Here is a 113,247-nt window from a genome sequence, read left to right on the forward strand (position 1 = left end):
CCCCCGCTCCGCGAGGTCCGCCGCGCTCTCGATGAGGTCGTCGACGTTTTTCATGCCGGCCGTTCGCTCCCCGTCGGTATCGGCTTTTCCCCTGAATACTTTTTCGAACCAGAGTAAATTTTATTTCGGCACGGGTGGTAGGGGGTGTCATGACAGTGACGACAGCGACGACAGACGAATACGGACTCTACGTCGACGGGCAGTGGGTGTCGGGGGGCGACACCCTCGCCGTCGACGACCTGGCGGACGGTGGCGTGTTCGCGCGGGTCGCGACGGCGGACGAGCGACGGGTGGAGGCGGCCCTACACGCGGCGGCGCGTGCGGAGTCGGCGATGGCCGACGCTACGATCGTCGAGCGGACGCGCTGGCTCGACGGAATCGCGGCCGCTATCGACGACCACGCGGACGAACTGGCCGAGGTCGTCGTCCGCGAGGCCGGCAAACCGATCGCGAGCGCCGAGAGCGAGGTGGCGGCGGCGGCCGAGCGCTTCCGCCGCGCCGCCGGCGAGGCCCGGGACGTGCAAGGCGAGTACGTCGAGGGGACGACCCCCGGTCACGAGGGGTGGAACGCCATCGTCGAGCCCCGACCGGTGGGAACGGTACTCTGTATCGCTCCCTACAACTACCCGCTGGCGACGACGGCGCTCCAGGTGGCGCCCGCACTCGCGGCGGGCAACAGCGTCCTCCTGAAGCCCTCGTCGAAGACGCCGGTCTGTGCGATGGTCCTCGCTCGACTGATCGACGACGCGGTCGATCTGCCGGACGGCGGGTTCAATGTCCTCCCCGGCCCGTCTTCGACCATCGGAGACGCCCTCGCGGGCGACGACCGGATCGACGCCATCGCCATGACCGGCTCCTCAGCGGCCGGGGAACGCGTCGCCCGCGAGAGCGGCATGGTCACGCTCCACATGGAACTCGGGGGGAACGCCCCGGCCATCGTCTTCCCCGACGCCGACCTCGTGGCCGCCGCAGCCGACTGTGCGAAGGGTTCGTTCAAGTTCGCCGGGCAGCGCTGCTCGGCGATCAGTCGAATCCTCGCCCACGAGTCGGTCCACGACGACCTGGTGGATCGGCTAGCGGCCGATGTCGACGACTGGCAGCCCGGACCGTTGTTCGATCACGACACCGCGGTCGGGCCGCTCATCACCGAGGACCACGCCGCGTGGGTCGCCGAACTCGTGACCGACGCGGTCGACCGCGGGGCGACCCTCGTCGCCGGCGGGGAGCGAGACGGCCGGCGGTTCGAGCCGACCCTCCTCGCCGACGTTCCCCGGGACGCCCGAATCCTGTACGAGGAGCAGTTCGGCCCCGTCGCGGCCGTCACGCCCATCAGCTCCGAGGCTGACGCCCTCGATCTGGCGAACGCCGACGACCTCGGCCTCGACGTGTCGGTGTTCACCGCCGACCGCGACCGGGCGATGCGCGTCGCGGAGGCGGTCGACGCCGGCGCCGTCCGGATCAACGGCGCGCCGAGTCACGGGTTGGGCGATATCCCCTTCGGCGGCGTCGGCGCGTCCGGCATCGGCCGCGAGGGCCTCGGCTACACCATCGAGGAGTTCCTCACGACGAAAAGCATCGTGTTGTGAGGGAGTGCTTGCCGGGGCTATCCCTGCCGTTCCCCGTCACACAACGTCGGGGCGGTGAGCAGCCATGAACCGACACGTGCTCGCCCCCATCGGGACGGCGCTCGACCGCGTCGCCGACGAGCGAGCGGAGGTCGAGGCCGAACGCGACGCGTTCGCGGCCTTCGTCGCTCGCGTCGAGACGTGTCCGGCCCGATCCGAGCCGAGCGTGACGGCACCCGACCCCACGGCGAGGCTCCGGACGACGGGGCTCGGCGCCGACGTCAACCGCACGGCAAGACTGCGACGGGCCTACCGCGAGACGGTGATGGCCGTCGATCACTACGACGCCGTCTACGGCGAATCGTTGCCCGTCAACGTCGCCTCCGAGTTCGGTGTGGACGTGGCGACGGCGCTGTGTCAAACCGTCCCGTTCACGTCCGCGCTCAAGGGGACGCTCTCCGACGCCGCGACGACTGCCCAGGCGGAACGCGAGCGGTTCGACGAGATACTCCGACGGGAGCGACGGTCGCTCGCCGACGCCGAATCCGCCCTCGACGACGTCGTCACCGCCATCCGTCGCCGTTCTACCGACCATCCGGACGATGCGACGACCCCATCCCTGGCCGAACTGGAACGGCGCTGTGACCGCATCGGCACCGAGCGCCAACGGGCCGTCCAGCGCCAGCGACGGTTCTCCCGCGAAGGGGACGCCCTCTACGAGTACCTCTACGGCGACCAGTCGTGGACGTACCCCGTCCTGTCGGCCGTCGCGACGCTGGGCGAGGACCTCTCGGCGATGCGTGACGGGGCGTCCGACGGCGCTCGGTAGCGCATCATATCAGTTTCAAAAACTGTATCGAAAATATATGTCATTGACGACGACCGCTTCGATCGAATCGAACGTAAACGCGTTTTATCGCTACTTTGGGGACTATCGTTCGAAAACACGTTGGCTTGGTCGAACCGACCGCTTCTGACCTCTCCAATCTTGGAATTTCTCTATAGAGTGGCCGAGTACGTCAAAAACAAATGTCTCGGCATCGACGTTCGTGTCGGCCGACTAAATTTCGAGTTCATGGTAAAAAAGCAGATATAAACGTGGACAAACACGTAGGCGGATCGGCCTAGTCGGCGGCGACGCTCGGCGCCGCGCCGTCGACGACCGTCTCGGGGAGCGTCTCGAGGTAGTCGTCGAGATCGAGGGCGAACGCGGCGTCGGTCCCGAGGTCGAGCCAAGAAAACGAGAACTCCGTGCCGCGTTCGGGGCCGGCGCCGGTGACGGTGTGCGTCCACGCGTCGCGGGGTTCGTGAACGGGTGCGTGGTAGAAGTGGCGCACGTACCGCTTCGGCGGCGATTCGCGGCGGGTCCACACGTCGGTAACGAGGTGGTCGACCCCCCCGAACGTCGCCAGGCCGCTCTCCTCGACGGCCTCGCGGTACATCGCCTCGCGTGGCGTCTCTCCCGGTTCGACGGTCCCTTTCGGTATCTGTAGGCCATCGTGGGTCGGCCCCTCGAACACCAACACCTCCGACCCGTTTCGGGTGATGTAGGCACATACTTTCTGGACGTACGTCACATCCTGTGCTATCATACTCTACGTCTGTCGGAGTCACACGTATAGTCGTGTTCATATATGATCCTATAGGTGTTCTAGTTCGACATTCGAGACGACTCGGAGCGAATCGTTGTTCTCCGATATATCGGTTTCAGTTACTGTTTTAATTTTTTATATGAAGGTGGCCGATTTCGACGGCACGCCCGACGACGAGCGAGGCCGACGGTTCGCGGGTCCCGGAACGTCGACGCCGTCGAAACCGGCCTCTTCGAACGAACTCGTTCCGGTTTACACGGGTAAATCGCCGCCGGAAAGATATCGACGTAGGGGGGTCCGGAACCAGGGACTGCGATTTCGGTATCGTCCGTGGGTCGTTTCCCTCACACGTCGGTAAATCTGGCTTTCCGACGTGTATTCGAATGGGAAGAATGTCCAAACTAACGGATTTTATATATGTTTGCGTGGGGGTCGGAACGCCCTCCTCCTCCTCGATAATATAACGAGCTTATTTCTGTTATTCGACTGTGTGTTCGGTCGACGGACCGGTTGCCGATCGTGTCGACGTTCGGTCGTGTCGCACGCGGCGTGTCCACGTTCGCGGTGGTCGGTGCGGCGGCGTCGAGCGTCCGTATTCGAAATAGTCGGAATACTCCGTGTCGACCGTCCCCTGTTCCGCGGTCGGAGGGCTTGAGACACACCAACACCCGATGACACTTCGACTATTTCGAATCGGCGCCGGGACTGGGCTGCGATGGCGTCCGAACGCGTCCGGTTCCGACCCTCCGAAATATCCGGAACTATAATGACGGTTCGACGCATGGCAATCGTATGGCTTCGACGCAACCGCTCAAATCACTCTGTCGGGCCAATCGTATCGTCCAGCGACTCATCGAGTTGGGGACAGCGTCGGTGAGCGAGTTGGCCGACGAATTCGATATGCCGCTCAGTACGACCTACGAGTACGTGAACACGCTCGAGAAGATCGACTACATCAGAAAGCAGTCCGACGGGCGGTACTGTGTCGGGTCGGCGTTCCTCGAGATGGGGAACCAGGCTCGCCGTAACCACGCAGTGTACAACGTCGCGGAGCCGGAGATCCGTCGACTGGCCGAAGAGACCGGTGAATTTGCCGGACTGATGATCGAGGAGGACGACCTCGGCGTCCTGTTCTCGATGAAGAAGGGTGACAAGGTGAAACGGCTCAAGGTCAACCGGACGTATCCGGGCGTCAAGACCCGACTACACACGACTGCGTTCGGCAAGGCGATTCTCGCACAACTCTCCGACGCCGAAATACGGGACGTGGTCGAGCAGTACGGGCTTCACCCGCGGACGGAGAACACGATCACGCAACTCGACTCGCTTCTCGAGGAGATGGAACGGACCCGTGAGCGCGGCGTCGCCTTCGACGATCAGGAGTGTTTCGAGGGGATGCGAGGCATCGGGGTCCCGATTACGGACCGATCGGACACGGTCCTCGCCGGTATCGCGCTGTACGGCCCGCCGACCCGTCTCGACGACGAGGCGTTTTTCGACGAGTATCCGTCCCTGGTGCAGGAGTACGGGAACGTGATCAGGGGCAACCTCGAGTACTAGCGCGCCGGTCCGTCGACGCGTATTCCACCGTCGCTGGCCGGTTCGAGCCCCACGATTCGACGATTCCCGAGTGGTATTACACGAAAAATCGATACTATTATGAGCTATTCACTGCAATTCGGGTCCGAGGCATGGCAGACTATACCATAGATACGGCTGACGGACGACTCGAAGCGTTGCGCCGGATGTTGACGATTCGGGAGTTCGACACGACGGCGGGCGAGTACTTCGCGGACGGGGAAATTCCGGGATTCGTCCACCTCTACATCGGCGAGGAAGCCGTCGGTGTCGGTGCGTGTGCCGCGCTGGAGCCCGACGATTACATCGCCAGCACCCACCGTGGTCACGGCCACTGCATCGCCAAGGGGCTCGATCCCAAGCTCATGATGGCCGAACTGTTCGGCAAGGCCGACGGTTACTGTAACGGTAAAGGCGGCTCGATGCACATCGCCGACGTCGACGCCGGGATGCTCGGTGCGAACGGTATCGTCGGTGCGGGACCGCCGATGGCGACCGGCGCGGCGCTCACCATCGACTATCAGGACCGCGACCAAGTCGCGCTCGGATTCCTCGGTGACGGGGCGGTCGCGCAGGGACAGGTCCACGAAGCCATCAACCTGGCGTCGACGTGGGATCTCCCGGCCATCTTCCTCGTCGAGAACAACCAGTACGGGGAGGCGACTCCGGTCGACAAACAGCACAACGCCGACAACCTCAGCGACACCGCCCAGGCGTACGACATCCCCGGCATCACCGTCGACGGGATGGACGTCACTGCCGTCGCCGAAGCGGTCGAGGAGGCGCGCAAACGCGCTCGGGCCGGCGACGGTCCGACGCTCATCGAAGCCGAGACGTACCGCTACCGAGGCCACTACGAAGGCGACGAACAGCCCTACCGTGACGAGGCGGAGATCGAGCGCTGGAAGCAGCGAGACGCCATCGAGTCGTTCAAAAAGCGCCTCGTCGACCGCGGCGAACTCACCGAGGACGAGTTCGAGGAGCTACGGGCCGACGTCGAAGCGACCATCGCCGACGCCGTCGACTACGCACAGGAGGCCGACCTCCCCGCGCCCGAGGAGGCGTACGACGACATGTTCGGCGAATCGGTACCCGAAATCGAGCAGTTCGCGGCCCGTCCACGGACCGACGGCGGGAACCGCGGAGGTGACTCCCGATGACGGCGCAGGCCAGTCTCGATCAGGAACAGACCGAGACGATGACGGTGCGAGAGGCGATTCGGCTGGCGCTCCGGGAGGAACTCCGCCGCGACGAGGACGTCTACGTCATGGGCGAGGACGTGGGCCTGTTCGGGGGCGTCCTCGAAGTGACCGGCGACCTCTTCGAGGAGTTCGGCGAGGAGCGGGTTCGGGATACACCCATCGCGGAGGCGGGATTCATGGGCGCCGCGACGGGTGCGGCCGCGACGGGCACCCGACCGGTCGTCGAACTCATGTTCAGCGACTTCATGGGCGTCTCGATGGAACAGATCATGAATCAGATGGCGAAGATGCGGTACATGTTCGGCGGGAAGACGGAGATGCCCGTCACCGTCCGCACCACCGAGGGCGGGGGGATGGGCGCCGCCAGCCAACACTCCGGCACCGTCCACGCCTGGATCGCCCACTTCCCCGGGCTCAAGGCCGTTGCACCCGGGACTCCCGCGAGTGCGAAAGGTCTCACCAAGGCCGCCATCCGCTCGAACGATCCCGTGTTCGTCTTCGAGAACAAGATGATCTACGAACGGAGCGGTGAGGTGCCGACCGACCCCGACTTCACCGTCCCGATCGGTGAGGCGGCCATCGAGCGCGAGGGCGAGGACGTGACCGTCGTCGCCACCCAGCGCCTGGTTGGCGAATCGCTGGAGACGGCCGAGAGCCTCGCGGGCGATGTCGATGTCGAGGTGATCGATCCGCGCTCGCTGTACCCGCTCGACACCGACACCATCGTCGAGAGCGTCCAGAAGACCGGACGGCTCGTGGTCGCCGACGAGAGCCCACTCTCTTACGGCATCCACGCCGAAGTCGCGACCCGGACGATGGAGAACGCGTTCTTCAGCCTCGACGCGCCGATCCAGCGGGTCGGAACGCCGGATACGCATATGCCGTTCAGCCCGCCGCTCGAACAGGAAGTCCTGCCCAACGGCGAGGACGTCCGCGAGGCGGTCGAGCGGATCGCCTGATGGCCCGGGTCGGACTGATCGTCAACCCCGCGGCCGGCCGGGATATCCGGCGCCTCACCGGCGGTGCGAGCGTCGTCGACAACTACGCGAAACGCCGCGTCGCCGAGTGCGTTCTCGCCGGACTGACGCTCGTCTCGGAGCCGCCCAGCGTGGCGGTGATGCCCGAGAAAGTCGGAATCGCGGACCACGTCGTCGCGGAGGCGCCCCCCGACCTGACCGCCGGGACGCTGGATATGACGGTCGAGGAGTCGGCCGCCGATACGCGCCGTGCGGCAGCGCACTTTCGGGCGGAGGCCGACGTGGTGGTCGCGCTCGGCGGCGACGGGACGACCCGAGATGTCGCACAGGAACTGGGCGACGTGCCGCTCGTTTCGGTCTCGACGGGAACGAACAACGTCGTTCCGTCGCCGGTCGACGGGACTGTCGCAGGCGCGGCCGCCGCCGTCATCGCGACCGGAATCGTCGATACGGACACCGTAACCTACCGTCACGGACGCATCGAAGCCGTGGCCGACGACGTGACCGGCGAGAAGCGCCTCACCGGGCTGGCGTCGATCGGGATCGTCGACCGGCCGTTCGTCGGAACGCGTGCGGTCGTCGATCCCACGGAACTGCTCGGCGGCGTCGTCTCCCGCGCACATCCCTCGGACCTCGGCCTCGGGAGCGTCGCCGGCTGCTTCGGGGTCATCGAGCCGGACGCACCGGGAGGGGCGGCCCTCCGCTTGGGCGACCCCGATGTGACGCCACGGAGCGCCACCGCCCTCGTCGCGCCAGGGATGGTGACAACCGTCGGAGTCGAGCGTCACGACACGCTCGATTGGGGTGAGCCGGCGACGTTCGAGGTAACGGACTGCGTCATCGGCGCCGACGGGGAGCGCGAGGTCGAACTCGTGGACGCGACGGTCGAACTGACGCCGACCGCAGACGGTCCACGGCTCGTGGACGTCGACGCGACGCTCGACGCCGCAGTCACGTCGGGAACGTTGGTTCGGGACGGGACGGCTCGGGCCAACCGGTAACTCCTACTCCGTCCCCGCGTACGAGCGCAGGACGAGTTCGGACGCCCGTTCGGCTCGTTCGCAGACGGCGCTCAGAAACGCTCGGCCGTCGTCCACGCCGAGTGCGCGCGTATCGTAGGTCAGATCGAGCGTCACCAGCGGCTGCAGGCCGACACCGTCGCCGTCCGGAATCGCTCGCTGGCCCGTCGGGTCCACGGCGAGTGCTGCGACGGCCGGCGGATTGATCAACCGACCCTCGGTTTCGGCCTCGGCCGCGTTGGCCAGCGTGAACGTCGCTCCCTCGGCCCCCGTGTCCGCGTCGCCGTCGATCGACTGGCGCCGCTCGACGATCTCCGTCAGCGACAGCCCAGCGAGGCCCGGGACGACGCCCGCGACGGCGTCGTCGTCGATGGAGCCGACGAGCGCCACGTCCTGTGTCTCATGGATCTGGTGTGTCGATTCCACGTACGTGCCGTTTATCGCCGGCTGTGCGTCGAGGGCCTCCGACACGACGACGAGCAACACGTCGGTCATCGTCACTCGCTCCTCGAAGGCCGCCCGAACGGCGTCCATCGTCTCGAACAGCGCCTCGCCGGCGGCCGGGTCGGCGACGGCCGTGACACGCCCGTACCGGTCCACCGCGCGATCCTCGGCGGCGACCCACCGCACGTCCGTTTCGTCCCGTGTTCCGGCTTCGGCGGCGGCCTCGACGTCGTCCGCGGTGACCGCGCCCTCGAAGCCGGTGCCCTCGACGGCCATCAGGTCGACGCCCAGTTGCTCCGCGCGTTCCCGCGCTCGTGGCGACGCCTTCACCGCCTCCGCTGCGCCGCAGTCGTCCGATTCGGCGGCAGCCTCGACGTCGTCTGCGGTGATCGCACCCTCGAAGCCGGTGCCCTCGACGGCCGTCAGATCGACGCCCAGTTGGCCCGCGCGTTCCCGCGCCCGTGGCGACGCCTTCACCGCCTCCGCCTCCGCCGCGGCCCCCGGCGCCTCCGCCTCCGTCGTCGCGTCGCCGGTCTCCCTCGCCTCGTCGGCGGCACCGGCTTCGTCTCCCCCGACTTCTGACGCTGCCTCCGCACTCTCCGTCTCTCCCCCGCTCGATTCGATCTCGGGATCGTCGCCGAGTTCGGCCTCCACTTCCGCTTCGAGCGCCGAGATGTCGGCCTCGGCGGCCGCCAGGATACCGATAGGGGTCCCCGGCGGAACGGACTCCTGCTCCCCAACGTAGAGCTGCCGCAGCGTTCCGTCCTCACGTGCGTCCACCTCGCCGATGCTCTTCTCCGACTCGACTTCGACGAGTGTATCGCCTTCCGACACGTCGTCGCCCGGCTCCACGTACCATTCGAGAACCGTTCCCTGTTCCATCTCGAGCCCCAGCTTCGGCATCTTGATAATGTATGCCACAGTGGCAGTGTCATGCACGCTATGGTACTAAAACGTACCTCATTTTATCACGGAGTTCGTACGGGCAGTCACCAGCGCTCCGCGCCGGTACGTCGAACGTCGCGCTCGAAGAAGGAGGTCAGGCCGGCTGTGAACGGGTGTGTGATCGGAGTTCGCGCACCTCGTCGCCGATACGCTCGATGGCGTCGCGCGCCCGGTCGATCTCCGGATCGGAGAGCATCGCCAAGAAGCCGTGGATCATATCGTCGTACTCGACGTGAGTGGTCGGGACGCCGGCATCGGACAGACGGCCCGCCAACTCTCGTCCGTCGTCCCGGAGCGGGTCGAATCCACACGTCAGGACGAACGCCGGCGGGAGTGCCTCCAGCGTCCGCGCCCGGAGCGGCGAGGCGTACGGGTGGCTACCGTCCAGTTCACACCGGAGATAGCCGTCCCAGAATCGTTTCATGTCCTCTCGCGTGAGGAAGTACCCCTGTGCGTTCTCCTCGTAGGAAGCCGTCTCGAAGCCGTAGTTCGTGACGGGGTAGGCGAGCACCTGATAGTCGATGTCCGGGCCGTTCCGGTCACGGGCGAGTAACCCGACGCCCGCGGCGAGGGTTGCCCCGGCGCTATCACCCGCGACGATCAGCGTGTCGGGATCGGCGCCAATCGCTTCGGCGGTGCTGGCGACCCAGCGGGTCGCGGCGTAGCAGTCCTCGAGTCCGGCCGGGAACGGGTGTTCGGGCGCGAGTCGGTACTCGACGGCGACGACGACACACCCGGTCGCGTTCGTGAGCGCTCGACACAGGGCATCGTGGGTTTCGAGTCCACCGAGCATCCACCCGCCGCCGTGAAAGAAGACGAGCGCCGGATGCGGGCCGTCTCCGGGAGGGGTGTATATCCGGGTCGGAACGTCGCCCTCCGGCCCCGGAACGGACCGCTCGGTCACGGATCCGACCGCTTCCGAGGTCGTTTCGGAGACGCTGAGGTTTCGATACGTCTCCCGGGCGTCCTCCAACGACAGCCGATGGAGCGGCGGTAATCCCCGCTCCGATAGTCCGTGGAGGTACTCTTCGACCTGCGAATCGAGCGCTGACATGGATACGTACTCGTTGTTCGCACGAACGACTATAATTGTACCTGTCGTCTGGGGGGCCACACGTCCGCGACGGGTACGGGCCGTCGCGACGGACGCCACCCTCGTTACTCACAGCGCGCGCGCAACCGGCGCTCGGGGAGGCAGCCGTGAACGTCACGGAACGAACGAGCGGACGCCCGATCGGTGACCGCCCGAATCGCAGTCGACGGGGTCCGTTTCGACGCGGATAACATATTTGATCCCTTAGAAATAAACAGATATAACCGGAAAATTACACGTAAGTTCTCGACCGAGTACGAGCTCCCACAGAATCGATAAAATCAGGGACTGGACGGTTCAGTACGCCAGTTTGACGGTAAAGAGTGATCGCGATCGGCTCGGGTGTCGACCGTCGCTCCCCTCTCATCGATAATGATCGGACCGAGTCGACGAATTCGGCCTTCGAGTGCGCGTTCGTGCTGTTTTCGTATCTTTCGCACCCACGTAACTCTCCCCAGTCGTCCCGTGATCCCCCGATAGGCGGAAACAAACATATCGGACAGATAGATAGTAGTTAGAACGAATACGTTCATCCGACGTGACCGAACACCTCGCTCGTTATCGTTCCTGACACTATGGACGCCATCGTTATGTGGCGTTCCGTCCGCTGTCGACACGGAGTCACGCCATGGCGACAGAATCGGACACCCGGCCACGCTACGTACCGGCCGCCGCCCTCGGCGACCGGCTTCGAGCGGCGGATATCGCGCTCGTTTGTTCGGTGCCGCTGGTTCTCGGCCTCGTTGCCCTCCTCCCGTTGACGACACGCCGGTCGCTCGTCTTCGACTACACGGCGCCGACGGTGCCCACCGCCGTCGCCTCACCGTTCGTCCATCTGGCGCCCGGCCATCTGCTCGTCAACGTGGGGCTGTACGCCCTGGTCGTGCCGGTGGTGCTCACCCTCGCCATCGCTGGCGAGCGTCGCCGGCGTTTCTACACCGCCTTCGTCGTCTTCGTCTGTGTCTTTCCGCCCGTCCTCTCGTATCTCAACCTCGCGATTCCGCGGGCGGCCGCAGGCGTCGGCTTCTCCGGGGTCGTGATGGCCTTCGCCGGCTACCTCCCCTTCGCGCTCGCGGAGTACCTCGACGACCGCTTCGGCGTCGGTCCCGCGACCCAGCTCGCTCCCCTACTCTTCCTGACCAGTCTGAGCCTCGTGTCCGTGTTGAGCCTCCGCTCCGTCTTCGGGCTGGTCGGCTACCGCGCGGCCGGCCTCGCCCTCGCGGCGTTGCTCGGCGCGCTGTGGTACGGCCTCGCCCTCGTGGAGCAATCACCGACCCTCCGTGCGAACGCTCGGCGCCTCCTCGCGACGCCGGGGGCGGCGGAACTGGCCGCCGTCGCGGGCGTCCTCGTGTTCGCGGTACCTTTCGTCGCCTTCCCGGCAACGCCGGTTCGCGACACCGGCGTTCTGAACCTCTACGTTCACCTGCTCGGCTACGTCCTCGGTTTTCTCGTGCCGTTCGTCACGGCGGCGACGACGCGATTTGTGGCTCGGCGCGTCGAATCGTAAACACGCTGGCTCAGAGCCATCCTTGCCGTCGCAGGACGACCACCGCAACGACGAGGGCCAGAAGACCCAATCCGAGGATGGCCAGCGTCCGCGCCTCGAACCCGCCGGGCTCCGTTTCCTGCGTCGTCGTCTCCGTCGTCGGGTCAACTTCCTCGACCGTCGGCGTCGCCCCTGGCGTGGGTCCCGCTCTCGGTGTCGGTTCCGCCGTGGGCGCCGGCGTCGGTTCCGCGGTGGACGCCGGCGTCGACACGGTGGTCCGCGTCGCGTCCTCGGGGGTCGGTTCCGCCTCGGTGCCGTCCCCGCCGCTCCCGCCCCCGCCACCGCTATCCGACTCGACCACGTTCGCTCCGTCCCCGCCGTCGTCCGGGGTCGGTTCGGGAGTCGGTCCGGGGGTCGGTTCGGGGGTCGGTTCGGGAGTCGGTTCCGGTTCGACCGCCAGCGTCCGGTCCTGTTCGTCGGTCACCGTGTACGGGTCCCCGTCTTCGTCACCGAGCGCCGTGACCGAAATCGAGAGCCGCGCCGTTCCGAAGTCGTTCGCCTCCATCGTCACCGTCGCGACGGTCACCGGGCCGGTGTCGAGCGTGTCCATCCCCGTTGCGGCGAGACGCACCTCCCTCGACCCGTTCGCGGCGTGCGTGTACGCCGCCGAGTCGTCGTAGGTTACGTCTCGGATTTCGAGGACCGAACTGTCGTTGGTCCGCACCGTGACGTTGAACGACCCGACCCCGCCGCTCGCGTCCTCGACGACCACGTCGTACTCCACCGTCTCGCCCGGCTGTACCGGACCGTCCTTCGGCGACAGCATGACCTCGGTTGTCGGCGCGCCGGCGACGACACCGGCGACGACGCCGAGACAGCACACCCCGATCAGCAAGATTCGTGCGAACTCCCCACGCCCGTCCATAGTATTCGGTCAGATATTCGATACTGTTAAATGTACTGTGGATTATCAACTCAGATATTCGACAGTATTAACTGATTGGTCAATAAGCGTGTTTCAACCAAGGTGTCCGTGGAGTGGCGGGGAGACACGACCCACGACGGGGAGGACAGGCGTTTTCGGCACGAACACGCCGGTGGCTAGCGGCGGTCCTGGCGGTCGTTCTGATGTTGACGCCGGCCGTGGTCTACGTCCCGGCCGGTTCGCTCGCACAGGCGGGTAACGACGGAATCGTCGGCAACGACGCCCCGGTCGGTAACGACGGAATCGTCGGCAACGACGCACCGATCCGGCCGGAGACACCGCTTCCGCCGGTCGTCGGGGCGCGGCGGCCGACCGATCCGAACGGCGACGGCCGTTTCGAGGACGTCAACGGCGACGGGACGTTCGACGTCGTCGACAGTCAGGCGTTGCTCGCGCATCTCCCGAACGAGAGCGTCCGGAACCACACGGTTCGCTACGACTTCACGGCCGACGGGGTTGCCGACGTGAGCGACGTGCAGTGGCTGTACGTCCGGGCGATCCAACCGTCGTCGGCCGACCCCGACGGCGACGGCCTGAACAACAGTCGGGAGATCGAGTTGGGGACGAACGCCTTCGCCGTCGACACGGACGACGACGGCCTGGCGGACCCGGTCGAGGCGAACGACGGGAGCGCGGTCGACACCGACGGGGACGGAACGATCGACGCCCGTGACCGTGACAGCGACGGCGACGGCGCCACCGACGCCCGCGAGGGCGACGCCGACACCGACGGGGACGGCATGCTCGACTACCGCGACGCCGACGACGACGGCGACGGGGTGGCGACGCTCGTCGAGGTGACCGACGGCGCGAACTACACCCACGACGTGGACTTCGACGACACGTCGAACTGGCTCGACCCCGACGCGGATGGCGACGGGGTGCCTGACGGCACCGAGGGACTCGCCGACCGCGACGACGACGGGATGCCCGCCTACCTCGACAACGACGGGGACAACGACGGCCTGCCCGGCCACTACGAGCGAAACGTCACCGGGACCGCGCCGGCGAACAACGACAGTACCACCGGGGTCGTCGAGTACGAGACGGCGGACAACGACGTCATCGACGGGATGGAGGATTTCGACGCCGACACGCTCGGCAACTACCGCGAGTACACGCTCGGCACCGACCCTCTCGACAACGACACGGACGGCGACGGGTTGACCGACGGCTTCGAGAACCGTCACCGGGCGTTCGACCCGCTCGCCGCCGATTCCGACGACGACGGGGTGGCAGACGGCGAGACCGACCGTGACGACGACGGCCTGACCAGCACCGAAGAGGACGAGTACGGAACGCTCGTCGACCGCGCCGACACCGACCGCGACACCCTACTCGACGGCCGCGAGGTCGACCTCGGCACCGACCCGACGACGCCGGACACGGACGACGATGGCCTCGACGACCCCGCGGAACCCCCCCTCGGCACCGATCCCCTCGTCGCGGACACGGACGGCGACGGCGTCCTCGACGGCAACGAGACGTTCGAGACGACGGCGACGGACCCGGAAACCGGGGCGACCGTCGATATCCGCGGGAGCGGGAACCTCTCCGCGAGCGTGCGCGTCACGCCGAAAGCGTTCTTCGAGGGCGTCGGCGCCCGCGCCGGGCCGACGGTTCGGATCACCAACCGTTCCGCGTTCGAGAACGCGACGGTGAGTCTCCCCGTCGACGACGCGGTGCCCGAGTCCGAGTACGACTCGCTCGCGGTGTATACGTGGAACGGCTCCGCGAACGACACGTGGACGCCGCTGGAGACGACCGTCGAGAACGGCACCGCGCGGGCGACCGTCGAGGACTTCTCCTATTTCACCGTCCTCGACACCGACGAGTGGGTCAACGCCACCAGCCTCGACGTGGGCGAGCCGATCCGGTTCAACGAGACGAACGTCACCGCCTGCACCGACGCCTGTGAAATCCGCAACGAAACGACGGCCATCCTCGGCGGCGAGCCCAGCGCTCGTCAGATCCGGATCGAACAGGGCGACCGCACGCTCGAGGTGGTCCCCCTGAGCAACGGACAGTCGATCGAGCGGTTCTACGACTACGGTGCCGCGGAGATCAACTCGCCGCTTCCGGTCGCGAAAAGCGACACGAGCCGGCTGTTCCTCTGGTCCGGCCCGAACGGCCTGAGCCTCGTCGTCGTCCACGACAAGCCACGCGACGGCTCCGGCGCCGCGGTGTCGTTCGAGTTTTCGGGCCTCCCCGGTCGGGGGTCGTGGGTCGTCCGCGACGACGGCGGCGACTTCAGACGCAGCGGCGGCGCCGCCTCGCCCGACTGGACGTGGACGCGCGACAACACCGACGGCGGCGCGTTCCGCGGCGGCCTCACGAACACGTCGATCACCATCGAGCCCAAGTTCAACGAGCAGGCGTACTCCGAGCCGCTGACCTCCGGTCGCCTCGACGCCTGGCAGGTCCTGACCGGGCGTGCGACCGATCCGCGCAACGAGTCGCTCGCGCTCGACGAACCGATCACGATCCACGTCCCGGAGGCTCCGGGTGACGGGACCGACGGAACGGCCGGCGATTCGGGGCGGCTCGACTTCTCGACGCGGCTGGCCAACGGCACCGAGGACGTACGGGTCGTCTATCAGACCGAGCAGACCGACGTGAATCCGAGCGCGAGCGTCACCGTCACCGGTCCAGAAGGCGCACGGGTCACCAGGTCGCTCTCCATCGGGACCGTCGGGACGGTCAGCGAGGTGCTCGATGTCTCCTCGCTCGCGGCCGGGAACGCGAGCGTCAGCCTCAGCGCCGACGGCGTCAACCTGCGCGCACAGCTGATCGCGCGGAGTTCTTTCGACACGGACGACGACGGCATCCCCGACGATATCGAGGAGCGGACGTGGACGCTCCCGACCGGCCCGGCCGACACCTTCTCGACCGATCCACGGGACAACGACACCGACGGCGACGGCATCCCCGACGGCGAGGAGGTCGAGTTCACCCGCGAGGTCGTCGACGGCGAACTCCGGACGACGCCCGCGGTGGTGCGTTCGAACCCCGACGCCGTCGACTCCGACGACGACGGCCTGACCGACCCCGAGGAGCGCCGCGGCTGGAACACGTACTTGGCGACCAGCGCCGATCAGGGCGATCGGTTCGCCGAGGCCCGGGAGGGTGACGGGAACGCCACCGCGGTCCTGTTCGAGCAGAACGTCAGCGCCGATCCCCTGCGGGCCGACGCCGACGGCGACCGGCTGGACGACACGCGCGAGCGGATCGCCGGCACCAATCCGGGCGTGGCCGACTCCGACGGCGACGGCAACACCGACGGCGAGGAAGTCCTCGACGACGAGCGGGGCGATCCGACCATCCACGACCACACGGCGCCGGCGGTCGAGCCCATCTCGTTCATCGCGAACAACGTCCAGCGGACGAGCTACACCATCTCGCTCGCCGTCACCGATCAGAGCGGGTTCACGACGGTCAACTTCTACAAGAAGGGCGAACGGCAGCGCCAGCTCACCGAGATCAGCGAGACGGCGGAGACGTACCGCAATCTGGTCATCAACGTCGAGCGAGGCGCCGTCGACAGCATCATCACCGGCATCAGCGGCTTCTTCGTCCCCCCGACGATGGACGTGGAGACGATCGACGTCCACGACACCAGCAAGCGCCGGACGATCAAGGGCCCCGACTCGTTCGGTGCCGCCGCCGACAAGTACAGTCAGTTACCGATCAATCCCGGCAAGAACGCTTTCGTCGGGGTCATGGCGTTCTCCTCGGGTGTCACGACCGTTATCGCGGAGACGATAATCGGCATTGTCAATCTGCTCACTGATCCGCTCGGGTTCGTCGATCAAATCCGACAGTTCGCCGAGACGGTGCTCGATAACCCGGCGATCCTGCTGAAACTCCCGCAGTTGATAATCCAGTCCATTCAAGAAAAGCAGGACACGCGCAACCCGTTCGAGCCGGCCGAACCCGAGAACAACCCCTTCCAGTTTGGCTGGTTCACGGGCTACCTGTCCGGGCAGATCCTCTCCTCGATCATCTCGTCGGTCGGCAAGTCGGCCGCCTTCCAGAAGCTCCTCCAGAACTCGCGGTCGTTCCAACGGTTGATCGACGCCGTCGACTCCGCGGTGCCCGACCGCGTGCCGAACCGGATCCGACCCGGCGTGTTGCGTCGTGCCGGCAAGATCGACGACAACCTTCCCGATACGGACGTGCGGACGGGGACGCTGAGCGCCCGGTTGAGTCGGGTCCCCGAGGCCGACCGTGGTCGGATCGTCGAGCAGTTCGACGAACTCGATCCGGACGCGCTGGACGGCGTCGATGTCGACGCACCGACGACCAAGGCCGCGGGTCTGTTCGACGCCGCGAACGACCCCTCGAACGCCCGGCGCGCGCTCGAAGCCCTCGCCGAGACCGACGACGAGGCCGCGAGCGTGTTGTTGCGGATCGACGACCCCGAGACGCAGTGGCGCTTCGCCCGGGCGTACGACCGGAGCGTCGACGGCGACGAACTCGCGACGGCGCTGCGCAGGTACGACGAACTCGACATCGGCGACAAGCGCGCCGCCCGCGGACTGCTCAAGGCGACCGGCGACAACGGCGTGCGCTTCCTCTCGCGGGCCGATCCGGCGACGGTCCGGAACGTGGTCGGGAGCGCCGCGGACGGGAACGCCGACTACGCCCGGACGGTCGTCCGCCGGTTCAACCGGTACTACCGGACCGGCGATGCCGACGCTCGCGTCGAGCTCAGCGACGCAGTGCGGCGGATCGACCAGCTCGAGGCGACTGGCAACTCCGAGGCTGCGGCCGTCGCGAGACGCCTCGTCGCCAGTGATACCGAGGGCGGGAGCCGGCTCGTGAACACGTTCGACGCGTCGCAGTTGCGTCGGCTCGGCGACGAGATAGAGGCCGGCACCGTCAGCGAGGCGGCCCTCGGACGGTTCGCCCGTGACCTCAACGAGCGGAACGTCATCGAGCTTCGCGAAACCGTCCTCGAAAACGGCGATAGCGACGCGACGACGGCCGACCTGGCTCGGTTCGTCGGCACGTCCGACGGCGAGGCGAGTACGCTCGTCCGCAAACTCGAAGGACAGCAACTGATCCGGGTGGTCGAGATGGATTCGGCCGACCGCGACGTGGTCATCGAGGCCGGAATCCGTCATGCGCTGAACGGCCGTGACGACTTGGCGAGTAACAGTCTGACCCCGGCCGACATGATGGAACTGGACGACAGTATCGACCTCCAGAACGCTCGGATGGTCGCCAAGACGGCCGATGGCAAGCCAGTCGCGCTGGTTCCCGGGACCCCCGACTCCGGCTTCGACCATCTCCAGGCGCGTCACTTCGACGGGACGGAGATCAACTCGGGTGCCGACCAGCCGACGACGTTCTTCCCGTCGGGCGCGGAAGTCCCCGCCCGTGGCGGTGCGCCGGCCGCCGAGTTGCCGTCGAATCTGAATCGCGACGAACTCGCGCCGCTCGTCCGGGAGGCCATCGAGCGCTCGTCGGCGTCGGCCGCCGGCGGCTTCAGGGTCGAGTTCGACAGTCCCCGGAACGGAATCACCGAGATGCAGGTCAACCTCGACGGCTCGACGGTCGGAACCGCGTATCCACGTGCCGGCCCCGCGGTGAAACGCTTCAACTGGGAGGCGGGCCGATGGGAAGAGTGGACCGAATCCGGGTGGCAGCGCTGGGAGGCCCCGTACGAAACGACCGAACGGCTCCGGTCGCCCCGCCCGATCCAGCCGGACACGCCTCGGACGACGGCGTTACGTACTCCGGCTTCTGTCGTCGATACATGACCGCGTTCGCGACGCTCGAACTCGACTATCCCACACCGACGACGGTCGAGTGCCGGGTCGAGACGGGTGAGGATACGTACGCGTTCGAGGGCGCCTTCTCTGCCCCTTCGGCCGACCTCCTCGACGCCGTGTACACTCTCCCGTCGGTGCTGGGTGGTGACTCGGCGTCGTTACTCCGGTTCGCCGATTGGCGTCTCCGGCTACAGGTTCGTCCCCACGATGCCGAGTCGGTGCAGTTGACTGTGACCGACGGCAGCGATCCGGAGGTGAGCGTCCCCGTGGCGACGGATCACCTCTGTGAGGTGTTCGTCACCGCGGGCCGGACGTACCTGAAGCGCCTCCGCGACGCCGATATCACCACCGACTGCTACCGTCTGGCGCTGACTGTCGGACTCCACGACCTCGAACGGCGCGTCGAGTACTACGATGCCGGCCGGATGGACGACTACGAACCATCCGTCGAGCGAGCGAACGTAGAGACGTTCGTGTTCGACTGCCGGAGGAACGACCACCTCGTCGCGTTCGTCGCCGGAACCGATGCCCTCACCGAATTCGTCGCCGACCTCCGGCGTCGCGACGACGAGTACGCCACCGACGCCTACCGACAGCTCCTCCAGCACCGCGATGCCGTCTGCACACACGTTCTGCGACATCTCCGTGACGCTCCCGACGACCGTGCTCGCCAGTACCTCCGGAACGTCTGTTGGTCGAACGATCCGGAACTGCGGTCCCGCGCTCTCGACGCTCTCGAAACGGTGGATCGAGAGGAGGCGCTCGACGCCGCCCTGACGCTCGCAAAAGACCGCGACCCCGACGCTATCGTCGCGGCCGCGCGGTTGTTCGCCGATGTCGGTGCCGAGGCCGTCGACGACGCACAGCGTGACCGGATCGAGTCGGCACTCGACCGGGCTGCCGACCGCATCGACGACACGGCCGCTGCCGACGAGGTTCGGACGATAGCCAAACAGTTCCGCGTCCGATCCGGATAACCGGCAAACATCCACCGCTTCACGCCCCTCTTTACGCCCCGCCTCCTGTCACCGACGTGTTCCGTCGCACCCTCCGAGACGCCCTCGCCCCCCTTCGCGGCGGCGGCCGCGGCTGGGTCCTCCTCACCGTCGCCGTCGGCTGGTTGTTCACGCTCGGCCTCCGATTTCTCGTCCCGACGCTCCTCCCGCAAGTGAAGGCGACGTTCGCACTCGACAACACGACGGCCGGGTTCGCGGTATCGGTCATCTGGGGCTGTTATGCCCTGATGCAGTTCCCGGCCGGCCTGCTCGCCGACCGGATCGGCGAGCGGACCGTCCTCGCGGCGAGTCTCGCTGTCAGCGCGGCGAGTCTCGCCCTCCTCGCGGCGGCGCCGATTTTCGTCGTCTTCCTGCTCGGGGCCGCGGCGTTCGGGGTCGGCTCCGGCCTCTACGGCCCCGCCCGCGGCATCTCGCTCTCGAAAGCGTTTCCCGGCAACGACGGCGCCGCGTTCGGAATCACGCTCGCGGCGGGGAGTGTCGGCTCCGCGGTCATCCCCCTCGTCGCGGGCGCGGCCGTCGGCGCGTTGGGGTGGCGGCTCCTCGTCGGCGGCACGGTGCCGGCGTTCGTCGCCGTCGCCGCGCTCGCGTGGTCGAGGCTCCCGGAGCCCATCGACGCGTCGGTGCGCGCCGACGGCGGGACGGTCGCGCCGCCGCTCCGGACGGTGATTCGCTCCCTGCCGAGTGCCCTCCGGAACCGGAACGTCCTCCTCGCCGGTCTGGGGGTGATGTTCTACCTCTTCGCGTTCCAGGGGTTGACCGCCTTTCTACCCACCTACCTCGTCACCACCGAGGGGATCGGACAGGGCGTGGCCGGCCCCATCTTCGCGCTCCTGTTCGTCGGGGGTGCGGCGGGTCAACTCGGGATCGGTTCCGCGGCGGATCGCTACGGCGCCCGGACCGTCCTCGTCGCCGTCGCGGGCCTCGGCGTCGTCACCCTGCTGGCGGTCCCCGTCGTCGACGGCCGCCTCGCGTGGGCCGCCCTCGTCTTCCTGCTCGGCACCCGCATGGCCATCGCTCCCGTGGCGAACGCCTACATCGTGGCACGGCTCCCAGCCGACGTACAGGGCGCCGTCTGGGGCTTTCTCCGCACCTGCCTCTTTCTCGTCGGCTCGACGGGATCGCTGTTCGTCGGCGCGATGGCCGACGCCGGCCGTTTCGACGCCGCCTTCCTCGCGCTCGGCGGCGTCACCGCGGTGGCAGTCGTCTGCTATGCCGGCCTGCCGACCGGGGAGTAACGCCACGAACGTTATACCCCGCGCCGCCGACGTACGCCTATGAGCGACGATCCCTTCGACGTGCGACTCGACGACCTGCCCGCGTCGGTCGACCGGGCGGCCGTGCGGCGGATGCGCTTCGTGGCGCGCGTTCTCGACGACAGTGTGCGAATACCGGGAACGACGGTCCGTATCGGGCTCGACCCGTTGCTCGGCCTCCTCCCGGTCGCGGGCGACGCCGCGAGCGGCGTCCTCTCGCTGTACATCGTCGCCGAATCGGCCCGCCTCGGCGTCTCGCCCACGACCCTGCTCGGGATGCTCGCGAACGTCTGCGTCGACGTGATCGGGGGATCGATCCCCGTCGTCGGCGACCTGTTCGACGCCGTGTGGCGGGCCAACACGCGAAATTTTCGTCTCGCACTCGCGGAGTTGGCCGACGCCGACGGGGCGTCGTCTCGAACCGCCGTCGAGGTCGATATCGAGTAGTCACACGGTCGCTCGATCCGCCGCGTCCTCGAAGGTCGCGCGATCGAGCGGCGGTTCGTACACCCCCGTCTCCGTGACGAGGTAGTCGACGAGGGTCATCGGCGTCGCGTCGAAGGCGGGGTTGTACACCGGCGTCTCCGGCGGTGCGTTCCGCGTCCCGTAGATCTCCCGGAGTTCGTCGCCGTTGCGCTCCTCGATCTCTACCTCGTCGGCGCGTCGCTCGGTGTCGATCGTCGCGTGGGGCGCGGCGACGATGAAGTGCACGTCGTGGCGATCGGCGAGGACGGCGTGTTTGTACGTCCCGATCTTGTTGAAGACGACTCCTTGGTCGCCGAACTCCTCGCCGCCGTCGAGGACGACCCGGTCGGCGCCGACGATCACCGCGTCGACCATCCCCCGTTGCATGCACAGCCCGCTGGCGTTGTCGGGGACGAGCGTCGTCTCGACGCCCCGCTCCTGGAGTTCGACGGTCGTGATGCGCGACCCCTGGTTCAGCGGCCGGGTCTCGTTGGCGATCACGTCGACCCGCTTGCCCGCCTCCTTCGCGGAGTAGACCACCCCGAGCGCCGTCCCCCAGTCGACCGTGGCGAGGGCGCCGGCGTTGCAGTGGGTCATCACCGTGTCGCCGTCGTCGAGAAGGCCGGCGCCGTGTTCGCCCAACCGCTTGTTTCGCGCCACGTCCACGTCGGCGAGCTCCTCGGCGGCCGCGAGCGTCCGCTCTCGTGCCTCGGTGATCGACGTACAGCCCCGAAGGACGCCGAGCAGCGAGTCCACTTCACGCGAGAGGTTCACTGCTGTCGGGCGTGCGGTGGCGATGGCCTCGGCGTCGGCCGACACGGAGTCGACGAACGCCTCGAACGACTCGGCGTCGGTGCGGCGCGCGGCGAGGGCGACGCCGTAGGCGCCGGCCGCGCCGAGTCCCGAGGCGCCGCGGATTCGCAGCCGCTCGATGCTCTCGATCAGCTGTGGCACCGTCTCGGCGTGGTACGTCGTATACTCGCCCGGAAGTTTCGTCTGGTCGACCATCGCGATGCAGTCGCGCTCGTCGTCCCACTCGATCGTTCTCATGTGTCGTGATAGCGGGGCACGCGTCTTAACCCGCTCGCCGTCCCGATCCGTTGGACCGGCGACCTCACCGCCGCCGATCCGGTCGACGCGACCACCCGACGTTTTGCCGCCCGGTCACGTGGGTGGCGTATGGTCGGTCGACTCAAACTGCCACTCGTTCCCGGGTCAGTCCGCTGGCTCCTCGTGGTCGCGACGCTCGTGACCCTTCTCGTCTTCTCGGTCGTCCGCCCGTCCGCCACGGGACCGATCCGTGGCCCCTTCGGACTCGTCCCGCAGTCGACGTGGCTTCACGCCATCGGTTATGCCGGGCTGGCCGTCGTTCTGACGTACGCCCTCCAGACCTCCCCCCGGCCGGACTGGCAGGTGCTCTGTGCCGCGTTCGTGTTCGCGACGGCGTACGGTGCCGGGATCGAACTGCTCCAGTCGACCATCGCCTACCGGACGTTCGATACGGCGGACATCCTGGTCAACGCCGCTGGCGCCGCGGTGGCGGTAGCCGGGTGGAAACTGCTCGTCAGGCGCGTCCGGTTCTATCGGTGTCGACGGCTCGCGTCGCTGCGGCCGCCGCTCGAGTAGCGTTCCACCAACCTATATGCCGTTGCCCCTCACGAATCACGTACGGATGGCTCCCTACGAGGCCTTCGACGCGGACGTGGAAGTCCACGGCCGGACGATCCTCGCCGTCGCCGACGACGCCCTCTCCAGATTCTCCGACGCCTACCGCGAAACGGCGTTCGACGCCCTTGCGACCAACGGTATCGACGACCCGTCGCCCGACGAGTGGTACCCCCAGCAGGCGTGGCTGGGGGCGTTCGAGGTCATCGCCGCGGAGCTCGAACCGCACATCCTGGATCGACTCGGGGAACAGATTCCGGACGTAGCCGAATGGCCGACGGGTGTCCAGTCGGTCGAAGCGGGCCTGCGGGCTATCGACGATGCCTACCAGCGCAACCATCGCGGCGGCGACATCGGCTCCTACGACTTCGAGGCGGTCGGCGAGCGAACCGGCGAGCTAACCTGCGAGAACCCGTACCCCTGTGAGTTCGACCGGGGATTGATTCGGGCCGTCGCTCGTCGTTACGCGCCGGTCGAGTCGTTCGTCGTCGTCGAGGAACGCGGCGACCGGTGTCGACGCGACGGCGACGACGCCTGCGTCTACACCGTCTCCTGGTAGCTACTCGTCGTAGGCTTCGATGGCCGCGATCAGTTCGGCGACCGAGTGATCCATCGCGAGTTCGAGCAGCGTCTCGAACTCGTCGTACGTCGCCGCCAGCGCGGCCACGCGGTCGTACGTGGTGCCCTCGTGGTCGAGGCGGTCCTGTGCCCGGTCGAGCGTCCGGCGGGTCGTCCCCATCTCCCGTGCCACGTACTGCCCGAACACGTCCTGGACGACGAGCCAGAGGTCGGTTTCGGGCTCGAACTGGACCCGCCGGCCGCCACCACCGCTCGACCGACGGCGGATCAGACCGATTCGCGTGAGTTTCCGCGTCACGTTGCTGATCGTCGACTTCGCGTAGCCCGTCTCCTCGACCAGTTCCGGAATCGAGAGCGGGGCCGACGCGAAGTAGAGAACGCCGTAGACGCGGCCGGCGCTTCGACTCAACCCGTACACCTCGGCCGACCGCTCCATCGACTCGATCACGTCGCGTCGGACCGCGTCGGCGTCGTCCCCGGTCATCGTCGCCACCCGCGTTCGGTACGCCGTAGGTTCACGTCTCCATCCGACGGACCGTAAGTATTAAATCGTTTGGTCTGTTCGTTCGGGATGAGCCGAACAAACAAAACAAGCGGCTCATCCGGCGGCATCTCCCCCGCTTCGGCCCTCACACGCTCCTCCCCGCGCCGCCGGTCGATCCCCCACCCATGACACCGTCAACTCGTGCCCGATGTGAACGGCTCGCCGACCGAACCGAGAGCGACCCGTTTCTGACCGCCCTGTTGGTCGTTCCGCTTCTCGTGCTCGTCCATCCAGTCGTCCCCGTGGCGGCACTGCTCGTACTGTGCGGCCGACGGCTCGGCCGCTCGGCCCGCTCCCCGATGGGTCACGGCCGGGTTCGTCGGCCCGCGTAGCCCCCGACCACCGCCGCTTCTATAACCCCTGACAGTTTTCCCCCGGTATGGACCCGCATCTCGTCGCCGTCGTCGTGGGGCTCCTCCAAGGGGTGTTCGAGTGGCTCCCCATCTCCAGCGAGGGGAACATCGCTATCGCGCTCACGGCGCTCGGTACGGCCCCCGGTGTCGCCGTCTCCTACGCCCTGTTCGTCCACCTCGGGACGGCGGTTTCGGCCAGCGCGTACTACCGCGAGGAGGTCCGCACTGCGCTGGCGTCGTGGCCCGCGTTCCGCCCGGCCTCGGCGTTCGACGGCGAGACGGCGACGCTCTCTTTCGTCGTCCTCGCCACCGCCGCCTCGTCGGCCGTGGGACTCGTGGCGCTTCTGGCGCTCGAAGCGCTCGTGACCGAACTGACCGGCGGGGCGTTCGTCGCGCTCATCGGCGCCCTCCTCGTCGCCACCGGGGTCCTCCAGCGGTTCGCGGACGCGCACTCGCTGTCGACACGGGAGACGCCGAACGCCCTCGACGCCGTCCTCGTCGGCGGCCTGCAGGGCCTCGCCATCCTCCCCGGCGTCTCCCGCTCCGGGACGACCACCAGCGCCCTCCTCCTGCGGGGCCACGACGGCCCGGCGTCGTTTCGACTCTCCTTCCTGCTCAGCATCCCCGCCGCACTCATCGGCGGCGGTGTCGGCGTCGTCCGGGCTGGCGGTATCGGCGTCTCGCCGACCGCTGGCCTCGTCGCACTCGTCGTCGCCGCCGTCGTCGGCTACGCGACCATCGACCTGCTGATGCGGGTCGTCCGCCGGGTTGCGGTCTGGAGCCTCTGTGTCGGGCTGGGTGGCCTCGCTATCGCCGGCGGGCTACTGATTTAACGCGGGATTAACTGTCGGTCGTACGGTATTACGCGCACCCTACCTTTCCGACTCGGTCCGTAAGCTCGGATTACCTCGTGGCGCGAATCGGCCACCAGCGTCAAGAGACACGGTTAACAACTAACTAACCAAATAGCTGTATGCATACTCCTCTGGTAATGCTCTCGGGGTGGCGTTACCGGCTTATCAGTGGGATGGGGGCTACGGCACTCGCAGTGGGAAGTGTCGGCGTCGCGAACCATCCGGCCGCACAGCGGCTGACGGATCTGGTCCCGGTGTTCGCTCGTCTGCCGGCGACGACGCTCTCCAACGGCGACCTCTCGCTCGCCATCGCGACCACGCTGCTGGTCGTTCTCGGCGCCCTCGTCCCGCTATTCAAGCCGCGGCCGCGCCGTGTTCTGGATACGATCATGCTCGTCGAGCGACGGGTGTTTCTCGCCGCCGTCGCCATCGCTGCCGTCGGCTACTTCGACTACACGTACCGCCTCCCCCGGACGACGCTCGTCCTCGCCACGCTCACGATGGGCCTCCTCCTGCCCGCGTGGTTCGTCGTCATCCGCCGGAGTCCGCGTGTCGACCCCGATCGGACGGTGGTCGTCGGCGACGATCCGTCGACGATTCGGGATGTCATTCGGGAGACGAACGTCCCCGTCGAGGGGTACATCTCCTCGTTCGCGGCTCGGTTCCGCCGGGCGTCCGACATCGGCGCCCCCGCCATCGTGACCCCCGACGGCGGGACCGTCGACACGACGGCCGTCCCGGACGCGGCCTGTCTCGGTGGACTCGCCCGGCTGGAAGATGTCCTCGTCGAACGCGACATCGACACCGTCGTCTTCGCCTTCGAGTATCCGGACCAGGAGGAGTTCTTCGGCTCCCTCGATACGTGCCACCGAATGGGCGTGAGCGCCAAAGTCCACCACCGGCACGCCGATACGGTGCTGACGACCGGCGTCGAGACGGGGGATCTGGTCGACATCGATGTCGAACCCTGGGACTGGCAGAGCCACGTCCTCAAGCGTGCGTTCGACATCGCCTTCGCGGTGACCGGGTTGCTCGTTCTCACGCCGGTGATGCTCCTCATCGCTACCGCGATCAAGCTCGACGACGGCGGACCGATCCTCTACGCACAGCAGCGAACCGCCGAGTTCGGCGACACCTTCACCGCCTACAAGTTCCGGACGATGGTTCCGGAGGGAGAGTCCGCGACGCCGATGGACGACGAGCAGAACGACCGGATCACCCGCGTCGGCCGCTTCCTCCGAAAGACGCATCTCGACGAGATTCCCCAGCTACTGACGATCCTCAGTGGACGGATGAGCGTCGTCGGTCCCCGGGCGGCGTGGGTCGACGAGGAGGCCGAAATCGAGTCCGAGATCAGTTCGTGGCGCCAGCGCTGGTTCGTCAAGCCCGGCCTCACCGGACTCGCACAGATCAACGGCGTGACGAGCACCGATCCCACCGAGAAACTCCGTTACGACGTGGCGTATATCCGGAACCAGTCGTTCTGGTTCGACATCCGAATCGTCCTTCGACAGCTCTGGATGGCGTTCACCGATGCCCTGACGACTCTCAGATAACACTCCATGCGTGCACTCGGTCGCGATCCCTCTACCAGTCGACTATATGTAGCTGTGACCACACCACTCGAACGAATGCTGGGGGACGAACCGACACCGTGTGGAGGCGTCCGGGATGAGTGAGCCGCCGACAGGTGGCGCGTCCGACGACCGCCGCCGGATCCGCGTCCGGACGGCTCTCCTCCTTGCCCTCGCTCTGGTCGTCCTCGTCCGCCTCCCGACGGTCATGGAGGTGTTTCGCGACGACTGGATCGTTCTCCCCTCGAACGATCCCTATTTTTACCGCTATATGGTCGACCAGTCGCTGCTGAACGGGGTACTTCCGTCCTTACCGGACCGCGCGCTACGCGGCGAACCGCTGCTCGTGGCGACGCTCGCGGTCGCGGCGTGGCCATTCGGTCCGGGAACCTGGGGATCGGGGTTCGTCGTCGCCTGGTACCCCGTGGTCGCGGCCGTGATCACCGCCGCGCTGGTGTACGGTGCCGCCACACGACTCACCGACGACGCGCGGGTCGGCCTCGCCGCAGCCGGGTTACTGGCCGTCACGCCGGCCCACGCCTACCGAACCGCGCTCGGCGTCGCCGACCACCACGCGTTCGACTACGTGTGGCTCGCGCTGACGGCGCTGGCGGTGATCGAACTGCTCGCGCGGAGCGAGCGCGACCGGCGGACGTGGCTCGCGACCGGTGGTCTCGCCCTCGGCGTCGCCGCGCAGGCGCTCTCCTGGGAGGCGTCGCCGCTTCTCCTGCTTCCGCTGGCGCCGGGACTCGCACTCGCGGCGCTGGTCGAGATTCGGCGACCCGGTCCCGAGCGACTCGCGCCGGTCACTGCCGGCCTCGTCCTCGGGGCGGCGCTCGCCCACCTCGTCCATCTGCTCCTCGGGTGGCAGTTCGAGGCCGTCATTTACGCGCTCGACCTGTTGGCGCTTGGGAGCGTGGGACTGCTGGCGCTCGTCGTCGCGATCCGTCGACTCGACGGGTCGTGGACGCGGCTCGCGGTGGCCGAGGCCGGACTCGGTGCCGCCGCCGTCGTCGCCGTTTGGCGGATTCCGGCCATCGCGAGCGAACTGGATTCCGGCCTCGAGTTCTTCGGCTCGACGCAGGCAGCCGAACTCGCCGGCGTCGGCGCCAACTACGGCGCAGTCGGCGTGCTCGTCATCCTCGGGTTCGCGTCCGTGCTCGCCGCGCCGATGCTCTTCTTTGCGGCCAAGTGGGGCTGGCAACGACTCGAACCCGGCTGGTTCGTCGTCGCCATCTACACCATCCACTTCGGCGTGCTGGCGGGACTCCAGCGCCGTTTCGGTGGCGAACTCGCGCCCTTCGCGGCCATCCTCGGCGGCGTCGGCTTCGTGTTGCTCGCGTCGTGGTTCGACCTCGTGCGGCCACCCGTTCCGCGTCGGGCCGACAGCGGGGAGGCCGCCGCCACGGCCGTCGCTGCCGACGGCAGTGGTGAGGACGAACTCGTCGTTCCCGACCGAACGCGCGTGGCACTTCTCGCCGGCCTCGCGGGCGTGGCCGTCGGTTCCGGCTCGCTCTACGCCGCGCTCATCGACCGACGACTCGTCATCACCGACGCCACATACGAGGCGGCCCGCTGGATCACCGGGTACGTCGACGACCACGACATCCCGTATCCCGAGAGCTACGTCCTCAGCAAGTGGGGGCGAAACCGCGTCTACAACTACTTCGTGAACGGGGAAGCGGAGTCGTACGGCTACGCCGAACGGACGTACGAGGACTTCCTCTTCTCGAACTCGAACAGCGCGCCCGACTGGTACGAGGAGTTCACCGACCGCGTGGGCTTCGTCGTCACTCGTGATCTGCCGCATCTCGGCCTCATCCCCTCTTCGACGATTCAGTCGACGCTCCACAGCCGATTCGGGAGCGCAACGATCAGTAATATCGCCGGAGTCGGCCATTTCCGGGCCATGTTCGCGACGGACGACGGCGCACGCAAGGTGTTTCGCGTCGTTCCGGGCGCGACGATTCGGGGCCGGGCGCCGGGGGAGACGGACCGCGTCCGACTCGAAGCCGACGTGTCCATCCCGGGCGCCGAGTTCGAGTACGTCCGCCGGGCGACGGTCACCGACGGTCGTTTCGAAGTGAGAGTCGCCCACCCGGGAACGTATCGAATCGGGCGGGACGGGACGACCGTCGACGTGTCCGAACGCGACGTGCGAACGGGCGGAACCGTGACCCTCGGCGACTGACTGCGCCGAGAAACGACCGCCATACGGTGCTTAACGAGCAATTATCTATCAGCAGCGAGACGGTGTATACGATCAACATATGTCCTTCAGTGAACGCGTGCATCGCCTCCGCCAGCCGGAGTACACCGGTGAGAACCGATGTGTACCGTGCACCGCCGTCAACCTCGTCATCGCCGTCGTGGTCGGCGGTCTCGTGGCAGCCGTCTCCCCGCCGGCGGCCGTCGTCGTGTTCGCGACGTGTCTCGCCGCCATCTATCTCCGGGGATACCTGGTCCCGGGGACGCCGACGCTGACGAAACGCTACTTCCCCGATTCGGTGTTGAAGCTGTTCGATAAGTACGAGCCACCCGAGCCACCGGCCGTGGAGGACGACGCCGACATCGAGGCGTTCCTGCTGGACGTCGAGGCTGTGGAGGAGTGCCGTGACGGGACGGATCTCTGCCTGACCGACGAGTTCGAGGACGCGTGGTACGACCGCATCGCATCCCTTCGTGAGCGGGGCGACGAGGACGACAGCGTCGCCGTGCTGTTCGAGGGCCTCGACATCGAGCCGGATCGGGTTCGCATCGAATCCTACGGTAACGCCTACGAGGCGTACATCGACGACACGCGGGTCGGCCAGTGGGAGTCGCGGGCGGCGTATCTGGCCGACATCGCTGCGGAATCGGAGTTCCGGGAGCGACATCCGGCGTGGCACCGCCTCGGATTCGACGAACGCACGGAAATTCTCGGCGCGCTCCGGCTGTGGTTGGAGCGCTGTCCGGAGTGTGACGGGCCGGTGACTCTCGGTGAGGACACCGTCGAATCGTGCTGTCGGTCGATCGATGTCATCGCCGCTACCTGTGAGGACTGCGGTGCGCGGGTGTTCGAGGCGCAGTTCTCGCCACAGGCGATGGCGGCGGAGTGAGGTCGGCCGCCGTCGTGTACGCTAGATCGCTACTCGTGCGCGTCTAGAATGTGCTGAAAGTACGGGATCATTGCGTTCCGTGCGGCTTCCCACCGGCGGATGTCGTGATACTCGATACCGAGGGCATACTGAACCGGTTCGGGACCGAATCCACCCTGTCCGCTTCGGGGCTTGTCCGGGTACGCTTGATCTTGGAGCGCGGCACGGAGCTCGAGCATTTGCGCGTGCATCGTCGGCGTCCAGTAGTCGCCGCCGCTTTTGTGTTGGACCCACGCTTCGGTCGTCAGGTCGGCGTACTTCGGATCGATACCAGCCGCTTCCGCCCGGCGTCTGAAGGCTTCTCGAACTGAGGACCAGTCGGCCTCGACGATGGCGTTCGGATCGATTTCACCGTCGATACGACAGCTGTCTTCGACTTCGTCTTTGGCCCACAGGGCGTCGACGTAGCCGACGGCTGCACAGTGCACTTCGTCTTCGTCGAGATGCCGAAACTGTAGCGAATCGACCGCTGCGAACGCTTCTACGGCCTCTTCACGCTTCCGTTGATCGTGATTAATGAAACCCTGACAGAGTTGGTCTGCCATGAACGACGCGGACGGCTCGACGTTCCGGATGGATGGTTGCTCCTGTTTCGTTTCAGGGTGACTCTGACTCATGTCGATACCCGTTGATCGGCGGAAGAGCGAAATAACTGTGTCTCTCAAATTATCAGAAAAAATAATCAGTGCAATAATAGCAGATCTAAATCTCTTAGGAGATCTATAGCGGCAGCAAAATCGGTCTCTACGATCGGGCCAAGATATTGACTCTGAGAACTAGTCGACAGACAGCGTCGGGATATCACAGCAATTGCTGGAGGTAGAGCCACCGCCGCGACCAGAACTGGTAGAGCGTCGACACGGCGATGATCATCAGAAATAGGCTCGCCCACAGTAGCGGATCGATCGCCGAGACGAACGGCGTGTTGGTGGAGGCCAGGACGATGCTGAGAAGCGAGATGGTGCCGAGTGCGCGGTAGTACGTCGCCCACGTGACGCCGTAACGTGTGACGACCTCCATATACAGGTCGACTTGGCGGGCGGACTTCCTGAGGATGATCGTCTTTCGGTCGCTATCGTAGTCGACGATTCCCGCGTCGTCGAGTTTCGGGAGGTGGGTCTGGTGGAGCGAGACGTAGACGCTGTCCCGGATGTTGCTCGGCGGCGGTGACTCGCTTGTCTCGATTTCGGCGATGTGCTCCGCGAGATCGCGAAGCGATACTTCGCTCCCCCGATCCTGGAGGCACTTGATCACGTTCCGCCGTCGGTCGTTCCGGAGGATGTCGTGGATGTCCGTCTCCGGAAGTACCTCGTCCGTCTGGAGTAGTCCGATGTTCATGTGTAGCGACCAGGTAGGATGACCAACACGACAATAGGGCATAGTTATCAGGAGCTTTCCCCGCGGACGGCCGGGCCTGAATCGGATTCTAATTCCCGGTTATACGAACATACCTCCTCCGTATTTCTCGGGTTTCGAGGCTTCTATACGGTTAACAACTGGTTAATGCGCGGGTGCGACCCGCGCGTGTCTAGCTGTTAGCCTCTTGTCACGTGGTGCGAGGAGTAATCGGACCTTTACTCGGATTATTCTCTCGTTATGTGAGCGAATTGGCGATTAGCTATATGGGTAGGTGTTATGTGTAGCAGTGTCCGGTCACCCACGTCGGTCGTCACGGCGGTTCGACTCCGCCGGTGGGCGTCCCCTCACGGGGGGAGAGACACAATGGACGAACGATTCGACATTTCACGGCGGAAGGCACTGGCCGCGCTCGGCACCATCGGGGTAGCGTCGGCGGGCGCCGGACTCGGCACGAGCGCGTACTTCAGCGACCAGGAGACGTTCGAGAACAACTCGCTCGTGGCCGGGACGCTCGATATGGGCGTTTCCTACTCGGCGCACTACTCGGACTGGAGCGACGACGAGGACGGCAGCGACACGACGACGACTCAAGACGATGTCGATGTCAACATGTGGGACGGCGGTCCGAACACGACCGGCACTGCCTCGGACCTTACGAGCGGGTACACCGGCCTCCCGACGAACGACGCGTGGCTGATCGAGGTCGACAACCCAGAACAGTTCCTCGAAAACACAGAGACGGAATCGTACAACGACGAAACAGCGCTTACGTGTACGAATGGTACGGCAACCTCGCAGGCAGACGACGCTCCCAAGCCAGTCATCGACTTGGGTGACGTGAAGCCGGGTGACTTCGGCGAGGTCACCTTCGATTTCATCCTCTGTGACAATCCCGGCTACGTCTGGATCAACGGCGAACTGCAGAACGCAAGCGAGAATGGCGTCACCGAGCCTGAAGCCGACGATCCAGACGAGGATCAGGTCGAGGGGACGCAGGCAGAACCCCCGCTGAAAGCCGGCGAATCCGGCGAAGCGGTGGTAGAGCTTCTCGATGTCGTGCAGGCGGCGGTCTGGGTCGATGACGGAGACAATTATCAGGACAAGGACCCAGCCGAGCCGTTCGAAGCCGTGAAAACGGGATCCCTCCGACAAGTGCTGGGCATGATCGAAGGTTCCAACGGGACAGCACTCACCGGTAACATGAATGCCGAAACGGGTGGCGGCACGGGGAGTCAGGGTTGCTTCTCTGCCAATACGGAACACTCGGTTGTCTTCGCGTGGTGGGTCCCGGTCGATCACGGCAACCAGATCCAGTCCGACAGCGCGGAGTTCACGCTCGGCTTCTACACCGAGCAGTGCCGCCACAACGACGGGAGCGGCATGAACAACGAGAATCTCGGTCCGCAGACCGACGACGACGCGGAGACGCCCTCGTAATCGCGTCCGACATCGACCCATTTGGAGCACGGCGTCTCCGGCTTCACCGGAGGCACGTGGCACGGCGACGCCGTGCCACGGCGGTTCGACTCCGCCGGTGGGCATCCCCAGGATGGGGAGCGAGGCCACTTCGCGGTGGTCACGAGGAGGACACAACCAATGTCAAACGATTTCGAACTGTCGCGGCGGAAGGCACTCGCCGCACTCGGTAGCATCGGCGTGGCGTCTGCTGGAGCGGGGCTCGGTACGTCCGCGTACTTCAGCGATCAAGAGACGTTCCAGAACAACTCGCTGACGGCCGGTGAACTGGACCTCAAGGTCGACTGGGAGGAGCACTACTCCGACTGGTCGGCGGATGAAAATACTGATCGGACCGAGGAGGATGGTGGTGAACTCGGTGAAACTAATTCCAGTGAATTCGATGTTCTGATGGAGGAACCGACGAATCCCGACGGATATCGCGCATTCCCACCCGGTGCATCGGAGCCGCTAATCTGGGTCCCTGACCAGTACGTGGACGATTTCATGGACAACACGTCCATCGAAGGGTTCCCCGATTCCGATAATAACGGGATTACCGACTTCCCGATCGAAGAGACAAACGGCCGAGGTCCGTGTGAGTACTTGGCCGACGTGGGTGGCGACGACCAAGGACTCGATCCGGACAGCGATCCCCTGGGCCGAACCGACAACGACGACACGCGTCTCGACGACGACTCTCCGGCGCCACTGATCAATCTTCAGGACGTGAAGCCCGGTGACTTCGGCGAGATCACGTTCAGCACGCATCTCTGTGACAACGACGGCTACCTGTGGATGAACATGCCGGACGGCTTAGATGCGAGCGAAAGCGGTGTTACCGAACCGGAGGGTGACGACCCTGACGAAGACGCACCGGAAGGGGACACCGTCGAACTCGTTGACGATATCCAGACGGTGATCTGGTACGACAACAACTGTGACAACCTGATCACCTGTGACGATCCGATCGATATCATGGCGGTGGCGGACACCTCCGGAAGTATAGGTGGTTCGCTGAGCAATAGCAACACCGAGGAGGAGATCGACCTCATCCGTGATGGTGCAAATACGTTCGTGGACGAGTTGGCTTCGAGTCCGAACGCGGATCAGATCAGAGCCGGTCTCTTGACATTCAACGGTCCGGGTGACGCCGGTGGCAATAGTGGTGCACCGAGAACGTTCAACCGGCCAGCGCTGCGAGCCGGCCTCGGACCCCTCAGTCAGTTCGATACGGATGGCGACGGTAATGCGAACGCCGGAGAGTTCCTCCCTGACACCGGGAACGGCAACACACCAACCCCCCACGCGCTGGATCTTGCGAAACAAGTCCTTGACGATCAGGGCCGAAACAATGCACGCCAAGTCATCGTGCTCATCGCCGATGGGCTGCCGAACTACACCAGTCCAGAGTCCAGTACCACTCCGTACACTGTCACGGATGCAGAGGGCAGTCCGCTCTCCGGAAGTGGTGCGACATACACCTCAAATACGCTTGCCAACTATCCGTACGACGGTCTCGGCGGTGATGGGATCTCTTCGAGTGACGAGCAAGAAGAGACTGCACTCGCTGCGGAAAACGTCCAGCAGGCAGGTATCCCGATCATCGTAGCGGGGATCAGCCTCGATCAGGCCTCCTCGAACGCCGACGACTTCCTGCGCGACGTGGTTGCGGGTGACGACGGCGACCGGACCAACTCTCAGATGAATCAGGGATTCTTCTTCAACGCTGCGTTTAATCCCGGTCCTGGCGAGGACAGCGTTACCGATGTCGCCGACGCAATCGCTCAAGCCCTCGTCGGTGGGGATGAAGGCGTGTGCGACGAAACGATCTTCAGTGGAACGCTCAAAGAGGCCGAAGAGGCTCTTACCGCGAACGATGGTCGTGGTATCCCGCTTGATGCCGATCGAGATACGCCGTTCGACGAACTCAACGATCCCGAGGACTCCGAGATGCGAGAGTGTTTCTCGTCGGCATACACTGCCTGCTTTGGCTTCTCGTGGTGGCTACCAGCCGACCACGGCAACGAGGTCCAGTCCGATTCCGTCTCGTTTGATATCGGCTTCTACACCGAGCAGTGCCGCCACAACGACGGCAGCGGCATGAACAACGCCGAAGTTCGTCCGGAAGAGACGGACGCCTAACGCCACCACCTCGCTCCCCATCTCACCCGCACTGGTCGTCTCGGGGATCCACCCCGAACGGCGGTTCGATTCCGCCGGCGGGCCTTGATGCCGCTCGATTCGCTCACTCGACGGCGGATTCTCGCCGCGGTCGGGAGCGCCGGCGCTCTCTACCTCGGTATGGACAGAGCGGCGGCGACACTCGGATACGGAACGGTCGACATGAACCAGCGAACGGTGAACGGGACGTACGCACAGACCCAGGGGTTCGCCGACGAGAATCCGCCACCGCGGATCGGGCTCACGTGGCGCGAAATCGTAAACGGGACCGTGCAGGAAGACACGGGACTCACGAGCACGACGGACGGCGAGGCCGGCAGCGTCGGCCTGATCGTCGACGAGGCGGTCGTGCCCGGCGACTCGGGGTCCGTGACCATGCGGGCGCGGTTGCTCAGCGGGGCGGACGTCGACGCCGCGAACACGGCGAACGCGGAACTGTACCTGCTCGCCCACATCTCCGACACGGCGGAAAACGGGATCAACGAACCGGAACGGGACGCAGGGGACACCGCGGATACCGACGGCCTGCCCGGGGATCTGGCCGAACACGTCCGAATGGCCGTCTGGGTGGACGAAAGTATCCTCACCGGCGACGGCAACGGCGAACTCGAGGACCTCCCGATCATCGGCGATACGCCTATTGCGGAGGGTTCGCTCGCACAGGTCGCCACGGCGTCCGATCTGGCCGGCGACGCACGCGGTAACACGGGTGGCTACCGAATTTCGGTCGGCGGCGACACGTGTCTCTCCCCGGGCGACGAGGTGTACGTCTCGTTCGAATGGGAGATTCCGGAGAGTGTCGGCAACGTCATTCAAGGGGATTCGGCCACGTTCCAGGTCGGCTTCGATCCTCGGCCGTGTCCGGAGTGATTCCCGTGTCGAACCCTTCTGTTAACGTCCCATTACCGGGGCATTTGCACCCGAACCAAACCGGCGGTGTCGTGCGATTTGTCCCTGTTGATCTCGACAAAACCCCTATCCGGACGGGCTCCCCGTCAACCCCCCTTCAGGCTCCGCTTACCTCTTCCGGAGTCGTATCAAAGCGGCGGATAACTAAGACCAATACAGGAGTCGATAGTGATGATGGACACAACGGGGGCGATCGACGGGTGGTCGAGTCACATCGGGGGGCAGCCGTGACGCTCGTGTGTCGGCGTCGGTACGGCGCCTGCGCAACTGGAGGGAGTCACACATGGACCTGATGAACGACCGGAACGTTCCGCGGCTGGCAGTGAACGTGCTGGTAGTGCTCGTGCTGGCGGCCGTCGTCGTTCCCTTCGTCGTGTACGCAGTGCCGGGTGTCGTCGGCGCGGACCACGGGCTCGTCGTCCTCTCCGGCAGCATGGAACCGAAGATGAGTCCGGGCGACGCGGTCATCGTCCGGGAAGTGCCGGCGTCGGAGATTCAGGAACGGGATATCATCACGTTCCAGCGAGCCGGCAGCGAGACGCCGACGACGCACCGCGTGATCGAGAAACGGCAGACAGAAAACGGCGTCGAGTACGTCACGAAAGGCGACGCGAACGAGGAGCGGGACCGCGGAACGGTTCCCCAGAGCCGCGTAATCGGCGAGGTAATCTTCGTGATTCCGTTCATCGGCCACGTGGTTCAGTTCGCCAACACGCAGCTCGGCTTCTTGACGCTCGTACTCACGCCGATGGCGCTGTTCGTGCTCTCGGAGCTCTGGGAACTGGCGAAGTCGGTCCGAGAGCCCGACGCGTCGAAGGACGAAGCGACCGATGACCCCGCCGTTCCGGCCGACGCGGCCGCGGAATCCGGGTCGGTGGATACCGGTGTCGACGCCGACGCTGGAACCGACACTGACACCGACGGCGACGATAGTGGGTTCACCCTCACCCGTTCGAGCCTGCAGTTGATCGTCCTCCTCCTCGGACTGTACGTCCCGTACAGCGGATACGTAGCGTGGACGACGCGTGAAGCGTGGTCGATCGGCGCCGCGACGGCCACCGGGATCGCGTTCCTGTTCGGTGTCGTCCTCTATCTCGCCAGTCGTGGCGCCGGCGGTGGATCGACATCGACGACGAGTCGATCGGTCGACGGCGTCGTCAGACGCGGCGAGCTACCGGCACAGATCGGCGAGCGGACGACGATCCCGCTCGAGTCGGTCGAATCACTGGTTCAGATGGCGCTCGACCGCGACGACTGGGTCATCTACGACGACGACGAGGACACGTACTACATGACTCGGGACGACGCCCTGTACCTACACCGTGCGTCGCCGGAGACCGACGGCGGGACCGCGTTCGACGGCGGGACATCGGAGGTCGATAGCGTGAGCGCCGACGGGGCGTCGAGCGAATCGGCGCCCGGAGACCGATCCGAGAGCGACGATACGAAGACGGGCGGTGGCGACGTGTGAGCGACCGCCGCCCCCTGTCGCGCCGAAAGCTCCTCTTGGCGGTGGCTACCACCGGGGCTGCGGCGTCGACGGGGAGCGGTGCGGCGGCGATGTTCCACGATTCGGAGACGACCACGTCGGCGGTGACAGCGGGGACACTGGATCTCGAACTCGGGCCGTGGACGAGCGATGGCGCAGGTCCGAGTCCGTTCGAAGACGGTACGGTCTCGAACGGTGACAGCGGTCGGGAACGGCGTGAACTTTCGATTTCCGATAACCCCGGATATCTCTGGTTCCGGACGGCGTGCGCTTGCGATCCGGTTACTCCGGTCGAAGAAGCGCTGTTCCTCCGATTCGGAGTCGACGAAGATGGCGACGGCACCGTCGATCGGTGGCTCACTGACGACCACCTGTCGCTCCGTGAGAGTCGCGAGCGGTTCGGAGACGGTGTCAGCATCGGTGAACTTCCCACGACGACGACGTGGCAGTTCGTCGTGGACTGGAAAGTCGATGTCGAGGAGAACATTACCGACGAAACCACCGTCGAGTTCGACTTCGTGTTCTACGCCACGCAGTCGCGCCACGTGATGAACGCGGACTCCGTCGCGCCCGACTGGGAGTGTGACTGCGACGGGACCGGCGGTGGCGAAGGGGGTAGCGAGTCGCTTCCGGGCATCAGTTGGGTTGCCTTCTGTGCGTCCGAACCGTTCTCGAAAAACGACCTCGAATTCTCCCGGAGTGAGGACGAACGGACGCTCACGCTCACGAGCGTTCCGGATGCAGTCGACACTATCGCGCTCAAATACGGGCCGTATCTGGACGTGTTCACCGACCTCCCACAGTCGACTCTCACGGTCGGGACTGGCGGGATGTACGAAAAACAGGGTACCCAGTACCCGGGAACCAACCCCACGCGCTCCAACGGCGTTCCGTGTCCGGAGTCGTACGGCTGCAAATACGAATTCGAGGAGGAGATGTGGGAGTGCAAGAACAACCTGACGGACGACGGAACCAGCGGGAACAACGACGTGGTCGACTCCATGGGCAGCCACCCCTCGCTCCGCTCCGTGGCCCACTCGGCGGGGGGTGAGGACTGAATGTCGTCCGACGACTTCGACTTCGACTTCGACTGGACTTCCGTTGCGACGCTGGTCGCCGCGTTCGTCGTCATCGCCGCGGCTTCCGGCGGTGCGACGTACACGTCCCTCTCCGATACGGAACAGTCACCGGGGAACATAACGGTCGAACCGTCGTTCACCCTCGGGACGTATCAGGTGACCCCGATATCCTGCAGTGAGGCCAAGTCGGCGAAAGCGACGGGCGTGACTCCTAATCCCGCCAAGCAGGAGCCGGTCAAGACCTTCGATGTCGAGGGTGAAGGGAAGTGTGCACAGATTTCGTTCTGGCTCGCACCGTTCTGGTTCGGAGATGCGGATCCCCAGAATTCCACCGTTGGCCACTACGTTCGCGGCGAGTGGGTGTGGCTGGAGACGAGCGTCGGTATGGAGACCGACGGTACGGTCAGAATCGACACCGTGACCACGAACGGATACAGCCCGTTCGCGGTGTTCGTGTCCAACGGGACACAGCCGAAACCGACACAGGTCGCCGGGAACGTCACGCCAGCGAACGCCACGTCTGCAAACGAGACGACGCAGAACGGAACGGCTCCGGCATCCGGCGCACAATCGTCGGCAGGGCAGACGGAGAACGGAAGCACCACCGTCAACGGCGCGAACTTGAACAGCACTCAGTCGGGAAGTGGCTCCCAGACCGGCACTGGTTCGGCGACCGAGTCTGACCCGTCCGAAACTTCGGGTGGTGGCAGTCGTGACGACGGGAGTAGCGACGGCGGCGAGACGAAGAATGGTGGGACGAAGGAGAGCGGCGAGACGAAAGATGGCCAGACGAAGAACGGTGAGGGCGGCGAGACGAAGAAGAGCGGCGAGACGAAGAAGAGCGGCGAGACGAAGGAGAGCGGCGAGACGAAGAAGAGCGGTGGCCAGACGAAGGATGGCCAGACGAAGAACGGTGGGACGGACGACGGCGAGAGCAGCGAGACGAAGAGCGGTGAGGGTGGCGAGACGAAGGACGGTGAGACGAAGGAGAGCGGTGGGACGAAGGACGGTGAGACGAAGGAGAGCGGTGGGACGAAGGACGGTGAGACGAAGGAGAGCGGTGGGACGAAGGATGGCGAGACGAAGGAGAGCGGTGGGACGAAGGACGGTGAGACGAAGGAGAGCGGTGGGACGAAGGATGGCGAGACGAAGGAGAGCGGTGGGACGGACGACGGCGAGAGCAGCGAGACGAAGAGCGGTGAGGGTGGCAAGACGAAGGACGGTGAGACGAAGGAGAGCGGTGGGACGGACGACGGCGAGAGCAGCGAGACGAAGAGCGGTGAGGGCGGCGAGACGAAGGATGGCCAGACGAAAGAGAGCGGTGGTGAGACGAAGAACGGTGGGACGGACGGCGGTGAGGACGGCGAGACGGAGACCGGCGGCGAGACCGAGACCGGTAATGGCGGCGAGACCGAGACCGGTAATGGCGGCGAGACGGACGGCGGCGATGGTGGAGAAACCGATGGTGGTGACGCCGACGGCGGAGAGACCGATGACGGCGGCGACGGTGGAGAAACCGATGGTGGTGACGCCGACGGCGGAGAGACCGATGACGGCGGCGACGGTGGCGAGACGGACGGCGGCGATGGTGGCGAGACGGACGGCGGCGATGGTGGCGACGCAGACGATGGCGGAGAGACCAACAACGCCGACGATGGCGACGAGACCTCGGACAGTAACACGGAACAATGACTCCTAGCGGCGTCGAACTATCACGGGTCGTCCGCCGATTCCGCCGGGCAGTCAGCGACCCATCCGAACATCGGTGGCTCCGTCCCGTCGTCGCGACCGGATCGTGGCTCCTCAGGCTCCCCGGAATGCGTCCACACGCGCCGAAACGGAACGTAATCTTGGGGCTCCTCTATCTCTACGGGCTGCTCGTTCTGGCGTCGGTCGGTGCCGTCTGACTGTCGTAACGCCTAATAGTCGAACACTCTTTTTTTCGACAATGAGAGCAACACGTACGCAACGGAGGTGGGACCGTGGGGGTTGAAATAAAGGAGTCCGCCGTCTCCGACGCTGCCTTCGAGGACATGAAGGGGTTCGTCGCCGACTACCTCGCGGCGAGCGTCGAGAACGAGGAGGACGGCGGCCGGATGCGGTGGTACCCGTGGCACAGCGCCGAGTATCGGTTCAATCACACGCTGAACGTCGTCGACCTGGCGGTCGATATCGCCCGTCGTGAGGGGGCCGACGTCGACGTGGTTCGCGTGGCGGCGCTGTTTCACGACATCGCGAAACTCGAAGCCGAGCAGGAGCGCCACGCCGACGAGGGCGCCCGTGTCGCCCGCGAGTACCTCACGACGCGTGGCGACTACCCGGCGTCATTCGTCGATCAGGTGACCCAGTCCGTCCGCGAGCACTCCTACCAGGGGACGCTCGGGGACGTGTCGCTGGAGACACAGTGTCTCATCGAGGCCGATATCCTGGACAAGATCGGTGCCAACGGCGCCGTGTTGATGCTCCTGCGGATGGGCTACGAGTCACGAACCCACATGGACGCCGGCGAGATGATCGACCGCGTCCTCGAACGCGGGCGCGATGCCGCCCGGCGCGTACAGAGCGACGCGGCCGAGAGCGTCGCACACCAGCGGCTGAAACGGGTGAAGTGGTTCCGCGAGTGGCTCGAAGACGAAGTTCCGGGAATCGACGGGACGGACGCGGACGACGATGTCTGAATTCTTCGGTAGAAACGTTGCGCGGCGTGAACGGTGCGACGGGCCCGCCGTCCGGCCCGCTCAGTCGTCGCCGGTCTGGACCGTACCCACGTCGACCTCGGCACCGCCGGCTTTCGAGGCCGGTTCGGGGAGGCTGGTACGGACGTCCTCGCGGCTCTCCTCGGCGATGACCTCGGCGTAGGCGTCGGGCATCACCTTCGTGAAGTTCAGCACTTCGGTGCCCCAGTCGTCGAGCAGCGTCGCCGCGCGGTCGCTGTCGGTGTACGCCGCGTGGTTCTCGACGAGGCGGCGGAGCATGGCCTCGTCCGACTCTTCGAGGTCGTGGTGGATGGTCACCATGCCGGTGTTGGCGCGGTCCTCGAAGTCGCCGTCTGGGTCGTAGACGTAGGCAATGCCGCCGGACATCCCGGCCGCGAAGTTCCGCCCCGTCTCGCCGAGGACGGCCACGACGCCACCGGTCATGTACTCACAGCCGTGGTCGCCGACGCCCTCGACGACGGCTTTCACGCCGCTGTTGCGGACGGCGAAGCGTTCGCCCGCGAGGCCGTTGACGTAGAGTTCGCCCTGTGTCGCGCCGTAGAGACAGACGTTGCCGACGAGGATGTTCTCCGAGGGCGTGTAGGCCGCCGTTTCGGGCGTCCGGACGATCAGCTTGCCACCGGAGAGTCCCTTGCCGACGTAGTCGTTGGCGGCACCGACGAGTTCCATCGTCACGCCGTTGGCGAGGAAGGCGCCGAAGCTCTGGCCGGCGATGCCGTCGAAGGTACAGGAGATGGTGTCCTCGGGCAGGCCGCTCTCGCCGTAGCGTCGCGAGATACGGTTCGAGAGCATGGCGCCGACCGCGCGGTCACCGTTCGAGATGTCGCCGCGGATGTGGATTGGTTCCCCCTCCTCGATGGCGTCGGTCGCCTCGCCGATCAGGTCGTGATCGAGGTGGGTTTCCACGTCCGCGTGTTTCTGTTCGCGGACCTTGTGGCGCGCGCCACCCTCGGGTTCGGCGATGATGGCCGACAGATCGAGATGCTTGGCTTTCGGGTGGTCGGTCTCGGTCTGTTTCAGCAGGCTCGGCCGGCCGATCATCTCGTCGACCGTCCGGAAGCCGAGGTCGGCCATGATCTCGCGCAGTTCCTGCGCGAGGAAGATCATGTAGTTGATGACGTGATCCGGCTGGCCGGAGAAGCGCTCGCGCAGGTCCTCGTCCTGCGTGGCGACGCCGGTCGGACAGTTGTTGGTCTGGCAGATGCGGGCCATCACACAGCCCGAGGTGATGAGGCTGGACGTGCCGAAGACGTACTCCTCGGCACCGAGCAGTGCGGCGACGGCCACGTCGCGGCCAGTCATCATCCCGCCGTCGGCGGAGATGCGGATGCGGTCGCGCAGCCCCGTCGCGCGGAGCATCTGGTTGGCTTCGGCGACGCCGAGTTCCCACGGCAGGCCGGCGTTTTTGATCGACGTCTTCGGCGACGCGCCCGTCCCGCCGGAGTGGCCCGAGATGTGGACCACGTCGGCGTTGGCCTTGGCGACGCCGGCGGCGATAGTGCCGATACCCGCCTCGGCGACGAGTTTCACGTTGATGTCGGCCTCGGGGTTGGCCGTCTTCAGGTCGTGAATCAGTTGCTTGAGGTCCTCAATGGAGTAGATGTCGTGGAGCGGCGGCGGCGAGATGAGTCCAACGCCGGGCGTGGAGTAGCGGACGTGGGCGATCATCTCGTTGACCTTCTTACCGGGGAGGTGGCCACCCTCACCGGGCTTGGAGCCCTGTGCCATCTTGATCTGCAGTTCGTCGGCCGAGGAGAGGTAGTTCGACGTGACGCCGAAGCGGCCGGAGGCGACCTGCTTGATGTTACACTCCTTCTCGGTGCCGAACCGCTCCGGTGGCTCGCCGCCCTCGCCGCTGCCCGACTTGCCGCCGATGCGGTTCATGGCGATGGAGTTGGTCTCGTGGGCCTCCGGCGAGAGCGATCCGAGCGACATCGACGCCGTCGCGAACCGCTCGACGATTTCGTGGACCGGCTCCACCTCGTCGAGTGGGACGGACTCGCGGTCGCTGTCGAACTCCAGGAGGCCACGGAGCGTCTGGAGGTTCTCCTGTTGATCGTTGATGAGGTCGGCGAACTCCTCGTACTTCTCGTAACTTCCCGACCGGACCGCCTGCTGGAGCGTCCCGACCGTCTTCGGGTTCCACTGGTGGTGGATGCCGTTCGAGCGGTGTTCGTACTCGCCCTGCCGTTCGAGGTCCGGATCGGCCCCGTAGGCGACGGCGTGTCGCGTCATGAGGTCGTCTTCGATCTCCGGGATGGCGATGCCTTCCGTCCGAATCTCCGTCCCCTCGAAGTACTCGCGGACGAACTCCGAAGAGAGGCCGACGGCCTCGAAAATCTGGGCGCCCTGGTAGCTCTCGACGGTCGAGATACCCATCTTCGCCATCGTCTTCAGGAGGCCGTCCTCGAGGGCTTTCTTGTAGTTCGCGATAGCGTCGGCCTCGTCGGCGCCGTCGGGGCCGGCGACGATGTCGCAGATACTCTGGTAAGCGAGGTAGGGGTTGACCGCGTCTGCGCCGTAGCCGACGAGCGTGGCGAGGTGGTGGACCTCGCGGGGGTCGCCGGATTCGATCACGAGGCCGGCGTGGTTGCGGAGGCCGTTCCGAACGAGTGCGTGGTGGACGCCGCCGGTCGCGAGCAGGCTCGGAATCGGTACGCGGTCCGGCCCCGTATTCCGGTCGGAGAGGACGACGATGTCCGCCCCGTCCTCGATGGCCGCCCGGGCGTCCTGGCGCAGGTCCTCGACGGCTGCTCGGAGGTCGCCGTCTTTCTCGTAGGTCATATCGACGACCACCGAGTCGAACTCGCCGTCGAGTGACTTGATCTCGGCCGTCTGAGCGTCGGTTAGCACTGGCGAGTCGACGACTAGCTGTCTGGCGTGTTCCGGCGTCTCGTCCAGCAAGTTGCGCTGGGGACCGAGCCGGGACTCCAGACTCGTCACCAACTCCTCGCGGATGTAGTCGATCGGTGGGTTCGACACCTGCGCGAACAGCTGTTTGAAGTAAGTAAAGAGCGGCCGGTTGAAATCGGAGAGCACCGACAGCGGCGTGTCGTCACCCATCGAGCCGACGGGGTCCTTACCCTCCTTTGCCATCGGTTCGACGAGGTGGTCGAGCTGGTCGTACGTGTAGCCGAAGGCGGCCTGTTGAGCGCGCAGCGACGCCACATCGTCGTGGGGGGCGTAGTCGGTCGACGCACCGTCGCTGAGGTGGCGTTGCTCCTGTTCGACCCACTCGCCGTATTTCTCGTCGGTGAGCTCGTCGAACACCTCGTCGTCGGGCACGACGCGGCCACGCTCGGGGTCGGCGACGAGCAACTGACCGGGCTGGAGGCGGTGGCGCTCCTCGATGTTCGACGGGTCGATGTCGAGTGCACCGGCCTCGCTGGCCATGATCAGTCGGTTGTCCCGTGTCACATCGTACCGGCAGGGCCGGAGGCCGTTGCGGTCGAGGGCCGCGGCGACCTGTTCGCCGTCGGTACCGACGACGAGGGCCGGCCCGTCCCACGGTTCGACGAGGCTCGCGTGGTAGTCGTAGAAGTCCCGTCGCTTCTCGCTCATCTCGTCGTTCTTGCGGAACGCCTCGGGGATGAGCATCCGGAGGGCGTGAGGCAGGTCACGGCCGCCCTGGACGAGCAGTTCGAGGGCGTTGTCGACGGAGGCGGTGTCGCTCTGGTTCGGGTCGTTGATGATCGGCTTCAGCGTGTCGATGTCGTCGCCGAAGTCGGAGTGAGCGAGGTCCGTCTCGCGGGCCCGCATCCAGTTGATGTTGCCGCGAATGGTGTTGAACTCGCCGTTGTGGATGATGCTGCGGTAGGGATGCGCGAGATGCCACGCGCCGAGCGTGTTCGTCGAGAAGCGGGCGTGGACGAGCACGAGTGTCGATTTGACCCGCTCGTCGACGAGGTCGGGGTAGTACGTCGGTAGCTGGGTTGCCTTGAGGAGCCCCTTGTAGACGAGGGTTTTGCGGTCGAGCGAGCAGATGTAGAACCGGTCGGCGCCGGCGGACTCGAGTTCCTCGATGGCGTTCTCGATGGCGCGGCGCCCGACGTAGAGCGCACGATCGAACTCGTCGTCGTCCATTCCCTCGGTCGGTCGCACGAACGGCTGGTAGACATCGGGTTCGGAGTCGAGGGCGGTCCCACCGAGCTCCGAGTTGTCCGTCGGCACGTCCCGCCAGTGGAACACGTCGACGCCGTGTTCGGCGAGCGTCCGCTCGAAGATGGTCATGAGCCCCTGTCGGGCCGCGCCGTCCTGGGGCATGAACACCGAGCCGACCGCGTACGTCTCGGGGAGGTCGGCGTCGACGACGTCGTCGAAGAACTCGTCGGGCCGCTGGATCATGATGCCGGCGCCGTCGCCGGTCGCCTCCTCGGCACCCGTGGTGCCCCGGTGTTCGAGGTTGATCAACAGGTCGATACCGTCGGCGACCGTCTGGTGGGAGTCACCGCCGTCGAGGTCGAGAACGACACCTACACCACAGTTCGATCGGTCGTCGGTGGGGGTAGCCAATCCCTCCCCCGTGGCGTGGGCGTCTCTCCGCGGCTTGGTCATATCCCCCCTTCTATGTTCCCACTTATCAGCCTGTCCCTGTTACCGTAAGGCTTCATTAGTCACATACAAGGTAATATATATCATACTAAGTCTCTGAAAGTCCTTAGCGAATTTGTATAATCATCGATCATCCATGGGTGATCCCGGCGTTCCCGACGCGGTTCAGTACGACTTGGCGAAGTACGCCGTCTCGACCGCCTCCTCGCCACAGAGGGCACACGTCTCGCCCTCGTGGATCGACTCGATGTCGCCGTCCGCACGCGACTCCTCGCCTTCCTCGAACGGCACGAGCACGATTTCGGCTGCGATCTGGTCTTTGACCTCCGCTTCACACGCCTCGTCGCCACACCACGGCGCCTTCACGTAGCCGCCGTGCTGGCCGATGGTGCCGAGGATCTCCGCGCGGTCGGACGCTTCGCGGACGTTTCCGTCCAGATTCTCCGCCGCGGCCGCGTAGAGTTTGGCGTACACCGTCTCGAAGCCCTCTTGCACGGTGTCGACGATGCCCCCGCGGTCCTCGCTCACCGACTCCCCGTCCGGTCGGTGGACGAGCGTCACCGACTCCTCGTCGACCTCGTTCGGCCCCACCTCGATCCGCAGGGGCACTCCCTTCAGCTCCCACTCGTTGAACTTGAAGCCGGGGTTGCGCTCGTCGCGGTCGTCGAGTTCGACGCGGACGCCCGCCTCCTGCAGGTCGTCGGCGATGCCCTCGGCGTAGTCGAGCACTGCGTCTCTGGTCTCGTCCTGCCAGATGGGGACGATCACGACCTGTTCGGGTGCGACCGTCGGCGGGAGCACGAGTCCCTGATCGTCGCTGTGGGTCATCACGAGCGCGCCGAGTGCGCGCCACGAGATGCCCCACGATGTCGTGTGCGCGACGCGTTCGGTCTCGTCCTCGTCGGTGAAGGTCATGTCGAACGCCTCCGCGAAGCTCCGGCCGAGGTAGTGGCTGGTCGCCCCCTGGACGGATTTGCCGTCGGGCATCAGCGCCTCGACGGTCGTCGTCGTCTCCGCACCGGGGAACTTGTCGTGTTCCGGTTTCTTCCCGCGGAGGACGGGGATGGCCAACACGTCCTCGTACACCGCCTCGTACTGGTCGAGGCGGGTCGTCGTCTCCGACCACGCGTCGTCCTCGCTCGCGTGCGCGGTGTGACCCTCTTGCCAGAGGAACTCCTTCGTGCGGAAGAACGGCTTGGTCTCGGTTGCCTCCCAGCGGACGACGCTACACCACTGGTTGACGCGCATCGGGAGATCACGGTGGCTCCGGATCCACCGGCTCAGATACGGCGCGATGATGCTCTCGCTGGTCGGCCGGACCGCGAGTCGCTCTTCTAACTCCTCGTAGCCGCCGTGGGTGACCCACGCCACCTCGGGGTCGAACCCCTCGACCACGTCCTTCTCGCGTTCCAGATACGATTCGGGGATGAACAGCGGGAAGTACGCGTTCTGGACGCCGGTCGCCTTGAATCGGGCGTCGAGTTCGTTCTGGATGGCTTCCCAGAGCGCGTACCCGCGCGGGCGCGTCACGATGAATCCGCTCATTCCCTCCGGGCCGTAGTTCGCAAGGCCGGCCTTCCGGACGACTTCGGCGTACCACTCCCCGGTGCTGTGTTCTTTCGACTCGGTGATCCCGAGTTCCTGATCGTCGGTCATTACCGAACGGTGACGGAGATGCGGCTTAAAACGTGCGAAGCCCCCCTACACCTGCCCTTTGCACTCGTCGGCGTAGCGGTCCGCCAACCGCGTCGGCTCCGGGAGCTTGTAGCCCCCACACAGCCGCTGCACCAACTCGACCGTCGTCTCGGCGCTCACGCGGTGCCCGGGGCTGACATACAGCGGGTTGATGATCGGGTTCGACTCGTACTGCCTGGACTGGTAGGCGTAGCCGAGCACCGTCCCCTCGGGGGCGTCCACCCGGTCGTCCGCGACGACGGGCGCTCGCCACCCCCCGGGCCGGCCGTCGGTGTCGCTCTCGACCCGTCCACAGAGGAGGCTCTTGGCGACGCCGAGACTCGGGGCATCGAGGACGACACCCAGGTGGGTCGCGAGGCCGGCCTGCCGGAAGTGGATGCGACCACTTCCGTCGAAAACCACGAGGTCGGGAGTCGACTCCAGCGTGTCGAAGGCGGCGAGGATCGCCCCTCCCTCGCGAAAGGAGAGGAGGCCGGGGACGTAGGGTACGGAGAGATCGGTCACGGCGTGGGCGCGTTCGATCACCTCGCCGCCACGGAGGCAGACGACGGCGCTGACCGCCCGGTCGTCGTCGAGGAAGGCCTGATCGACGCCGGCGACGAGGGGTCGGTCCCCGGTGAGCGACGCGTCGCCGCCGACGGCGACGGCCGTCGGGTCGAACCCGAAGTCGTCGGCGAACCGAGCGGCGTCGGCGACCCGCCGCTGGAGCGCCTCCATCTCCGCGCGGGACTGGGCGGGATCGGGAACGAACTCGGGTCGGTCCGGCGTCACGGCAGGATCACCGTCGCCCCGGACCGCCGGGGCCACCCGGACCGCCCGGACCGCGACCGCCGCCGAAGGTCAGGCGGTCCGGGACCCGTTGCGGTTGCTTGATCCGCTTGCCGTACGCCAGTCCGATCACCAGGCCGATGAGGTGAGCGAGGTGGGCAACGTTGCCCTGTCCCACCGACGCGGCCGACTGTGGCTGGAGGAAAAAGAGCACGGAGATGACGGCGAAGGCACCGGTGAACAGCCACAGGGGGATGGGGATGATGAAGTAGAGGTAGATCCGAAGCCCCGGATTGAGCACGGTCAACACCCCGAGGACGGCGAAGATGGCGCCGCTGGCGCCGACGACCGAGACGCTGCCCGCGCCGAGGACGATGCTGGTGACGGCGAATCCGAGACCGGCGAGGGCGCCGCTCGCGAGAAACAGGGCGGTAAAGCGCCGCGATCCGACGTATCGCTCGACGAGCGGCCCGAAAAAGTACAGCACGATGCTGTTGCCGGCGATGTGGTAGAGCCCGCCGTGGGCGAAAATGGAGGTGAGCCACGTCCAGACGTACAGTAGGCGGTCCGACTGGAGAACGAACAGCGTCTCCATCGCCCCGCGTCCGAACAGCCCACCGACCAGAAACTGGAGGGCGAAGGTGATCCACATGAGTGCGAGAAACAGGTACGCGACGTTGCCACGGAAGTAGCCGAGGACGCCCCCCGTGCCGGTCAGGGTGCCGATACGGTCACCGAGGCTCCGGCTCCCCCCCTCGTCGCGGACGCTGTCGTCGAAACCGCTGTCGAAGACGCCGGAGGGATCGTTCCACTCGTTCAGGCCGGGACACTCGTGGTTCTCGGGCAACCGATGTTCGGCACAGAAGGTCCCCCCACAGCGCCGACACTGGTACGGCAGGTTCTCGTGACTGCCGCACTCGTCGCACTGAGCCATTACCTGCCACTAACGGTGGCGCCGACAAAAAGGGGTGCGTTCGTCGACGGGGAGCTATCGACCGACTTCGTCGGTTCCCGGGTCGTCGCCGTCCGCGTCGTCCTCCTCGTAGTTCGACGGGACGACAGTCACGTGGTGGAGCCCGAGGCGCGCGCGTGAGTTCCCGCGAGTCGTACTCATACGACGACGTACGGCACCACCACGCAAAAAATTACTCATGCGCATAACACATCCCGAACGCTCGCGGCATAACCGAGGGGTATCGCGCCCCTACGCGAACGTCTCCTGATAGAGGTCGAGCGCGTGTTCGATGGCGTCTTTCGCGGCGGCTTTGTCCTCCCAGCCGAGCGTCTCGACTTCCTTGCCCTCCTCGAGGTTCTTGTACGTCGAGAAGAACTCGTCTATTTCGTCGATGGTCTGCTGGGGGATGTCCTCGAGGTCCTGCAGGTGGTCGAAGCGAGGGTCCTCGGTCGGGACGGCGATGACCTTGTCGTCCTGTTCGCCGTCGTCGTCCATCTTCATGAGCGCGATGGGGCGGGCTTCGACGATACAACCCGGGAACGTCTGGTCTTCGACGAGCACCAACACGTCGAAGGGATCCTCGTCGTCGTAGTACGACTGGGGGATGAACCCGTAGTCGCTCGGGTAGTGGACGTTACTGTGGAGGACGCGGTCGAGGACGACGCCGGGCACGTCCTTGTCGTACTCGTACTTGTTGCGCTCGCCTTTGAGACACTCGACGACCGCGGTGATGGTCTCGGGCGGGTTCGGGCCGGGTTCGAGATCCGTCCACAGGTTCACCATACCGATACGACGGCCGAAGCGCCAAATAGTCCTTTCGGGACACGCCGACAACACGAATGAAAAAGTACATGAACGGCTGGTCCCGAGAACGTGCCACTGTAATGAACGGTCGGCCGGACGTGCCGGTCGCCCGTCCCGCACCGGGCACGCGACGAGCCAGCTGTCGACGACCGGGCAGTCGTCGGCACGATACGTCGATTCGAACTGGTTCGACGAGCGATGTGTCCGTGATTAATAACGTCGTATTCGACCGACCCACGCTCCCTCGTGAGCGTTGACGGCCAAGTTGAGAAAGGTTAAATATCCCCGTGACATTTCGATAAGCATGTCAGAGGCACAAACAGTCAGCAGTGACCCCGGCATCGTTCGCGACCTCACCGCGTTCCAGCACAACATCCTCGTTATTCTCGCCGAGGAACCCATGTACGGTCTGGCGATCAAACGCCAGCTCGAGGAGTACTACGGCACCGAAGTCAACCACGGCCGCCTGTACCCCAACCTCGACAGCCTCGTCGACATGGGCCTCGTCGAGAAGAGCGAACTCGACAAGCGGACGAACCAGTACGAACTCACCGAGGACGGCCACGAAGCGGTCCTCAACCGGATGAACTGGGTGCTCTCGAAGTTCGTCACCGACGACGATCGGGCCGAGTCGGTCCGCGATCTCGTCGACGCGCAGGGCTGAACTCGGGCATCGGCGTTTCCGTTACGGTGAAGACGTGTTCGAGCGACTGCTCTACCGCGTCCCGCTGGTCGTCGCTCGGCCACGCGTTCCGGGGGAAGTACTCCGTCAGAAACTCCGCCAGCTCCGCCGCCGTCGCCGTCTCCACCCGCCGGGTGTAGTGATTCCCCATGAAGTCGGCGAACGCCCGGGCGTTGGCGGCGTGGACCTCGCCGGCCCGCTCGGCCACCCGCTCGACCACCGCGGCGTTGTGGGCCTCCACTTCGTCCCACGCCTCGGGGTCGCCACTCCCCGAGAGCGGTACCTCGACTGCCCGGTCCGTATCCTCGATCCGATCCATCCGGGCCCTGTTGCCGTCGAGCCACTCCGCCGGATGTAGGACGAGCGTGTCGTCGCTCTCGCGGATGCGCGCCGTGAAGCCGTGTTCGGCGAGCCGTTCCTCCCGGTCCCGTTCGTAGGCCGCCGCTTCGGCGTCGTCGACCGCCCGGCGGGCGAGTCGGGTCAGTCGCTCCGCCGCCGTGACGACCTCTCGTGGCAGATCAGTCATCGTCGAGCGCCTCGTTTGCCAGCCCGTCCGCGCGGTCGTTTATTTCCCGCGGGACGTGTTCCAGCGACCAGCGGTCGAACGAATCGAGCAACTCCCGCACCCGGACGCGTCGCTCGCGCAGGTCCGGGTCGTTCGTGTTCCACTCCCCCCGAACCTGTTTGACGATCAGCTCCGAGTCGCCCCGTACGTCCACCTCGTCGAAGCCGTGGTCCCGGGCCACCGAAAGCGCCCGGATCAGCGCCTCGTACTCCGCGCGGTTGTTCGTCGTCCGCCCGATTGTCTCGCTCCCCTCGTCGGCGATGCCGTCGCCCGTGACGATGACCCAGCCCACCGCACCCGGGCCGGGGTTGCCGCGGCTTGCCCCGTCGAAGTAGACGTGTGCCCGGCCGCTCGATTCGGCCAGCAGGGCGGTCAGGTCCGTCGGCCGCGCGCCCTGGACGACCACCGAGTCGTCGTAGGCGACCGCGACCGCGTCGCCGCGTTCGGCGCGCCAGCGCTCGTGTTCCGTGTTCCCCGCCGCCACGTCGACGCCGGCGTCTTCCAGCCGGCGGCGCGCAGTCGCGGGATCGCAGTCGATCGTCGGCATTACCGCGTCTTGGGCGGAGCCGTTCATAGGGGTTGTCGTCCGCCGCGACACACCGGCGCCCGAGTTCGAAGACCCTTTTTGATCCGTTTCGAAACTCCCCTACCGATGGATGCCGCCCAGCCCTCCCGTTCCATCGAGACCGTTCGCATAGATAGCCACCGTCGCGTCGCGTACGCCGAGTACGGCGACCCCGCGGGCCGCGCCGTCCTCTTTTTCCACGGAACGCCGGGTTCACACCGGCTCGGCCGCCTGTTCGTCGACGCCGCGCGACGCCACGGCGTCCGGCTACTGGCTCCCGACCGCCCCGGCTACGGCGACTCGTCCCCGTGGCCGGAGCGCGATCTGACCGACACCGGCGCGTTCGTCGCGCCCGTCCTCGACGACGCCGGCGTGGATCGCGCCGGCGTCGTCGGCTTCTCAGGCGGCGGCCCACACGCGCTCGCGCTCGCTGCGACACACGGCGACCGCGTCACGTCGGTCGACATCGTCGCCGGCGCGACCCCGCCGTCTGCTCCGCCACCGACGCCCCCTGCCCAACGCCTCCTCTGCCGACTCGCGTCGACGACGCCGCGTCTCCTGTCGGGCTTTCTCAGCACGGGGGCGTGGCTCGCAATCCACGTCTCCCCGGCCGTCGTCACCGCCCAGTACACCGACGCGACGGACCGCGCGGCGCTTCCCGACGAGGTGGCGACGGTCGTCGCCCGGGACTTCGCCGACGCGGTGACGGCGTCCGGCCGTGGCACGATCACCGAACTCCGACTGCTGGCGTCGCCGTGGGACCTTCCGCTCGCGGCGGTCGACCACCCGGTTCGTCTCCGGCACGGCGTCCGCGATGCGAACGTACCGATCGACGGCGCCCGCGCCCTCCGCGATCGCCTCCCCGACGCTCGGCTGACCGCGGTCGACGACGCGGATCACCTCACTTCACTGCTCCGGAGTCGTGAGTCGGTCGTTGCACGCCACGCCGAGTGACGAAACGGTCCGGTCACGCCGAGCGCGACTCCCGCCCACGGTCGGCGCGTTCGGCGCCTGTCTCCGCCCCGTTCGTCGTCTACGTCCGCCGGCGCCTCCGGACGGTCGGCCACTGCATATCGTCCTTTTTTATAATTCTCCGCCGTGTGTATAGGGTCGCGTTAAGTTAGAGGATGAGGCGTTCGATTTCTGAGTGTCTATGGCAGAATCCGAACGCCTCAGCGAGTGTATCGAGTGGATCGACTTGTCGTTTGTGGAGCGCAAGCGGACTCCCGAGTGGGCGATTCAAGTGGGCATCCGGTGTCATCTCGCCGGCATGTCAACGAGAGATGCCAGTCAGTTTCTCGATGAGTTGGGAGTCCAACGTAGTCACGTCGCGGTTCACAACTGGGTGCATAAGGCTGATCTACAGCCGATTTCGACGGTGAGTGCGGATCAACTTGCGGTCGACGAGAAGGTGATCCGCATCAACGGCGACGACTACTGGCTGTACGGTGCCGTTGATCCCGAAACGAACGATATCCTGCAGTTTAGGCTGTTTCCGACGACGACGAAACAGACAACGCGATGGTTTCTGGCCGAGCTGCATCGGCAATATCGGCTCGATGGCGTCGAGTTCCTCGTCGACGATGCCGATTATCTAGTGAACGTTCTCGACGAAGACGGCTACCGATTCCGGATGATTTCACACGGGAATCGGAATGCTATCGAACGTGTCTTTTGGGAGATAGAACGACGAACCTCCTCGTTTGCAACTAGTTTTAGCCATGTCGAACCGCAGACAGCAGAATCGTGGCTCCAAGCCCTCGCCGTCCGGCACAATTCACGCCAAAGTTAACGCGACCGTGTCCCACGGCGAGGGAATCGGCGGCGTGCGGACGATCACCGCACGACCGCCCAGAACCGGCGGGTCCGGGGCACCTTCGCCATCAACGACGGCCGACTGCTGTCGAGGGGTTCGTCGTCGTCGTCGCTGCCCGGTTCGAGGATGTGACGCACGTCGAACCCGGCGTCGACGAGGGCGTCGTGGAGGTTGCTCACCGCCGTCCTGGCGCGGGGATTTCAAAACCCTTAACGCCGTCTCGCAGGTAGCGTCCGGTAGCGGGATGGGATAGCCAGGAGATTCCGCCGGGCTCATAACCCGGAGATCGGTAGTTCAAATCTACCTCCCGCTATTGTTCGGCCGACAACTGCGACCGAACGACCGCTCAGTAGATTTGAACTATGGAGTGAAGCGAACGGAGTGAGCGAAACGACCGTAGTTCAAATCTACCTCCCGCTATCTTCGAGCGGACTCCGCGCCCGAGGAGTGAGCCGTCCACTCGAACGTCTCTCAGTGGATTTGAACTAAGAAGTGACACGAACGGATCGACCCGGTCGCTCACCACAGTCCGTCGTTTTCGCCCTGCTCCGTCCGGCCCAGATACGCATAACAGTTCGGGCACTGGATGGGCCGGGCGCCGTGCCGGTCGGGTTCGCCGAGAAATCGGGTGTGGGAGTAGCCTCGCCCGCACTCCGCACAGGTCACGATGACGACCACACCGACCCGAATCGCCGCGGCCCCTTGGAGGTGTCTATCCGTCTTCTTCGTCCTCGCTCGTCGGCCGCACGAGGTTCGCGAGCGTGACGAGCACGCCGAATACCCAGCCGACGGGCACCGCGAAGCCGCCCCACATCGCGACGTACGCGAACCCGGCGAGTTCGAACCGCTGGCGGAGCAGGGTGTTCAGGTTCCGGTAGGTGAGGGCGTTGTCGAGAAGCCAGATGGCGAGCGTCTCGCTCCGCGGGAAGACGACGGTGGCGAGGGCCGGCGAGTAGAGTGCGGCCACCACGGGCGGGAGGAAGACGGCCACGACGGCGAAGGGGTAGGCGATCAGGACGGTTACGACGCGTCCCCCGAGCCACCGAAAAACGAGGGCGAGCATCGTCGAGACGACGGCGACGGTGCCCGCGGCGGCGACGGCGAAAAAGCCCTCGGCCGAGAATCGAACCCGCGCGAGCGCGGTCAAGGCACCCCAGACGACGATGGCGAGGACGACGGTGCCGACGGCGCCGAGGCGGGTCGCGGTCCGGTCGAATCGGCGGACGTGGAACCGGACGAGCAGCCCGAGGACGGCCAGCGGATAGCCGACGAGGAGCCCGAGCGCCCCGACGGCCGCCCACGCGCGGTACATCGCGCGCTCGCGCGTTGTCTCCGCCGTCCACCGGGAGACGACGGGATGAGAGTCGCGTAGCTGCGGGAAGAGCAGCGCCATCCAGAGGCCGTGGAGTCGCCGCAGGTCGTAGCCGATGTCGGCGACGAGGCTCAGTACCGTACCCATCGGCCCTCGATTCGGCGGGGCGGAGTGTTAACGGTTCGGAGTCGCCTCGCCCGATCGGTCCTCATAGGGGTTATCGTAACTGTCCAGAGATTCTCGCCGGACCGTCCCGGCGAGAATCTCTGATGACTTCCGATAATCCCTATCGGAAGGTGGTACCGATCGGCTAGTATCTATGATCAGTGAGACAACACATATGCGTTATCGTATCGACAACCACCGTCCACGATTCGGAGCGCTACGGACATCGCTGATATCGTCTCGGACGACTACGCCGCGGTCACGCCCGAAACGCGCGCCTCGAAGCTCGTCGGGGCGTTCGACGATCCGGCCGTCACGGGCGTCGTGATTCGGGGCGACGAGTTCGAGGGTGTCGTCATCCGCCGACGGATCGCCACCTCCCACCACTAACCGGGGGAGAAGGTCGGGTCGCTGGCCCATCGCATCCCCCAGCTCGCGCCGGACGAGGAGTTCTGACCCGTCGCTTCGGGTGGAGGGTGCCGGAGGGCTGATCCGACCGGCGGGAGCGACCGATACGTTGAACTTATTCTGACCCGTTAGATTCGACGGAATGATGCTTCCGACACACGCCATCGCGGGGATGGTCCTCGCCCTCCCGGTGGCGTACGCCCGCCCGGAGTTCGCCGCCGTGGCGCTCGCGGCCGGATTCGTCGGCGGCGTGGTGCCCGACCTCGACCTCTACGCCGGCCACCGGAAGACGCTCCACTATCCGGTGTACTACGCGCCGCTGGCGGGGGGTGCGCTCTTGCTCGCGGCGTGGCATCCGACGACGGTCACCGTCGGCGCCGCGTTCGCCCTCGCCGGTGCGGCCGCCCACAGCGCCGCCGACGCCTTCGGTGGCGGCCTCGAACTCCGGCCGTGGGAGGCCACCTCCGATCGGGCCGTCTACGATCACCACCGTGGCCGGTGGATCGCCCCCCGGCGGTGGGTGCGGTACGACGGCTCGCCGGGTGACCTTCTGCTCGCCGTTTCGCTCGCGCTCCCCCTCCTCGTCACGCTCGACGGCGGCTTCCGGCGAGTCGTGTTCGCCACTCTGGCCGTCGCCGTCGGCTACACCGCCGTCCGGCGCGTCCTCCCACGCCTCGCGGTCATAGTCGTCGACCGCCTCCTCGCGCCGGTCGTGCCGCCACACCTGTTGTCGTACGTCCCCGCGCGCTACCGGGAGGGGCCACTCCCGGAGACGGTGCTCGCCGACGACTAGCCACCTTGGCGGTGTGTGTTCCGTTCCCACGCGCTTGGAACGGCGTCCGCGCTTGATTGCGCCGACGGCCTAACGAGAGGGTACGAAGATCCTCGTGGCCGTCGACGGTTCCGACGAATCGAACGCCGCGCCTGCCCACGCCATCGACATCGCGGACGCGACCGGCGGCTCGATCTCTTGGACGACGTCGCGGCCTTCGCCGCCGATCGCGGGCGGACGGCCGAGACGGAACTCCTCTACGGCGCTCCGGTTCGAGAGACCACGACGTTCGCCGAGAGCGAGGGGTTCGATGCCATCTACGTCGGCCACCGCGGTCGCTCCAAGCGGACCGAACGGCTGGTCGGCAGCGTCGCGAAAGGTATCGTCGAACGGACCGACTGCACCGTGACGGTCGTGAGCTGATACGGCTTATTGTGAGCCAGTACCGGTCGTTTGCCGAGACGGTCCGGCGAACCACCGGAACACAGTTACAATACGCCGTATGAGGGGCCGGGCTCACTGGAACATCGGGGTCGCGGGCTGTTGTCGGGACTCCTGTTGGTACTGCTGGAGCTGTTCCGCGACCTGCTGCATCTGACGCTGTATCTCCTCGGCGCGCTCTCGAAGCTCCGTCGTGTCGATGTCAAACGCGACGAGGGGTTCGAGCGCCGTCTCGATGACGGCCTCGGCGGCCCCCGGATCGGGAATGTATGGGTTCGAGCGCACGACGAGGATCATCGCGGGTACGTCGGCGTCGTAACACGCCTTGAGGAGCGCGCCTGTCACGCCACCGATCACGCCCGGACCCTCGGCCAGCGTGACGCCCGCATCGGCCAGTTCCGCCTCCAGCGAGTCGGTCGTCGCGACGCCGACCACCTCGCCGAGTTGGGACTCGGACTCCGCGGGTGCGCCCGCGAGGAAGACGGCGCGGTCGAACAAGTCCGCCAGCTCCGTCACGACACAGCGACTCAGCGGCCGGAACGCGTTCGGCGGGATCGGCACGTCGCTCTGGAGGGTCAACACGTCCGGGTTCGTCCCCCCGTAGACACGAACCGGCGACCGAACTCGCCCCTCGTCGAACGACGCGACCGGCGGTACGTCGTCCGACGCGATGGTTCCGTAGCGTTCGAGCCCGAGTTGTGTCGTGATCCGGTCGACTGCGATAGAGGCGACCATGCCCAGACCGGGCAGCCCCTCGATGAGCGTCGCGGAGTCGATCGTACGGTCGGTCGTCCGTTCGAACTGTGTGGGTGAGGAGTCGTGGCTCACGGTTCGACACCGACATCGACGGGCGGCGACTAATGTTTACGCCTCCTTGCCACTCGGTGAGAACCCGCCCGCCAGTCGCGGTCGACGACGCGCGTGCCTCGCCCGCCAGCCGTTCGGGTGTGGTGATGACCGCGCGCTCGCCGCCCGCAAGTACGGTGTCGCCGAAATCGTCGACGTCCACGCCGACCGGCTGTGGCGCTACCCCGTCAACGTCACCGGCCGCTCGGCCGAGAGGAGAACGTCCCGGACGGTGCTGCCGAGCAACACCTTCTGGACCCCGGATCGCTTCCGCCCACCCATGACGATGCCGTCGACGGCGTGGTCTTCGGCGGCCCGGAGGATGCGCCGAGAGACTTCGCCCCCTCCGGCGACGCGTTCGACGGTCACGCCCGCCGCCTCCAGCGCATCGGCCGCCGCCACCGCGCTCTCGACCTCCGCGAACTCGTGGGGTGGGGCGCCCGCGTAATCCTGATGTCGGAAGACGTAGAATACGACCGCCTCGATGGCCGTCGGATCGCCCGGGAGTCCCGCGACGTACTCCGCCTGTCTGCGCGCCCGCTCCTCGCTCGCGTCGACGGGGACGAGTAGCCGCCGTGGCCCCTCACCGAGGCCGACCCGCTCGCCCGTGACCGTCACCGGCCGCTCCGTCGAGAGCAACACGTCGAGGACGGTGCTCCCGAGAAGGACCGTCGCCACGCCCGAGCGTTTCCGTCCGCCCATCACCACCTCGTCGGCGTCCACGTCCCCGATGGCGTCGACGATGGCCCGCGCGACGCTCCCGCCGTCGACGCGGCGGTCCACGTCCACGCCGGCCCGTTCCAGTTCCTCGGCGGCGGTGGCGGCGCTGTCGACCGCCGAGAACGACACCTCGTCGCGGGAGGTGAACTGATCCGGCGGCGCCACGTAGAGCACCGTCGCCGCGACGCTCCCCTCGGAATCGGGGAACCGAGCGACGTACTGCGCCTGGTGTCGCGCGCGGTTCGTGTTGGCGTCGACGGGGACGAGGACCCGATACATATCGCCATATAATTATTTCTTCTATGTCATATATGTCCGGGGCGGTTCTTCGTGGTTGGGAACGAGGCCCACCGTGGAATCGTCGCGGCGCTCCGGGGTCTGACGAACACCGACGCCAGGACCACTCAGCGGCGTCGGTAGACGCTCACCGCGAATCGCACGGAGTGCCATCGCTACGGGCGTAGCGGCGGAAAAAGACGAACTGCGTCCGTCGCTCCGAACGCTGGGTCGTTAGTTGCGGACGAGGTTCGTCGCGCGCGGACCCTTGGGAGAGTCCTCGACATCGAACTCGACGTCCTGACCCTCTTCGAGGTCCGGACCGCCAACGTCCTCCATATGGAAGAACACGTCCTCGTCGTTGTCGTCGTCAGTCGAAATGAAACCGTAGCCGCCAGTGTCGTTGAAGAAATCAACGTTGCCTCGTACCATTACAAACAAACGTTGGTCTCTACACGACATAACACTTCCGCGGATCGAGCTACCACGACCCCCGCGTACCTCAGACCGCGAGGCTATGCCGCGATCGAGAGGATTGTCCAACCTCGCCCGGCGCTCACGTGTCGACACCCACTCGGTCGGTTCCTACCACCGCCGGTGGCGCGACGCCGCCGACCCGACCACCCTCTCAGCAGATGAAACTCGTGTCACATAGTTGTGGTTCGGCCCGACGATACGTAGTCGGGAACATACTGTGCACAAGAACGTCGGTCGTATCAAATTAAGCGTAAAGAGTGAGGCGTGGTGATTTCGTAGTGTTCTATGCCAGAAATCACTCGCCTCAGCGACGGTAGCGACTGGATCGAATTAGATTCTGTGGCGCGTCGATGGACACCCAACTTCGCGATGCGGCTCGGTATTCGGATGCACGTGCTGGATTAACATTTTCGAATACCATCTCGATACTCAGAAAACGCCGCCCCAACCATCAGACTGAACGCACCCTACTAACCACTACTGCGTGACCTCCGAGGATCAATGGGCTTGAAAGTCCCTTTTGAAATGGGGCAGTAACATGGCTTTCGTGGATAGGTGGGGATTCCTGTCGCGTATGGCATGTCGCAGTTATGGGTGTCACCCATTCCCCTTGCCTATCAACCCCGACTGCCCCCATCGGATCATGATTCAAGAATAACATAAAATTTGTGTAAAAATAGACATTAAAGACCATTATCTTTTATTCTCCGAATATATACCGTACATTTATCCAAAACACAGAATATATGTGACGAAGTCGGCTTCATTTTGTTCTCTCCTACGTAGATTGTCGAGTGATGGTTGAGTGCGTCGACGGGGACGTATTCTCCCGGCGGCGTTTCCTGTGAACCCCCGGTATTCGTTCATCCGAGCCTGGAACGCTTCGGCGGCAGTTTCAGAGTCCTCCGGAAGATTGGATACCTTCTTCAGTACTCGTGTTCCGGCTGTGTTGGCATAGCGAGGTGTGTACGCAAGCCGTGGCGTCCTGAGAAGCCCCCGGTGATTCACTCGTCAGGGAGAATCTGACCGCCACCATACAACGGCAAGCCCTCCGATACTCTATATAGAAATGACAGATCACAGTGGCGTATTTTTACGATTGTATTATAAAAATATCAGCTCTGATAGTGATGCGAGAAGTTATAGTGTTGTTGTTCTGATTATCATAGTAAATGGCTCTCATTAGACAAACAAATCGGTCCATACGTGTTCTTCACGTCGACGATCAGCCGGATTTCACAGACCTAACTGCGACGTATCTGAAACGTAATGACGACTCGTTTTCTATCGCTGCTGCCAAGAGCGTGGACGGAGCTCTCGAACGTCTCCGTGAGACGGATTTTGACTGCATTATTAGCGATTACGATATGCCGGAAAAAACGGGACTCGACTTTCTCGAAATCGTCCGAGAGGACTATCCTGATCTTCCATTCATTCTCTTTACTGGCAAGGGGTCGGAAGAAGTGGCGGGCAAGGCTATCTCCGCCGGCGCAACTGATTATCTGCAGAAGGGGGCCGGAAGCGACCAATACTCCTTGTTAGCGAATCGCATTCGAAATTACGTTGATAAATCACACGCACAGAGGCAACGTGAACGGCAGTTAGAAGCGATTAAAAATGCTCGTGAACCGATCAGTATCCTCAATGATGACGGCGAGTTCGTCTACGTAAATACGGCGTTTGCCGAGCTGTACGGGTACAGCGAAACCGAACTGCTCGGCGAGCATTGGAGATTGCTATACCCCGATGAAGAGATACCGCACGTTCAAGAACAGATCCTTCCCACAGTCCATTCTCAGGGGTACTGGCACGGACAAACGACAGGGCTTCGAGCGGATGGAAGTACCTTCGTCGAAGACCACATCATCTCTACGACGGGCAGGGGAGATCTCGTCTGTACCGTCCGTAATGCCACCGAGCGAGACGAACGGGAACGGACGCTCAAACGCTACGAGACGCTTATCAGGGCGCTGAACGACCCCGTCTACGCACTCGATGCCGACGGCAAATTCACGTTCGTCAACGACGCGTTTGTGAATCTCGTCGGATACGAGCGAGAGCGGATTCTCGGGAGTACGCCGGGACTCATCAAAAATCGAAATGACGTGGAGACGGCCGAACGGAACCTTGCCAGCCTTCTGTCGTCAACGGGGCCGGAGAGCCTCGTATTCGAAGTCGAGATTCAGCCGAAAGACGGCGACCCAATCTACTGTGAAGATCACATGGGCGTCCTCCCGTACGAGGGTGACGAGTTCGACGGGTCAGTCGGCGTGCTTCGAGACATAACCGAGCGAAAAGAGCGAGAGCGCGACTTACAGCGGTACGAAGCGATCATCGAAGCGTCGGGTGATCCGGTGTATTCCCTCGATAACGACGGTCGGTTTACCTTTGTGAACGAAGCCGGGGTCGAAATGACGGGATACGATGAGGAGAAACTTCTCGGAGAACATATCTCGATCATCATGGAGGAAGTGGATATCGAACGAGGCAAGCAGTTGATCGATTCTCTCCTTGCGAGCGAGGGGACATGGGATACCTTCGAGATGGAAGTGATAACCCGAGATGACGAGCGGATTCTGTGTGAGAACCACCTCGGGTTACTTCCCGAGAGCTGTGAGTACAGCGGGACAGTCGGTATCCTCCGCGATATAACTGACAGAAGTCAGCGAAAGCGGGAACTTGAACGACAGAACGCGCGATTAGAAGAGTTCACCAGCGTCGTCTCTCACGACCTCCGAAACCCACTTTCGGTCGCAAAAGGACGACTGAAGGCCGCCCAAGACGAGTGCGAGAGTGAACATCTCGATCATGTTCAATCCGCTCATGAACGGATGGAGGCGTTGATCGAGGACCTACTCACACTCGCTCGTGAAGGCGAGGCAGTAACTGATCTTGAACAAGTCGACCTCGGGAGTGTAGCCGCGAATTGCTGTCATGCTACCAGCGAGGCTGAGGGAAATCCATGCATCGCCACGGACAAGATCATTCGAGCGGATCGGAGCCGCCTACAACAACTGTTGGAGAACTTGTTTGCTAATGCGGTCGAACATGGTGGTGAGGATGTGACGATCACGGTCGGTGATTTCGACAATGGGTTCTTCGTCGAAGATGATGGGGTCGGAATCCCCGAATCGGAGCGTAGTCGAGTATTGGAAGCCGGCTACTCCACATCAGCGGAGGGAACAGGGTTCGGACTCGGGATTGTCAAACAAATCGCGGAAGCACATGGTTGGGCGGTGGATGTTACTGAGAGTGAGAGTGGTGGGGCACGAATCGAGATTACCGATGTAGAGTTCCTCTGATTTAGCTGGAATGCAGGCGCTAAGCCCCCACGCTCCACGGAGCGACCGCAGGGAGCAGAGTAGGGTGGGGATACAGCGCCGTCTTCGGTTGTTTTCCGTGCGCTTCAACGGGTTTACTACTCCTGTAGTCGGAAAGAGTAGTACGATGCTCGCCACGTCTCCGGCGGTGTTCAAGCGCGACAAGAAGCGCGCACCGTCGGTTGTGGTCGAGTGTCGGTAGGAGTGGGACACTCCGAACCGCCGATAAAGGGAAATCGCCTGCGGAGTCTGGAACCGCTGTGTCCACCCCGGATGCACGTTCCCACGCAGAAACAGGAAGCCCCGACCTCAACAAGCGAGGGCCGGGTAGGCCCGAGCGCGGTAGGTCGGGGTAGTTCACACAACTCCGATCTATTACACGGCCATTACAAGCTCCCGAAAATCCACTCAGTAATTGTTCGGCTTACTTGTCTATACAGAAGACTACATCTTGACGATGTTCTGACTTCTAACAAACCCCCGTCGCCTTTCTCTTCTATACCCAAAAGATCTCACGAGAGAGAAATGTATCTCCCTGCGTTCTCTGAGCGATTCGAGTTTGTTGTACGCTGTCTTCTGCGCCACGCCAAGCGCCTCTGATACCTCGCTGGTTGTTCGAGGCTCCGTATCGGGGAACAGCGCAAGCACGGCGTCGACCCCCAACCGTTCGACGGTTCAAATGAAACGGTCGACCTGCATCTCAGAAATGGGAGAATGCTGTCGCTGCACGGTAGCGGTTTCGTGCGGTCGGTCTTCAAAAGATGAAGACCGAGCGTTCGAGGGATGGGCCAACGCGGATTTGAACCGCGGACCTCCCGGTTATCAGCCGAGCGCTCAACCTGACTGAGCTATTGGCCCAGGCGAGCGCATCAGTTGCTTGCGCAGTCGGTTGTTTAAGCGTTTCTTTTCGCGTCCCCTCGAACGACTTACTCGTCGTCGACGCGGTACGACCCGCTGTCCACGTCGTAGACGTCGTCGTCGTAGGCGTCGCCCTCGTTGGGAAATCCGGCGGTGTAGACCCGGCCCGAGACGAACCCCCCGCTTTTCTTGTCGAGATACGGGCCGACGACGAACCGTTCGAGCGCGGCCCGGATCGGCGCGCGGGTCAGCGGCACGCCGATGAGGAAGCCGATGGCGTCGGTGACGAGGCCGGGCGTGAGCAGGAAGGCGCCCGCGGCGACGAGCAGGCCGCCGTCCATGAGTTCTTTCGTCGGCACCTCGCCCGTCGCGAGCTTTCGCTGGAGGCTGTGGATCGTATGCCGCCCCTCCGCCCGGACCAGCAACATACCGATCAGGCCGGTGAGGACGACCAGCGCGACAGTCGCCGGGGCGCCGATGCTGTCGGCGACGACGACGAGAAACAGGGCGTCGGCGAGGGGGATGAGCAACAGGAGCGCGAAGACCCAGCGCAGGCGCATACTGGCTCATACCGGGTGACCGCCCATAGCCCTTTTGACGTGGTGTGTGGTTTGGATCGATTCCGTACCGACCTCGAACCGACGACGCCGTCCTCGCCGTCTTCGACCACTCCGCAACGCATCGGGGACGAAGCCCTTAGGCCCGCCCGCCACCGAGAGCCGGTATGACCGACGGGACGCGCGTCGAGTGGCGCGACTGGGGCGAGGCGGCGTTCGACGAGGCCCGCCGCCGGGGCGCGCCGGTGTTGCTCGCGCTGACGGCGACGTGGTGTGGGGACTGTCACGAGATGGACGCCCGAACCTACGGCGAGCCACGGGTCGCCGCCAACCTGAACGACGGGTTCGTGCCCGTCCGGGTCGACGTGGACCGCCACCCGCGGGTGCGCGAGCGCTACAACGTCGGCGGTTTCCCGTCGACGGTGTTCTGTACGCCCGACGGAAAGCGCATCGCCGGCGCGGGCTTTCTCGGCCCGGACGGTATGCGCCAGGTGATCGACCGGGTGCGCGAGCGTTGGGACGCCAGCGGCGCGGACGCGGGGCGGGTGCCGCGCGCCCTCGCCGGCGACCCCACGCCCGCCGGCGAGGTGACGGACCGGATCGAAGCGCACCTCGCCGGCCAACTCGACGCACAGTTCGACGACGAGTTCGGCGGGTGGGGCGACGCGCCCAAATTCCCGCTTCCCCGAACGATCGAGTTCGCGCTCAAACGCGACCGGGCGAAGGCTCGCCAGACGCTCGATGCCGTCACGCGCGGCCTCTTCGACGAGGAGTCGGGCGGTTTCTACCGCTACGCCCGGACGCGGGACTGGGGCGATCCGGACCGGGCGAAACTCCTCGCGGACAACGCGGCCCTCGTGTGCGCGTTCGCTCACGCCTACTGTTACACGGGCGAAGACGCGTACCGCCGGCCCGCCGACCGGACGGTCGAGTTCCTGATCGAGGCGCTCTGGAACGGGTCGGCGTTCGGCGGGAGTCAGGGGCCGGGCGGCGACGATGGGACCGCCCCGCGGACGGATCTGACCGCCTACGCGGGTTCGAACGCCCTCGCGGTCGACGCCCTTCTGGTCCTCGCGGCTTATACCGACGCCGAACGGCCACGCGAGTACGCCCGCCACACCCTCTCGACGCTCCGCACGGACCTCGTCGACGACGGCGTCGTCCGCCACTGGGACGACGAGTCCGCGCCGACGCTCGTCCTCGCCGATCAGGCCCGGACGGTGGCCGCGGGCGTCCGCGCGGCGCAGGTGCTCGGCGACGACGACGCCCTCGCGATGGCCCGCCGCGTCGCCGATCGGACGGTCGAGGCACTCGTGGGCGACGGCGGCGCCTTCCACGACGGACCGGCCGTGGGCCCGGGGCTCCTCGACCGGCCGCTACGCCCCCTCGACGGCAACGTCGCGATGGCCGACGCGTTACTGGACCTCGCCGCCCTGACCGGCGAGTCACGGTACCGCGAGGTGGCTCACGACGCCGTCGCGGCCTTCGCGGGCGCGTGGGACCGGTTCGGCGTCCAGGTCGCCGGCTACGGCGCCGTCGCGGCCAGGCTCCGCAACGACGCCCTCACCGTCGACGTGGCGGCCGACCCCGGCTCCGACCTCCATCGCGCGGCCCTGCGGGTCGCCGACCACGAGAAAGTCGTCCGACCGGCCGCGACGGGGCCGGCGTCGGGGACGGCCGTCGTGGCCGTCGGCGACCGCTCTCGAACCGTGTCGACGCCGGCCGCCCTCGCCGACGCTGTCGCGGCGCTCGCCGAGTAGCGTCGTACCGCGGCAACATAAACGGCCGATTCGTTTTTATTGCTCCACCGCGACGCCGACGTATGGCGTCACTCCGAGATCTCGGCCTCTCGAAGTACGAATCCCGAACGTATCGGGCCCTCCTCGATCAGGGAGCGGCAACGGCGAAAGAGTTGTCGTCGTCGAGCGAGGTGCCGATGGGGCGGATCTACGACGTGCTCAACGGGCTGGAAGGCAACGGATTGGTGCGGAGTCAGGCGGCGAGTCGGCCGAAACGGTACGTCGCGGTCGAACCGGATACGGCGCTCGATCGGCTGGTCGAGATCCGCCGGCGCGAACTCGAACAGCAGGCGGAGCGATACGAGTCGGTCGCCGACGACCTCGCCGACGACCTCGACACGGTCGACTCCCTCGAAGGGCAGTTCTGGACGGCGGCGGTCGGCCCCGACGAGACGGTCGAACTCCTGCTCGAACGGCTCTCTGCCGCCGACGAGGAGATCCTCCACGTCTCGGGGCTTCCGTCGCCACAGATCGACATCGGTACGGTCGGCCAGCGAGTGCTCGATGCGTTCGCGTCGGCGCTCGACCGGGGCGTGTCGGTGTCGCTGCTGATCGATCCGGCGCTCGTCGAGAGCGTTCCGGACGGCCTCAGGGAAGCGTACGCCACCCGCCTCGGCGACCGCGAGCGGTACGCGAGTCGAACGTCGGCCGGCATCGACGGCACCTTCACGCTCATCGACGGCGAGGAGGCGTGCATCGAGGTGCCGAACCCCCTCGATTCCAGCGAGGCGTTCGCGATGATCGACCTCAAGGACGTGGCCTTCGCCGCCGACGTGCGGGCGGTGTTCGAGGAACAGTGGGAGGAGTCGACGCCGCTCGAATTCGGCGACGAGATGCGGCCGCGCTGAGTGCGGGCGGATCGGTAACTTCGACGAGTCGCCGGTGTCACGGGACCGGCGGACGACCTCTCATAGTGATTATTGTACGTCTTCACCGGTGGTTCGCCAGAACGGGTCGGCGAACCACCGGTGACCAGTGACAATACACACTATCAGGCGCCGACTTCGTCGCGGAGCGCTTCGAGCGTGAGTTCGCGCTCCGCGTGGGCGTTGTGCTGGTGGATCGACTCGTCGTTCGACTGCTTCATGTGGATCACCGTGTCGTCCGCTAGGTGGTCGAACTCCTCGACGACGGACTCGGCGAGCGAGCGCACGCAGTCCTCGACGAACTTGGCGTTCGCGTGTGCGTGGTAGGTCATGTGGTCCTCGTCGGGCCGTTTCGCGAGGTTGTAGATGCGGGCGCTCATGGCGTCGCGGGCAACGTCGATCACGTCCCGCAGGTCGACGTCCGGCGAGCCGTCGCTCGTGACGGTGAGGGTGGCGTGGCCCCGCTGGGAGTGGCCGGGCTGGGGCACCTGATCGAGGAACTCCTCGGTCGTCTCGTCGTCGACGCCGAGATCGAGCAGCGTCTCGCGGGCGCGAGACTCGGACATCCCCTGCGAACAGGGACAGACCGTCATCCCGGTGACGCGGGCGCCGATCTCCTCGCGGGTGCCCTCGTCGGTGGCGACGGCGCCGGCGATGATCGTCGCGGTGTTCTGGGTGGCGAGGCCGGAGGCCGGCGTCGACTCCCGGGTGATGTAGTCGGCCTCCATCCGTACCTCCGCCGTCGACGTGTAGTCGTGTTTGTCGAGCAGTCGCTCGGCCACGTCGCCACACACGTCCTCGACGCGGTAGGAGGATTCGGCGACGGCCGCCTCCAACGTCTCGTCGATCACCTGCATGTTCCGGCTCATGTCGATACCCTTCCGACCGCCCGGCAGATCGACGAACACCTCGAACTCGGCCATCAGGACGATAGGTCGTTTCCCGTTCCGGTCGAGTTTGACGAGCTTCTCGACGCCCGTCACTCCGACCTGGCTGAGTCCGACGGTCACGTCGGGCTGGCTTGCCTGTACGTCAGGCAACTGGTGACTCATCGAGTGTCGGCAAGGCCCGGCCGTGATTATGGCTTTCGGTCCCCCGAGTGTCGGTGTCGACACCGCCAGTAGCGGCCGGCTGGTGCCGACACTTTTCACCCTAGCGCGCCGAGGAGTGAACAGTGAACTCTTAGGAGTCCGTCATTAACTCGCGGCATCCCGAGACGACCCGTGGCGACGAACGGGGGGAGAACGGACGTGTCCGGTGACGACGGCGGCCGCCTCCCGACACCGATGGCGCTGTGCTGTCGGCCCAACGCAAGACGCTGGACCGGCTCGCCGAGGCGGCCCACCGGACCGCGGCCCTCCCGGACCGCGTCGCCGACGACATCGGCTCCTGGCCCGAACACTCCACGACCGGGCGCGGCGGCTGATCGGCGCCGACGAGGCGAACTGACGGCCGCCGATTCCCAGCCGGTAAGAACGGGGGAATCGATTACGACATCCGACTGTCAAGTAACGCGGTATGACGATCGACGACCTCGCCGACTACGGGATGGTTCGGATGGACGACGAGGAGATTCGTGCGTTGCTGTCGAGTCACAGCATCGGCGTGCTCGGCCTCCCGGGAGACGGTGCCCCCTGTCTCCGGCCGATGTCGTACGGCTACGACGCCGACGCCGAGGCGCTTTATTTTCTCTACATCGTCGGTTCGGGGAGCCACAAGGCGGCGTCGAGCGACCGGGCCGACGAGGCCAGCTTTCTGGTCTACAGCGCCGAGACGCAGTTCAACTGGCGGAGCGCGTTGCTGACCGGTACCATCGACGCGACGGCCGAGGACGACATGGACGCCGTCGCGGACCGCGTGACCCTGCCGTGGCAGCCGGACCTGTTCCGACGGGCGGGCGCCGAGGAGCGAACCCGGCTCTACCGGTTCGAGATCGCGGACTGGACGGGGCTCAAACACGTCGGCCTGCCGCCGGCGTTCGCGGCCGACGAGGAGGCCTGATCGACCGTTCCCTTCTCCGGTATCTTGTCACGACGGTGGCGACACGGGCGCGCCGCCGTCGTCCGCCGGATATCGATAATCGACGTACTAAACGCCGTCGTCTGTCGATAACTCGCCGGGCGGAGCGCCCCCTGATTTTATGTGAACACTGAAACATCACTGCGTAGTGTGAGACCGAACCACACAAAGACGCGCAACCATGCGACGAAATAACAGTACACACGGACGTGTCGACTTGTGGAGGAGACGGCGTCGTGGGACGGTCACGCCCACGAGTCGGGGGTGTGCGCCATGATCGTCGGCGTGCCGGGCGAGACGGCGGCCGACGAGACCCGGGTCGCGATCACGCCCCCGGTGGCGAAGAAGTTGGTCGGGGGGGATCTGACCGTCCACGTCGCGAGCGGTGCGGGTGAGGGGTCCGACTGGTCGGACGCGGACTACCGCGACGTGGGCTGTGAGGTCGTTGACGACCGCGAGACGGTGTTCGAGCGGGCCGACGTGATCTGTCAGGTCCGGGGGCTGGCGGCGAACGCGGACGAACCGATGGACCCCTACCGCGACGGACAGATCGTGATCGGGACACTCGGCCCCTACGACCTCGGCGACGAGACGTACGACGAACTCGCCGCCCGGGAGGTGAGCGCGTTCGCCCTCGAACTCATGCCGCGGATCAGCCGCGCACAGAGCATGGACGTGCTCTCTTCGATGGCGAGCATCGGGGGGTACAAGGCGGCGCTGGTCGCGGCCGAGCAGTTACCCAAACTCTTCCCGCTGGAGATGACCGCCGCTGGCACCGTCCGCCCGGCGGAGGTGTTCGTGATCGGCGCGGGCGTCGCAGGGCTGAAAGCCATCGCGACGGCCGAGCGTCTCGGCGCCTCGGTGAAGGGGTACGACATCCGACTCGAAGTGAAACAGGAAGTCGAGAGCCTGGGCGCCGACTTCGTGGAACTCGATCTGGAGACGGAGGGTTCGGGTGACGACGAGGGCTACGCCGTCGAGATGGGAGAGGAGTTCTACGAACAGCAGCGCAAGGAACTGGGTCGAGTCGTCCCGGAGTCGGACGTGGTGATCACCACGGCGGCCATCCCCGGCGCACCCGCGCCCGAACTCGTCTCGACCGAGATGATCGAGGGGATGGACGAGGGGTCGGTGATCGTCGACCTCTCGGCGCCGACGGGCGGCAACTGCGAACCCACGGTCGCCGGCGAGACGGTCGAACACGGGGGCGTGACGATATACGGCCCCACGAACCTCCCGGCGACCGTCGCCCACACCGCGAGCCAACTGTTCGCCAACAACCTGTACAACTTCCTGGATCACCTGCTCGACGAGGGTGAACTCGTCCTCGATACGGACGACGAAATCGTCGACTCGACGCTACTCACACACGATGGACGGATACGACGACCCCACGAAGGTGGCGGTGACGAGGCGGCGGACGAAGACGAATCCGAGACCGGCGACGACGGCGAACCGGCGGAGGGCGAGGCCGATGCGTGAGACGGTCCGCCGCCGGTCGCAACCGCCCCTCGGAAGCGGCGGCGACGAATCCGGGACCGGGGACGACGCTCCGTTCGGAGGAAAGCGATGACGTTCGTCCAGAATCTCACCTTTTTCGTCCTCGCCGCGTTCGTCGGCTACGAGATCATCACGAAGATTCCGACGAACCTCCACACGCCGTTGATGTCGGGTGCGAACGCCATCTCGGGCATCACGCTCATCGGATCGGTCGTCGTGGCGGGGTCGGGATCGACGACGCTCGCGACGGGACTCGGCTTCCTGGCCGTCGTCATGGCGACGATCAACGTCGTCGGCGGCTACCTCGTGACCAACAGCATGCTCGATCAGTTCCGGAGCGGCGACGACCGCCGGCGCGAACGCGGAGGGGGTGACTGATGGTGGCCATCCTCGGCGGCCTCCCGCCGTCCGTGCTCGCTTTCGTCTACCTCGTCGCCGGCGTCCTGTTCATCCAGGGGCTTCGCGACATGACCCACCCGCGGACGGCGCCGCGGGGGAACCTTATCTCCGCCGCAGGCATGGCGCTGGCGGTGGGGATCACGGTGCTCGTGACCGACATCCTCTCGCCGGTCCTGCTCTTTGCCGGCCTGCTCGTCGGCGCCGCCATCGGCGTCTGGCTGGCGGTCACGGTGGAGACGACGGAGATGCCACAGCTCGTCGGCCTGTTCAACGGCTTCGGGGGCGGCGCCTCCGCCCTCGTCGCCGGCGCCGAACTGATCGACATGTTCGGCGCCGGGTCGTTCCAGATCGGTGTGACGGCGACGGCCGCGCTCGCGGGCATCATCGGCTCCGTCACCTTCTGGGGCAGCCTCGTCGCGGCCGGGAAACTCCACGGCGTCGTCGACGATTCGGCGGTTCGGTACGACGGCGAACAGATCGTCAAGGCGCTGTTTCTCGCCGTCGCCCTGCTCGCCGGGCTCCACCTCGTTGCTCGTCCGAACCTGCTCGGCGCGGTGCCACTCGCGGGTTGGGTGCCGTCGTACTGGGTGCTGGTCGCCGCGGCGTCGGTTCTCGGCGTCCTGCTCGTCATGCCAATCGGCGGCGCGGACATGCCGGTCGTCATCGCCCTGCTCAACTCCTACTCCGGGCTGGCGGCCGCGACGACGGGCTTCGTCCTCGACAACTCCGTGCTGATCATCGCGGGGACGCTCGTCGGCGCCTCGGGGCTGATCCTCACCGTCATCATGTGCGAGTCGATGAACCGCTCGCTGGCGAACGTCTTCTTCGGTGGCCTCGGCGAGGCCGACGGGGACGACGACGGGGAGATGGCGGACATCTACGAGGGTAACATTACCTCCACCTCGGCCGAGGAAGTGGAGATGATCCTCGACGTGGCCGACCGCGTCGTCATCGTGCCCGGCTACGGCATGGCGGTCGCGCAGGCCCAACACGCCGTCGCCGAACTCGCCGAACTGCTCGAGGGCGAGGGCGTCGACGTGGAGTTCGGCATCCACCCGGTCGCCGGCCGGATGCCCGGCCACATGAACGTCCTCCTCGCCGAGGCGGACGTGCCCTACGATAAACTCCGCGAGCTGGAGGAGATCAACCCGACGTTCTCGCAGACGGACGTGGTCATCGTCATCGGCGCGAACGACGTGGTGAACCCCTCGGCCAACACCGCGGATTCGGGCCCCATCGCGGGAATGCCCGTTCTCAACGTCGGCGAGGCGCGGACGGTCATCGTCAACAAGCGGAGCCTCAGCCCCGGCTTCTCCGGGGTCCCCAACCCGCTCTTTGCACAGGACAACACGAATATGCTGTTCGGCGACGGCAAGGAGACGATGCAGGAACTGGTGAACCTCTACAAGGAGAACCACTAAGACGGGCCCGCTGTGTGTCAGTTCCGGCGGTCGCCACCCGGATCGGTGGCCGCCGGCACACGGGGACACTCGTTCGTCTGAACGACTCCGTCGTCGCGACCCGTTCCGGCGAACCGTGCGAAACCTTTATGATTATTAATGATAACTGTTGTCATATGTCACGCGCCGTGGACTCGGAGTACGACGTGAACAGAACGGATACGGTGCCAGAGACGGCCCGAGTGCGTCATTTCGACGAACTCGACGATTCGGCACAGGAGTATCTGTTCACCGTCGCGGAGGGGGCCTCGCCGCGGGACCCGAGCAACCTCTCGGGGTTGAACGAGGGCGACGTCGTCGTCTTCACCGACTACTACCACGTCGAGTAACGGATCGAAGCCGTTTTGTCCGGTCCGGCGAGAGGTCGAGTATGGATAGCGGCGGGACAATGACGCTCGCGTTCGAGTTCGACGCGCTTCAGGCGCTGGCCGACCCGAACGCCGTGTTCGACGACGCCCGGCAGTGGACCGAATACGTGGGCGTCCTGAGCGACGAACCGACGTACGTCGTCACCAACTTCACGCGCAAGCGGCGCCTGCGCCAGGACTTCTTCTCCGGGCCGCGTGGCGTCGATGAGAGCCTCGACAACGTCCGCGACCAGTTCGAAACCGACCGTCACGTCTTCATCGGCACGGCCGACGACGACCGCGCGACCGCCGAGGCACACGGCTGGGAGTATCTCGACATCGAGGAGGCGGCGGAGTTCGCCGAGTGGGAACTCGGCGAGGAGGAAAAAGAAGACCCGTTCGAGACGGAGACGCGGGACGACTGGCCGTAGTTACTGTTCCTGCGCCGGCGCCAACTCGTCGATGTCGACGGATTTCTCCAGCAACACGTCTTTCTGGTCCGCGACGACCCGCTCTTCGCGCATCAGCTTCTTGTAGGCGCTCTGGGGCGAGAGGTCGCCGATCAACACGCCGCCGACGATCTTGCCGTCCTTGAACGCCAGCCGCCGCCACTCGGTCTCGGAATACTTCCGCTCGCACTCGTCGTCGCCGATGGTCGGGTGGCCAAAGGAGAGGAAGGGGAAATCGAAGTGGGTGATGGAGTACGAGGAGACGAAACGGAAGGGTTCGGAGCCGGGGTCGAGCATGTTCTTCGCGGCGATCGTACCCTGCGATTTGGCGCTGTCCCACGACCCGTTCTGGGCGCGTTCGCCGAGGATCGTGTCGTGATAGCGCGTGATGTCGCCCGCGGCGTAGATGTCGTCGACGTTCGTCCGCATGTACTCGTCGACGAGGATTCCGCCGTCGTGGTCGACGCCCGTCCCCTGGAGAATCTCGGTGTTGAAATCGAGGCCGATGGCGATGCCGACGAAGTCGCCCTCGTAGCGGTCGCCGTTGGGGTCGATGGCGGCGGTGACGTGGCCGTCCTCGTCCGTCTCGAAGTGGTCGACGCCGCTCCCGAAGACGGGTTCGACGCCGCGTTCGCGCATCGCCTCGTGGAGGATCTCCGCGCCCTCCGTCGAGAGGGCGTAGCGCCACCAGCAGTCCCCGCGCATCAGATAGTGGGCCTCGACGTCCTGTTCGCCACAGATGGCCGCGAGGTCGATCCCCAGCAGCCCCGCGCCGACGACGATGCCCGTCTCCGCCGCCTCCGCGTGTTCCCGGATCGACCGGGCGTCCTGAAACGTCCAGAAATGGTGGATACCCTCGGCATCGCTGTTCTCGACCGGCAACTGCGTCGGCGTCCCGCCCGTCGCGACGAGGAGCTTGTCGTACTCGATCACCTCGTCCTCGTGGGTTCGGAGGCGGTGGCCGTCGGGGTCGACGTTCGTTACCAGCGTGTCGAGTCGCAGGTCGATGTCACGGTCCTCGTACCACGAGGGCTCGTGGATGGAAATCGGCATCTCCGGGAGCTTGCCCTTCGCGAACTCCTTGATGAGAATGCGATTGTAGAGGGCTTCCCCCTCGTCGGTGATGACGGTGATCTCGGCGTCCGGCGACTCCTCGCGTAGCGTCTCGGCCGCCGAGCTCCCCGCGATTCCATCACCGATGATCACATACGACTGACTCATACCCCGACGTTTGGGGGTACGGGTTAATGTCGGTTGCTATCCGCGAAATTCGCCTCGATCCCGGACGGGACGCCCGTCGTGCCACCGTTGGGTTGAAGGCCGGACGAACCTAACGACGCCCGATGAAACTCCGTCAGAACGTCCGCCACTTCGCCGCGAAGCAGGCGCTGACCATGCCCGTCGTCGGCGAGAAGGTCCGCGAAAAACTCGTCGATCTTCACGTCGACGTCTTCGGATCGAAGGCCACCGAGGGTCGCCGCGCGGAACGTGAACCCCGACTGGAGTCTTTCTTCGACTATACCTTCGACACGTACGTCGACGCCTTGGACGAGGGCTTCTCGGAGGCGAATGCCCGCGAAATCACCCACATCCAAGCCAACTTCGAGTTCTACAACCACGGCTGGACCGAGATGATGGAGTTCCCGGCCGACGAACTTCAGGATCATTACGACCGCTACGCCGACTTCTTCGAACGCCACGGCATCACCATCGCCGACCCCCTCGGCGAGTACGGCGGCGACCTGCCCGACGCGCCGTCGACCCCCGAACGCATCGAAAATCCCGTCCATCCCCACGCCGAGGGCGGCTTCGCCGACGACGTGTACGTCGAGGACGGCGAGGGCAACCTCGTCGTTGGCGGACAGGAAGAACCCGATGATGTGGACGTCTCCGTCGCCCCCGGCGCGGACGACGAGGAGGAAACGGCCTAGTCCTCGGCGATCCGGTCCGCACACGCAAAGCCCGCGACGATTCCGCCGTTCAGGCTCCGTTCGGGGTACTGCGCCCGACTCGCCATCCCCGCGTAGTAGACGCCGTTACCCACGTCTTCCCGCAGGTCGTACGGCACCACCATATCCAGATACCCTCGCTCGTACACCGGCGCCGCACGCGGGTTGCGCGCGACGCGGAAGTCGCTCACGCCGTCGGGGTCGAAGTCGGGGAACATCTCCTCGATATGCCCGAGCCACGTCGCCCGTAACGCCGCGTCGTCCATCCGCCACACGTCCTCCGAGGGGTCCTGGACGTAGCTGGCGACGTAGCACAGGTGGTCGCCGCCGTAGCGCGCCGGCGACACGAAGTTCGTGTGTTCGATCAGCGCGCCGAAGGGCGCGTCGTGGGCGACGTTGAGCCAGTACGTCTCCGTCAGCGGTTCGTCCATCGTCACGACGGCACAGACGGCGCCCTGAAAGTCGATGTCGCAGGTGTAGCCCGTCAGTTCCTCGAGGACGTTCGGCATCGTCGCGACGACGACGCCGTCGGTCGGACGGGTCTCGACGCCCGACTCGGTCTCGACGGTGATCGACGCGACTTCGCCGTCCCGCACGTCGAGGTCCGTCGCCCGCGCCCCAGTCACGACGGTTTCGCGACCCACTCTGTCGACGAGGGCGTCGATCAGGACGGCGAACCCGCCCTCGAAGTAGCCGAGGATCTCGCCCCGTAGCAGGTCGCGCTCTCCCCGGAACTTGATGCGGCCCAGCAGCCACGCGGCGCTCACGTCGTCCTTGCGGTCGCCGAACTTCGCGTCCAACAGCGGCTCGAAGAAGTTCTCGTAGACGCCGCGGGTTGTGTGTTCGAGGAGAAAGTCCTTGATCGGCACGTCCTCGAACGCTTCGAGGTCGTCGTACGTGTCGAAGCGCGGCCAGCCGCCACGCACGTCGATTTCGAGGGTCAGGAGGCCGAGTCGAAAAGTGTCGTAGAGGCTCAGGTGGGGGTAGGCGGCGATCTGTGGCAGGGTGTCGAGGGGGTGGACCACCCCGTCGACGTAGTAGGCGTTCTTGCCCACCAGCCACTCCACGCGGTCGCCCAGTCCGAGTTCGTCGGCCAACTCGACGATAGTCTCCTCGGATTTCGAGAGGTGGTGGTAGAACCGCTCGATGTCGTCGCCGGCGGTTTCGTAGGTGGCCGCCAACCCGCCGAGGTCGTCGCTCGCCTCCAGCACTGTCGCTTCGTATCCCCGCTGCTGGAGTCGATACGCGGCGGCGAGTCCGGCGATGCCGCCGCCGACGACGTGGATCATACACTCCCTGTGGCGAGCGCCGGTAAGTGAATTGTGGATTATCGACCCGCGCCCACGCCCGGATCGGTCAGATCCGCCGCGAGCACGAAGTCGGGGTCGCCGCTCACGTCCGCCCGCGCCGCCGCGGCGTCGGTGACGAAGCGCGGCGTCTCGGGGAGCAGAAGTCGCGCCCGGCCGGCGTTCAGGCGGGCAGCGTCGCGCGCGACGGCGTCGACGACCGCCCGCGCCGCGTCGAGGTCCGCCCACGCGCCCACCGCGTACTCCGTCCAGCGGTCGTCGTCGGCCTCGAAGGCACGGTTCCGGATCGCCAACCCTCGCGTGCCGTCGCCCTGGACGACGAACAGGCCGTCCGCCTCGGCCGCCCGCTCCAGGTCGGCGGGCCGCAGTTCCGAGAGCGTCCACGCCTCCGAGGGGTGGGTCGTCAGTCCGCGCAGGTGGTCACGGGCCGCCGAATCGCTCCAGAACGTCCACCCGGCGTCGGGATCGGCGCACACCTCGAGCGCGGGGTCGGCGGCCGCGTCGGCGTCGATCCGCGCCCACCGGACCTCCGTGGCAGGGTCGAAGCCGAGGCTCCGCGCGAGGCCCAGGCTGGCGACGTTCCACGAGAAGACGAGGTTGCGACAGACGACCGCGCCGCGCTCGCGCGCCCACGACAGGATCGCGTTCGTGAGCCGTCGGGCGAGCCCCCGGTCCCGGTAGTCGGGGTGGACGCGAAGCGCCTGCACCCACGCCTCACGATCCGTGAGGTGAACGCCCTGGATCACGCCGACCGCGTCCCCGTCGTCGGCGACGAGCGTCCGCTTCGCGTCGTCGTCGCTCTCGGCCCACGCCCGGAAGGTTCGGGGCAAGTAGTCCTCCAACTCCCGCTCGGGCCACGTATCGCGAGTAAAGGCGACGACGTCGTCGTGGTCCTCGACGCGGGCCGGCCGGAGGGTCAGGTCCACGGCACCGACCGCGGCTGCAGTTCGCCGACGAGGGACTCGCCCATCGCGGCCGCGGGGGCCGAACGGTTCGCCAGCACCCACATCAGCTTCGCCGTCGCCGTCTCGGGCAGGGTGTCGCCCGCCTCGACGACGCCGGCGTCGAGCAGGTCGCGGCCGGTGTCGTACACTCGGTCACACACCCGGCCTTCGAGACACTGGCTCGTCATGGCGACGGTCGTTCCGCCCTCGACCAACTCCTCGATGCGGTCGATCCAATCGGTCGCGACGTGGCCCAGGCCGGTCCCCTCGATGACGACGCCCGCGGCGTCGTCGAGGTAATCGAGGGCGGCGGGGTTCATGCCCGGCGTGAACTTCACGAGTTCGACGCTCGTCTCCAGGTCGGGGGCGATACTGAGGTCGGTTTCGCCGCGTTCGGGGCCGTCACGGCGGAAGCTGACCGTTTCGCTCTCGTACTCCACCTCGCCGATGGGCTTTGCGCCGACCGTCTCGAAAGCGTCCCGGCGCGAGGTGTGGTTCTTGCGGACCCGCGTCGCGCGGTGGAGCGCGCAGGCGTCGTCGCTCGACGAGCCGTGCATACAGAGAAGCACCTCGGCCCGGTCCGCCGTCGCCGCCTCGACGGCACAGACGGCGTTCATCACGTTGTCACTGGAGGGGCGGTCGGCGGAGCGCTGGCTCCCCGTGAACACGACCGGGACCGGAGTGTCGAGCATGAACGACAGCGCTGACGCCGTATACTGCATCGTGTCTGTTCCGTGCATGACGACGACGCCGTCCGCACCGGCCTCTATCTCCTCGTAGATGGCCGCGGCGAGGTCCTGCCACACCGCGGGCGTCATGTTCTCGGAGAGGATGTTGGCGACGACGCGGCCGCGGTAGTTGGCGCGGCCGGCGAGATCCGGCACCGCGCGAAGCACGTCCTCGGCGTCGAACTGCGCGGTCACCGCGCCGGTTCGGTAGTCGACGGTCGAGGCGATCGTGCCGCCGGTCGAGATGAGCGAGACGGTCGGCAGGTCGTCGTCGAACTCGATGGTCGACGAGTCTCCCTCGCCGGCGCCCGCACCCGCCACGTCGTGGGCGTCGCGTTCGAGCACGTCGACCGTGGCGTCCGCGCGGTCGATCCCGACGTTGTACCCGCCCGGTAGCTTCACGACGAGGTGGTCGGCCGTCGTCGACGGCATGAGGACGCCCTCGTTTGCGACGCCCCCGCGTTCGACGCGGACGCGATCCCCTGGATTCATACGCCGGGCTACCGCCCGCGCGGACTTGAATCCACTCGTTGCGGGCGGCGCAAGCGATTTGCCCTTCCGACCCCGAGTCCGCGTATGCGCCGCCCCGATATCGTGAGCGACGACGCGGACGATTCGGCCGATGCGCCGTCCGGCGGCCGATTCCGAATCGGCCGCCGTGTCCGCCGACTCTTCTCGCTTCGAACGTTCCTCGTCGCCCTCCTCCTCTCGGTCGTCGGCCTCGTCGCCGGCGGCGCCCTCCCCGTCGTCGGCTACCTGGGCCGCTTTTTAGGCGTCGCACTCGCCGCCTTCGCCCTCGCCTTCCTCGTCGGGGGTCGGCGGTACGTTGAGGCCGGTCTCGCCGGCGCTCTCGCGTCCGGCCTGGGGTTCGTCCTCGGGACGCTCAACTCCGCGCTCTTCCCCGTCGTCGCCGACTACGGCCTGCAGATCGCGGGCGTCGGGACGACCGCCGGCCTCCTCGCGGCGCTGCTCGGCCACTACCTCGGTCGCGACCTGAAAGCTGGACTGACCAGAGAACTCACGTAACCCGCCACTCGTCACCCCGCTGGCTCACCAGCCCGCGGTCCGCGAGCGTGTTCAGCGCCCCTCGGACGGCGTCGGCCGGGGCGTCGACGACCTCGACGATTTCGGCCGTCGTCGTCGACCCCGTCGCCACCGCCGCCAGCACCTCGGCGTGGAACCGGCTGTCGGCGTCGACACCGAGATGGTCGTTCAGGCGGTCCAGTACGTCCGTGATCCGGCCGTACACCCACCGCTGGGCCAGGGACAACTCGTTTTCGAGCGCCTGTAACTGGTCGAACGCCGTTGCGAGATCCGCCACGTCGTCGTCGGTCTCGCCCGGCGCGTCGAGCGAGACGTGTCGACACCGCCCGTTCATGTCGAGGCTGGGGCTGGCCGGATAGGCGCTTTTCGTGCCGAACCCGTACGGCGAGACGCTCACTTCCAGCCGGAGGTTCCGTGAGATGTGAAAATACTTCCGTCGCTGGTCGTCGGTGTGACTCTCGACCAGTCCGGCCTCCTCGAGTCTCCGGAGGTGGTCGATCACCGCCTTCGGACTCACGCCGAGATACTCGCTGATCTCGGTGACATAACAGGGTTTTCGTGCGAGTAATCGCAGGATCCGCCGGCGGTTCTCGTTGCCGAGGAGATCGAGTAGTACCGCCGAGTCCATGACGTGAGGTAAGCGTCGGTAGGTGAAAAGGTCTGCGCGTGCCGACGCCGACTTCACGCGAAGACGACGACGGCCGTGCTGGGCTCGACGGCGTACGGCGACACCGCTCGGTCGCCGCTGAAGCGGATCAGCTCCCCCGCATCGAGCGTGTGCGTCTCGTCGTCGAGTGTCAGTTCCAGCCGTCCCGACAGCAGGTGGAAGACGACGTTCGAGTCCTCGTGCGTGTGTCGGGGGATGCGCTCGTCGGCGTCGAGAGACAGCCGAACCGTGCGCGGGCGCGGCGTCTCGAACACTTCGGCGTGGGGGCGATCAGTCAGGTCGGCGAGGGTCGTGCGCTCGGGCATGCCCGTGGCTCCCGGCCCGTTCCTCGTAACGGCTTCCCCGAACTGGATCGGGGGTGCCGGAACACGGTTTTTGTGCCCGCCCCGCGTACGTCGTGGTATGCCATCACACGTCCTCGTTCCGTTCGACGGCACGTCGCAGTCGCGGGCTGCGCTCACCTTCGCCACCGAAGAGTGGCCGGACGCGTCGGTCACGCTGCTGTACGTCGTCGATCCGGTCACCGCCGGCTTCACCCAGCGAGCCCTCCCCGGAAGCTCCGAAGCGTGGTACGAGAACGCCCGCGAGACGGCGCGCGAGCGATTCGACGAGGCGCGGGAACTCGTCGGCCGCCCCGTCGAGACGCGCATCGAGGTGGGGAGCCCCGCCCGCGTCATCGTCGACGCCGCGGGCGAGGCGGCGTACGACCTCGTCGTCCTCGGAAGCCACGGCCGCGAGGGCGTCTCCCGCGTCCTGCTCGGAAGCGTCGCCGAGGCCGTCGTCCGACGGTCGCCGGTGCCGGTGACCGTCGTTCGGTAACGTGCCCCTGATACGGCGTGTCGTATGGATTTCCCGGCTGTTCGCTGGTCCACCGCTATCGACGGACGACAGACCGTATGCCACCGACCAACACCCGGCGAGTTCGGCCGCGTTCCGCCGGTTCTTGTCCGTCCGGCCCCTTCGTCCGCCGATGAACTTCGACGACGTGATTCGGACCCGGCGATCCGTCCACCAGTATTCCGACGCCGATATCGACGACGACACGCTGTACGACATCTTCGAGGACGTGCGCCACGCCCCCTCTTCGTTTAACCTCCAGCCCTGGGAGTTCCTGGTCGTCCGTGGCGACGACCTGGAACGACTCCAGTCGGTCGCCTACGGGCAGGAACACGTCACCGACGCCGCGGCGGCCGTCGTCGTCCTCGGGACGCTCGACCCGAGCGACCACGCCGAACGCGTCACGAGCGACCTGTTGGAGAAGGGATACCTGCCGAACGAGGCGGCCGCGGAAGCCCGTCTGGAGACCGTCGACAACCTCGCCGACGCCGACGGCGAGACCCGCCGCCTCTGGACGACGGGGAGTGCCAGCCTCGCGGCCATGACGCTCATGCACGCCGCGTGGGAACGCGGCGTCGCCTCCTGTCCGATGGGTGGCTTCGACGCCGAGAGCCTCCACGACGAGTTCGACGTGCCCACCGACTACGAGGCGGTCATGCTCGTCACGCTCGGCTACCCCGAAGACGGGGCGGCGGACCTCGAACGGCCCCGGAAGTTCCGCCGGCCGACCGACGAGTTCCTCCATCTCGACGAGTTCGACCCGGTCGCCCGCGAATCGGCTCCGCCCGCGGACGACTGATACTGTAACTGTTAGGTAGTTCGCCGGGCCGTCCCGGCACCCCCTCGGCACTGGCGTACGGTAACCCGTACGAGGCCGCGCCCGCCCGACTCGGTGGCCGTCGCCGTCGGGGAATCAAAAGATGTTCGCCTGCCGGTAGACGCTCAGCCCATCGTTGGTGATTTCGTAGGGCTTGGTCTCCCGGGAGTGGTTCGCGTCGCGAATCTTCTGAATCTCGACGGCCAGTCGCGTCTCCTGGAAGTCGGAGGCCCGGACGTACTGGAGGACGAACACCGCGTCCGCGAGATACTCGATGATGCCGTACCGGGAGCCGTATGGCGTCTCGCTGCTGGCCTCGCTCGTCACGAGTGTCGTCACACCCGCCTCCTTGAGCGATTTCGAGAACTGATACACCTCGCTCCGGCGCTCCGAGGGCCGGTCGTACATCATCTCCAGGAGCGACACGGAGTCGAGGACGAGTCGGTCGGCGCCGAAGTCCTTGATCAGTTCGGGCAACTCGCTGCGGATGCTCGAGAGGCTGTTCGCCATCTCGACGGGGTCGAGGTGGACGACGGCAAGTCGCCCCTCCTCGGCGTACTCCGCGAACGGCCACCCCTTCTCCTCGGCGGTGTCGTAGATGCGCTCCGTGCTCTCCTCGAGTGTCAGATAGACGCCACGCTCGCCGTTCGACAGCGCCTCTTCGAGGAACTGGAGGCCGAACGTGGTCTTCCCGGTCCCCGCGGAGCCGATGATCGAGATGAGCGAGCGCTCCGGGACGCCGCCGAGAATCATGTCGTCGAGTCCCTCGATCCCGAGGTCGATTCGGTCGATCGCCGAATCGAACTCGGCGTCGCTGTCGAACGGGTCGGCCGTGGGCCCCTCACCGCCGTCGAGGGGACCGTCATCCATCTCGTCCGTCGAGTCGCCGATATCCGGGGCGTTCTCGAACGCGCTCGCGAAGTCCTCCTCGAACGGCGAGTCGCCCTCCGCCGGCCCGTCGGGCGCCGGCGCGTCTTCGATCGCGCTTGCGAAGTCCTCCTCGAACGATGGGTCGTCCGACTCCGCCTTCTCCGTAGCCGATTCCGTCTCCTCGTCGTCCGATTCCGCCGATTCGGACTCCCGGAGTGCCCGCTCGAACCAGTCGTCGTCCTCGCTCATCGCCGGTCACCGCCGTTCGGTCCGCGACGACCACGTCCGGCGACCGTCCCCGCGGAACCTGCCATCGGTTACCCTGCGCACGCCGGTGTGATGAATGTTGTCCGTTCGGTGGGCTTTTTTGATCACGGGGTGAGACCCGAGTATGTACGTCGGCCTCGTCGCACAGAAGGGCAACAGTCGGGCGGCGTTTCTCGCGGCGGAGCTACGCCAGCAACTCCGGACCGAGGGCGTCTCCGTCGCCGTCGATACGGCGACCGCCGAGGCCCTCGACCTCGACGGCACGCCGGTCGAGGCGTTCGACGCCTGTGATCTCGTGGTCAGCATCGGCGGCGACGGCACCTTCCTCTATGCCGCCCGCGGTGCCGACGGCACGCCGATCCTCGGCGTCAACCTCGGCGAGGTCGGCTTTCTCAACGCCGTCGGCCCCGACGAGGCGGTCGAGGTCGTCCTCGACGAGGTGGCGGCTTTCTACGCCGGCGAGATGTCGGTTCGCGAGACACCGCGTCTGGCCGCTCGCGTCGACGACTGGACCGCCCCGCCGACGACGAACGAGGTGGTCGTCCAGGGACCGATCCGGGGCCCGAGCGGCGGCGTCGACTGCGACGTGCTCGTCGACGGCTCGCGCTACTCGTCGAGTCGCGCCGACGGCGTCCTCGTCGCCACACCCACGGGGAGTACGGCCTACAACCTCAGCGAGGCCGGACCGCTCGTCCACCCCGGCGTCGACGCCCTCGTCATCAACGAGATGTGTGCGAACGAGGGGATGCCGCCGCTCGTGGTCGGCCCCGAAAGCGAGGTGACGATCCGCGTCTCCGGAACCGACCGGGCGGTCGTCGTCGGCGACGGCCGCGTCCTCCGGGAACTCGACCCGCCGACCGAGGTGCGTGTCGGCCGCGCCGACGCGCCCGTGCGGGTCGCCGGTCCGACGTCGGATTTCTTCGAAGCGCTCGGAAAACTCGAGTAGTCGGCTACGGCCCTACTCGCCCCACTGCTTTTGAACCTTCGGCCGGTCCGAGGTGGCCTGCACGTCGATGGGGTCGTCCTGATGGCGTAGTCCCTCCAGGACGGCCTCCGCGGACGCGTGCGTCGAGAAGTATGTCACGTCCTCCTCGACGGCGACTTCGAGCGCCTCGCGGTTGCGCGAGACGATCACGTCGACCTCGCCCCGGCGGATAGCGTCCGATAGGTCCTCGAACTCTTCGATTTCGTAGAATTCGGCGAAGGCGTCGATCAGTGCCTGGCCCGCCTCGCTGTCGGGGTCGGGGAACTCCGACGCCGAGAGGTCGACGACGGCCGTCCCTTCGCTCGGGATGGCCTTACCCGTGGCGGACTGTGCCTTCTCGTAGGCCTTGCCGAAGTGCTCGGCCGTGCCCATCACCTCGCCCGTCGATTTCATCTCGGGGCCGAGGCGCGGGTCGCTACCGGGCAGCCGGTCGAAGGGCAGGACGACTTCCTTGACGCTCACCTTCTCCGGGATCTGCTCTCGTGCGTCGAGGTCGTCGAGGGAAGCCCCGGCCATCACCTTCGCCGCTAGTTTGGCGATGGGGACGCCCGTCGCCTTCGAGACGAAGGGAACCGTCCGCGACGACCGCGGGTTGGCTTCGAGGACGTACACCGTCCCGTCCTTGACGGCGAGTTGGACGTTCAACAGCCCCACGGTATCGAGTTCGCGCGCGATTTCGACCGTCACCTCGCGCACGCGGTCCATCACCTCGGTCACCGCGTCGGCCTGGGGCGGGATCATACACGCCGAGTCGCCGGAGTGGACGCCGGCGCTCTCGACGTGTTCCATCACGCCGCCGATGATGACGTCCTCGCCGTCGGCGACGGCGTCGACGTCCAGTTCCACCGCGTCGTCGAGGAACTCGTCGATAAGGATCGGTTTGTCGGGCGAGACGCGCACCGCCTCCTCGATGTACTCCTTCAGATCCTCGTCGTTGTACACCACGTCCATCGCGCGCCCGCCGAGGACGTAGGAGGGGCGGACGAGGACGGGGTAGCCAATCGAGTTCGCGAGTTCGAGCGCTTCGGCCTCGCTGGTCGCGGAGCCACCCTCCGGCTGGACGATGCCGCGATCGTCCATCAGCCGGTTGAACCGGTCTCGGTCCTCCGCGAGATCCATCGCGTCGACGCTCGTGCCCAAGACCTCACAGTCGAGGCCGCGGCGCTGCAGTTCGGCTTCGAGCGGGTGGCCGATGTTGACCGAGGTCTGCCCGCCGAACTGCACCATCACGCCGTCGGCGTCGGCGGCTTCGATCACGTCCGCCACCTCCTCGGCCGTGATCGGCTCGAAAAAGAGGCCGTCGGAGGTGTCGTAGTCCGTCGACACCGTCTCGGGGTTGTTGTTGACGACGTGGGCGTCGATGCCTTCCTCGCGGAGCGCCTGGATGGCGTGGACCGAACAGTAGTCGAACTCGACGCCCTGGCCGATCCGGATGGGGCCGCCGCCGACGACGACGACGCTCTCTACGTCGCGGTCGACGCGGAGTTCGCCCGCCGCCGCGTCGCCCTCGAAGGGACCGGTGACGAACTCGGGTTTCCGCGAGGAGTAGTAGTACGGCGTCTGGGCGGCGAACTCGCCGGCGCAGGTGTCGACCTGTTTGTACGTGCGACCGGGGACCGCCGTCTCGACGGTGCCCACGTCCGACCCCGCGGCCGACGCGATTTCGGCGTTGGTGACGCCCTTGACGGCGGCGTCGGTGAAGTCGCCCTCGGCGGCGTTCGCGACGGCGGCGGAGATGCGCTCGAACCGCTCGACGTACCACTCTTTGATACCGGTCAGATCGACCACGTCGCCGACGGTGTAGCCGCGGTCGAACGCCTCGAAGATAGCGTAAGGGCGATCCGGCGTCGGTTTGGCGAGATAATCGCTCTCCAAGGCCTCGTCGTCCACGTCGACCCAGTCGACGGCGGGGTCGTACTCCGTCGACCGGAGCGCCTTCAGCAGCGACTCCTCGAAGGTCCGCCCGATGGACATCGCCTCGCCCGTCGACTTCATCGCCGTCCCGAGCGTGAAGTCCACGTCGGCGAACTTGTCTTTCGGCCACCGCGGAATCTTCGTCACCACGTAGTCGATCGCGGGTTCGAAAGCGGCGGTCGTCTCGCCCGTGATTTCGTTTTCGATCTGGTGGAGGCGCTTACCCAGCGCGACTTTCGCGGTGACGCGGGCGATGGGGTAGCCCGTCGCCTTCGAGGCGAGCGCGGAGGAGCGGGAGACGCGGGGGTTCACCTCGACCACCCGGTACTCGCCGCCGGGCGTGCCGTCGTCGTGCCACGCGAACTGGATGTTACAGCCACCCTGAATGCCGAGTTCGCGAATGACTTCGAGCGCGGCGTCGCGCATCTCCTGGTGGCCGTCGTCGGGGATCACCTGCGACGGCGTGACGACCATCGACTCGCCCGTGTGGATACCCATCGGGTCGAGGTTCTCCATGTTGCAGATGATGATGGTCGAGTCGTCCGCGTCACGCATCACCTCGTACTCCAGTTCGACCCATCCGGCGATGGATTCGGTGATGAGCACTTCGTTGTTCCGCGAGAGGCGCAGGCCCTTGCGGACGCGCTCGAGGAGTTCCGGCATGTTGTCGACGACACCCGACCCCGACCCGCCGAGGGTGTAGGTCGTGCGGGCGATGACGGGCAGGCCGCCCACCTCGTCGACCGCGGCCTCGACGCGTTCGCGGAGCGACTCCTCGTCCATCTTGCTCACTTGCTCGCCCTCGTCGAGGGAGATGGTGGTGGAGCCGGGAACCGGTTGTCCGATATTCTCCATGCGCTGGCGGAAGAGGTCGCGATCCTCCGTCGCGTAGATGGTGTCGAGCGGCGTCCCCATGATCTCCACGTCGTGTTCCTCGAGGACGCCCTCCTCGGCGAGTTCGGCGGTGACGTTCAGACCGGTCTGGCCGCCGAGGCCGGCGATCACGCCGTCCGGTTGCTCCTGCCGGATGATCTCCGCGATGGCCTCGGTGGTGATGGGTTCGATGTACACCCGGTCGGCCATGTCGGGGTCGGTCATGATCGTCGCGGGGTTCGAGTTGACGAGGACGACTCGTGCCCCCTCCTCCTGCAGGGCTCGGCAGGCCTGTGCGCCGGAGTAGTCGAACTCGGCGGCCTGTCCGATCTGAATCGGGCCGCTCCCGATCAACAGTATCGTCCGATCCTCGGAGTCGGTAGCCGGGTCCGTCCCGGTCACGGTGGCCTCGTCGGTCATCGTCGAATCGGAGTTCGCACATCGTAATAAGCCCCACGAAACAGTACGAGATACGAAGCGAAATTACGGATTTCGAAACGACACGGCGTACCATGGTGGGTGTGGGCTTTCACACTGGCGCCTCCGGGGCGGTGCGGCCGCTTTTCGGGTGTCACGTTCCGCACGGCGTCGCCGCTCTCGCCCCGTCAGATGCCCAACGAAGTCCGATCAGTTGTTTAGCTGGTAGCGGTAGGGGCTGCCCTGAAGGACCTCGATGTCACCTTCCTCGGCCCACCGGCCGAGCACCGTCGCGACGCGGTGAGCACTCTCGAACTCCTCCGCCTCTTCGAGGAGTGTCAGGATCTCTCGGGCAGTCAGCGGCTCGTCGGCTTCGGAGAGCACGCCCCGGAGTTGCTCGTACTGCCTGGATCGGGGGCGCATACGTCACACAACGGCCGGGAACGACTTAGTGTTCAGTGAGACGACCGTCCGACGACTGTCAGACGCCGCCTGTGAACCGCCGTAGGTGTGGCTCCCGCCCGTGACGGCTCTCCCTACACGTACACGTCGTCGGCGTCCAAGTCCCGTTCGGCGCGATACTGATCGACGAACGCCGACACGTCGAACTCCAGCATCTGCCGTTCGAACTCCTGGATCGCCGCGTCGTCGTCGGCGTGGCTGACGGCGTGCTCCATCAACTCGATCACGAGTTCGACGACCACCTCGTGGAGCCGTCGGGCGTCGAAGTCGCTGACCCACAGGAGCGCGTAGCCCACGTCGCCCTCGTCGCTCAGATCCGCGACGGCAACCTGCTCGGGGAACTCCTCCAACACGACACCAAGCAGGTGTGGCGTGTCGAACTCCGGCATCTCCTCGCTGCTCGTTTCGACCGTCTCCCGAAGGAGTTCGACCAGGAAGTCGGGAAGGAATCGCTCGGGCGGATGGACGTCCATCACGACGGCGTGGACGTCGCCGCAGGCGCAGTCGAACTCCCGCATTCCCAGATCGAGGTCGGTGGCGCGGACGGCCTCCCCGCAGGGGAGGTCGATCGTCCGTGCGTCGTCACCGGGGACGCCCGGTTTCGTCATACCGTCGGTTGCACCCTCGCGCGGTTAAACGTCGCGTTCTCCTATCGGTCCGCCGTCACCCACAGCACCGGGCCGACGACCAGCAGGACGATGCCGAGAAACAGGTAATGCACCGGTGCGAGCGCCTGGGGCGTCATGATGAATACGAGACCGAACAGCGTCGCGTTGGCGGCGATGACCCGCCGGGATTTCAGCGGCAGCGCGCCGACCGTCGCGAGGATGAAAACCAGCAACAGCGCCTGCCCGACGTTGTATTCGAGCAGAAAACTGTCGATGAGCTGTAGCGGGAGCATTCCTATTCACAACTCGCCCGGAATCGGCCATTAAAGTTCCGTTTACCGACGACGGCCCCTCGGCGGCCGCGAGCCTCCCGAGCGACGACTTCGCGACGCAGCGACGGCCAGCAGTCGCTTACCGTTCGCTCGGACCCGTGATGTCGAGCGGGCGAAGCCAGCCCCACCACAACAGGAGGACCATCGTCCCGTAGCCCAACACGAACACCGCCGATCCGAGCGCGTCGTGTCCCTGCTCGGAGAGGAAGCCGCGTGCGATCCCCGAACCGCCGATCCCGAGGACGAGAAGGAGAATAATCAACAGCGTGTCGCGGTTCAGATACCCGTCGAACTCCATAGCCGCCCTACGCACCCGCCGCTACTGAGGCTGACGGTTCGATCCGAAAAATCGCCCCGCTTCGTTACTGCGGTGCGGTCGCGCGGGCGATAGTGTTCGTGCTGCCGCCGTTGGGGTTCGTCCAGACGACGCGGACCGTCTCGCCGGAGTTGACGCCGTTGTACGAGATCTGGTCACCGGCGTTGATGGTGCCGTCGGCCCAGCCACCGGCGTCTTCGAGCGCCAAGTCGGCGCTCCCGTCACCCTGGACGCCGAGTGTAGCGTTGTCGATGGTTGTCCCTCCTTCGTGGGTGATGTTGACGTAGTCGTCGCCCGATCCGTCGAACCCGCCGGTATCGGCGAATTCGAAGCTGAAGCTCGCTTGCGGCGCGTTGTCGCTCACCTGATCGCCCAGGCCGAGGACGAAGGTACCGATCACGGCGGCCAGAATGACGGTGATCGCCACCATCAGAATGACGCCGATGACCGGGCTGACTGCACGGTCTTCCGTCAGTAGGTTTTTCAGTTGCATGGGTGTGTCACGCCGGGCCGGAGCCGGGGGGATGGAAGCTCCCGCACGGACACGCGTCGACGTGTTGGGTCAGTCGATGGTCGGACGAATAATAAACCTGCGTAAAAAAATATCAAATAAGATAATCAGAGCACACGGTGGAGTAGGCACTCCGGCGTTGATAAATAAAAAAAACGAAATGCTGCGTTGGAATCAGCTCTGCGGTGCAGTCGCGCGGGCGATGGTGTTCGTCGCGCCACCTGCTGGGTTGGTCCAGATGACGCGGATCGTTTCACCAGGACTAACGCTCCCGTACACGGAGGAGTCGCCGGCAGTGATCGTACTCCCTGCGAAATTGTTGGCACCATTAGGGGTGCCATCATCACCGCTCACGCCGATATTGCTGTTCTCCAGTGTTTCACCACCCTCGTGCGTGATGGTCGCACTGGTGTTACTGGTGTTGAAGTCGAAGCTGAAGCTCGCTTGCGGTGCACTCTCGCTAACCTGATCGCCCAGACCGAGGACGAACGTGCCGATCACGGCGGCCAGAATGACGGTGATCGCCACCATCAGAATGACGCCGATGACCGGGCTAACCGCACGATCCTCGGTAAGTAGTTCTTTCAGTTGCATGGGTTGTCGACACGCCGGGCCGGAGCCGGGGGGATCGAATGCTCCCGCACGGACACGCGTCGGCGTGTTGTCCGAGAGAACGACGGGGTGAGTGATAAATCCGGGCGTTCAAATATCACAGAAGATAATTGGGGCGCAAAACGAGTCTCAGGGCGTCGTTGAACGTCGCGTGTCGAAACGAATGTCGACCCTTCGGAGCCGCGCAGTCGGTCGATTAGGTCGCCGACGGCGTCGAAAGACGGCCGGGTGTCAGTAGCTCCGCTCTTTCGGTTCGTACGTCTGGTTCTGCCCTTCGAGGACGACCGGCTTGTACCAGAGTTCGGGGGCGCCGTCCGACCAGGAGACCATCGTGTGTTTGAGCCACTCGTCGTCCTTGCGTTCCTGGTGTTTCTTGCGCCAGTGTGCGCCGCGGAACTCCTCGCGGGCGAGCGCGCCCATCGTGATCACCTCGGCGATGTCGAGCAGGTTCCGCGTCTCGATGGTCTGGATCAGATCCGTGTTGTACGTACTCGACGGGTCGGCGACGTAGACGTCGCGGTAGCGCTCGCGCGCGGCGCGGATGTCGACCAGCGCCTCCTTCAGCGCGTCCTCCTCGCGGAAGACGTTGACGTTTTTGGTCATCGTATGCTGGACCGACGCCCGAATTTCGGCGTGCTGGGTCCCCTCGTCGCGTTCGAGCAGACGCTCGACCCGTTCGCGCTCCCGTTCGAGCGTGCGCTCGACGACCGCCTCGCCCGTCTTCGCGGCCGCACCGCCGTCCGCGACGGCTTCGGTCGTCCACGGCTCCCCGAGGGTGACCGGCGAGTCCACGTCGCCGTCCTCCGAGTCGTCGGTCCAGCCGACCGTGACTCGGGGCTCCTCGGTGTCGCCCCCGGCGGCGTGGGTCCCGGCGCGCTTCCCGAACACCGTGAGTTCGGGCAGGGCGTTGCCGCCGAGGCGGTTCGCGCCGTGGACGCTCGCACACGCACACTCGCCGACGGCGTACAGTCCGTCGACACAGGTCTGGCCGTACTCGTCCGTCTCGATGCCACCCATCGCGTAATGCTGGCCGGGCTTGACCGGCATCGGCTCCTCCAACCCGTCGACGCCCTCGAAGTCCTCCGCGAGGTGGAGGATGTTTTCGAGTCGGTCGACGATCCGCTCCTCGCCGAGGTGGCGCATATCGAGGTGGACGTACTCGTCCTCGATGCCACGGCCCTCGTTCACCTCGGTCAACTCGGCGCGGGACACCACGTCACGGGAGGCGAGTTCCCCGTCGTTGTTCGCGTAGCCGTTCTCGAACATGAACCGCTCCCCGTCGTCGTTGTAGAGGATGCCGCCCTCGCCGCGGACCCCTTCCGAGATGAGGACGCCCGTCGACGGGAGCGTCGTCGGGTGGAACTGTATCATCTCCATGTCCTCGGCGGGGACGCCCGCGCGGTAGGCCATCGCCACCCCGTCGCCCGTGTTCGCGACGGCGTTCGTGGTGTGGTCGTACACCTGTCCCAGCCCGCCAGTGGCGAGGATGACGCCGTCGCGGGCGGTGAAGGCGTCGACGTTCCCGGTCGCCGTCTCGTAGGCGACGACGCCGTGACAGCGCCGGTCCGCCGGGTCGTCCTCGTCGGAGACGGCGAGGTTCAGGACGTACCACTCGTCGAACACCTCGATGCCTCGCTTGACCACCTGTTCGTACAGGGTGTGCAGGAGGTGATGGCCCGTCTCCGCGCCCGCGTAGGTCGTCCGCGGGAACGATAGACCGCCGAAGGGGCGCTGGGAGACGGTGCCGTCGTCCTCGCGGGAGAAGGCCATCCCCCAGTGCTCCAGTTGGATCGCTTCCTTCGGGCTCTCCTGGGTCAACGCCTCCGCTGCGGGGGCGTCGGCCAGATAGTCCGACCCCTTCATGGTGTCGTAGGCGTGGAGTTCCCAATCGTCGCCCTCGCGGAGGGCGGCGTTGATGCCACCCTCCGCCGCACCCGTGTGACTTCTGACCGGGTGGAGTTTCGTGACCATCGCCACGTCCGCGCCCGCTTCCTGTGCCGCGATGGCCGCGCGCAGGCCCGCGCCGCCCGCGCCGACCACGATGACGTCGTATTCGTGCATGATTTACCAGAATTTCAGGTTGCTCTTGACTGCCTCGCGTTTCAACTCCTGGATGTGCTCTGTCAGGGGGATGTCCTTCGGACACACCTCCGTACACGAGAACTGCGTCTGACACCGCCAGACGCCGTGTTCCTGCTCGATGATCTCCAGGCGCCGCTGTTTCACGTTCTCGCCCTCGCGCTCGTCCATCGCGAAGCGGTAGGCCTTGTTGATCGCCGCCGGGCCCAGATACTCGTTGTCGCCGGCCGCGATGTTACAGGAGGACATACACGCCCCACACCAGATACACCGCGTCGACTTCTTGATCTTCTCGCGGTTCTCCCGGCTCTGGCGCTGTTCTTCCAGTTCCCCCTCCGGGCGGTTCTCCGTCTGGAAGTACGGCTCGACCGCCTCCATCTGGTCGTAGAAGTGTTCCATGTCGACGACCAAATCCTTCACCACTTCGGAGTGGGGGAGCGGTTCGATCCGAACCGGCTGATCGAGGTCCGAGAGCTGTGTCTGACACCCGAGTCGCTGGGAGCCGTTAACGAACAGGGCGTCGGAGCCACAGATGGCCTGTCGGCAGGAGTGCCGGAAGGTGAGGCTCGCGTCGAACTGGTCGCGCGCGTATATGAGCGCGTCCAGCACCGTCATTCCCGGTTCGTAGGGGACGTGGAAGTCGTCGAAGCGGGGTTCCTGCTTGCCCTCCACTTCGGGGTCGTACCGGAACACCTTGAGGTGGTAGCGCTCCGCGTCCGCCGCGGCACGCTCCTCGGCCTCGACGCGCGCCCGTTCGCGCTCCGCGGCGCGCTGGCGCTTCTTTTCGAGCCGTCGGTCCTGTGCCGTCTCGGTTTCCGTACTCTCCGTCTCGGTCTCGGGTTGCTGTCGTTGCGTACTCATAGGATTGGGAGTAGGTCGATGCCGGCCCACGCGTTCGCGGTTCTGAACCCTTGCACCAGCAACAGGAGGCTCGCGGCGCCGAGGACGACCTTGACGGCCTGGCGCTTGGCGCCGGTCAGGCCGGCGTTGATCAGGGCGTTGTAGACGCCGTTGACCCCGTGGAACGTCGCGGTTACCAGAAAGAGGATCATCAGCGAGTAGTAACTCCACGTCTCCATCCGTCCGGCGCTCATCGCGAACGTCACCTCGTCGGCGTGGTGGACGAAATGAAGGAGGAAGAAGTGGAAGGCGAGCACGGCGATGAGGAAGGCAGCGGTGATGCGCTGCCAGAGCCACAGGCGGCCGCCCGCCCGGAACGAGGAGTAGCGCTCCGCCATCAGAGCGACACCCCCGCGAGGAAGGTGGGGATGCTCGCCACCACGATGGCGCCCGTCAGGATCAGCGACGCGTAGAAGCTTCGATCCTGCGAGCCGAGGCCGATACCGAGGTCGACCAGCAGCAGCCGCGTCCCGTTCAGGATGTGGAACACGGCGACGGCTAGAAGCCCGACCTCGAGGATGCGGACCACCAGCAGACTCTCCAGCGTCCGGATCGTCTGCGTATAGAGATCCTGATTCGCCGCGACCGTCGCGGGATCGGCACTGGCCGACGTGAGCGCCGTACTCAGGACGGCGATGTGGGTGAACAGATAACCGATCAACACCCAGCCGGTAAACTTGTGGAAGATCCAGGCCCACATGCCGGCCGAGAACTCCCGCCACCGGCCGAAGTCCTCGATGAGGCCCCGATCGTAAGACTGACTCATGCTCGTCCGGCAGTCGGAACCGTGATCGTATAGAAGTTACGTACGCTCACGGGCGCTCGTGACGCCGTTTGCTGCCGATTCCGTCGATCATCGATCCGCCTGTCGGCGGTCGACGATCCGTGACGTCTCCGCGTCGAGTTCCGCGAGGTGACAGATTGGGTTGCCCGGATACACCACCGGGTTCTCCAACACCCCGATCAGCACGCCGGTGAAGGGCGCTTCGACCGGCGTGTCGTCGGCCTTGAACGGATCGGTGATCGTACAGATGCACTCGCCCTCCCGAACCAGGCTCCCGCGCTCGTGGTGCATATCCACCATGCCGCCCGCGTCGGCCCGAATCCACGTCTTCTCGGTCACGACCGTCCGCCACCCGGGCCAGCGGACCGTGCCCGACTGGAGGCCGTACTCCGCGAACACGCTCTGGACGCCACCGAGAGCGTCGTCGATCAGTCGACGTTCGAACCGGTGGGCCTGTCCCATCTCGACCGTGATGGTCGGGACGCCCGCGCGGGTCGCCTCACCGCGGAGCGTGCCGTCGCTTCCCGCGCCGTCGACGACGACGCTCGCGCCGAAGGCGTAGGCGAGTCGCGACACCGCGTCGTCGGACGTGTCCGCGCGCACGTGGAGCATGTTGGTCCGCCCCCGCGTCGAGGTGTGGAAGTCGATACCGAAGTCACAGGGTTCGATGAAGTTCTGGAAGATGACGTGGGCCATCCGCTTCGCGCTCGTCGAATCGGAATCGCCCGGAAACGAGCGGTTGAGGTCGCGGTCGTAGATGGGGAGATACCGCTGCTGGGTGAGAAACCCCTGCACGTTCAGGACGGGCAGGCAGACGATGGTCCCCGCCAGATCGTCGAGGTCCCACTCGAACGCCACCTCCCGCACCACCTCGATGCCGTTGAGTTCGTCGCCGTGGGCGGCCGCCGACAGAAACACCGTCGGCCCCGGTCGTTCCCCGTTGACGATGGTGACCGGAATCCGCACCGGATCGCCGAGATACGTCTCGCTGATCCCGTACCGGAGGTTCTGCCGCTCGCCGGGGGCGACCCTCCCGCCGTTGTACGTGAAGGCCGCGTCCGAATCCATGTCCCACCCTGCGAGAGGCGGCTATTTATACTGTCGGCCATCGGCTCGGAGACGCCGTGGCGTTCGAGGGCGTCGTGGGCGCGCCGGTCCCCGTTTCACGGAATCGAACGCCTCCGCCGGACGCGACAGGTTTTACCCCCGACCGCCCGACCACCACACCGATGGTCACGGTTTCGTTCGACGCCGGACGGTACGTGGAGTACTACCTCGGCCACGCGCCCAGCCTCTCGACGCTCCTCGTCGCCAACGGCGCCGCCTTCCTCGTCGGCGTGAGCTTCTACGTCCACGCCGACCCCTCCTTCGCCGACCTCCCGACCTTCTTCTACCCGCTCTTCGGCGACTCCCCGACCGCACTCGCGCTGGCGACGCTCTCGCTCGCGACGCTGCTCCCCAACCTCGACAACCGCGTCCGGGACGCCCCGACGAACACCCCGCTGACCTACCTCCACACGTTCGCGTTCGTCTGGCTGGTCAAATACGGCCTCTGGACCATCGTCGCGCTCAACCTCCATCCCGACCAGTACGTCGGTGCTCCCGGGGCGCTCTGGGACTACTGGGGCATCATGTTCACCCACCTGCTGTTCGTCGTCGAGGCCTTTGCCATCCCCTACTACGGCCGGACCACCGACCGCGCGCTCAAAGTCGCCCTCGTTGCCCTCCTCGTCAACGACGTCTTCGATTACGCCCTCGGCTACCACCCGCCGCTCCGTTACGACCCCGGGGTTCCCCTGATCCTCGCGACGCTCCTCCTCTCGGTGGTCGCCGTCTACGTCGCCGACCGGATCTTCGACCGTCCCGAGCGGTTCGATCCGCTGGCTCCGGCCGGGGAGTAATTGAACGGTTCTCCCTCTGCGCCGGCTTCGAGAACGACACCGTTATCATCGGTCGGCCGCTAGACAACGAAATGGTTCCCTCCAGTACGCCCACCGAGCGCCGGCCGTCTCATGAGCCGACGCTTTACTGTGTCAACTGCAAGCACGCGAGCCGAATCAACGGAGACTGGATCCTCGAAGTACACACCGACCATCTCGACTACGAGTGTCCCGAATGCGGGACGACGATCGATTCTCGTCGCGGGGCGGCACTGACCACTCGGAGTAACGGGGTGCTCCGCCCCGACAGCGCCGACTGATAGTGATCATTGTAAGTCAGTACCGGTAGTTCGCCAGGACGGGTCGGCGAACCACCGGTACACCGTTACAATAAACACTATGAGACGGACGGGACGCGGGGACAGCGATCCGTCCCGTACGGGTTCCTCCACCGGCGGGTCGCCAGTCCGCCTTGTCGACCCTCCGTACAATACACAGTATCAGTCGTCCACCGACGATCCGTTCGGGGCGGCTTCGTCCCGACCCGGCGGTGACTCGCCACGAAGCGCGGCGGTACCGAGCGTGACGGCATACAGGACGACGGTCACGACACCGGTTGCGGTAAACGCGAACGCGAGGCCGTCGGCCGGCGAGGTGAACGCCCCTGGCAGTCCCAACCCGTCCCACAGTTGTTCGACGAAGAAGGTCAGCCGTGCCATAATAAACCACCCCGCCCCGGCGAGCAGCGCGAGTCCGTTCACCCGTAGTACCGCTCTAACGTCGGCGAGTGCGGGCACCGAACGAGTTCGGGCGGCAGCCGTGACTCCCCTGACGACGGCATACGTTAGTGCCATCACGAGACCGGCGATTCTCGCTCCGCGCCCGAGAAGCGGATGCGAACCCAGCCACGAGACGACGAGCCAAAACGACATAATTCCCGCAACCGGCACGCTGTCGGCGAAACTGCGTCGGGGACTCGGTAGCGACATGGACGGGGGTACCGGACGATTTCGCAAAAGGACTACGACGTACGACGCCGCTCACGCGGTCCCAGCGAGGGTCCACGGACGAGGACGATACGTCTTCCGTGTGCCCGGGACCGTCTCGACGGCCGACCGGAATCGACGGTCGGTACACTGGCGCTCGGGTTCGACGGCGCCGGCGATTCCACTGGCGCCGTCCACGGCCGGCCGCTTATGATCGTCGCCCGTTCACTTCCGTCATGGACGATACCGACGCCGTCGACGCGTTGCGCACCGATCCGGACCTCGGACCGCTGATCGAGCGCCACGGCCGCCTCTCGGTCGAGCCAGCCGACGACTTCTTCGCCCGCTTCGTCGTCTCCATCCTCCGCCAGCAGGTGTCGATGGCGTCGGCCGAAGCCACGCGCGACCGGCTCTTCGAGGCCGTCGAGGTGACGCCCGACGGCATCCTGATCGCGGACGACGATACCCTCCGCGGCGCGGGACTCTCACGCCAGAAGACGCGATACGTCAACAACGTCGCCGAGGCGTTTCGGGACCGCGGATACACGGCCGCCCACTTCGAGGGGACCGACGACGACGCCGTGATCGACGAACTCACCTCGATCACCGGCGTCGGGACGTGGACCGCGAAGATGCAACTCCTGTTCTCGCTCGGCCGGCCGGACGTGTTCCCGGTCGGTGACCTCGGGATTCGGAAGGGAATGCGGACCCTCTACGGCGACATCGACCGCGAGCGAATGGTCGAGACGGCCGAGCGGTGGGCGCCCTATCGGAGCTACGCCAGCCTCTATCTGTGGCGCGTCGAGGAGGATATCGCCGACTCGGTCGACGAGGTTCGGGAGGGCTAGCCGTACGCCCGATCCAGCGGGTCCTCCAGTTCACCCATCACGGCCTCCAGCGCGTCCGTCGCGGTCAGGAGTCCGGCCACCGCGCCGTCTTCGAACACCAAGGCGAGTTCCCCATCCTGCGCTTGGAACTGGTCGAATGCGTCGCTGACGCTCGTCTCCGCCGCGAGCGTCATCGGCGCCGCCGCCACGTCCTCGAACGTCCGCTCCCCGCGCTCCAGCGCCTCCAGATGCGTCAACACCGAGGGCGTGTAGACGACGCCGCGCAGATCCGCGGGGTCGTCGCCGACGAGCGGAAATCGGGTGTGGGGCGTCGCCCGCATCGTCTCGAGGTTCTCCTCGACCGACGCCGTCGTCGACAGCGCCACGATATCCTCCGGCGGCGTCACGATATCCGCGACCGGCATCTCGTCGACGGCGAGGGCGTTGAGCACCTCCTCCTGGCGTTCCTCGGGCACGTCACCCTCGTCGAGCAGGGAGTCGAGCCGGTTGCGGAGGTCCGCGCGCGACTCGATCACCTGTTCCTCGGTTTCGAGCCACGCCCCCGTCATCTCGACGCCGAAGAGTTTCAGCGTCGCCTTCGCCACGCTGTCGCCGACGCGCATGATCGGCGAGATGAGCCATGCGAACCAGTACAGGGGCCGAGCGCCGTACCGGCAGACGAACTTCGATCGTTCGACGCCGAGATACGTCGGCGTCTGTTCGCCGTGAGTCAGGTGGACGAGGTTGATGATCGCGTACGCGATCAGCGCCCCCGCGCCGACCGACGCCAGCGCGCCCCCGGCGAAGTACGGTTCGAACAGCGCCGCCAGCGCCGGTTCGGCGACGATACCCACCGCGATGCTGGAGGCGGTGATCCCGACCTGACAGCTCGTCAGATAGATTTCGAGGTCCTGTGTCATCTCCCACGCCCGTTCGAGCGCGGGCGTGTCGAACTCGGATTCGGGGTACTGGCGGACGCGTGTCAGCGCGAACTCGATAGCGACGAAAAAGCCGTTTGCGAGGATGAGGAGGACGCCGGCGACGAGTCGAAGCCCGATCTCTAGCGGGGTCATGTGACCGCCCGCGTCTACCGGGACGAGGCCCAAAACCCCTGTGACTTCACGAGGGCCGCCGTGGTCTCACAGGCAGTACGAGGCGGATGCCCCGACCCTTGAGGTCGGGGAGGAAGCCGACAATCAATAACACAAACCACACTACGATGGCGGGGCGACTCCCGATTATATAAATGACATCGCTTGTATATGTGAAAACGCAGTGGAATACCGTCGTACCGCCGTCATCAAACTCGATACTCCCGAAGGAGCCGACGCATCCCTTCGAGAGACCGTCGAGCAGTTCAAACACTGCGCCAACACCGCGAGCGAATGGTGCTGGCACGGGCGCCGTCAGATTCCGCAGAAATCTGGCTGCCAACCAGAAACGCGCCGCGTTTCTGGTGACGACGACGGCTACCACGTCACCTCAAAAGCCAAAGCCGAACGCGCCCTCTCCGACCGACTCCGCGACGAAACCGACCTCACCGCGAATCTCGTCCAGAAAGGGATTCGCAGGGCAGTCGAAGCCGTCAAAAGCGGAGTCTCACGTCTCGAACGTGGTGAGAACACGTCACAACCGCACTTTTCTGCCGATAGCGCGGTCTACGACAAGCGGAGTGCAACGTTTCACCGCGACCACGTTTCCCTCTCGACCGTGGATGGGCGCGTCGAGTGCGATTACATCCTCCCCGACGACTCGGAGACACCGCCGACGAAATACGTCTCCGACGAGGACTTCGAGTTTCGGATGGCACACTTACAATATCGAGACGGTGACTGGTATCTCCACGCCTCAATGCGGAATGTCGAAGTAGACGAGGAAACGTCTGAATCTGAATCCAGGCACAGAACAGTCCTTGGGCGTCAACAACCTCGCCGTCGCTTCGACAGGGCGATTCTGGTCGGCAGACGAGTTCAACCATTGGCGACGAGAGTACGGGAAACGTCGTGGCTCGCTTCAACAGTGTGGGTCTCGTCACGCCCACGAAAACATCGAATCAGTCGGACAGAAAGAGTACGGACGGTTCGAGATACACCTGCACACAGTGGCGAACGAACTTATCGAGGAAGCCGTCGAGAACGACTGTTCGCACATCGTGTTCGAGGACTTGACCTACATTCGGGAGAACATTCCCGAAGCGACGTGGCAACACGTCTGGGCGTTCCGACGCCTCTGCGAGTACGTCGAATACAAGGCCGAAGAACACGGTATCGAGGCCGTACAGGCTGACCCGCGAAACACTTCGAAGCGTTGCTCGACGTGTGGATTTACCCACGACGATAACCGGAACGGGGACTCGTTCGAGTGCCAGCAGTGCGGGTATGAGAACCACGCCGACTACAACGCTTCCAAGAACATCGGTTTGCAGTATCTCCGTCGTCGGCAAAACGCAGACGATGGAGGCGCACCCGTAGATGTGCGCTTGAATCGCGGGACGCTGAACGTAAGCAGGGAGTACATACCCCCTGCCTCCGCTGAGGCATAGAGCGGGAGTCCACGCGAAAGCCTCGGGGCTTGACCCCGGGGCAATTTACTCCTCCAGCAGTTCCCCGTCGCTTCGTTCGTCGTCGGCGCGCCGGCGCACGTCGACGCGGTAATGTTCGAGCACGTCGCGCCCGAGCAACAGGGGATAGTCCATGTGGCCCCGGTCCTCGACGCTCGCGGTGACGGTGTGTTGGGTGCCGCCGATGCCGATGACGAGGTCGACGACCGGCCGGGCCTTCCCCGACTTGACGCTCCCCGATTTCACGCGCGTCATGCTCTTGATCGGCCCGGCGCCGATGTCGGCGGCGAGCCCCGTGTCGATGCTGGTCCGGGTCGCGCCCGTGTCGGATTTGGCCTTGACCTGTTTCGAGCCGCTCGTCCCGCTGACGATCACGTCCTCGATGTAGCCGATGACGGGGAGATCCTCCTGTTCCGGGGGCGTGATCCGCGGCTTGCACGACGGCGTCGAGTCGTCGAGCGTCGCCGCGAGGCTCTCCACGCGCTCCTCGTCGACGCTCCCGCCGGCCCGTTCGATGGCGAGTTTCGCCACGTGGGGCGCGGGGCTCGTCCCCGTGGCCTCGTACAGCCCCTTGAACCCCGCCGTGGGGTTGACTTCGAGGACGAACCAGCCCTCCTCGCCCTCGATGAGGTCGACGCCGGCGTAGTCGAGATTCATCACGTCCGCGGTGTACAGCGCCGTCTCGGCAGCCACCTCGGGGAGGTCGCCGCTCGCGTCGACAACGTCGCCGCCGAGGGCGACGTTGGTCCGCCAGTCGCCCTCCGGGGCGTAGCGGTACATCGCGCCTACGATCCGATCGTCGACGACGTACACCCGGAGGTCGCGGTGTTCGTTCTCGTCGCGTTCGACGAGGTCCTGGAGGAACGCCTGTCGGTTGCCGACTCGCGGGTTGACCGGCTCCGTGAGGTCGATCTTCCACGTCCCGCCGCCGTGGGTGCCGATGGCCGTCTTGTAGACGCCCACGTCGCCGAAGCGATCCCGGCCGCTGTTGAGTCGCTCGTTTGACAGCCCGAGGAAGGCGTCCGGGACGCGGACGTTCCAGTCCGCGAGCGTCGCCGCCGTCGCGAACTTGTGGATCGCCGTCAGCACCGCGTCCGGTTCGTTCAGCATCGGCCGGATGCGGTTGAACGTCGTCGCCAGCCCCAGCAGTTCGGCGGGGTCGCCCGTCGTCGACAGAAGGAGTCGGTTGGCGACCACGTCCACGTCCGGGTCGACCGTCACCTCGCTGTCCTCGATGCTGACGGTCGTGTTCTCGCGGCGGAGCCACACCGGCTCGTGGCCCAGGTCCTCGACCGCGTTCAGGATCGCTTTTGTCTCCTTGCTGTTGTGGAGGGAGAGTACCCCGACACGGACTGATCCCTCGTCGTCGGCTGTCATAGGATCGTGTTCCGGAGCATCGTTCAAATGCGTGCCGATGAGCCGTGCGCGGGGCGATGCAACAGGTAGTTAACGGCCCACGGCGTCGCTCAGGGCATGGACGCCGCGCTGGTCATCCTCGACGGCTGGGGACTCGACGGCCCCGGTCGGAACGCCGTCTCGGCCGCCGACACGCCGACCTTCGATCGCTTTCTCGCTACGGGCGCCTCGGGTACGCTCGACGTCTCCGGCCGACGCGTCGGCCTCCCCGACGGACAGATGGGCAACAGCGAAGTCGGTCATCTCAACATCGGCGCCGGGCGGGTCGTCCCGCAGCCGCTCGCGCGCATCGACGACGCCATCGAGCGTGGCTCGACGAGCAGTCGGACGCGGTCCGACGACGCCATCGAGCGTGGCTCGTTCTTCGAGAACGACGCCCTCCGCGGTGCGGTCGAACGCGTCGCGAAGACGGGCGGCCGCCTCCACCTCGCGGGCCTCGTCAGCGCCGGCGGGGTCCACTCCCACCAGCGCCACTGCCACGCGCTGATCGCCCTCGCGGCCGAGCACGACGTCGAGGCGGTCACCCACGCCTTCACCGACGGCCGCGACACGCCGCCGACCGCCGGCGCCGACGCCCTCGCCGACCTGGCGTCCGTCGTCGACGAGTACGGCACCGGCGACGTGGCGACCGTCATCGGCCGCTACTACGCGATGGACCGCGACGAGAACTGGGCGCGGACGAAACGTGCCTACGACGCCATCGTCGATCGCGAGGCCGACCACACGGCCGACTCGGCCGTCGCCGCCGTCGAGGCCGCCTACGACCGCGGCGAAACCGACGAGTTCGTCGAGCCGACGCTCGTCACCGGCGGGCCGGCACTCGAAGACGGCGACGCCGTCGTTTTCGTCAACTTCCGCGCCGACCGTGCCCGACAGCTCGTTCGGATGCTGACCGGTTTCGAGCCGACGTGGGACGCCGACACCAGGCCACCGGATATCCACCTCGTCACGATGACCGAGTACGACGAGCGCTTCGACTTCCCGGTTGCCTTCCCGCCACTCGACCTCCCCGATACGCTCGGCGAGACGCTCGCCCGCGCCGGCAAGACGCAGTCGCGCATCGCCGAATCCGAGAAGTACGCCCACGTCACCTACTTCCTCAACGGCGGGCGCGAGGTGGAGTTCGACGGGGAGCATCGACATATCGTCGAGAGCCCCGACGTGCCCACCTACGATCGGCAGCCGGAGATGAGCGCCGCCGCGGTGACCGACGCCGCCGTAGACGACATCGAGCGCGACGACCCCGACGTGCTGGTGGTCAACTACGCCAACCCGGACATGGTGGGCCACACGGGCGACTTCGAGGCGGCCGTCGCGGCGGTGGAAGCCGTCGACGCGCAACTCGCCCGGCTGGTCGACGCCGTCCACGCCGCCGGGGGACACGTCCTCGTCACCGCCGACCACGGCAACGCCGACGATATGGGGACGGCGGCGGACCCCCACACCGCCCACACCGCCAACCCGGTGCCGGTGGTCTACCTCGCGCCCGGATCGGACCCGTCCGGTGGCCGGCGAATCCGACACGGCGGCTCGCTGTGTGACGTGGCGCCGACCCTCCTCGAACTCGTCGGCGTCGAGACGCCGGCGGCGATGACCGGCGAGTCGCTGCTGGAGTGATCGTCTCGATGAACCACGACCGCATCCACGCACGCCAGCCCACCCACGACCGCGACCGGTGGTCGACGGGGCGTATCGAGTCGATCACCGAACGCGACGGTCACTGCGTCGTCACCGTCGAGGCGGCCGACGGTGCCTCGGTCGAACTCGTCGTCACGTTCGCGATCCGCGACCTCTTCCTGTCGCGGCTGGATATCGCCGACGGGGCGTCGCCGGTCGGCGAGCGAGTCTGGTATCGGCAGCGTGGCGGCTGAGCCACCGCCGCCACGGCGCTCACCGTCGATCCGTTTCGGGTACCGGTCGCGTGTACCAGGCCGCCCAGAGGATCAGCACGGCCTGCAGCGGCAGCCGTCCCCAGCGAACGAGGGCGGACGGATCGCCGCCGCCCGGCAGTCCCGCCACGACGACGCCGGAAGTTGCCATGTAGACGTTCGCCGGAAAGACGGCGACGAGTAGGGCGACCGTCGCCCACGCCGCCAGCCGTCGCGTTCGCGGGAGCAGGACGCCGACGCCGACGGCGATTTCCGCGAGCCCGGAGAGGTACACGAGCGCGAGCCGCGCCGGGAGGATCGGCGGGACGATCAGGACGTACAGTTCCGGTACGACGAAGTGTAAGGCTCCGGCGACGACGTACAGCGGCCCCATCAGGTAGAGCAACGGGCGTTTGACCCGTCGCAGCAACGTCTCGGTCACCGTCCGTCGATATCGCCCGTGCGATGAAGTAGCTTCGCCCTCTTCGGCTCCGTCGAAATCCTCGGCAAGTGATACACTCCGCTATAGTCGCGGTCAGTGCAGGAGGGACAGTGACCCCCGGGATTCGCAACTGATCAATAGATCCTCGGGGTTGCCGCGTGATCCGTTCGTGCCTCCCGTCCACCGGCTCGAACCGCCGCGGGTTTCGTCGAACTCACCGGCTGGCGTAGAGCCGGTAGGCCGGCCCGGCGAAGGCCAGCGCGGCGAGTATCGCGGCCCCGACGACCACGCGGAGATCCATCGCCGCCGAGAGCGACGCCGTCGACAGCGCGACGAACGAGTCGCCGGCGACGACACCCGCCGCCACCCACGGCACCTCGCCGATGGCCGTTCCCAACGCGAAGGTCCGGAGCGGGACGCCCGCGACGCCGGCGCCGGCGGACACCACGTCCGAGGGCAGGGGCAGGAGGCGGCTGCCGACGACGCTCCGGAGGGCACCCGTCTCGTCGACCAGTCGCTCCCCCGCCGCCGTGACGGCACCGTCGCCGGCGCCCAGCCCCGCCACCCAGTACGGCGGGAGACTCGTCACGACCACCAGCGCGAGCGCGAGCGGAAAGGCTCGGAGACCGAGTCCGTAGCCCGCGGCGACGGCGAGCAGCGTCGTCGGCCACGCGAACAGCGGCCGGACGACGGCGACGAGGACGAGCGCGAGGGTCAGGCGGCGGGGGTCGGCAGCGACCCACGCCAGCCGGTCGAGGACCGTCGCCGGCGAGGTGAGGGCGGCGAGAGCGACGACGACGGCGACGAGGCCACCGCCGGCGAGGAGTCGTGCGCGCCGATCCATGGTCGTCGCTCGTCGCCGCGGTGGAAACGGTTTGCGCTTCGGGAGGATTGATAGGCACCCGCCGCGAACGCCGGACCGTGACCGACGACACGCGGCGGGCGAGCGCGCGCGACGACCGGGTCGAACTCGCCCTCGACCTGCTCTCGGCCCTCGAACGCGACGATCTGGCGCTGTCGGCGGCCGTCGACCGCATCGAGACGGTGACGACCGATCCGACGCTCGTCCGGACGATTCTCGACGAAGCCGAACTCAGAGGGATCGTCGAGCGGGACGCGGACCGGCTCCGACTGCGACGCACCGGCGACTTCGTCCGCTTCGAGCGCCAGGTCGTCGAGCGCGAGGGCGACTTCGACTGCCGGCGCTGTGGCGCGTCGCTCTCGACCGGCCACTTCGTCCGGTTCGAGTCCGGCGAACTCGGCCCCTTCGGCTCCTCTTGCGTGCGAAAACTGCTCGGTCGGGACTAGCGGCCCTGCCGAAGCTCCTCGATCAGTTGCTGGATCGTCCGCTCCTGCCGTTCGAGGCGTTCGTTCTGTGCCTCGACGAGCGTCCGGAGTTCGGCCAGTTCTTCGGCGACAGTGTCGTCGTCGACGACGCCCACCGACTCGAAGCCGGAGTCGCCGAAGCCGCCGTCGCGGTCGTCCGCCGGCACACCCCGGTCGCGTTCTCGGGGTCGTGTCCTCTCGGCCGTGGCCTGCTCCGTGTCGCCCTCGTCGCTCGCCTCGATGTCGCCGTCGACGCCGCTCGTATCCAGCGGATCTGGACCGTCGCCGAACGACACCGTTCCGTCGCCGTCCGCGTCGTCCGCGCCGTCCGCGTCGTCCTCCCCCGTCTCCGTCCGGGCAGCGGCCGCACGCAGTTCCTCGAGGTCGTCGACGCCGTGGTACGTACAGACCGCGCCGACGAGCGCTTCGCGAACCGCCCGCGCCCGGTCGTTCGGCGTCTTGAACCGCTCCTGGCGGCCGTCGACCGTGATCACGACGGACGTGGCGACGCTTCCCTCCTCGAAATCGAGGTCGGTCACGTCGTCGTAGTGGTACTCCTCGTACTCCTCGTCCCAGACGGGGGCGCCGATGTGCCGGACGAGGCGGTCGCTCGTGATGACGATGGTCAGTTCGCTGAACCGGAAGGTCTGTTTGACCGTCTCGCCGGGGTCGGTGATTCCCCGGGCGTTGAAGACGCCCGCGAGCACCGGATGGAGCACCTGATCCAGCTGTTTCGTCGGCACCGAGAACGTTCGCTCGCCGTCGAGTCCGTAGTCGAGGGTGACCTTGGCCTTGCGTCGACCCTCGGAGACGCCGACGTGTTCGGCGTCGTGGGGGTACTCCTCGACCGCCTCGTCTGAGAGGAGCCCCTCCGCCCGGTAGACGATGGTCCGCGTCGGCGTCACGAGGAGCAGGTCGTCACCGCCGAGTCCCACGCGCGCCGCCACGGACTCTCCGTCGAGTGCGGACTGGACGATATCCGGCAGACTCATGCGGGGACTGTTCCCGCCGTCGATGATAATACTGCCGGCTGTACGTCGGTGAAAATAGTCCCCAGCCCGGGTGAGGACTCGCCCGAACCGGTTCCCGTCGACAGCACGACTCCGGGAGGGTGGACCGATATGGGAAGCTTCAAGGGCGGCATTTGCCTACGACTTACTGCGCCCGGGTGGCTTAGCTGGACATAGCGCCGCACTCATAGGGTATTCGAGCTTCGGTGCGGATACACCTCGGCCTTGGAAGCCTCCCATTCCCTCGGGGCCCGCCGAGCCTCGTACCTGGGACATGCGGAGATCGTGGGTTCGGAGCCCACCCCGGGCATTCCGTTGTTCTCACTCCCGGTAGCGACGCTGCCACGTCCCGGTGTGGGGGCCAGTATATATTCTTAATATCTATATTAGGGGCGGGACTTAGTACACCGAATCCGTAATTTCGATCGAAATCGTACATGAAACGTGCACTAACCGCCCGGGATATCTTCCGGTTGCTGTCCCCGACCGAGTGTCTGATCGAAGCTATCGCAATCACTCTGCTGTTCGTCGCTATGGCGGGCTGTGCCGTCGCGGCGCTACCCTGACTCTTAGCTGAATGTAGGCGCTAAGCCCCCTTCCTCAGGGAGCGCCGACCGAACGGGAGGCGCGAGCAGGGATGGGATACAGTGCCGTCATCATCTTGCTTCCGTGAGACCGACCGCACTTGAAAACGAAACCGCGGCCCCGAACGACGTGCGAATCGCGTTCGAACTGGGGGTACCAGCTGAGGGTGGGGGGATGTGGGCCGCGGCCGTCCATCGCTTGTCGAGCCGTGATTATAAGCGTGTGGCTGCCATCGCCGCGCAGTTCCGACGCCGCACTGGCGATACCGGGTGGCTCCGCAACCACTAAACGCGCCTCGCGCCATCCTCCGGTAATGGTAGACTGGACGGAGAAGTACCGCCCGTCGACGCTGTCGGCGGTCCGGGGCAACGACAAGGCCCGCGACGCGCTGGCGGAGTGGGCGGAGACGTGGGACGACCACCGCGAGGCCGTCGTCGTCCACGGTAGCCCGGGCGTCGGGAAGACCTCCGCGGCCCACGCGCTCGCGGCGGACATGGGGTGGGAGACGGTCGAACTCAACGCCTCCGACCAGCGGACGGCCGACGTGATCGAGCGGTTCGCCGGACGTGCGGCGAAAAACGAGACGCTCGTCGGGTCGACCGGCGGCACGAGCGGCGGCCAGCTCGTGATCCTCGACGAGGCCGACAACATCCACGGCAACTATGATCGCGGGGGCGCGAGCGCGGTCACGCGCGTGGTGAAAGACGCCGACCAGCCGATCGTCCTGATCGCCAACGACTACTACGACATGAGTCGCGGCCTGCGCAACGCCTGTCAGGAGATCGAGTTCCGCGACGTGTCGGCCCGCTCTATCGTCCCCGTCCTCCGCGACATCTGCCGGCGCGAGGGCATCGAGTTCGAGGCCGACGCCCTCGACCGTCTCGCCGAGACGAACGACGGTGACCTCCGCTCGGCGGTGAACGACCTGCAGGCGGCCGCCGAGGACGGCGAGCGTCTGACAGTCGACGACGTGGTGACGGGCGACCGCGACCGCAGCCTCGGCGTCTTTCCCTTCCTCGATGCGGTGTTGAAAGAGGAGTCCGCCGAGGAGGCGATCGGGTCGGCGTACCGCGTCGACGAGACGCCGGACGATCTGACGAAGTGGATCGCCGAGAACGTCACGAAGGTGTACGAGGGGCCGGAACTCGCGCGGGCGTACGGCCATCTCGCGGACGCCGATCGGTGGCTAGGCCGGGTGCGCGCCAGCCAGGAGTACGGCTACTGGCGGTACGCGACCGACGCCCTCGCCGGCGGTGTGGCGTCGGCCCGCGACGGATCGAAGGGCGGGTGGACGCGCTTCAACCGGCCGCAGTTCTGGCCGTCCTCCGACTCGACGGCCGACGAGGTGGTCCGTAAGGTGGCCGAGAACGGCGGATTCAGCATGGCGACCGCCCGGCGCGAGGTGCTTCCCTTCCTCGCGGCGATGACCCACCACTGCAAACCCCGCGAGTTGACGGTGGCGATGGCCGCCCACTACGACCTGGACGAGGCGGCAGTCTCGTTCGTGACGGGGAGCGGCGAGACGACGAACAAGGTCGAGTCCATCGTCGCCGACGCTCAGGAACTGCGCGAATCGGAGATGGAGGAGCACTCGGGGGCGTTCGGCGGCGATCTGTCGAGCGTCGACATCGACGATGCCGACGGGGCGGACGCTGGCGAGACGGGTGAAGATGCGGCGACCGAGACGGGTGGAGACGCGGACGCCGACGCCGACGCGGACGCCGACGACGGCCAGTCGGGACTCTCGGATTTCATGTGAGCAATCCTTTTTGTCCCGTCGCGGCGTGGCGTCCGGTATGCGAGCCGCAGTCCTCCGGGAACACGGCGAACCGCTGGAGATCACCGACGTCGCGACGCCCGAACCCGCCCCTCACGGCGTCGTCGTCGACGTCGAGGCCTGCGGCGTCTGCCGGAGCGACTGGCACGCGTGGCAGGGCCACGGCGAATGGGTCGGCGACACGGTCGCCGACGGCCAGATCCTCGGCCACGAACCCGCCGGTCGCGTCGTCGCCGTCGGCGACCGGGTCGAACGCGTCGTCGAGGGGGACCGCGTCGCCGTCCCCTTCAACCTCGGCGACGGCTCGTGTCCGCAGTGTCTGAGCGGTCACGGCAACGTCTGTGAAGACGGCCTCGCCCTCGGTTTCCAGCAGGAGGCCCAGGGTGCCTTCGCCGAACAGGTGCACGTCCCCTACGCCGACTACAACGCCATGCACCTCCCCGACGGCGTCTCGGCCCGCGATATGGCGGCGCTTGGCTGCCGGTTCATGACCGCCTTTCACGCCCTGACCGCCCGCGGCGAGGTCGGTGCGGGCGACTGGGTGGCCGTTCACGGCTGTGGCGGCGTGGGGCTCTCGACGGTCCACATCGCCGACGCCCTCGGCGCGCGGGTCGTCGCGGTCGACATCCGCGACGCGGCCCTCGACCTCGCCGCGGATCTGGGTGCCGACGCGGTGGTGAACGCCGAGGGGAAAGACGGGCGGGCCGTCACCGGCGCCGTCCGTACCGAGACCGACGGCGGCGCCCACGTCTCCGTCGACGCCCTCGGTGTGGCCGAGACGTGTCGCAACTCGGTGTTCTCCTTGCGTCGCCGCGGCACCCACGTTCAGGTCGGGCTGACGACCGACGAGGAGCGCGGCGAGGTGGCCCTGCCCGTCGAACGGATGGCGATGATGGAGGCCGACTTCAAGGGCGCACGCGGGATGCCGCCGACGCGCTACGACGAACTGCTTCGTCTGCTGGAGTCGGGATCGATCGAACCCGGTCGGCTCGTCCGCCGCGAAGTGTCGCTTGCCGAGGTGCCGGAACGGCTCGCGGCGATGACGAACTACGAGACGACGGGCGTGGAAGTCGTCACCGAGTTCTAGTCGGAACTCACCACGGGTCCGGTTCGCTCGTCGCCACGCGCCCGTCCGGCGAGGACGGCGGCGCCGACGACGAGGGCGGCGGCGAGCAGGAAGAAGGAGGCGTTGACGACGCGGACGGTCGGCGTGTAGAACACGAGGTCACGGCCGAGGAGCATCCCGGCGAAGAGGGCGGCGAGTGCCCCACCGGTCGCGAACCGGAGCCGCGGGACGGCGGAGGCCGCGAGCCACCGGGTCGCCGCGATGAGTGCGGCGACGGCGAACAGCGACGCCCCGTAGAAGGCTGCCTGTCCGGCCGGGCCGTACGGCGTCGGCGTGAAGGCGCGGCTGGCGAGGGCGCTCACGACGACGGCGCCGAGGGCGACAAAGAGCGCGCGGCGGACGCGAGGCAGCGACGGGTCGCCGCCCGCCCGCGCCGACAGGGCCGTCCACACGAGCAGCGAGAAGATGGTCAGCGCGACGACGAGGTGGGCGCCCTGGGTCGGCGGGGAGTAGCCCGCCGGGAGCATCCCGTTCAGCGTGACGGTCACGGCGCCGATGCTGATCTGGAGCGGCAGGAGGAGGACCGCGAGCGTCGCGGTGAGTCGCGTCCCCGTCCCTGGCCGCCGCCACGACCAGATCGCGGTGCCGACGATGAACCACCCCGTGATCATGGCGACGAGGCGGTGGAACCACTCGATGAAACTCGGGATTGTCTGGGGCAGGAGGCCGTTATCACAGAGCGGCCACTGGGCCGAGCAGGCCAGCCCCGACCCCGTCGCGGCGGTGTAGACGCCGAGCATGACGAGCGAGAGCGTCAACCCCGTCGTGAACGTGGCGAAGCGCGGGAACGTAACCCGGTCGCGAAGGCTCATACGCGCGGTTCGGGACCGTGCGTACTTAGACCTGTCCGAACCACCCCGCGCGTGGGAACCGGCCGAGCGTTGATATACGCCGACGCCGGCCACTTCGTCATCCGTCGAATATCATGGTCGACGTGCCACGGATAGCTTTTTATTCACCCCCCTTGTGGTCGCGGTTATGGGACTCGACGACGACGCCAGGGAGTACCATCGACAGGACCCTCCCGGCAAAATCGAGATTTCGACGACGAAGCCGACGAACACACAGCGGGATCTGAGTCTGGCGTACTCCCCCGGCGTGGCCGCCCCCTGTTCCGACATCCACGAGAACCCCGACCTCGCCTACGAGTACACGTCGAAGGGGAACCTCGTGGGCGTCATCTCCAACGGCTCGGCCGTCCTCGGCCTCGGCAACATCGGCGCGCAGGCCTCGAAACCCGTCATGGAGGGCAAAGGCGTGTTGTTCAAACGCTTTGCCGACATCGACGTCTTCGACATCGAACTCGACTTCGACGACCCGGCGGACATCGTCACGGCGACGAAGGCGATGGAACCCACCTTCGGCGGGATCAACTTGGAGGACATCAAGGCGCCCGACTGCTTCGAAATCGAGGAGCGCCTCCGCGAGGAGATGTCGATCCCCGTCTTCCACGACGACCAGCACGGCACCGCCATCATCATCGGCGCCGGTCTCGTCAACGCCGCCGACATCGTGGACAAGGACCTCGAAGCCCTCTCGGTGACGATTTCCGGCGCCGGTGCGAGCGCCATCGCCACCGCCGAGTTCCTCGTCTCCCTCGGCGTCGCCCGCGAGAACGTCACGATGTGTGACTCCTCGGGCATCATCACGACCGACCGGGTCGAGGCGGGCGAACTCAACGAGTACAAGGCCCGGTTCGCACAGGACCGCGCGGCGGGCGGCCTCGCCGACGCCATGACCGGAACCGACGTGTTCGTCGGCCTCTCCGTCGGCGGCATCGTCAGCCCGGAGATGGTGGCGTCGATGGCCGAGAACCCGATCATCTTCGCCATGGCGAACCCCGAACCCGAAATCGACTACCACGAGGCCAAGGCGGCCCGCGACGACACCGTCGTCGTCGGCACCGGGCGGTCGGACTTCCCGAACCAGGTGAACAACGTCCTCGGCTTCCCCTTCATATTCCGGGGCGCCCTCGACGTGCGTGCCACCGAGATCAACGAGGAGATGAAAGTCGCCGCGGCCCGCGCCCTCGCCGACCTCGCCCGGAAGGACGTGCCCGACGCCGTGGTGAAAGCGTACGGCGATCAGCCCCTCCAGTTCGGCCCGGAGTATATCCTCCCCAAACCCGTCGACCCGCGGGTGATGTTCGAGGTGGCTCCCGCCGTTGCCCAGGCCGCCATCGAGAGCGGCGCGGCGCGTAAGTCTATCGACCTCAGCACCTATCGCGAGGAACTCGAAGCCCGCCTGGGCAAGTCCCGCGAGATGATGCGGGTCGTCCTCAACAAGGCGAAGACGGACCCCAAACGGGTCGTCCTCGCCGAGGGAACCGACGAGAAGATGATCCGTGCCGCCTACCAGATCACGGATCAGGGCATCGCCGTTCCCGTCCTCCTCGGCGACCGCGAACGCATCTGGGAGACGATGGACGACCTCGGCCTCGATTTCGATCCGGAGATCGTCGACCCCGCGGCCGACGAACTCGACTCGTACGCGGAGCGGCTGTACGAACTCCGGAAACGGAAAGGCGTCACCCGCCGCGAGGCGAACGAACTCGTCCGCGACGGCAACTACCTCGGAAGCGTGATGGTCGAGATGGGCGACGCCGACGCGATGCTCACTGGCCTGATGCATCACTACCCCTCGGCGCTCCGCCCGCCCCTGCAGGTCATCGGCACCGCCGAAGACGCGGAGTACGCCGCCGGCGTCTACCTGCTCACTTTCCGTAACCGCGTCATCTTCGTCGCGGACGCGACGGTGAATCAGGACCCCGGTGCGGCAGAGTTGGCCGAAATCGGCCGGCACACGGGCGAGTTGGCCCGCCGGTTCAACGTCGACCCCCGCGCCGCGTTCCTCTCGTATTCGAACTTCGGGAGCGTCGACAACCCGGGGACGCGCAAACCCCGCCGGGCCGCCGAGTTGCTCCGTGACGACCCCGCGGTCGACTTCCCGGTCGACGGGGAGATGCAGGCAGACACCGCCGTCGTCGAGGATATCCTGACTGGGACGTACGACTTCGCCGATCTGGCGGAGCCGGCGAACGTGTTGATCTTCCCGAATCTGGAGGCGGGCAACATCGGCTACAAACTCCTGCAACGGCTCGGCGGCGCCGACGCCATCGGCCCGATGCTCGTCGGCATGGACAAACCCGTCCACGTCCTCCAGCGTGGCGACGAGGTGAAAGACATCGTCAACCTCGCGGGCGTGGCCGTCGTCGACGCCCAGGAACGCGACGGGTAGTCGGTTCGGCGACCGGCTTGCACGGTCGGCGCGACGTTTTTACTCCGGGGCGTGAATCGACAGCGGTGGCTCCGATCGTGCTCTCTCCGTCGACGGTCGCCGTGGTGGCGACCGTCCTGTTTCTCGGCGGGGTGGTCGCCGGCGTCAACGGCTTCGGCTTCGCGGCCGTCGGAACGGCGGCGCTCGCGAGCGCGTTCGATCCCCGGACCGCGGTCGTCGTCATGTTGTTACCGCTGTTGGGGGCGAACACCTCGCTCGCGGCCGAACTCCGGGCCGGTGACCTCCGGGCCTGCGCCCGGCGCTTCTGGCCGTACGTCCTCGCGGCCGTCGTCGGCGCCGTCGTCGGCATGACGCTTCTCGCCCGGACCCCGATCCGGCCGCTGACGGTTGGCCTCGGCGTCTTCACCCTCGGATACGTCGCCGTCTCGCAGCGCCGCCTGCCGGTCCCCGGGCGGTCGTTCGTCCGGCGGCGGTGTTTCGGGGAGTCGACGCGGGCGAAGGTCGGCCTCGGCGTCGTCTCCGGTGTCCTCTTCGGCGCGAGCAACGTCGGCGTCCAGGTGGTCGCGTATCTCCGGAGCCGCGACCTCGATCGCGGGACGTTCGTCGGCGTCCTGGCGTCGGTGTTTCTGGGTATCACCGCCCTTCGGATCGGTGTGGCCGCGTGGCTCGGCTTCTACCGCGGCGACGCGGCGGTCCTGTCGGTCCTCGGCGTCGTGCCGGGCCTCGTCGGCGTCGCCGCAGGGAAACGCCTCCGGCCCGCCATCCCCGACGCGACCAAACGAGCCGTGGCGCTCGCGCTGTTGACGGTGCTCGGCCTCAAACTGACGGCCGGCGGTTAGTCGCTCGCGCGTCGTTCCGCCCGCGACGGCGGCGGGATTTCGGCCGTCGCGTCGTCGGTGGACTGCGCGTGCTTCCGGCCGGGGTCGTGACCGTACTCCGCGTCCGGCAGCACGCACCGTTCCCCGCCGCCGTTGACGTGGACGTACTGTTCGGGCGCGTTCGCGAGCGGATGCGCCGGGTTGACGCGGCTGTCGATGCGCGCCGCCCGGAGTTCCTCGAAGTCGCCGATGCGGGCGCGGATGCCCCGCCAGTGGTACTCGCTCCGGGACGGGACGCTGATCGGTCGCCCCGGTTCCCAGTCCGGGTGCCCTCCGGCCAGGACGGCGTGGTTGACGTTCGCCGCGAGGTCGTCGTGGTCGACGAGGACGCCGACGCGCGACCGGGGCGGCGCCCGTGCCGCGAGTACGTCGAGTCCGAGGTGGAGCGCCCGATACTCCGCGACGTTGTTGTCCGGCGG

Annotated in this window: 108 protein-coding genes, 3 tRNA genes and 2 pseudogenes (2 of these 113 only partly in view); 59 read left to right on the plus strand and 54 right to left on the minus strand. The window is 66.2% G+C overall.

Annotated elements, in window-relative coordinates; all coding sequences use genetic code 11:
• A protein-coding gene (gene gfcR, locus HALNA_RS06770; protein WP_049935641.1) for a transcriptional regulator GfcR crosses the window boundary here: on the minus strand, nucleotides 1-54 show its 5' end (the start). It extends 582 nt beyond the left edge of the window; the window shows 54 of its 636 coding nt (coding positions 1-54); the start codon lies at nucleotides 52-54; its stop codon lies off the left edge, out of view.
• A gap of 95 nt (nucleotides 55-149) precedes the next feature.
• On the opposite strand from gfcR, the gene HALNA_RS06775 reads away from it, so the two are divergent.
• Both HALNA_RS06775 and HALNA_RS06780 read left to right on the plus strand, forming a co-directional pair.
• Complete coding sequence (locus HALNA_RS06775) at nucleotides 150-1,586, plus strand: aldehyde dehydrogenase family protein (protein ID WP_049935642.1); 1,437 nt, start codon at nucleotides 150-152, stop codon at nucleotides 1,584-1,586.
• Nucleotides 1,587-1,650: 64 nt separating this feature from the next.
• Nucleotides 1,651-2,394, plus strand: coding sequence for a DUF7260 family protein (locus HALNA_RS06780; RefSeq protein ID WP_049935643.1), 744 nt, complete (start codon nucleotides 1,651-1,653; stop codon nucleotides 2,392-2,394).
• Nucleotides 2,395-2,689: 295 nt separating this feature from the next.
• Here HALNA_RS06780 and HALNA_RS06785 read toward each other — a convergent pair whose 3' ends face one another.
• Nucleotides 2,690-3,157: an NUDIX hydrolase gene (locus HALNA_RS06785; protein WP_049935644.1), complete on the minus strand. Its 468-nt coding sequence runs from the start codon at nucleotides 3,155-3,157 to the stop codon at nucleotides 2,690-2,692.
• Between the two features lie 792 nt (nucleotides 3,158-3,949).
• On the opposite strand from HALNA_RS06785, the gene HALNA_RS06795 reads away from it, so the two are divergent.
• From HALNA_RS06795 to HALNA_RS06810, 4 genes are all read left to right on the plus strand, one after another.
• Complete coding sequence (locus HALNA_RS06795) at nucleotides 3,950-4,717, plus strand: IclR family transcriptional regulator (RefSeq protein WP_084509934.1); 768 nt, start codon at nucleotides 3,950-3,952, stop codon at nucleotides 4,715-4,717.
• 131 nt (nucleotides 4,718-4,848) lie between these two features.
• Nucleotides 4,849-5,895, plus strand: coding sequence for a thiamine pyrophosphate-dependent dehydrogenase E1 component subunit alpha (locus HALNA_RS06800; RefSeq protein ID WP_049935646.1), 1,047 nt, complete (start codon nucleotides 4,849-4,851; stop codon nucleotides 5,893-5,895).
• Entirely contained in the window at nucleotides 5,892-6,896 is a 1,005-nt protein-coding gene (locus HALNA_RS06805; protein ID WP_049935647.1) for an alpha-ketoacid dehydrogenase subunit beta, read from the plus strand. Before HALNA_RS06800 ends, HALNA_RS06805 begins: the two co-directional genes overlap by 4 nt.
• Complete coding sequence (locus HALNA_RS06810) at nucleotides 6,896-7,915, plus strand: NAD(+)/NADH kinase (protein WP_049935648.1); 1,020 nt, start codon at nucleotides 6,896-6,898, stop codon at nucleotides 7,913-7,915. Before HALNA_RS06805 ends, HALNA_RS06810 begins: the two co-directional genes overlap by 1 nt.
• 3 nt (nucleotides 7,916-7,918) lie before the next feature.
• Here HALNA_RS06810 and HALNA_RS06815 read toward each other — a convergent pair whose 3' ends face one another.
• Entirely contained in the window at nucleotides 7,919-9,298 is a 1,380-nt protein-coding gene (locus tag HALNA_RS06815) for an E3 binding domain-containing protein (RefSeq protein WP_211225998.1), read from the minus strand.
• A 118-nt stretch (nucleotides 9,299-9,416) separates the two neighbouring features.
• A complete protein-coding gene (locus HALNA_RS06820; RefSeq protein ID WP_084509936.1) occupies nucleotides 9,417-10,376 on the minus strand; it encodes an alpha/beta hydrolase in 960 nt (319 codons plus the stop codon).
• A 667-nt stretch (nucleotides 10,377-11,043) separates the two neighbouring features.
• Here HALNA_RS06820 and HALNA_RS06825 point away from each other — a divergent pair.
• Nucleotides 11,044-11,922 (plus strand): hypothetical protein, encoded by an 879-nt coding sequence (locus HALNA_RS06825; protein ID WP_245576011.1) that lies wholly within the window; start codon nucleotides 11,044-11,046, stop codon nucleotides 11,920-11,922.
• A 10-nt stretch (nucleotides 11,923-11,932) separates the two neighbouring features.
• Here HALNA_RS06825 and HALNA_RS19865 read toward each other — a convergent pair whose 3' ends face one another.
• Nucleotides 11,933-12,826 (minus strand): cohesin domain-containing protein, encoded by an 894-nt coding sequence (locus HALNA_RS19865; RefSeq protein WP_049935649.1) that lies wholly within the window; start codon nucleotides 12,824-12,826, stop codon nucleotides 11,933-11,935.
• A gap of 203 nt (nucleotides 12,827-13,029) precedes the next feature.
• On the opposite strand from HALNA_RS19865, the gene HALNA_RS20850 reads away from it, so the two are divergent.
• The 4 genes from HALNA_RS20850 to HALNA_RS06850 are packed head-to-tail and all read left to right on the plus strand — an operon-like array spanning nucleotide 13,030 to nucleotide 21,379.
• A complete protein-coding gene (locus HALNA_RS20850) occupies nucleotides 13,030-18,651 on the plus strand; it encodes a hypothetical protein (protein ID WP_049935650.1) in 5,622 nt (1,873 codons plus the stop codon).
• Nucleotides 18,648-19,640: a hypothetical protein gene (locus tag HALNA_RS06840; protein WP_049935652.1), complete on the plus strand. Its 993-nt coding sequence runs from the start codon at nucleotides 18,648-18,650 to the stop codon at nucleotides 19,638-19,640. Before HALNA_RS20850 ends, HALNA_RS06840 begins: the two co-directional genes overlap by 4 nt.
• Before the next feature lie 56 nt (nucleotides 19,641-19,696).
• The gene (locus tag HALNA_RS06845; RefSeq protein ID WP_049935653.1) at nucleotides 19,697-20,914 is read left to right on the plus strand and encodes an MFS transporter; all 1,218 of its coding nucleotides are present in this window, start codon (nucleotides 19,697-19,699) and stop codon (nucleotides 20,912-20,914) included.
• 39 nt (nucleotides 20,915-20,953) lie between these two features.
• A complete protein-coding gene (locus tag HALNA_RS06850) occupies nucleotides 20,954-21,379 on the plus strand; it encodes a DUF4112 domain-containing protein (protein ID WP_049935654.1) in 426 nt (141 codons plus the stop codon).
• Here the strand turns inward: HALNA_RS06850 and mtnA are convergent, their stop codons facing one another.
• A complete protein-coding gene (gene mtnA / locus HALNA_RS06855; protein ID WP_049935655.1) occupies nucleotides 21,380-22,447 on the minus strand; it encodes an S-methyl-5-thioribose-1-phosphate isomerase in 1,068 nt (355 codons plus the stop codon).
• A gap of 129 nt (nucleotides 22,448-22,576) precedes the next feature.
• Between mtnA and HALNA_RS06860 the strand changes: the two genes are divergently transcribed.
• Both HALNA_RS06860 and HALNA_RS06865 read left to right on the plus strand, forming a co-directional pair.
• On the plus strand, nucleotides 22,577-23,023 hold the full coding sequence (locus HALNA_RS06860; protein ID WP_049935656.1) for a VanZ family protein: 447 nt from the start codon (nucleotides 22,577-22,579) through the stop codon (nucleotides 23,021-23,023).
• Nucleotides 23,024-23,069: 46 nt separating this feature from the next.
• Nucleotides 23,070-23,621: a hypothetical protein gene (locus tag HALNA_RS06865; protein ID WP_049935657.1), complete on the plus strand. Its 552-nt coding sequence runs from the start codon at nucleotides 23,070-23,072 to the stop codon at nucleotides 23,619-23,621.
• Here the strand turns inward: HALNA_RS06865 and HALNA_RS06870 are convergent, their stop codons facing one another.
• Both HALNA_RS06870 and HALNA_RS19870 read right to left on the minus strand, forming a co-directional pair.
• Nucleotides 23,622-24,125, minus strand: a complete 504-nt coding sequence (locus HALNA_RS06870) for a GbsR/MarR family transcriptional regulator (protein ID WP_049937994.1) — start codon at nucleotides 24,123-24,125, stop codon at nucleotides 23,622-23,624. It lies immediately after the preceding gene.
• 194 nt (nucleotides 24,126-24,319) lie between these two features.
• Nucleotides 24,320-24,493, minus strand: coding sequence for a hypothetical protein (locus tag HALNA_RS19870; protein WP_157573473.1), 174 nt, complete (start codon nucleotides 24,491-24,493; stop codon nucleotides 24,320-24,322).
• Between the two features lie 71 nt (nucleotides 24,494-24,564).
• Here HALNA_RS19870 and HALNA_RS06875 point away from each other — a divergent pair, with 71 nt between their 5' ends.
• The 4 genes from HALNA_RS06875 to HALNA_RS06890 all read left to right on the plus strand — a co-directional run bounded on the left by HALNA_RS06875 (nucleotide 24,565) and on the right by HALNA_RS06890 (nucleotide 30,064).
• Entirely contained in the window at nucleotides 24,565-25,371 is an 807-nt protein-coding gene (locus HALNA_RS06875; RefSeq protein WP_049935658.1) for an undecaprenyl-diphosphate phosphatase, read from the plus strand.
• Nucleotides 25,372-25,529: 158 nt separating this feature from the next.
• Nucleotides 25,530-26,948 (plus strand): sugar transferase, encoded by a 1,419-nt coding sequence (locus tag HALNA_RS06880; protein ID WP_084509939.1) that lies wholly within the window; start codon nucleotides 25,530-25,532, stop codon nucleotides 26,946-26,948.
• 115 nt (nucleotides 26,949-27,063) lie between these two features.
• Nucleotides 27,064-29,157, plus strand: coding sequence for an STT3 domain-containing protein (locus HALNA_RS06885; protein WP_049935659.1), 2,094 nt, complete (start codon nucleotides 27,064-27,066; stop codon nucleotides 29,155-29,157).
• Nucleotides 29,158-29,236: 79 nt separating this feature from the next.
• Nucleotides 29,237-30,064 (plus strand): hypothetical protein, encoded by an 828-nt coding sequence (locus HALNA_RS06890; protein ID WP_049935660.1) that lies wholly within the window; start codon nucleotides 29,237-29,239, stop codon nucleotides 30,062-30,064.
• 29 nt (nucleotides 30,065-30,093) lie between these two features.
• Here the strand turns inward: HALNA_RS06890 and HALNA_RS06895 are convergent, their stop codons facing one another.
• A complete protein-coding gene (locus HALNA_RS06895; protein ID WP_049935661.1) occupies nucleotides 30,094-30,720 on the minus strand; it encodes a hypothetical protein in 627 nt (208 codons plus the stop codon).
• 184 nt (nucleotides 30,721-30,904) lie between these two features.
• On the minus strand, nucleotides 30,905-31,441 hold the full coding sequence (locus tag HALNA_RS06900; RefSeq protein WP_049935662.1) for a DUF7344 domain-containing protein: 537 nt from the start codon (nucleotides 31,439-31,441) through the stop codon (nucleotides 30,905-30,907).
• A 384-nt stretch (nucleotides 31,442-31,825) separates the two neighbouring features.
• Between HALNA_RS06900 and HALNA_RS06905 the strand changes: the two genes are divergently transcribed.
• The 8 genes from HALNA_RS06905 to HALNA_RS06940 all read left to right on the plus strand — a co-directional run bounded on the left by HALNA_RS06905 (nucleotide 31,826) and on the right by HALNA_RS06940 (nucleotide 41,256).
• Nucleotides 31,826-32,899 carry a SipW-dependent-type signal peptide-containing protein gene (locus tag HALNA_RS06905; RefSeq protein ID WP_049935663.1) on the plus strand — a complete coding sequence of 358 codons (1,074 nt, stop codon included), beginning with the start codon at nucleotides 31,826-31,828 and terminating at the stop codon, nucleotides 32,897-32,899.
• Between the two features lie 159 nt (nucleotides 32,900-33,058).
• Entirely contained in the window at nucleotides 33,059-35,062 is a 2,004-nt protein-coding gene (locus tag HALNA_RS06910; protein WP_049935664.1) for a vWA domain-containing protein, read from the plus strand.
• Nucleotides 35,063-35,149: 87 nt separating this feature from the next.
• Nucleotides 35,150-35,971, plus strand: a complete 822-nt coding sequence (locus HALNA_RS06915) for a hypothetical protein (protein WP_049935665.1) — start codon at nucleotides 35,150-35,152, stop codon at nucleotides 35,969-35,971.
• 322 nt (nucleotides 35,972-36,293) lie between these two features.
• Nucleotides 36,294-37,481 carry a signal peptidase I gene (locus HALNA_RS19320; RefSeq protein ID WP_211225999.1) on the plus strand — a complete coding sequence of 396 codons (1,188 nt, stop codon included), beginning with the start codon at nucleotides 36,294-36,296 and terminating at the stop codon, nucleotides 37,479-37,481.
• Entirely contained in the window at nucleotides 37,478-38,557 is a 1,080-nt protein-coding gene (locus HALNA_RS06925) for a hypothetical protein (RefSeq protein ID WP_049935666.1), read from the plus strand. Before HALNA_RS19320 ends, HALNA_RS06925 begins: the two co-directional genes overlap by 4 nt.
• Entirely contained in the window at nucleotides 38,558-40,270 is a 1,713-nt protein-coding gene (locus HALNA_RS06930; RefSeq protein WP_049935667.1) for a hypothetical protein, read from the plus strand.
• The gene (locus HALNA_RS06935) at nucleotides 40,267-40,485 is read left to right on the plus strand and encodes a hypothetical protein (protein ID WP_049935668.1); all 219 of its coding nucleotides are present in this window, start codon (nucleotides 40,267-40,269) and stop codon (nucleotides 40,483-40,485) included. Before HALNA_RS06930 ends, HALNA_RS06935 begins: the two co-directional genes overlap by 4 nt.
• Before the next feature lie 75 nt (nucleotides 40,486-40,560).
• Entirely contained in the window at nucleotides 40,561-41,256 is a 696-nt protein-coding gene (locus HALNA_RS06940; RefSeq protein WP_049935669.1) for an HD domain-containing protein, read from the plus strand.
• A 60-nt stretch (nucleotides 41,257-41,316) separates the two neighbouring features.
• On the opposite strand, the gene gltB is transcribed toward HALNA_RS06940, so the two are convergent.
• From gltB to HALNA_RS06965, 6 genes are all read right to left on the minus strand, one after another.
• A complete protein-coding gene (gltB, locus tag HALNA_RS06945) occupies nucleotides 41,317-45,849 on the minus strand; it encodes a glutamate synthase large subunit (RefSeq protein WP_049935670.1) in 4,533 nt (1,510 codons plus the stop codon).
• 162 nt (nucleotides 45,850-46,011) lie between these two features.
• Complete coding sequence (gene proS, locus HALNA_RS06950; RefSeq protein ID WP_049935671.1) at nucleotides 46,012-47,502, minus strand: proline--tRNA ligase; 1,491 nt, start codon at nucleotides 47,500-47,502, stop codon at nucleotides 46,012-46,014.
• 45 nt (nucleotides 47,503-47,547) lie between these two features.
• Nucleotides 47,548-48,312 carry an endonuclease V gene (locus tag HALNA_RS06955; RefSeq protein ID WP_049937996.1) on the minus strand — a complete coding sequence of 255 codons (765 nt, stop codon included), beginning with the start codon at nucleotides 48,310-48,312 and terminating at the stop codon, nucleotides 47,548-47,550.
• Nucleotides 48,313-48,319: 7 nt separating this feature from the next.
• A complete protein-coding gene (locus HALNA_RS06960) occupies nucleotides 48,320-49,243 on the minus strand; it encodes a rhomboid family intramembrane serine protease (RefSeq protein WP_049935673.1) in 924 nt (307 codons plus the stop codon).
• A 54-nt stretch (nucleotides 49,244-49,297) separates the two neighbouring features.
• Nucleotides 49,298-49,423, minus strand: coding sequence for a hypothetical protein (locus HALNA_RS21340; RefSeq protein WP_281172103.1), 126 nt, complete (start codon nucleotides 49,421-49,423; stop codon nucleotides 49,298-49,300).
• 90 nt (nucleotides 49,424-49,513) lie between these two features.
• Complete coding sequence (locus HALNA_RS06965) at nucleotides 49,514-50,047, minus strand: inorganic diphosphatase (RefSeq protein ID WP_049935674.1); 534 nt, start codon at nucleotides 50,045-50,047, stop codon at nucleotides 49,514-49,516.
• Nucleotides 50,048-50,372: 325 nt separating this feature from the next.
• Between HALNA_RS06965 and HALNA_RS06970 the strand changes: the two genes are divergently transcribed.
• Nucleotides 50,373-50,732, plus strand: a complete 360-nt coding sequence (locus HALNA_RS06970; RefSeq protein WP_049935675.1) for a PadR family transcriptional regulator — start codon at nucleotides 50,373-50,375, stop codon at nucleotides 50,730-50,732.
• On the opposite strand, the gene HALNA_RS06975 is transcribed toward HALNA_RS06970, so the two are convergent.
• Together HALNA_RS06975 and rnhA are read right to left on the minus strand one after the other, a co-directional pair.
• A complete protein-coding gene (locus tag HALNA_RS06975; RefSeq protein WP_049935676.1) occupies nucleotides 50,677-51,276 on the minus strand; it encodes a DUF7108 family protein in 600 nt (199 codons plus the stop codon). The genes HALNA_RS06970 and HALNA_RS06975 overlap by 56 nt on opposite strands.
• Complete coding sequence (rnhA, locus tag HALNA_RS06980) at nucleotides 51,269-51,862, minus strand: ribonuclease HI (RefSeq protein ID WP_049935677.1); 594 nt, start codon at nucleotides 51,860-51,862, stop codon at nucleotides 51,269-51,271. The genes HALNA_RS06975 and rnhA overlap by 8 nt, the downstream gene beginning before the upstream one ends.
• Nucleotides 51,863-51,967: 105 nt before the next feature.
• On the opposite strand from rnhA, the gene HALNA_RS06985 reads away from it, so the two are divergent.
• Both HALNA_RS06985 and HALNA_RS06990 read left to right on the plus strand, forming a co-directional pair.
• Nucleotides 51,968-52,834 carry an alpha/beta fold hydrolase gene (locus HALNA_RS06985; protein WP_049935678.1) on the plus strand — a complete coding sequence of 289 codons (867 nt, stop codon included), beginning with the start codon at nucleotides 51,968-51,970 and terminating at the stop codon, nucleotides 52,832-52,834.
• Nucleotides 52,835-53,033: 199 nt separating this feature from the next.
• The gene (locus tag HALNA_RS06990; protein WP_049935679.1) at nucleotides 53,034-53,672 is read left to right on the plus strand and encodes an IS6 family transposase; all 639 of its coding nucleotides are present in this window, start codon (nucleotides 53,034-53,036) and stop codon (nucleotides 53,670-53,672) included.
• A 44-nt stretch (nucleotides 53,673-53,716) separates the two neighbouring features.
• Here the strand turns inward: HALNA_RS06990 and HALNA_RS19875 are convergent, their stop codons facing one another.
• Nucleotides 53,717-53,875, minus strand: a complete 159-nt coding sequence (locus HALNA_RS19875) for a hypothetical protein (protein WP_157573474.1) — start codon at nucleotides 53,873-53,875, stop codon at nucleotides 53,717-53,719.
• A 59-nt stretch (nucleotides 53,876-53,934) separates the two neighbouring features.
• Here HALNA_RS19875 and HALNA_RS06995 point away from each other — a divergent pair.
• A tRNA-Met gene (locus HALNA_RS06995) sits at nucleotides 53,935-54,009 on the plus strand.
• 206 nt (nucleotides 54,010-54,215) lie between these two features.
• Here the strand turns inward: HALNA_RS06995 and HALNA_RS19880 are convergent.
• Complete coding sequence (locus tag HALNA_RS19880; RefSeq protein WP_157573475.1) at nucleotides 54,216-54,374, minus strand: hypothetical protein; 159 nt, start codon at nucleotides 54,372-54,374, stop codon at nucleotides 54,216-54,218.
• 34 nt (nucleotides 54,375-54,408) lie between these two features.
• Nucleotides 54,409-55,155, minus strand: a complete 747-nt coding sequence (locus HALNA_RS07000; RefSeq protein WP_049935680.1) for a hypothetical protein — start codon at nucleotides 55,153-55,155, stop codon at nucleotides 54,409-54,411.
• 568 nt (nucleotides 55,156-55,723) lie between these two features.
• On the opposite strand from HALNA_RS07000, the gene HALNA_RS07005 reads away from it, so the two are divergent.
• Nucleotides 55,724-56,374, plus strand: a complete 651-nt coding sequence (locus tag HALNA_RS07005) for a hypothetical protein (protein WP_049935681.1) — start codon at nucleotides 55,724-55,726, stop codon at nucleotides 56,372-56,374.
• A gap of 94 nt (nucleotides 56,375-56,468) precedes the next feature.
• Nucleotides 56,469-56,776, plus strand: a pseudogene (locus HALNA_RS07010) (universal stress protein).
• 93 nt (nucleotides 56,777-56,869) lie between these two features.
• On the opposite strand, the gene HALNA_RS07015 reads toward HALNA_RS07010, so the two are convergent.
• The 3 genes from HALNA_RS07015 to HALNA_RS07025 form a co-directional block, all read right to left on the minus strand.
• On the minus strand, nucleotides 56,870-57,622 hold the full coding sequence (locus HALNA_RS07015; protein ID WP_049935683.1) for a proteasome assembly chaperone family protein: 753 nt from the start codon (nucleotides 57,620-57,622) through the stop codon (nucleotides 56,870-56,872).
• A 198-nt stretch (nucleotides 57,623-57,820) separates the two neighbouring features.
• Nucleotides 57,821-58,639 (minus strand): universal stress protein, encoded by an 819-nt coding sequence (locus HALNA_RS07020; protein WP_049935684.1) that lies wholly within the window; start codon nucleotides 58,637-58,639, stop codon nucleotides 57,821-57,823.
• Between the two features lie 231 nt (nucleotides 58,640-58,870).
• Nucleotides 58,871-59,068 carry a cold-shock protein gene (locus tag HALNA_RS07025; RefSeq protein ID WP_049935685.1) on the minus strand — a complete coding sequence of 66 codons (198 nt, stop codon included), beginning with the start codon at nucleotides 59,066-59,068 and terminating at the stop codon, nucleotides 58,871-58,873.
• 1,217 nt (nucleotides 59,069-60,285) lie between these two features.
• On the opposite strand from HALNA_RS07025, the gene HALNA_RS07030 reads away from it, so the two are divergent.
• Nucleotides 60,286-62,415 (plus strand): PAS domain S-box protein, encoded by a 2,130-nt coding sequence (locus HALNA_RS07030; protein ID WP_049935686.1) that lies wholly within the window; start codon nucleotides 60,286-60,288, stop codon nucleotides 62,413-62,415.
• 802 nt (nucleotides 62,416-63,217) lie between these two features.
• On the opposite strand, the gene HALNA_RS07035 is transcribed toward HALNA_RS07030, so the two are convergent.
• Nucleotides 63,218-63,291 (minus strand) — tRNA-Ile (locus HALNA_RS07035).
• Between the two features lie 68 nt (nucleotides 63,292-63,359).
• Nucleotides 63,360-63,851: an FxsA family protein gene (locus HALNA_RS07040; protein WP_049935687.1), complete on the minus strand. Its 492-nt coding sequence runs from the start codon at nucleotides 63,849-63,851 to the stop codon at nucleotides 63,360-63,362.
• A gap of 164 nt (nucleotides 63,852-64,015) precedes the next feature.
• Between HALNA_RS07040 and HALNA_RS07045 the strand changes: the two genes are divergently transcribed.
• Nucleotides 64,016-65,608 carry a DUF255 domain-containing protein gene (locus HALNA_RS07045; RefSeq protein ID WP_049935688.1) on the plus strand — a complete coding sequence of 531 codons (1,593 nt, stop codon included), beginning with the start codon at nucleotides 64,016-64,018 and terminating at the stop codon, nucleotides 65,606-65,608.
• Nucleotides 65,609-65,670: 62 nt separating this feature from the next.
• The gene (locus tag HALNA_RS07050; protein WP_049935689.1) at nucleotides 65,671-66,495 is read left to right on the plus strand and encodes a TrmB family transcriptional regulator; all 825 of its coding nucleotides are present in this window, start codon (nucleotides 65,671-65,673) and stop codon (nucleotides 66,493-66,495) included.
• A gap of 143 nt (nucleotides 66,496-66,638) precedes the next feature.
• Here the strand turns inward: HALNA_RS07050 and mptA are convergent, their stop codons facing one another.
• On the minus strand, nucleotides 66,639-67,565 hold the full coding sequence (gene mptA, locus HALNA_RS07055; RefSeq protein ID WP_049935690.1) for a GTP cyclohydrolase MptA: 927 nt from the start codon (nucleotides 67,563-67,565) through the stop codon (nucleotides 66,639-66,641).
• Between the two features lie 242 nt (nucleotides 67,566-67,807).
• Between mptA and HALNA_RS21345 the strand changes: the two genes are divergently transcribed.
• From HALNA_RS21345 to HALNA_RS07085, 7 genes are all read left to right on the plus strand, one after another.
• On the plus strand, nucleotides 67,808-67,939 hold the full coding sequence (locus tag HALNA_RS21345; protein WP_281172104.1) for a hypothetical protein: 132 nt from the start codon (nucleotides 67,808-67,810) through the stop codon (nucleotides 67,937-67,939).
• Nucleotides 67,940-68,031: 92 nt separating this feature from the next.
• Nucleotides 68,032-68,514 (plus strand): pyridoxamine 5'-phosphate oxidase family protein, encoded by a 483-nt coding sequence (locus HALNA_RS07060; RefSeq protein ID WP_049935691.1) that lies wholly within the window; start codon nucleotides 68,032-68,034, stop codon nucleotides 68,512-68,514.
• 237 nt (nucleotides 68,515-68,751) lie between these two features.
• Nucleotides 68,752-70,014 (plus strand): NAD(P) transhydrogenase subunit alpha, encoded by a 1,263-nt coding sequence (locus tag HALNA_RS07065; RefSeq protein WP_211226001.1) that lies wholly within the window; start codon nucleotides 68,752-68,754, stop codon nucleotides 70,012-70,014.
• Between the two features lie 87 nt (nucleotides 70,015-70,101).
• A complete protein-coding gene (locus HALNA_RS07070; RefSeq protein WP_049935692.1) occupies nucleotides 70,102-70,410 on the plus strand; it encodes an NAD(P) transhydrogenase subunit alpha in 309 nt (102 codons plus the stop codon).
• On the plus strand, nucleotides 70,410-71,852 hold the full coding sequence (locus HALNA_RS07075) for an NAD(P)(+) transhydrogenase (Re/Si-specific) subunit beta (protein WP_049935693.1): 1,443 nt from the start codon (nucleotides 70,410-70,412) through the stop codon (nucleotides 71,850-71,852). The genes HALNA_RS07070 and HALNA_RS07075 overlap by 1 nt, the downstream gene beginning before the upstream one ends.
• Before the next feature lie 155 nt (nucleotides 71,853-72,007).
• Nucleotides 72,008-72,220, plus strand: a complete 213-nt coding sequence (locus tag HALNA_RS07080) for a hypothetical protein (protein WP_049935694.1) — start codon at nucleotides 72,008-72,010, stop codon at nucleotides 72,218-72,220.
• Between the two features lie 41 nt (nucleotides 72,221-72,261).
• Complete coding sequence (locus HALNA_RS07085) at nucleotides 72,262-72,669, plus strand: DUF7124 domain-containing protein (RefSeq protein ID WP_049935695.1); 408 nt, start codon at nucleotides 72,262-72,264, stop codon at nucleotides 72,667-72,669.
• Here the strand turns inward: HALNA_RS07085 and HALNA_RS07090 are convergent, their stop codons facing one another.
• A complete protein-coding gene (locus HALNA_RS07090) occupies nucleotides 72,670-73,908 on the minus strand; it encodes an NAD(P)/FAD-dependent oxidoreductase (RefSeq protein ID WP_049935696.1) in 1,239 nt (412 codons plus the stop codon).
• A gap of 122 nt (nucleotides 73,909-74,030) precedes the next feature.
• Here HALNA_RS07090 and HALNA_RS07095 point away from each other — a divergent pair, with 122 nt between their 5' ends.
• The gene (locus HALNA_RS07095) at nucleotides 74,031-74,618 is read left to right on the plus strand and encodes a DUF6149 family protein (protein ID WP_049935697.1); all 588 of its coding nucleotides are present in this window, start codon (nucleotides 74,031-74,033) and stop codon (nucleotides 74,616-74,618) included.
• On the opposite strand, the gene HALNA_RS07100 is transcribed toward HALNA_RS07095, so the two are convergent.
• From HALNA_RS07100 to gatD, 3 genes are read right to left on the minus strand one after another with little or no spacing between them, the layout of a single operon-like run.
• On the minus strand, nucleotides 74,615-75,925 hold the full coding sequence (locus HALNA_RS07100; RefSeq protein ID WP_049935698.1) for an NAD(P)/FAD-dependent oxidoreductase: 1,311 nt from the start codon (nucleotides 75,923-75,925) through the stop codon (nucleotides 74,615-74,617). The genes HALNA_RS07095 and HALNA_RS07100 overlap by 4 nt on opposite strands.
• A 38-nt stretch (nucleotides 75,926-75,963) precedes the next feature.
• Complete coding sequence (locus HALNA_RS07105; protein WP_049935699.1) at nucleotides 75,964-76,869, minus strand: GNAT family N-acetyltransferase; 906 nt, start codon at nucleotides 76,867-76,869, stop codon at nucleotides 75,964-75,966.
• On the minus strand, nucleotides 76,860-78,107 hold the full coding sequence (gatD, locus tag HALNA_RS07110) for a Glu-tRNA(Gln) amidotransferase subunit GatD (RefSeq protein ID WP_049935700.1): 1,248 nt from the start codon (nucleotides 78,105-78,107) through the stop codon (nucleotides 76,860-76,862). The genes HALNA_RS07105 and gatD overlap by 10 nt, the downstream gene beginning before the upstream one ends.
• A gap of 84 nt (nucleotides 78,108-78,191) precedes the next feature.
• On the opposite strand from gatD, the gene HALNA_RS07115 reads away from it, so the two are divergent.
• Nucleotides 78,192-78,641: a hypothetical protein gene (locus tag HALNA_RS07115; RefSeq protein WP_049935701.1), complete on the plus strand. Its 450-nt coding sequence runs from the start codon at nucleotides 78,192-78,194 to the stop codon at nucleotides 78,639-78,641.
• Here the strand turns inward: HALNA_RS07115 and HALNA_RS07120 are convergent.
• A complete protein-coding gene (locus HALNA_RS07120) occupies nucleotides 78,634-79,287 on the minus strand; it encodes an ArsR family transcriptional regulator (protein ID WP_049935702.1) in 654 nt (217 codons plus the stop codon). The genes HALNA_RS07115 and HALNA_RS07120 overlap by 8 nt on opposite strands.
• A 53-nt stretch (nucleotides 79,288-79,340) precedes the next feature.
• A complete protein-coding gene (locus tag HALNA_RS07125) occupies nucleotides 79,341-79,631 on the minus strand; it encodes a cupin domain-containing protein (RefSeq protein ID WP_049935703.1) in 291 nt (96 codons plus the stop codon).
• 97 nt (nucleotides 79,632-79,728) lie between these two features.
• Here HALNA_RS07125 and HALNA_RS07130 point away from each other — a divergent pair, with 97 nt between their 5' ends.
• A complete protein-coding gene (locus tag HALNA_RS07130) occupies nucleotides 79,729-80,145 on the plus strand; it encodes a universal stress protein (RefSeq protein WP_049935704.1) in 417 nt (138 codons plus the stop codon).
• Nucleotides 80,146-80,296: 151 nt separating this feature from the next.
• Nucleotides 80,297-80,962, plus strand: a complete 666-nt coding sequence (locus HALNA_RS07135) for a nitroreductase family protein (protein ID WP_049935705.1) — start codon at nucleotides 80,297-80,299, stop codon at nucleotides 80,960-80,962.
• Between the two features lie 114 nt (nucleotides 80,963-81,076).
• Here the strand turns inward: HALNA_RS07135 and HALNA_RS07140 are convergent, their stop codons facing one another.
• Complete coding sequence (locus HALNA_RS07140; protein WP_049935706.1) at nucleotides 81,077-82,099, minus strand: KaiC domain-containing protein; 1,023 nt, start codon at nucleotides 82,097-82,099, stop codon at nucleotides 81,077-81,079.
• 142 nt (nucleotides 82,100-82,241) lie between these two features.
• Here HALNA_RS07140 and HALNA_RS07145 point away from each other — a divergent pair, with 142 nt between their 5' ends.
• Nucleotides 82,242-83,063, plus strand: a complete 822-nt coding sequence (locus HALNA_RS07145) for an NAD(+)/NADH kinase (protein ID WP_049935707.1) — start codon at nucleotides 82,242-82,244, stop codon at nucleotides 83,061-83,063.
• Between the two features lie 12 nt (nucleotides 83,064-83,075).
• Here HALNA_RS07145 and carB read toward each other — a convergent pair whose 3' ends face one another.
• The 12 genes from carB to HALNA_RS07205 all read right to left on the minus strand — a co-directional run bounded on the left by carB (nucleotide 83,076) and on the right by HALNA_RS07205 (nucleotide 93,978).
• Nucleotides 83,076-86,309, minus strand: coding sequence for a carbamoyl-phosphate synthase large subunit (carB, locus tag HALNA_RS07150; protein ID WP_049935708.1), 3,234 nt, complete (start codon nucleotides 86,307-86,309; stop codon nucleotides 83,076-83,078).
• A 207-nt stretch (nucleotides 86,310-86,516) separates the two neighbouring features.
• Nucleotides 86,517-86,729 (minus strand): hypothetical protein, encoded by a 213-nt coding sequence (locus tag HALNA_RS07155; protein ID WP_049935709.1) that lies wholly within the window; start codon nucleotides 86,727-86,729, stop codon nucleotides 86,517-86,519.
• Between the two features lie 113 nt (nucleotides 86,730-86,842).
• Nucleotides 86,843-87,376, minus strand: coding sequence for a DUF5815 family protein (locus tag HALNA_RS07160; RefSeq protein WP_049935710.1), 534 nt, complete (start codon nucleotides 87,374-87,376; stop codon nucleotides 86,843-86,845).
• 41 nt (nucleotides 87,377-87,417) lie between these two features.
• Nucleotides 87,418-87,669 (minus strand): hypothetical protein, encoded by a 252-nt coding sequence (locus HALNA_RS07165; RefSeq protein WP_049935711.1) that lies wholly within the window; start codon nucleotides 87,667-87,669, stop codon nucleotides 87,418-87,420.
• A gap of 118 nt (nucleotides 87,670-87,787) precedes the next feature.
• Complete coding sequence (locus tag HALNA_RS07170; protein WP_049935712.1) at nucleotides 87,788-88,006, minus strand: hypothetical protein; 219 nt, start codon at nucleotides 88,004-88,006, stop codon at nucleotides 87,788-87,790.
• A 64-nt stretch (nucleotides 88,007-88,070) separates the two neighbouring features.
• On the minus strand, nucleotides 88,071-88,517 hold the full coding sequence (locus tag HALNA_RS07175) for a type IV pilin (protein WP_049935713.1): 447 nt from the start codon (nucleotides 88,515-88,517) through the stop codon (nucleotides 88,071-88,073).
• A 192-nt stretch (nucleotides 88,518-88,709) separates the two neighbouring features.
• Nucleotides 88,710-89,129 carry a type IV pilin gene (locus HALNA_RS07180; protein WP_049935714.1) on the minus strand — a complete coding sequence of 140 codons (420 nt, stop codon included), beginning with the start codon at nucleotides 89,127-89,129 and terminating at the stop codon, nucleotides 88,710-88,712.
• A gap of 249 nt (nucleotides 89,130-89,378) precedes the next feature.
• Complete coding sequence (locus HALNA_RS07185; RefSeq protein ID WP_049935715.1) at nucleotides 89,379-91,208, minus strand: FAD-binding protein; 1,830 nt, start codon at nucleotides 91,206-91,208, stop codon at nucleotides 89,379-89,381.
• 3 nt (nucleotides 91,209-91,211) lie between these two features.
• Nucleotides 91,212-92,087 (minus strand): succinate dehydrogenase/fumarate reductase iron-sulfur subunit, encoded by an 876-nt coding sequence (locus HALNA_RS07190; RefSeq protein WP_049935716.1) that lies wholly within the window; start codon nucleotides 92,085-92,087, stop codon nucleotides 91,212-91,214.
• Nucleotides 92,084-92,464 carry a succinate dehydrogenase gene (locus tag HALNA_RS07195; protein ID WP_049935717.1) on the minus strand — a complete coding sequence of 127 codons (381 nt, stop codon included), beginning with the start codon at nucleotides 92,462-92,464 and terminating at the stop codon, nucleotides 92,084-92,086. Before HALNA_RS07195 ends, HALNA_RS07190 begins: the two co-directional genes overlap by 4 nt.
• Nucleotides 92,464-92,892 carry a succinate dehydrogenase, cytochrome b556 subunit gene (gene sdhC, locus HALNA_RS07200; protein WP_049935718.1) on the minus strand — a complete coding sequence of 143 codons (429 nt, stop codon included), beginning with the start codon at nucleotides 92,890-92,892 and terminating at the stop codon, nucleotides 92,464-92,466. The genes HALNA_RS07195 and sdhC overlap by 1 nt, the downstream gene beginning before the upstream one ends.
• Nucleotides 92,893-92,979: 87 nt before the next feature.
• Nucleotides 92,980-93,978, minus strand: coding sequence for a succinylglutamate desuccinylase/aspartoacylase family protein (locus HALNA_RS07205; RefSeq protein ID WP_049935719.1), 999 nt, complete (start codon nucleotides 93,976-93,978; stop codon nucleotides 92,980-92,982).
• Between the two features lie 161 nt (nucleotides 93,979-94,139).
• Between HALNA_RS07205 and HALNA_RS07210 the strand changes: the two genes are divergently transcribed.
• Nucleotides 94,140-94,811, plus strand: coding sequence for a DUF1405 domain-containing protein (locus HALNA_RS07210; RefSeq protein WP_049935720.1), 672 nt, complete (start codon nucleotides 94,140-94,142; stop codon nucleotides 94,809-94,811).
• A gap of 71 nt (nucleotides 94,812-94,882) precedes the next feature.
• Entirely contained in the window at nucleotides 94,883-95,110 is a 228-nt protein-coding gene (locus HALNA_RS07215) for a hypothetical protein (RefSeq protein WP_049935721.1), read from the plus strand.
• 180 nt (nucleotides 95,111-95,290) lie between these two features.
• On the opposite strand, the gene HALNA_RS07220 is transcribed toward HALNA_RS07215, so the two are convergent.
• Nucleotides 95,291-95,509: a hypothetical protein gene (locus HALNA_RS07220; RefSeq protein ID WP_049935722.1), complete on the minus strand. Its 219-nt coding sequence runs from the start codon at nucleotides 95,507-95,509 to the stop codon at nucleotides 95,291-95,293.
• 503 nt (nucleotides 95,510-96,012) lie between these two features.
• Between HALNA_RS07220 and HALNA_RS07225 the strand changes: the two genes are divergently transcribed.
• Nucleotides 96,013-96,624, plus strand: a complete 612-nt coding sequence (locus HALNA_RS07225) for a DNA-3-methyladenine glycosylase family protein (RefSeq protein ID WP_049935723.1) — start codon at nucleotides 96,013-96,015, stop codon at nucleotides 96,622-96,624.
• On the opposite strand, the gene HALNA_RS07230 is transcribed toward HALNA_RS07225, so the two are convergent.
• Nucleotides 96,621-97,676 (minus strand): CNNM domain-containing protein, encoded by a 1,056-nt coding sequence (locus HALNA_RS07230; protein WP_049935724.1) that lies wholly within the window; start codon nucleotides 97,674-97,676, stop codon nucleotides 96,621-96,623. The two genes, HALNA_RS07225 and HALNA_RS07230, sit on opposite strands and share 4 nt — an antisense overlap.
• A gap of 202 nt (nucleotides 97,677-97,878) precedes the next feature.
• Between HALNA_RS07230 and HALNA_RS21610 the strand changes: the two are divergent.
• Nucleotides 97,879-99,145 (plus strand): annotated as a pseudogene (locus tag HALNA_RS21610) (RNA-guided endonuclease InsQ/TnpB family protein).
• A gap of 45 nt (nucleotides 99,146-99,190) precedes the next feature.
• On the opposite strand, the gene HALNA_RS07240 reads toward HALNA_RS21610, so the two are convergent.
• The gene (locus HALNA_RS07240; RefSeq protein WP_049935725.1) at nucleotides 99,191-100,540 is read right to left on the minus strand and encodes a putative ATP-dependent zinc protease; all 1,350 of its coding nucleotides are present in this window, start codon (nucleotides 100,538-100,540) and stop codon (nucleotides 99,191-99,193) included.
• 96 nt (nucleotides 100,541-100,636) lie between these two features.
• On the opposite strand from HALNA_RS07240, the gene gpmI reads away from it, so the two are divergent.
• On the plus strand, nucleotides 100,637-102,196 hold the full coding sequence (gene gpmI / locus HALNA_RS07245) for a 2,3-bisphosphoglycerate-independent phosphoglycerate mutase (protein WP_049935726.1): 1,560 nt from the start codon (nucleotides 100,637-100,639) through the stop codon (nucleotides 102,194-102,196).
• A gap of 8 nt (nucleotides 102,197-102,204) precedes the next feature.
• Complete coding sequence (locus tag HALNA_RS07250; protein ID WP_049937997.1) at nucleotides 102,205-102,450, plus strand: DUF7861 family protein; 246 nt, start codon at nucleotides 102,205-102,207, stop codon at nucleotides 102,448-102,450.
• A gap of 19 nt (nucleotides 102,451-102,469) precedes the next feature.
• Here the strand turns inward: HALNA_RS07250 and HALNA_RS07255 are convergent, their stop codons facing one another.
• Complete coding sequence (locus HALNA_RS07255; RefSeq protein WP_049937998.1) at nucleotides 102,470-102,841, minus strand: DoxX family protein; 372 nt, start codon at nucleotides 102,839-102,841, stop codon at nucleotides 102,470-102,472.
• A gap of 262 nt (nucleotides 102,842-103,103) precedes the next feature.
• Nucleotides 103,104-103,733 (minus strand): TVP38/TMEM64 family protein, encoded by a 630-nt coding sequence (locus HALNA_RS07260; RefSeq protein ID WP_049935727.1) that lies wholly within the window; start codon nucleotides 103,731-103,733, stop codon nucleotides 103,104-103,106.
• A gap of 77 nt (nucleotides 103,734-103,810) precedes the next feature.
• On the opposite strand from HALNA_RS07260, the gene HALNA_RS07265 reads away from it, so the two are divergent.
• Entirely contained in the window at nucleotides 103,811-104,197 is a 387-nt protein-coding gene (locus tag HALNA_RS07265) for a DUF5830 family protein (protein ID WP_049935728.1), read from the plus strand.
• On the opposite strand, the gene HALNA_RS07270 is transcribed toward HALNA_RS07265, so the two are convergent.
• Nucleotides 104,194-105,207: a DUF7115 domain-containing protein gene (locus HALNA_RS07270; RefSeq protein ID WP_049935730.1), complete on the minus strand. Its 1,014-nt coding sequence runs from the start codon at nucleotides 105,205-105,207 to the stop codon at nucleotides 104,194-104,196. The two genes, HALNA_RS07265 and HALNA_RS07270, sit on opposite strands and share 4 nt — an antisense overlap.
• Nucleotides 105,208-105,377: 170 nt before the next feature.
• Here HALNA_RS07270 and HALNA_RS07275 point away from each other — a divergent pair.
• The 4 genes from HALNA_RS07275 (at nucleotide 105,378) to HALNA_RS07285 (ending at nucleotide 108,674) form a co-directional block, all read left to right on the plus strand.
• Nucleotides 105,378-105,535, plus strand: a tRNA-Met gene (locus HALNA_RS07275).
• Nucleotides 105,536-105,662: 127 nt separating this feature from the next.
• A complete protein-coding gene (locus HALNA_RS21350; RefSeq protein WP_281172105.1) occupies nucleotides 105,663-105,791 on the plus strand; it encodes a hypothetical protein in 129 nt (42 codons plus the stop codon).
• Between the two features lie 332 nt (nucleotides 105,792-106,123).
• A complete protein-coding gene (locus HALNA_RS07280; protein WP_049935731.1) occupies nucleotides 106,124-107,569 on the plus strand; it encodes a replication factor C large subunit in 1,446 nt (481 codons plus the stop codon).
• A 37-nt stretch (nucleotides 107,570-107,606) separates the two neighbouring features.
• Entirely contained in the window at nucleotides 107,607-108,674 is a 1,068-nt protein-coding gene (locus HALNA_RS07285; RefSeq protein WP_049935732.1) for a zinc-binding dehydrogenase, read from the plus strand.
• Here the strand turns inward: HALNA_RS07285 and HALNA_RS07290 are convergent.
• Nucleotides 108,671-109,471 carry a COX15/CtaA family protein gene (locus HALNA_RS07290; protein ID WP_084510142.1) on the minus strand — a complete coding sequence of 267 codons (801 nt, stop codon included), beginning with the start codon at nucleotides 109,469-109,471 and terminating at the stop codon, nucleotides 108,671-108,673. The two genes, HALNA_RS07285 and HALNA_RS07290, sit on opposite strands and share 4 nt — an antisense overlap.
• 220 nt (nucleotides 109,472-109,691) lie before the next feature.
• On the opposite strand from HALNA_RS07290, the gene HALNA_RS07295 reads away from it, so the two are divergent.
• Both HALNA_RS07295 and HALNA_RS07300 read left to right on the plus strand, forming a co-directional pair.
• Nucleotides 109,692-111,950 (plus strand): NADP-dependent malic enzyme, encoded by a 2,259-nt coding sequence (locus HALNA_RS07295; protein ID WP_049935734.1) that lies wholly within the window; start codon nucleotides 109,692-109,694, stop codon nucleotides 111,948-111,950.
• 65 nt (nucleotides 111,951-112,015) lie between these two features.
• Nucleotides 112,016-112,789 carry a sulfite exporter TauE/SafE family protein gene (locus HALNA_RS07300; protein ID WP_342665013.1) on the plus strand — a complete coding sequence of 258 codons (774 nt, stop codon included), beginning with the start codon at nucleotides 112,016-112,018 and terminating at the stop codon, nucleotides 112,787-112,789.
• Here the strand turns inward: HALNA_RS07300 and HALNA_RS07305 are convergent.
• A protein-coding gene (locus tag HALNA_RS07305; RefSeq protein WP_049935735.1) for a ribonuclease H family protein crosses the window boundary here: on the minus strand, nucleotides 112,786-113,247 show its 3' portion. It continues 201 nt past the right edge of the window; only the last 462 of its 663 coding nucleotides appear in the window; the start codon falls outside the window, past its right edge; the stop codon is at nucleotides 112,786-112,788. The two genes, HALNA_RS07300 and HALNA_RS07305, sit on opposite strands and share 4 nt — an antisense overlap.

The organism is Haloplanus natans DSM 17983, from assembly GCF_000427685.1.
Lineage (GTDB): Archaea > Halobacteriota > Halobacteria > Halobacteriales > Haloferacaceae > Haloplanus > Haloplanus natans.

Coding starts and splice junctions, on each gene's coding strand:
- HALNA_RS06895 (WP_049935661.1), bottom strand. CDS start 30,720: ATGAGTCAGAGTCACCCTGAAACGAAACAGGAGCAACCATCCATCCGG.
- HALNA_RS07085 (WP_049935695.1), top strand. CDS start 72,262: ATGGATAGCGGCGGGACAATGACGCTCGCGTTCGAGTTCGACGCGCTT.
- HALNA_RS06810 (WP_049935648.1), top strand. CDS start 6,896: ATGGCCCGGGTCGGACTGATCGTCAACCCCGCGGCCGGCCGGGATATC.
- HALNA_RS07040 (WP_049935687.1), bottom strand. CDS start 63,851: ATGCGCCTGCGCTGGGTCTTCGCGCTCCTGTTGCTCATCCCCCTCGCC.
- HALNA_RS07020 (WP_049935684.1), bottom strand. CDS start 58,639: ATGTATCGGGTCCTCGTCCCCGTCGACGCCAACACGAACCGCGCGCGA.
- HALNA_RS07070 (WP_049935692.1), top strand. CDS start 70,102: ATGACGTTCGTCCAGAATCTCACCTTTTTCGTCCTCGCCGCGTTCGTC.
- HALNA_RS20850 (WP_049935650.1), top strand. CDS start 13,030: ATGTTGACGCCGGCCGTGGTCTACGTCCCGGCCGGTTCGCTCGCACAG.
- HALNA_RS06820 (WP_084509936.1), bottom strand. CDS start 10,376: ATGTCAGCGCTCGATTCGCAGGTCGAAGAGTACCTCCACGGACTATCG.
- HALNA_RS06905 (WP_049935663.1), top strand. CDS start 31,826: ATGGACGAACGATTCGACATTTCACGGCGGAAGGCACTGGCCGCGCTC.
- HALNA_RS07270 (WP_049935730.1), bottom strand. CDS start 105,207: ATGAGTCTGCCGGATATCGTCCAGTCCGCACTCGACGGAGAGTCCGTG.
- HALNA_RS06900 (WP_049935662.1), bottom strand. CDS start 31,441: ATGAACATCGGACTACTCCAGACGGACGAGGTACTTCCGGAGACGGAC.
- HALNA_RS06985 (WP_049935678.1), top strand. CDS start 51,968: ATGGATGCCGCCCAGCCCTCCCGTTCCATCGAGACCGTTCGCATAGAT.
- HALNA_RS07250 (WP_049937997.1), top strand. CDS start 102,205: ATGAACCACGACCGCATCCACGCACGCCAGCCCACCCACGACCGCGAC.
- HALNA_RS06990 (WP_049935679.1), top strand. CDS start 53,034: ATGGCAGAATCCGAACGCCTCAGCGAGTGTATCGAGTGGATCGACTTG.
- proS (WP_049935671.1), bottom strand. CDS start 47,502: ATGACCGACGATCAGGAACTCGGGATCACCGAGTCGAAAGAACACAGC.
- HALNA_RS06825 (WP_245576011.1), top strand. CDS start 11,044: ATGGCGACAGAATCGGACACCCGGCCACGCTACGTACCGGCCGCCGCC.
- HALNA_RS06965 (WP_049935674.1), bottom strand. CDS start 50,047: ATGGTGAACCTGTGGACGGATCTCGAACCCGGCCCGAACCCGCCCGAG.
- HALNA_RS06880 (WP_084509939.1), top strand. CDS start 25,530: ATGCTCTCGGGGTGGCGTTACCGGCTTATCAGTGGGATGGGGGCTACG.
- HALNA_RS07125 (WP_049935703.1), bottom strand. CDS start 79,631: ATGCCCGAGCGCACGACCCTCGCCGACCTGACTGATCGCCCCCACGCC.
- HALNA_RS07260 (WP_049935727.1), bottom strand. CDS start 103,733: ATGGATCGGCGCGCACGACTCCTCGCCGGCGGTGGCCTCGTCGCCGTC.
- HALNA_RS06885 (WP_049935659.1), top strand. CDS start 27,064: ATGAGTGAGCCGCCGACAGGTGGCGCGTCCGACGACCGCCGCCGGATC.
- HALNA_RS07140 (WP_049935706.1), bottom strand. CDS start 82,099: ATGAGCGAGGACGACGACTGGTTCGAGCGGGCACTCCGGGAGTCCGAA.
- HALNA_RS07170 (WP_049935712.1), bottom strand. CDS start 88,006: ATGGAGTTCGACGGGTATCTGAACCGCGACACGCTGTTGATTATTCTC.
- rnhA (WP_049935677.1), bottom strand. CDS start 51,862: ATGCCGACGATCGACTGCGATCCCGCGACTGCGCGCCGCCGGCTGGAA.
- HALNA_RS06860 (WP_049935656.1), top strand. CDS start 22,577: ATGGTCGGTCGACTCAAACTGCCACTCGTTCCCGGGTCAGTCCGCTGG.
- HALNA_RS21350 (WP_281172105.1), top strand. CDS start 105,663: ATGAAACGTGCACTAACCGCCCGGGATATCTTCCGGTTGCTGTCCCCG.
- HALNA_RS07165 (WP_049935711.1), bottom strand. CDS start 87,669: ATGCTCCCGCTACAGCTCATCGACAGTTTTCTGCTCGAATACAACGTC.
- HALNA_RS07005 (WP_049935681.1), top strand. CDS start 55,724: ATGATGCTTCCGACACACGCCATCGCGGGGATGGTCCTCGCCCTCCCG.
- HALNA_RS07180 (WP_049935714.1), bottom strand. CDS start 89,129: ATGCAACTGAAAGAACTACTTACCGAGGATCGTGCGGTTAGCCCGGTC.
- HALNA_RS07155 (WP_049935709.1), bottom strand. CDS start 86,729: ATGCGCCCCCGATCCAGGCAGTACGAGCAACTCCGGGGCGTGCTCTCC.
- HALNA_RS07145 (WP_049935707.1), top strand. CDS start 82,242: ATGTACGTCGGCCTCGTCGCACAGAAGGGCAACAGTCGGGCGGCGTTT.
- gpmI (WP_049935726.1), top strand. CDS start 100,637: ATGGACGCCGCGCTGGTCATCCTCGACGGCTGGGGACTCGACGGCCCC.
- HALNA_RS07115 (WP_049935701.1), top strand. CDS start 78,192: ATGCGCCGCCCCGATATCGTGAGCGACGACGCGGACGATTCGGCCGAT.
- HALNA_RS07215 (WP_049935721.1), top strand. CDS start 94,883: ATGGTTCCCTCCAGTACGCCCACCGAGCGCCGGCCGTCTCATGAGCCG.
- HALNA_RS07185 (WP_049935715.1), bottom strand. CDS start 91,208: ATGCACGAATACGACGTCATCGTGGTCGGCGCGGGCGGCGCGGGCCTG.
- HALNA_RS07045 (WP_049935688.1), top strand. CDS start 64,016: ATGACCGACGGGACGCGCGTCGAGTGGCGCGACTGGGGCGAGGCGGCG.
- HALNA_RS06850 (WP_049935654.1), top strand. CDS start 20,954: ATGAGCGACGATCCCTTCGACGTGCGACTCGACGACCTGCCCGCGTCG.
- HALNA_RS07190 (WP_049935716.1), bottom strand. CDS start 92,087: ATGAGTACGCAACGACAGCAACCCGAGACCGAGACGGAGAGTACGGAA.
- mtnA (WP_049935655.1), bottom strand. CDS start 22,447: ATGAGAACGATCGAGTGGGACGACGAGCGCGACTGCATCGCGATGGTC.
- HALNA_RS19865 (WP_049935649.1), bottom strand. CDS start 12,826: ATGGACGGGCGTGGGGAGTTCGCACGAATCTTGCTGATCGGGGTGTGC.
- HALNA_RS07195 (WP_049935717.1), bottom strand. CDS start 92,464: ATGGCGGAGCGCTACTCCTCGTTCCGGGCGGGCGGCCGCCTGTGGCTC.
- HALNA_RS06935 (WP_049935668.1), top strand. CDS start 40,267: ATGACTCCTAGCGGCGTCGAACTATCACGGGTCGTCCGCCGATTCCGC.
- HALNA_RS07090 (WP_049935696.1), bottom strand. CDS start 73,908: ATGAGTCAGTCGTATGTGATCATCGGTGATGGAATCGCGGGGAGCTCG.
- gatD (WP_049935700.1), bottom strand. CDS start 78,107: ATGAATCCAGGGGATCGCGTCCGCGTCGAACGCGGGGGCGTCGCAAAC.
- HALNA_RS07080 (WP_049935694.1), top strand. CDS start 72,008: ATGTCACGCGCCGTGGACTCGGAGTACGACGTGAACAGAACGGATACG.
- HALNA_RS07175 (WP_049935713.1), bottom strand. CDS start 88,517: ATGCAACTGAAAAACCTACTGACGGAAGACCGTGCAGTCAGCCCGGTC.
- sdhC (WP_049935718.1), bottom strand. CDS start 92,892: ATGAGTCAGTCTTACGATCGGGGCCTCATCGAGGACTTCGGCCGGTGG.
- HALNA_RS07130 (WP_049935704.1), top strand. CDS start 79,729: ATGCCATCACACGTCCTCGTTCCGTTCGACGGCACGTCGCAGTCGCGG.
- HALNA_RS06840 (WP_049935652.1), top strand. CDS start 18,648: ATGACCGCGTTCGCGACGCTCGAACTCGACTATCCCACACCGACGACG.
- HALNA_RS07205 (WP_049935719.1), bottom strand. CDS start 93,978: ATGGATTCGGACGCGGCCTTCACGTACAACGGCGGGAGGGTCGCCCCC.
- HALNA_RS07030 (WP_049935686.1), top strand. CDS start 60,286: ATGGCTCTCATTAGACAAACAAATCGGTCCATACGTGTTCTTCACGTC.
- HALNA_RS06805 (WP_049935647.1), top strand. CDS start 5,892: ATGACGGCGCAGGCCAGTCTCGATCAGGAACAGACCGAGACGATGACG.
- HALNA_RS07280 (WP_049935731.1), top strand. CDS start 106,124: ATGGTAGACTGGACGGAGAAGTACCGCCCGTCGACGCTGTCGGCGGTC.
- HALNA_RS07135 (WP_049935705.1), top strand. CDS start 80,297: ATGAACTTCGACGACGTGATTCGGACCCGGCGATCCGTCCACCAGTAT.
- HALNA_RS06910 (WP_049935664.1), top strand. CDS start 33,059: ATGTCAAACGATTTCGAACTGTCGCGGCGGAAGGCACTCGCCGCACTC.
- HALNA_RS07095 (WP_049935697.1), top strand. CDS start 74,031: ATGAAACTCCGTCAGAACGTCCGCCACTTCGCCGCGAAGCAGGCGCTG.
- HALNA_RS07120 (WP_049935702.1), bottom strand. CDS start 79,287: ATGGACTCGGCGGTACTACTCGATCTCCTCGGCAACGAGAACCGCCGG.
- HALNA_RS07025 (WP_049935685.1), bottom strand. CDS start 59,068: ATGGTACGAGGCAACGTTGATTTCTTCAACGACACTGGCGGCTACGGT.
- HALNA_RS06890 (WP_049935660.1), top strand. CDS start 29,237: ATGTCCTTCAGTGAACGCGTGCATCGCCTCCGCCAGCCGGAGTACACC.
- HALNA_RS06915 (WP_049935665.1), top strand. CDS start 35,150: ATGCCGCTCGATTCGCTCACTCGACGGCGGATTCTCGCCGCGGTCGGG.
- gltB (WP_049935670.1), bottom strand. CDS start 45,849: ATGACCAAGCCGCGGAGAGACGCCCACGCCACGGGGGAGGGATTGGCT.
- HALNA_RS06785 (WP_049935644.1), bottom strand. CDS start 3,157: ATGATAGCACAGGATGTGACGTACGTCCAGAAAGTATGTGCCTACATC.
- HALNA_RS07220 (WP_049935722.1), bottom strand. CDS start 95,509: ATGGCACGGCTGACCTTCTTCGTCGAACAACTGTGGGACGGGTTGGGA.
- HALNA_RS19320 (WP_211225999.1), top strand. CDS start 36,294: ATGGACCTGATGAACGACCGGAACGTTCCGCGGCTGGCAGTGAACGTG.
- HALNA_RS07225 (WP_049935723.1), top strand. CDS start 96,013: ATGGACGATACCGACGCCGTCGACGCGTTGCGCACCGATCCGGACCTC.
- HALNA_RS06970 (WP_049935675.1), top strand. CDS start 50,373: ATGTCAGAGGCACAAACAGTCAGCAGTGACCCCGGCATCGTTCGCGAC.
- HALNA_RS06780 (WP_049935643.1), top strand. CDS start 1,651: ATGAACCGACACGTGCTCGCCCCCATCGGGACGGCGCTCGACCGCGTC.
- HALNA_RS07210 (WP_049935720.1), top strand. CDS start 94,140: ATGGTCACGGTTTCGTTCGACGCCGGACGGTACGTGGAGTACTACCTC.
- HALNA_RS06960 (WP_049935673.1), bottom strand. CDS start 49,243: ATGGCTCAGTGCGACGAGTGCGGCAGTCACGAGAACCTGCCGTACCAG.
- HALNA_RS21340 (WP_281172103.1), bottom strand. CDS start 49,423: ATGAGTACGACTCGCGGGAACTCACGCGCGCGCCTCGGGCTCCACCAC.
- HALNA_RS07295 (WP_049935734.1), top strand. CDS start 109,692: ATGGGACTCGACGACGACGCCAGGGAGTACCATCGACAGGACCCTCCC.
- HALNA_RS06870 (WP_049937994.1), bottom strand. CDS start 24,125: ATGACCGGGGACGACGCCGACGCGGTCCGACGCGACGTGATCGAGTCG.
- HALNA_RS07255 (WP_049937998.1), bottom strand. CDS start 102,841: ATGGGGCCGCTGTACGTCGTCGCCGGAGCCTTACACTTCGTCGTACCG.
- HALNA_RS07230 (WP_049935724.1), bottom strand. CDS start 97,676: ATGACCCCGCTAGAGATCGGGCTTCGACTCGTCGCCGGCGTCCTCCTC.
- HALNA_RS06930 (WP_049935667.1), top strand. CDS start 38,558: ATGTCGTCCGACGACTTCGACTTCGACTTCGACTGGACTTCCGTTGCG.
- HALNA_RS06875 (WP_049935658.1), top strand. CDS start 24,565: ATGGACCCGCATCTCGTCGCCGTCGTCGTGGGGCTCCTCCAAGGGGTG.
- mptA (WP_049935690.1), bottom strand. CDS start 67,565: ATGAGTCACCAGTTGCCTGACGTACAGGCAAGCCAGCCCGACGTGACC.
- HALNA_RS07075 (WP_049935693.1), top strand. CDS start 70,410: ATGGTGGCCATCCTCGGCGGCCTCCCGCCGTCCGTGCTCGCTTTCGTC.
- HALNA_RS06795 (WP_084509934.1), top strand. CDS start 3,950: ATGGCTTCGACGCAACCGCTCAAATCACTCTGTCGGGCCAATCGTATC.
- HALNA_RS07050 (WP_049935689.1), top strand. CDS start 65,671: ATGGCGTCACTCCGAGATCTCGGCCTCTCGAAGTACGAATCCCGAACG.
- HALNA_RS06800 (WP_049935646.1), top strand. CDS start 4,849: ATGGCAGACTATACCATAGATACGGCTGACGGACGACTCGAAGCGTTG.
- HALNA_RS06775 (WP_049935642.1), top strand. CDS start 150: ATGACAGTGACGACAGCGACGACAGACGAATACGGACTCTACGTCGAC.
- HALNA_RS07100 (WP_049935698.1), bottom strand. CDS start 75,925: ATGATCCACGTCGTCGGCGGCGGCATCGCCGGACTCGCCGCCGCGTAT.
- HALNA_RS07285 (WP_049935732.1), top strand. CDS start 107,607: ATGCGAGCCGCAGTCCTCCGGGAACACGGCGAACCGCTGGAGATCACC.
- HALNA_RS07000 (WP_049935680.1), bottom strand. CDS start 55,155: ATGGGTACGGTACTGAGCCTCGTCGCCGACATCGGCTACGACCTGCGG.
- carB (WP_049935708.1), bottom strand. CDS start 86,309: ATGACCGACGAGGCCACCGTGACCGGGACGGACCCGGCTACCGACTCC.
- HALNA_RS06975 (WP_049935676.1), bottom strand. CDS start 51,276: ATGACTGATCTGCCACGAGAGGTCGTCACGGCGGCGGAGCGACTGACC.
- HALNA_RS06865 (WP_049935657.1), top strand. CDS start 23,070: ATGGCTCCCTACGAGGCCTTCGACGCGGACGTGGAAGTCCACGGCCGG.
- HALNA_RS07160 (WP_049935710.1), bottom strand. CDS start 87,376: ATGACGAAACCGGGCGTCCCCGGTGACGACGCACGGACGATCGACCTC.
- HALNA_RS07240 (WP_049935725.1), bottom strand. CDS start 100,540: ATGACAGCCGACGACGAGGGATCAGTCCGTGTCGGGGTACTCTCCCTC.
- HALNA_RS07060 (WP_049935691.1), top strand. CDS start 68,032: ATGACGATCGACGACCTCGCCGACTACGGGATGGTTCGGATGGACGAC.